This window comes from Streptomyces sp. ISL-100 (genome assembly GCF_018614615.1).
Lineage (GTDB): Bacteria > Actinomycetota > Actinomycetes > Streptomycetales > Streptomycetaceae > Streptomyces.
Map to the genome: position 1 here is coordinate 57,002 of NZ_JAGGOK010000004.1, position 110,012 is coordinate 167,013.

Annotated in this window: 113 protein-coding genes and 5 pseudogenes (2 of these 118 running past the window's edge); 57 read left to right on the forward strand and 61 right to left on the reverse strand. The window is 70.1% G+C overall.

Features of this window, described 5'->3' with window-relative positions; genetic code table 11:
* The 3 genes and pseudogenes from J7E89_RS02500 to J7E89_RS02510 all read left to right on the forward strand — a co-directional run.
* Positions 1-1,185, forward strand: partial view of an LLM class flavin-dependent oxidoreductase gene (locus tag J7E89_RS02500; RefSeq protein WP_214967700.1) — the 3' portion only. The gene continues 174 nt to the left of window position 1, outside the view; the window shows 1,185 of its 1,359 coding nt (coding positions 175-1,359); its start codon lies off the left edge, out of view; the stop codon is at positions 1,183-1,185.
* 168 nt (positions 1,186-1,353) lie between these two features.
* Positions 1,354-2,255 (forward strand): annotated as a pseudogene (locus tag J7E89_RS02505) (TauD/TfdA dioxygenase family protein).
* 139 nt (positions 2,256-2,394) lie between these two features.
* Positions 2,395-2,943, forward strand: coding sequence for a CchlQ (locus J7E89_RS02510; RefSeq protein WP_214967703.1), 549 nt, complete (start codon positions 2,395-2,397; stop codon positions 2,941-2,943).
* Here J7E89_RS02510 and J7E89_RS02515 read toward each other — a convergent pair.
* Positions 2,860-3,930 carry an agmatine deiminase family protein gene (locus J7E89_RS02515; RefSeq protein WP_251060006.1) on the reverse strand — a complete coding sequence of 357 codons (1,071 nt, stop codon included), beginning with the start codon at positions 3,928-3,930 and terminating at the stop codon, positions 2,860-2,862. The two genes, J7E89_RS02510 and J7E89_RS02515, sit on opposite strands and share 84 nt — an antisense overlap.
* A gap of 280 nt (positions 3,931-4,210) precedes the next feature.
* On the opposite strand from J7E89_RS02515, the gene J7E89_RS02520 reads away from it, so the two are divergent.
* Both J7E89_RS02520 and J7E89_RS02525 read left to right on the forward strand, forming a co-directional pair.
* Entirely contained in the window at positions 4,211-4,792 is a 582-nt protein-coding gene (locus tag J7E89_RS02520) for a TetR/AcrR family transcriptional regulator (protein WP_214967705.1), read from the forward strand.
* Between the two features lie 84 nt (positions 4,793-4,876).
* Positions 4,877-5,689, forward strand: a complete 813-nt coding sequence (locus J7E89_RS02525) for an SDR family NAD(P)-dependent oxidoreductase (RefSeq protein ID WP_214967708.1) — start codon at positions 4,877-4,879, stop codon at positions 5,687-5,689.
* Positions 5,690-5,707: 18 nt separating this feature from the next.
* Here J7E89_RS02525 and J7E89_RS02530 read toward each other — a convergent pair whose 3' ends face one another.
* Complete coding sequence (locus tag J7E89_RS02530; protein WP_214967712.1) at positions 5,708-6,298, reverse strand: SMI1/KNR4 family protein; 591 nt, start codon at positions 6,296-6,298, stop codon at positions 5,708-5,710.
* Here J7E89_RS02530 and J7E89_RS02535 point away from each other — a divergent pair.
* The 7 genes from J7E89_RS02535 to J7E89_RS02565 all read left to right on the forward strand — a co-directional run bounded on the left by J7E89_RS02535 (position 6,265) and on the right by J7E89_RS02565 (position 11,421).
* Complete coding sequence (locus tag J7E89_RS02535; RefSeq protein ID WP_374196775.1) at positions 6,265-6,543, forward strand: helix-turn-helix domain-containing protein; 279 nt, start codon at positions 6,265-6,267, stop codon at positions 6,541-6,543. The genes J7E89_RS02530 and J7E89_RS02535 overlap by 34 nt on opposite strands.
* A gap of 59 nt (positions 6,544-6,602) precedes the next feature.
* Positions 6,603-6,863 (forward strand): hypothetical protein, encoded by a 261-nt coding sequence (locus J7E89_RS02540; RefSeq protein WP_214967715.1) that lies wholly within the window; start codon positions 6,603-6,605, stop codon positions 6,861-6,863.
* A gap of 59 nt (positions 6,864-6,922) precedes the next feature.
* Complete coding sequence (locus tag J7E89_RS02545; RefSeq protein ID WP_214967717.1) at positions 6,923-7,255, forward strand: metalloregulator ArsR/SmtB family transcription factor; 333 nt, start codon at positions 6,923-6,925, stop codon at positions 7,253-7,255.
* Positions 7,252-7,977, forward strand: a complete 726-nt coding sequence (locus J7E89_RS02550) for a DUF2071 domain-containing protein (RefSeq protein ID WP_214967719.1) — start codon at positions 7,252-7,254, stop codon at positions 7,975-7,977. Before J7E89_RS02545 ends, J7E89_RS02550 begins: the two co-directional genes overlap by 4 nt.
* A gap of 415 nt (positions 7,978-8,392) precedes the next feature.
* Positions 8,393-9,640, forward strand: coding sequence for a T4 RnlA family RNA ligase (locus J7E89_RS02555; protein ID WP_214967722.1), 1,248 nt, complete (start codon positions 8,393-8,395; stop codon positions 9,638-9,640).
* Between the two features lie 3 nt (positions 9,641-9,643).
* Positions 9,644-10,558 carry an AAA family ATPase gene (locus tag J7E89_RS02560; RefSeq protein ID WP_308315302.1) on the forward strand — a complete coding sequence of 305 codons (915 nt, stop codon included), beginning with the start codon at positions 9,644-9,646 and terminating at the stop codon, positions 10,556-10,558.
* A gap of 113 nt (positions 10,559-10,671) precedes the next feature.
* On the forward strand, positions 10,672-11,421 hold the full coding sequence (locus J7E89_RS02565) for a carbonic anhydrase (protein WP_308315303.1): 750 nt from the start codon (positions 10,672-10,674) through the stop codon (positions 11,419-11,421).
* On the opposite strand, the gene J7E89_RS02570 is transcribed toward J7E89_RS02565, so the two are convergent.
* The 10 genes from J7E89_RS02570 to J7E89_RS02610 all read right to left on the reverse strand — a co-directional run bounded on the left by J7E89_RS02570 (position 11,395) and on the right by J7E89_RS02610 (position 22,512).
* Positions 11,395-12,066: a class I SAM-dependent methyltransferase gene (locus tag J7E89_RS02570; RefSeq protein WP_214967727.1), complete on the reverse strand. Its 672-nt coding sequence runs from the start codon at positions 12,064-12,066 to the stop codon at positions 11,395-11,397. The two genes, J7E89_RS02565 and J7E89_RS02570, sit on opposite strands and share 27 nt — an antisense overlap.
* Positions 12,067-12,337: 271 nt before the next feature.
* Positions 12,338-13,114, reverse strand: coding sequence for an endo alpha-1,4 polygalactosaminidase (locus J7E89_RS02575; RefSeq protein WP_308315304.1), 777 nt, complete (start codon positions 13,112-13,114; stop codon positions 12,338-12,340).
* Complete coding sequence (locus J7E89_RS40490) at positions 13,111-13,785, reverse strand: spherulation-specific family 4 protein (RefSeq protein ID WP_251060008.1); 675 nt, start codon at positions 13,783-13,785, stop codon at positions 13,111-13,113. The genes J7E89_RS02575 and J7E89_RS40490 overlap by 4 nt, the downstream gene beginning before the upstream one ends.
* 13 nt (positions 13,786-13,798) lie before the next feature.
* Positions 13,799-14,689 (reverse strand): NAD(P)-dependent oxidoreductase, encoded by an 891-nt coding sequence (locus tag J7E89_RS02580; protein WP_214967731.1) that lies wholly within the window; start codon positions 14,687-14,689, stop codon positions 13,799-13,801.
* A 7-nt stretch (positions 14,690-14,696) separates the two neighbouring features.
* Positions 14,697-15,410, reverse strand: coding sequence for a nucleotidyltransferase family protein (locus J7E89_RS02585; RefSeq protein WP_214967732.1), 714 nt, complete (start codon positions 15,408-15,410; stop codon positions 14,697-14,699).
* 41 nt (positions 15,411-15,451) lie between these two features.
* Positions 15,452-16,453, reverse strand: a complete 1,002-nt coding sequence (locus J7E89_RS02590; RefSeq protein ID WP_214967733.1) for an SDR family NAD(P)-dependent oxidoreductase — start codon at positions 16,451-16,453, stop codon at positions 15,452-15,454.
* 51 nt (positions 16,454-16,504) lie between these two features.
* Entirely contained in the window at positions 16,505-17,857 is a 1,353-nt protein-coding gene (locus tag J7E89_RS02595; protein WP_214967736.1) for a hypothetical protein, read from the reverse strand.
* On the reverse strand, positions 17,854-19,356 hold the full coding sequence (gene pelF / locus J7E89_RS02600; protein WP_214967738.1) for a GT4 family glycosyltransferase PelF: 1,503 nt from the start codon (positions 19,354-19,356) through the stop codon (positions 17,854-17,856). Before pelF ends, J7E89_RS02595 begins: the two co-directional genes overlap by 4 nt.
* Before the next feature lie 76 nt (positions 19,357-19,432).
* Positions 19,433-21,577, reverse strand: a complete 2,145-nt coding sequence (locus J7E89_RS02605; RefSeq protein ID WP_214967740.1) for a hypothetical protein — start codon at positions 21,575-21,577, stop codon at positions 19,433-19,435.
* A 464-nt stretch (positions 21,578-22,041) separates the two neighbouring features.
* Complete coding sequence (locus tag J7E89_RS02610) at positions 22,042-22,512, reverse strand: GNAT family N-acetyltransferase (protein WP_214967743.1); 471 nt, start codon at positions 22,510-22,512, stop codon at positions 22,042-22,044.
* 251 nt (positions 22,513-22,763) lie between these two features.
* On the opposite strand from J7E89_RS02610, the gene J7E89_RS02615 reads away from it, so the two are divergent.
* Positions 22,764-24,455, forward strand: coding sequence for a lysyl oxidase family protein (locus J7E89_RS02615; RefSeq protein WP_214967745.1), 1,692 nt, complete (start codon positions 22,764-22,766; stop codon positions 24,453-24,455).
* 67 nt (positions 24,456-24,522) lie between these two features.
* Here J7E89_RS02615 and J7E89_RS02620 read toward each other — a convergent pair whose 3' ends face one another.
* The 3 genes from J7E89_RS02620 to J7E89_RS02630 all read right to left on the reverse strand — a co-directional run bounded on the left by J7E89_RS02620 (position 24,523) and on the right by J7E89_RS02630 (position 28,115).
* A complete protein-coding gene (locus tag J7E89_RS02620; RefSeq protein WP_214967747.1) occupies positions 24,523-25,146 on the reverse strand; it encodes a class I SAM-dependent methyltransferase in 624 nt (207 codons plus the stop codon).
* Between the two features lie 23 nt (positions 25,147-25,169).
* Positions 25,170-27,371 carry a SpoIIE family protein phosphatase gene (locus J7E89_RS02625; protein WP_214967750.1) on the reverse strand — a complete coding sequence of 734 codons (2,202 nt, stop codon included), beginning with the start codon at positions 27,369-27,371 and terminating at the stop codon, positions 25,170-25,172.
* A gap of 120 nt (positions 27,372-27,491) precedes the next feature.
* Positions 27,492-28,115, reverse strand: coding sequence for a LysE/ArgO family amino acid transporter (locus J7E89_RS02630; RefSeq protein WP_214967753.1), 624 nt, complete (start codon positions 28,113-28,115; stop codon positions 27,492-27,494).
* Positions 28,116-28,184: 69 nt separating this feature from the next.
* Here J7E89_RS02630 and J7E89_RS02635 point away from each other — a divergent pair, with 69 nt between their 5' ends.
* Both J7E89_RS02635 and J7E89_RS02640 read left to right on the forward strand, forming a co-directional pair.
* Positions 28,185-29,087 (forward strand): LysR family transcriptional regulator ArgP, encoded by a 903-nt coding sequence (locus J7E89_RS02635; RefSeq protein ID WP_214967756.1) that lies wholly within the window; start codon positions 28,185-28,187, stop codon positions 29,085-29,087.
* Between the two features lie 214 nt (positions 29,088-29,301).
* Positions 29,302-30,165, forward strand: coding sequence for an oxaloacetate decarboxylase (locus J7E89_RS02640; protein ID WP_214967759.1), 864 nt, complete (start codon positions 29,302-29,304; stop codon positions 30,163-30,165).
* A gap of 37 nt (positions 30,166-30,202) precedes the next feature.
* On the opposite strand, the gene J7E89_RS02645 is transcribed toward J7E89_RS02640, so the two are convergent.
* From J7E89_RS02645 to J7E89_RS02655, 3 genes are all read right to left on the reverse strand, one after another.
* On the reverse strand, positions 30,203-31,081 hold the full coding sequence (locus J7E89_RS02645; protein WP_214967761.1) for a YhjD/YihY/BrkB family envelope integrity protein: 879 nt from the start codon (positions 31,079-31,081) through the stop codon (positions 30,203-30,205).
* A 108-nt stretch (positions 31,082-31,189) separates the two neighbouring features.
* On the reverse strand, positions 31,190-31,345 hold the full coding sequence (locus tag J7E89_RS02650; RefSeq protein ID WP_214967764.1) for a DUF6131 family protein: 156 nt from the start codon (positions 31,343-31,345) through the stop codon (positions 31,190-31,192).
* Positions 31,346-31,558: 213 nt separating this feature from the next.
* On the reverse strand, positions 31,559-33,445 hold the full coding sequence (locus J7E89_RS02655) for a protein-arginine deiminase domain-containing protein (RefSeq protein WP_308315305.1): 1,887 nt from the start codon (positions 33,443-33,445) through the stop codon (positions 31,559-31,561).
* 281 nt (positions 33,446-33,726) lie between these two features.
* On the opposite strand from J7E89_RS02655, the gene J7E89_RS02660 reads away from it, so the two are divergent.
* Together J7E89_RS02660 and J7E89_RS02665 are read left to right on the forward strand one after the other, a co-directional pair.
* Entirely contained in the window at positions 33,727-34,062 is a 336-nt protein-coding gene (locus J7E89_RS02660) for a helix-turn-helix transcriptional regulator (RefSeq protein WP_214967773.1), read from the forward strand.
* Positions 34,062-34,778 carry a cation transporter gene (locus tag J7E89_RS02665; RefSeq protein WP_214967775.1) on the forward strand — a complete coding sequence of 239 codons (717 nt, stop codon included), beginning with the start codon at positions 34,062-34,064 and terminating at the stop codon, positions 34,776-34,778. Before J7E89_RS02660 ends, J7E89_RS02665 begins: the two co-directional genes overlap by 1 nt.
* A 33-nt stretch (positions 34,779-34,811) precedes the next feature.
* Here the strand turns inward: J7E89_RS02665 and J7E89_RS02670 are convergent, their stop codons facing one another.
* Positions 34,812-35,999 carry an MFS transporter gene (locus J7E89_RS02670; protein WP_214967778.1) on the reverse strand — a complete coding sequence of 396 codons (1,188 nt, stop codon included), beginning with the start codon at positions 35,997-35,999 and terminating at the stop codon, positions 34,812-34,814.
* Between the two features lie 73 nt (positions 36,000-36,072).
* On the opposite strand from J7E89_RS02670, the gene J7E89_RS02675 reads away from it, so the two are divergent.
* A complete protein-coding gene (locus J7E89_RS02675; RefSeq protein WP_214967780.1) occupies positions 36,073-36,831 on the forward strand; it encodes a DeoR/GlpR family DNA-binding transcription regulator in 759 nt (252 codons plus the stop codon).
* A 180-nt stretch (positions 36,832-37,011) separates the two neighbouring features.
* Positions 37,012-37,431, forward strand: a complete 420-nt coding sequence (locus J7E89_RS02680; RefSeq protein ID WP_214967783.1) for an Asp23/Gls24 family envelope stress response protein — start codon at positions 37,012-37,014, stop codon at positions 37,429-37,431.
* Between the two features lie 36 nt (positions 37,432-37,467).
* On the opposite strand, the gene J7E89_RS02685 is transcribed toward J7E89_RS02680, so the two are convergent.
* Complete coding sequence (locus J7E89_RS02685; RefSeq protein ID WP_214967786.1) at positions 37,468-38,244, reverse strand: methyltransferase domain-containing protein; 777 nt, start codon at positions 38,242-38,244, stop codon at positions 37,468-37,470.
* A gap of 28 nt (positions 38,245-38,272) precedes the next feature.
* On the opposite strand from J7E89_RS02685, the gene J7E89_RS02690 reads away from it, so the two are divergent.
* The gene (locus tag J7E89_RS02690; RefSeq protein ID WP_251060009.1) at positions 38,273-38,662 is read left to right on the forward strand and encodes a MerR family transcriptional regulator; all 390 of its coding nucleotides are present in this window, start codon (positions 38,273-38,275) and stop codon (positions 38,660-38,662) included.
* An 85-nt stretch (positions 38,663-38,747) separates the two neighbouring features.
* Here J7E89_RS02690 and J7E89_RS02695 read toward each other — a convergent pair whose 3' ends face one another.
* Positions 38,748-39,089 carry a hypothetical protein gene (locus J7E89_RS02695; protein ID WP_214967788.1) on the reverse strand — a complete coding sequence of 114 codons (342 nt, stop codon included), beginning with the start codon at positions 39,087-39,089 and terminating at the stop codon, positions 38,748-38,750.
* A 16-nt stretch (positions 39,090-39,105) separates the two neighbouring features.
* On the reverse strand, positions 39,106-39,855 hold the full coding sequence (locus tag J7E89_RS02700) for a class E sortase (RefSeq protein ID WP_251060010.1): 750 nt from the start codon (positions 39,853-39,855) through the stop codon (positions 39,106-39,108).
* 225 nt (positions 39,856-40,080) lie between these two features.
* Between J7E89_RS02700 and J7E89_RS02705 the strand changes: the two genes are divergently transcribed.
* Positions 40,081-40,713: a dihydrofolate reductase family protein gene (locus tag J7E89_RS02705; RefSeq protein WP_214967791.1), complete on the forward strand. Its 633-nt coding sequence runs from the start codon at positions 40,081-40,083 to the stop codon at positions 40,711-40,713.
* 477 nt (positions 40,714-41,190) lie between these two features.
* On the opposite strand, the gene J7E89_RS02710 is transcribed toward J7E89_RS02705, so the two are convergent.
* The 3 genes from J7E89_RS02710 to J7E89_RS02720 all read right to left on the reverse strand — a co-directional run bounded on the left by J7E89_RS02710 (position 41,191) and on the right by J7E89_RS02720 (position 43,110).
* On the reverse strand, positions 41,191-42,048 hold the full coding sequence (locus tag J7E89_RS02710; protein WP_214967793.1) for a GNAT family N-acetyltransferase: 858 nt from the start codon (positions 42,046-42,048) through the stop codon (positions 41,191-41,193).
* A 115-nt stretch (positions 42,049-42,163) separates the two neighbouring features.
* Positions 42,164-42,406: a DUF6296 family protein gene (locus tag J7E89_RS02715; protein WP_214967796.1), complete on the reverse strand. Its 243-nt coding sequence runs from the start codon at positions 42,404-42,406 to the stop codon at positions 42,164-42,166.
* A 77-nt stretch (positions 42,407-42,483) separates the two neighbouring features.
* On the reverse strand, positions 42,484-43,110 hold the full coding sequence (locus tag J7E89_RS02720; RefSeq protein ID WP_214967800.1) for a histidine phosphatase family protein: 627 nt from the start codon (positions 43,108-43,110) through the stop codon (positions 42,484-42,486).
* Between the two features lie 138 nt (positions 43,111-43,248).
* On the opposite strand from J7E89_RS02720, the gene J7E89_RS02725 reads away from it, so the two are divergent.
* Positions 43,249-43,992, forward strand: a complete 744-nt coding sequence (locus J7E89_RS02725) for a Sir2 family NAD-dependent protein deacetylase (RefSeq protein WP_214967802.1) — start codon at positions 43,249-43,251, stop codon at positions 43,990-43,992.
* A 26-nt stretch (positions 43,993-44,018) separates the two neighbouring features.
* On the opposite strand, the gene J7E89_RS02730 is transcribed toward J7E89_RS02725, so the two are convergent.
* On the reverse strand, positions 44,019-44,180 hold the full coding sequence (locus J7E89_RS02730; RefSeq protein WP_167367980.1) for a hypothetical protein: 162 nt from the start codon (positions 44,178-44,180) through the stop codon (positions 44,019-44,021).
* 305 nt (positions 44,181-44,485) lie between these two features.
* Here J7E89_RS02730 and J7E89_RS02735 point away from each other — a divergent pair.
* A pseudogene (locus J7E89_RS02735) lies at positions 44,486-44,995 on the forward strand (aquaporin); the annotation flags it as partial.
* 188 nt (positions 44,996-45,183) lie between these two features.
* Here J7E89_RS02735 and J7E89_RS40495 read toward each other — a convergent pair.
* The 3 genes from J7E89_RS40495 to J7E89_RS02745 form a co-directional block, all read right to left on the reverse strand.
* A complete protein-coding gene (locus tag J7E89_RS40495) occupies positions 45,184-45,918 on the reverse strand; it encodes an SDR family NAD(P)-dependent oxidoreductase (RefSeq protein WP_251060012.1) in 735 nt (244 codons plus the stop codon).
* Between the two features lie 87 nt (positions 45,919-46,005).
* Entirely contained in the window at positions 46,006-46,944 is a 939-nt protein-coding gene (locus tag J7E89_RS02740) for an arginase family protein (protein WP_214967806.1), read from the reverse strand.
* 22 nt (positions 46,945-46,966) lie between these two features.
* On the reverse strand, positions 46,967-48,349 hold the full coding sequence (locus J7E89_RS02745) for an FAD-binding oxidoreductase (protein ID WP_214967808.1): 1,383 nt from the start codon (positions 48,347-48,349) through the stop codon (positions 46,967-46,969).
* 229 nt (positions 48,350-48,578) lie between these two features.
* Between J7E89_RS02745 and J7E89_RS02750 the strand changes: the two genes are divergently transcribed.
* The gene (locus J7E89_RS02750; RefSeq protein ID WP_214967811.1) at positions 48,579-49,706 is read left to right on the forward strand and encodes a sulfite oxidase; all 1,128 of its coding nucleotides are present in this window, start codon (positions 48,579-48,581) and stop codon (positions 49,704-49,706) included.
* 33 nt (positions 49,707-49,739) lie between these two features.
* Here the strand turns inward: J7E89_RS02750 and J7E89_RS02755 are convergent, their stop codons facing one another.
* Positions 49,740-50,612, reverse strand: coding sequence for an alpha/beta fold hydrolase (locus J7E89_RS02755; RefSeq protein WP_214967814.1), 873 nt, complete (start codon positions 50,610-50,612; stop codon positions 49,740-49,742).
* A gap of 85 nt (positions 50,613-50,697) precedes the next feature.
* On the opposite strand from J7E89_RS02755, the gene J7E89_RS02760 reads away from it, so the two are divergent.
* Both J7E89_RS02760 and J7E89_RS02765 read left to right on the forward strand, forming a co-directional pair.
* Positions 50,698-51,270 carry an ABATE domain-containing protein gene (locus tag J7E89_RS02760; RefSeq protein ID WP_214967816.1) on the forward strand — a complete coding sequence of 191 codons (573 nt, stop codon included), beginning with the start codon at positions 50,698-50,700 and terminating at the stop codon, positions 51,268-51,270.
* Between the two features lie 124 nt (positions 51,271-51,394).
* The gene (locus J7E89_RS02765; RefSeq protein WP_214967819.1) at positions 51,395-52,201 is read left to right on the forward strand and encodes a 2OG-Fe dioxygenase family protein; all 807 of its coding nucleotides are present in this window, start codon (positions 51,395-51,397) and stop codon (positions 52,199-52,201) included.
* 27 nt (positions 52,202-52,228) lie between these two features.
* Here the strand turns inward: J7E89_RS02765 and J7E89_RS02770 are convergent, their stop codons facing one another.
* From J7E89_RS02770 to J7E89_RS02775, 3 genes and pseudogenes are all read right to left on the reverse strand, one after another.
* A complete protein-coding gene (locus tag J7E89_RS02770; protein WP_308315306.1) occupies positions 52,229-53,407 on the reverse strand; it encodes a glutamate--cysteine ligase in 1,179 nt (392 codons plus the stop codon).
* Between the two features lie 36 nt (positions 53,408-53,443).
* Positions 53,444-53,551, reverse strand: a pseudogene (locus J7E89_RS40500) (DinB family protein); the annotation flags it as partial.
* 172 nt (positions 53,552-53,723) lie between these two features.
* Positions 53,724-53,915: a DUF6381 family protein gene (locus tag J7E89_RS02775; protein WP_214967821.1), complete on the reverse strand. Its 192-nt coding sequence runs from the start codon at positions 53,913-53,915 to the stop codon at positions 53,724-53,726.
* Between the two features lie 148 nt (positions 53,916-54,063).
* On the opposite strand from J7E89_RS02775, the gene J7E89_RS02780 reads away from it, so the two are divergent.
* Both J7E89_RS02780 and J7E89_RS02785 read left to right on the forward strand, forming a co-directional pair.
* Complete coding sequence (locus J7E89_RS02780; RefSeq protein WP_214967823.1) at positions 54,064-54,567, forward strand: metallophosphoesterase; 504 nt, start codon at positions 54,064-54,066, stop codon at positions 54,565-54,567.
* Between the two features lie 270 nt (positions 54,568-54,837).
* Positions 54,838-55,941 carry an exo-alpha-sialidase gene (locus J7E89_RS02785; protein WP_214967826.1) on the forward strand — a complete coding sequence of 368 codons (1,104 nt, stop codon included), beginning with the start codon at positions 54,838-54,840 and terminating at the stop codon, positions 55,939-55,941.
* Positions 55,942-55,964: 23 nt separating this feature from the next.
* Here J7E89_RS02785 and J7E89_RS02790 read toward each other — a convergent pair whose 3' ends face one another.
* Positions 55,965-56,720 (reverse strand): ZIP family metal transporter, encoded by a 756-nt coding sequence (locus J7E89_RS02790; RefSeq protein ID WP_214967830.1) that lies wholly within the window; start codon positions 56,718-56,720, stop codon positions 55,965-55,967.
* Positions 56,721-56,810: 90 nt separating this feature from the next.
* Positions 56,811-57,854: an alpha/beta hydrolase gene (locus J7E89_RS02795; protein WP_308315307.1), complete on the reverse strand. Its 1,044-nt coding sequence runs from the start codon at positions 57,852-57,854 to the stop codon at positions 56,811-56,813.
* Positions 57,855-58,105: 251 nt separating this feature from the next.
* Here J7E89_RS02795 and J7E89_RS02800 point away from each other — a divergent pair, with 251 nt between their 5' ends.
* The 3 genes from J7E89_RS02800 (at position 58,106) to J7E89_RS02810 (ending at position 61,053) form a co-directional block, all read left to right on the forward strand.
* Positions 58,106-58,582, forward strand: a complete 477-nt coding sequence (locus J7E89_RS02800; RefSeq protein ID WP_214967834.1) for an NUDIX domain-containing protein — start codon at positions 58,106-58,108, stop codon at positions 58,580-58,582.
* Positions 58,583-58,925: 343 nt separating this feature from the next.
* A complete protein-coding gene (locus J7E89_RS02805; RefSeq protein ID WP_214967836.1) occupies positions 58,926-59,102 on the forward strand; it encodes a hypothetical protein in 177 nt (58 codons plus the stop codon).
* Positions 59,103-59,973: 871 nt separating this feature from the next.
* Positions 59,974-61,053, forward strand: a complete 1,080-nt coding sequence (locus J7E89_RS02810) for an acyl-CoA desaturase (protein ID WP_214967838.1) — start codon at positions 59,974-59,976, stop codon at positions 61,051-61,053.
* Between the two features lie 516 nt (positions 61,054-61,569).
* On the opposite strand, the gene J7E89_RS02820 is transcribed toward J7E89_RS02810, so the two are convergent.
* The 7 genes from J7E89_RS02820 to J7E89_RS02850 all read right to left on the reverse strand — a co-directional run bounded on the left by J7E89_RS02820 (position 61,570) and on the right by J7E89_RS02850 (position 70,328).
* The gene (locus J7E89_RS02820) at positions 61,570-62,307 is read right to left on the reverse strand and encodes an NIPSNAP family protein (protein WP_214967840.1); all 738 of its coding nucleotides are present in this window, start codon (positions 62,305-62,307) and stop codon (positions 61,570-61,572) included.
* A gap of 82 nt (positions 62,308-62,389) precedes the next feature.
* Entirely contained in the window at positions 62,390-62,818 is a 429-nt protein-coding gene (locus J7E89_RS02825; RefSeq protein ID WP_214968131.1) for an Rrf2 family transcriptional regulator, read from the reverse strand.
* Between the two features lie 346 nt (positions 62,819-63,164).
* The gene (locus J7E89_RS02830; RefSeq protein WP_214967842.1) at positions 63,165-63,482 is read right to left on the reverse strand and encodes an antibiotic biosynthesis monooxygenase; all 318 of its coding nucleotides are present in this window, start codon (positions 63,480-63,482) and stop codon (positions 63,165-63,167) included.
* Positions 63,483-63,602: 120 nt separating this feature from the next.
* Positions 63,603-67,382: a hypothetical protein gene (locus J7E89_RS02835; RefSeq protein ID WP_214967845.1), complete on the reverse strand. Its 3,780-nt coding sequence runs from the start codon at positions 67,380-67,382 to the stop codon at positions 63,603-63,605.
* Positions 67,346-67,786 (reverse strand): hypothetical protein, encoded by a 441-nt coding sequence (locus J7E89_RS02840; protein WP_214967848.1) that lies wholly within the window; start codon positions 67,784-67,786, stop codon positions 67,346-67,348. The genes J7E89_RS02835 and J7E89_RS02840 overlap by 37 nt, the downstream gene beginning before the upstream one ends.
* Positions 67,787-67,830: 44 nt before the next feature.
* Positions 67,831-69,282 (reverse strand): FGGY-family carbohydrate kinase, encoded by a 1,452-nt coding sequence (locus J7E89_RS02845; RefSeq protein WP_214967852.1) that lies wholly within the window; start codon positions 69,280-69,282, stop codon positions 67,831-67,833.
* Entirely contained in the window at positions 69,279-70,328 is a 1,050-nt protein-coding gene (locus J7E89_RS02850; RefSeq protein ID WP_214967854.1) for a 2-hydroxyacid dehydrogenase, read from the reverse strand. The genes J7E89_RS02845 and J7E89_RS02850 overlap by 4 nt, the downstream gene beginning before the upstream one ends.
* Positions 70,329-70,458: 130 nt before the next feature.
* Between J7E89_RS02850 and J7E89_RS02855 the strand changes: the two genes are divergently transcribed.
* The 4 genes from J7E89_RS02855 to J7E89_RS02870 all read left to right on the forward strand — a co-directional run bounded on the left by J7E89_RS02855 (position 70,459) and on the right by J7E89_RS02870 (position 74,833).
* Entirely contained in the window at positions 70,459-71,103 is a 645-nt protein-coding gene (locus J7E89_RS02855; RefSeq protein WP_214967857.1) for a histidine phosphatase family protein, read from the forward strand.
* Positions 71,100-71,873, forward strand: coding sequence for a DeoR/GlpR family DNA-binding transcription regulator (locus tag J7E89_RS02860; RefSeq protein WP_214967860.1), 774 nt, complete (start codon positions 71,100-71,102; stop codon positions 71,871-71,873). The genes J7E89_RS02855 and J7E89_RS02860 overlap by 4 nt, the downstream gene beginning before the upstream one ends.
* A gap of 112 nt (positions 71,874-71,985) precedes the next feature.
* Positions 71,986-73,317: an MFS transporter gene (locus tag J7E89_RS02865; protein WP_214967863.1), complete on the forward strand. Its 1,332-nt coding sequence runs from the start codon at positions 71,986-71,988 to the stop codon at positions 73,315-73,317.
* A gap of 46 nt (positions 73,318-73,363) precedes the next feature.
* The gene (locus tag J7E89_RS02870; RefSeq protein ID WP_214967865.1) at positions 73,364-74,833 is read left to right on the forward strand and encodes an FGGY-family carbohydrate kinase; all 1,470 of its coding nucleotides are present in this window, start codon (positions 73,364-73,366) and stop codon (positions 74,831-74,833) included.
* 13 nt (positions 74,834-74,846) lie between these two features.
* On the opposite strand, the gene J7E89_RS02875 is transcribed toward J7E89_RS02870, so the two are convergent.
* Positions 74,847-75,407, reverse strand: a complete 561-nt coding sequence (locus J7E89_RS02875) for a dihydrofolate reductase family protein (RefSeq protein ID WP_214967869.1) — start codon at positions 75,405-75,407, stop codon at positions 74,847-74,849.
* A 179-nt stretch (positions 75,408-75,586) separates the two neighbouring features.
* On the opposite strand from J7E89_RS02875, the gene J7E89_RS02880 reads away from it, so the two are divergent.
* The gene (locus J7E89_RS02880; protein ID WP_214967872.1) at positions 75,587-75,787 is read left to right on the forward strand and encodes an antitoxin; all 201 of its coding nucleotides are present in this window, start codon (positions 75,587-75,589) and stop codon (positions 75,785-75,787) included.
* A gap of 87 nt (positions 75,788-75,874) precedes the next feature.
* On the opposite strand, the gene J7E89_RS02885 is transcribed toward J7E89_RS02880, so the two are convergent.
* Positions 75,875-76,414 carry a DUF2165 domain-containing protein gene (locus J7E89_RS02885; protein ID WP_214967875.1) on the reverse strand — a complete coding sequence of 180 codons (540 nt, stop codon included), beginning with the start codon at positions 76,412-76,414 and terminating at the stop codon, positions 75,875-75,877.
* A 118-nt stretch (positions 76,415-76,532) separates the two neighbouring features.
* On the opposite strand from J7E89_RS02885, the pseudogene J7E89_RS02890 reads away from it, so the two are divergent.
* The 9 genes and pseudogenes from J7E89_RS02890 (at position 76,533) to J7E89_RS02930 (ending at position 84,805) form a co-directional block, all read left to right on the forward strand.
* Positions 76,533-77,438 (forward strand): annotated as a pseudogene (locus tag J7E89_RS02890) (phosphatidylinositol-specific phospholipase C domain-containing protein).
* Between the two features lie 200 nt (positions 77,439-77,638).
* On the forward strand, positions 77,639-78,382 hold the full coding sequence (locus J7E89_RS02895) for a DUF998 domain-containing protein (RefSeq protein WP_214967878.1): 744 nt from the start codon (positions 77,639-77,641) through the stop codon (positions 78,380-78,382).
* A 37-nt stretch (positions 78,383-78,419) separates the two neighbouring features.
* On the forward strand, positions 78,420-79,289 hold the full coding sequence (locus J7E89_RS02900) for a DMT family transporter (RefSeq protein WP_214967880.1): 870 nt from the start codon (positions 78,420-78,422) through the stop codon (positions 79,287-79,289).
* A gap of 140 nt (positions 79,290-79,429) precedes the next feature.
* Positions 79,430-80,770: a hypothetical protein gene (locus J7E89_RS40510; protein ID WP_251060014.1), complete on the forward strand. Its 1,341-nt coding sequence runs from the start codon at positions 79,430-79,432 to the stop codon at positions 80,768-80,770.
* Positions 80,771-80,876: 106 nt separating this feature from the next.
* Positions 80,877-82,499, forward strand: coding sequence for an alkaline phosphatase (locus J7E89_RS02910; protein ID WP_214967883.1), 1,623 nt, complete (start codon positions 80,877-80,879; stop codon positions 82,497-82,499).
* Positions 82,500-82,658: 159 nt separating this feature from the next.
* Positions 82,659-82,928 (forward strand): hypothetical protein, encoded by a 270-nt coding sequence (locus J7E89_RS02915; protein ID WP_214967886.1) that lies wholly within the window; start codon positions 82,659-82,661, stop codon positions 82,926-82,928.
* Positions 82,929-82,948: 20 nt separating this feature from the next.
* Positions 82,949-83,197, forward strand: coding sequence for a hypothetical protein (locus J7E89_RS02920; RefSeq protein ID WP_214967888.1), 249 nt, complete (start codon positions 82,949-82,951; stop codon positions 83,195-83,197).
* 166 nt (positions 83,198-83,363) lie between these two features.
* Entirely contained in the window at positions 83,364-84,347 is a 984-nt protein-coding gene (locus J7E89_RS02925; protein WP_251060015.1) for a glycosyltransferase family 2 protein, read from the forward strand.
* On the forward strand, positions 84,344-84,805 hold the full coding sequence (locus J7E89_RS02930; RefSeq protein WP_214967895.1) for a GtrA family protein: 462 nt from the start codon (positions 84,344-84,346) through the stop codon (positions 84,803-84,805). Before J7E89_RS02925 ends, J7E89_RS02930 begins: the two co-directional genes overlap by 4 nt.
* On the opposite strand, the gene J7E89_RS02935 is transcribed toward J7E89_RS02930, so the two are convergent.
* Positions 84,780-86,297, reverse strand: a complete 1,518-nt coding sequence (locus J7E89_RS02935; RefSeq protein WP_214967898.1) for a DUF6056 family protein — start codon at positions 86,295-86,297, stop codon at positions 84,780-84,782. The two genes, J7E89_RS02930 and J7E89_RS02935, sit on opposite strands and share 26 nt — an antisense overlap.
* 170 nt (positions 86,298-86,467) lie before the next feature.
* On the reverse strand, positions 86,468-87,397 hold the full coding sequence (locus J7E89_RS02940; protein ID WP_214967902.1) for a hypothetical protein: 930 nt from the start codon (positions 87,395-87,397) through the stop codon (positions 86,468-86,470).
* A 139-nt stretch (positions 87,398-87,536) separates the two neighbouring features.
* On the opposite strand from J7E89_RS02940, the gene J7E89_RS02945 reads away from it, so the two are divergent.
* The gene (locus J7E89_RS02945; protein WP_214967904.1) at positions 87,537-88,604 is read left to right on the forward strand and encodes a LacI family DNA-binding transcriptional regulator; all 1,068 of its coding nucleotides are present in this window, start codon (positions 87,537-87,539) and stop codon (positions 88,602-88,604) included.
* Here J7E89_RS02945 and J7E89_RS02950 read toward each other — a convergent pair.
* From J7E89_RS02950 to J7E89_RS02960, 3 genes are read right to left on the reverse strand one after another with little or no spacing between them, the layout of a single operon-like run.
* Entirely contained in the window at positions 88,588-89,298 is a 711-nt protein-coding gene (locus J7E89_RS02950; protein ID WP_214967906.1) for a sulfite exporter TauE/SafE family protein, read from the reverse strand. The two genes, J7E89_RS02945 and J7E89_RS02950, sit on opposite strands and share 17 nt — an antisense overlap.
* Positions 89,295-90,713, reverse strand: a complete 1,419-nt coding sequence (locus J7E89_RS02955; RefSeq protein WP_214967908.1) for an amidohydrolase family protein — start codon at positions 90,711-90,713, stop codon at positions 89,295-89,297. Before J7E89_RS02955 ends, J7E89_RS02950 begins: the two co-directional genes overlap by 4 nt.
* A gap of 24 nt (positions 90,714-90,737) precedes the next feature.
* Positions 90,738-92,105, reverse strand: a complete 1,368-nt coding sequence (locus tag J7E89_RS02960) for a uracil-xanthine permease family protein (RefSeq protein WP_374196778.1) — start codon at positions 92,103-92,105, stop codon at positions 90,738-90,740.
* A gap of 344 nt (positions 92,106-92,449) precedes the next feature.
* On the opposite strand from J7E89_RS02960, the gene J7E89_RS02965 reads away from it, so the two are divergent.
* From J7E89_RS02965 to J7E89_RS02980, 4 genes are all read left to right on the forward strand, one after another.
* Entirely contained in the window at positions 92,450-92,866 is a 417-nt protein-coding gene (locus tag J7E89_RS02965; protein ID WP_214967916.1) for an SRPBCC family protein, read from the forward strand.
* A 168-nt stretch (positions 92,867-93,034) separates the two neighbouring features.
* On the forward strand, positions 93,035-93,361 hold the full coding sequence (locus J7E89_RS02970) for a MerR family transcriptional regulator (protein ID WP_214967920.1): 327 nt from the start codon (positions 93,035-93,037) through the stop codon (positions 93,359-93,361).
* 149 nt (positions 93,362-93,510) lie between these two features.
* Positions 93,511-93,663 carry a hypothetical protein gene (locus tag J7E89_RS02975; protein ID WP_214967923.1) on the forward strand — a complete coding sequence of 51 codons (153 nt, stop codon included), beginning with the start codon at positions 93,511-93,513 and terminating at the stop codon, positions 93,661-93,663.
* Positions 93,664-93,738: 75 nt separating this feature from the next.
* Positions 93,739-94,716: an XRE family transcriptional regulator gene (locus tag J7E89_RS02980; RefSeq protein WP_214967925.1), complete on the forward strand. Its 978-nt coding sequence runs from the start codon at positions 93,739-93,741 to the stop codon at positions 94,714-94,716.
* On the opposite strand, the gene J7E89_RS02985 is transcribed toward J7E89_RS02980, so the two are convergent.
* A complete protein-coding gene (locus tag J7E89_RS02985; protein ID WP_214967927.1) occupies positions 94,697-95,101 on the reverse strand; it encodes a YidB family protein in 405 nt (134 codons plus the stop codon). The two genes, J7E89_RS02980 and J7E89_RS02985, sit on opposite strands and share 20 nt — an antisense overlap.
* A 196-nt stretch (positions 95,102-95,297) precedes the next feature.
* Between J7E89_RS02985 and J7E89_RS02990 the strand changes: the two genes are divergently transcribed.
* Positions 95,298-95,942 carry a hypothetical protein gene (locus tag J7E89_RS02990; protein WP_214967929.1) on the forward strand — a complete coding sequence of 215 codons (645 nt, stop codon included), beginning with the start codon at positions 95,298-95,300 and terminating at the stop codon, positions 95,940-95,942.
* A gap of 39 nt (positions 95,943-95,981) precedes the next feature.
* On the opposite strand, the gene J7E89_RS02995 is transcribed toward J7E89_RS02990, so the two are convergent.
* The 6 genes from J7E89_RS02995 to J7E89_RS03020 form a co-directional block, all read right to left on the reverse strand.
* The gene (locus J7E89_RS02995) at positions 95,982-96,383 is read right to left on the reverse strand and encodes a DUF2267 domain-containing protein (protein ID WP_214967931.1); all 402 of its coding nucleotides are present in this window, start codon (positions 96,381-96,383) and stop codon (positions 95,982-95,984) included.
* 141 nt (positions 96,384-96,524) lie between these two features.
* Positions 96,525-96,917 carry a DUF2267 domain-containing protein gene (locus J7E89_RS03000; protein ID WP_214967933.1) on the reverse strand — a complete coding sequence of 131 codons (393 nt, stop codon included), beginning with the start codon at positions 96,915-96,917 and terminating at the stop codon, positions 96,525-96,527.
* A gap of 121 nt (positions 96,918-97,038) precedes the next feature.
* Complete coding sequence (locus tag J7E89_RS03005; protein ID WP_285439189.1) at positions 97,039-97,464, reverse strand: Hsp20/alpha crystallin family protein; 426 nt, start codon at positions 97,462-97,464, stop codon at positions 97,039-97,041.
* A 147-nt stretch (positions 97,465-97,611) separates the two neighbouring features.
* A complete protein-coding gene (locus J7E89_RS03010) occupies positions 97,612-98,070 on the reverse strand; it encodes an SRPBCC family protein (RefSeq protein ID WP_214967936.1) in 459 nt (152 codons plus the stop codon).
* Between the two features lie 85 nt (positions 98,071-98,155).
* Positions 98,156-99,388, reverse strand: coding sequence for an aromatic acid exporter family protein (locus J7E89_RS03015; RefSeq protein ID WP_214967938.1), 1,233 nt, complete (start codon positions 99,386-99,388; stop codon positions 98,156-98,158).
* A 61-nt stretch (positions 99,389-99,449) separates the two neighbouring features.
* Entirely contained in the window at positions 99,450-99,968 is a 519-nt protein-coding gene (locus J7E89_RS03020; RefSeq protein WP_214967941.1) for a hypothetical protein, read from the reverse strand.
* A gap of 277 nt (positions 99,969-100,245) precedes the next feature.
* On the opposite strand from J7E89_RS03020, the gene J7E89_RS03025 reads away from it, so the two are divergent.
* A complete protein-coding gene (locus J7E89_RS03025) occupies positions 100,246-101,040 on the forward strand; it encodes a VOC family protein (protein ID WP_214967944.1) in 795 nt (264 codons plus the stop codon).
* Between the two features lie 82 nt (positions 101,041-101,122).
* On the opposite strand, the gene J7E89_RS03030 is transcribed toward J7E89_RS03025, so the two are convergent.
* A complete protein-coding gene (locus J7E89_RS03030) occupies positions 101,123-102,577 on the reverse strand; it encodes a glyceraldehyde-3-phosphate dehydrogenase (RefSeq protein ID WP_214967947.1) in 1,455 nt (484 codons plus the stop codon).
* A gap of 180 nt (positions 102,578-102,757) precedes the next feature.
* Positions 102,758-103,054 carry a chaplin gene (locus J7E89_RS03035; protein ID WP_214967949.1) on the reverse strand — a complete coding sequence of 99 codons (297 nt, stop codon included), beginning with the start codon at positions 103,052-103,054 and terminating at the stop codon, positions 102,758-102,760.
* Positions 103,055-103,233: 179 nt separating this feature from the next.
* Here J7E89_RS03035 and J7E89_RS03040 point away from each other — a divergent pair, with 179 nt between their 5' ends.
* From J7E89_RS03040 to dapE, 3 genes and pseudogenes are all read left to right on the forward strand, one after another.
* Positions 103,234-103,671, forward strand: a complete 438-nt coding sequence (locus tag J7E89_RS03040; RefSeq protein WP_214967952.1) for a protein-tyrosine phosphatase family protein — start codon at positions 103,234-103,236, stop codon at positions 103,669-103,671.
* A 91-nt stretch (positions 103,672-103,762) separates the two neighbouring features.
* Positions 103,763-105,184 (forward strand): annotated as a pseudogene (locus J7E89_RS03045) (amino acid permease).
* The gene (dapE, locus tag J7E89_RS03050; RefSeq protein WP_214967954.1) at positions 105,181-106,227 is read left to right on the forward strand and encodes a succinyl-diaminopimelate desuccinylase; all 1,047 of its coding nucleotides are present in this window, start codon (positions 105,181-105,183) and stop codon (positions 106,225-106,227) included. The pseudogene J7E89_RS03045 and the gene dapE overlap by 4 nt, the downstream one beginning before the upstream one ends.
* On the opposite strand, the gene J7E89_RS40515 is transcribed toward dapE, so the two are convergent.
* On the reverse strand, positions 106,205-106,678 hold the full coding sequence (locus J7E89_RS40515; RefSeq protein ID WP_374196776.1) for a PucR family transcriptional regulator: 474 nt from the start codon (positions 106,676-106,678) through the stop codon (positions 106,205-106,207). The genes dapE and J7E89_RS40515 overlap by 23 nt on opposite strands.
* Complete coding sequence (locus tag J7E89_RS42270; protein WP_374196777.1) at positions 106,675-107,721, reverse strand: hypothetical protein; 1,047 nt, start codon at positions 107,719-107,721, stop codon at positions 106,675-106,677. Before J7E89_RS42270 ends, J7E89_RS40515 begins: the two co-directional genes overlap by 4 nt.
* Positions 107,722-107,788: 67 nt before the next feature.
* Between J7E89_RS42270 and J7E89_RS03060 the strand changes: the two genes are divergently transcribed.
* The gene (locus J7E89_RS03060; RefSeq protein ID WP_214967957.1) at positions 107,789-108,592 is read left to right on the forward strand and encodes a chorismate synthase; all 804 of its coding nucleotides are present in this window, start codon (positions 107,789-107,791) and stop codon (positions 108,590-108,592) included.
* Positions 108,589-109,698 (forward strand): o-succinylbenzoate synthase, encoded by a 1,110-nt coding sequence (gene menC / locus J7E89_RS03065; RefSeq protein ID WP_214967961.1) that lies wholly within the window; start codon positions 108,589-108,591, stop codon positions 109,696-109,698. The genes J7E89_RS03060 and menC overlap by 4 nt, the downstream gene beginning before the upstream one ends.
* 23 nt (positions 109,699-109,721) lie before the next feature.
* On the opposite strand, the gene J7E89_RS03070 is transcribed toward menC, so the two are convergent.
* A protein-coding gene (locus J7E89_RS03070; protein WP_214967964.1) for a PP2C family protein-serine/threonine phosphatase crosses the window boundary here: on the reverse strand, positions 109,722-110,012 show its end. It continues 1,476 nt past the right edge of the window; 291 of the gene's 1,767 nt are visible here — the last part of the coding sequence; its start codon lies off the right edge, out of view — the gene reads right to left on this strand; the stop codon is at positions 109,722-109,724.

Sequence of the window (110,012 nt, forward strand, 5' to 3'; positions counted from 1 at the left end):
GCCGACGGCCTTGCCCTGTGGGGGAAGGTCCGCCACAACGCCCTCGGCGGCTTCGAACCGCTCACCCTGCTGTCCGCCCTGGCGGCGGTCACCGAGCACATCGGTCTGATCGCCACCGTCTCGACCACGTTCAACGAGCCGTTCCACACCGCGCGCAAGTTCGCGTCCCTGGACCACATCAGTGGCGGCCGGGCGGGCTGGAACATCGTCACCTCCGGCACCGTGAACGAGGCCCGCAACTTCGGGCAGGACGAGCACCTGGAACACGGGCTGCGCTACGAGCGGGCGCGGGAGTTCGTCGAAGTCGCCACCAAGCTGTGGGACAGCTGGGAGGACGACGCGATCCTGCTCGACCGTGAGCGGGGCGTGTACGCCGACACCGACAAGGTCCGCGAGATCAACCACCTCGGCGAGCACTTCGGCGTACAGGGACCGCTGAACGTACCGCGCAGTCCGCAGGGCTACCCGCTGCTGGTACAGGCCGGTTCGTCGGAGGACGGCAAGGAGTTCGCCGCCCGGTACGCCGAAGCCGTGTTCACGGCGCAGCAGACGCTGCCCGACGGCCAGTCCTTCTACAAGGACCTCAAGTCCCGCCTGGCTCGCTACGGCCAGGCTGAGGGCGATCTCAAGATCCTGCCGGGCATCTGCCCCGTCATCGGGTCGACCGAGGCCGAGGCGCGTGCGCTGGAGCAGGAGTTCACCGACCTCCAAGTGCCGGAGTACGGGCTGGCCCAGCTGTCCGGGATGCTCGGCACCGACCTGACCGGCCTGCCGCTGGACGGGCCGCTGCCGGAGCTGCCCGAGGAACGCGACATCAACGGCAACAAGAGCCGTTTCACCCTCGTCGCCGAACTTGCCCGCCGCGACGGTCTGACGCTGCGTGAACTCATAGCGCGACTCGGCGGCGGACGCGGCCACCGCGTCTTCGCGGGCACCCCCGAGCAGATCGCGGACCAGCTCGAGGAGTGGTTCACCCAAGGGGCCGCCGACGGCTTCAACATCATGGCGCCCCATCTCCCCGGCGGGCTCGAAGACTTCGTCGACCAGGTCGTGCCCATCCTCCAGCGCCGCGGCCTGTTCCGTACCGAGTACACGGGCCGCACCCTGCGCGAGCATTACGGTCTGCCCCGCCCCGCCAACCGGCTGGCCGCCCCGGCCGCCGCCGTACAAGGGCAACAGGCATGACAGAGCGCTCGACCCGTACGCGACGAAGCGCACGGGCAGCTAACGCCGCGACACCGGCTGGGGACAGGTCCGTACACCCGGCGCTCTGCCGGCCGTCGGGCCGCCGCTCAACCCGCCGGGTGCCAAGGGCACCTCACTCCCCCATCACCTCCTGAAAGGACACCTCCCATGACCACCACCGGTACCGGCTTCGACATCCGGCGGATCGGCGGACGTATCGGCGCCGAGATCCTCGGCGTGGACGCCTCCGGCGATCTCGATCCCGCCATCGTCGGTGAGATCAACTCCGCACTCCTGGAGCACAAGGCGCTCGTCTTCCGCGACCAGCAGCTGGACGACGCGGCCCAGCTCCGCTTCGCCTCGCTCTTCGGCGAGCTCACGACCGCACACCCCACCGTGCCCTCCGTCGACGGTCAGCCCAGCGTCCTGCCCGTGGACGGCGACGAGGGCATTCGCGCCAACCACTGGCACACCGACGTCACCTTCGTCCGTACGCCGCCCAAGGCCTCCACGCTGCGCAGCATCGTGGTTCCGCCGTACGGCGGCAACACACTCATCGCCAACTCCGCCGCCGCATACCGGGATCTGCCCGAGCCGCTGCGCGAGCTGGCCGACAAGCTCTGGGCGGTACACACCAATGCCTACGACTACGCCGCCCCGAAGACCGAGAAGGCCGCTGAGCACCGCAGGCAGTTCGTGTCACGCGCCTACCGCACCGCCCACCCGGTCGTCCGCGTCCACCCCGAGACCGGGGAGCGGGGACTGTTCATCGGCGGCTTCGCGCAGAGCATCGTCGGTTTCGGCCCGTCCGACTCCCGTGACCTGCTGCGTCTGTTCCAGTCGTATGTCACCCGGCCCGAGAACATCGTGCGCGTGGCCTGGACGCCTGGTGACCTCGTCCTGTTCGACAACCGCGTCACCCAGCACTACGCCCCGGACGACTACGGCGATCTGCCGCGCCTGTTGCACCGGGTGACCGTCGCCGGCGACGTGCCGGCCGGTGTCGACGGCACGCTCAGCCGCGCCATCGAGGTGACGACGCCTCGCACTACACACCCACCGCGGCCTGACCTGACGGCTGGGGCGGGCACCGGGGAATCCGGTGTCCGCCCCAGCCCGTCTGCCGTTTTCCCGGTAACCGCCGACCTTCGAGAAGAGACATCCGTACATTCAGACTTCGACTGTTTGGATCACTACGGGGGAAGAAAAATGGACTGGGGAACGCTCGTCGCGACGGTCAGTGGTGGCTCGATCGCCATCACCGGCACCGTTCTGGCCGACTACCTGCGCCATCGCCACGAGGACGACCGCGGTGTCGGGGCACGCAGACGCGCGGTGTACATCGAGTTCATCAGCGCTGCCGGGGCATGCCATGCGCGGTTGCGGCATATCGCCCAGGACCCAGTGGCAGAGCCGGACTTGGACTCCGCCACTCGTGCGGCGCTGAGCGATGCCGGTATCTATGAAGCGCGCGAAAGGCTGTTCATCGATGCGACGACCGACGTCGCCGGCGCGGGACAGTTGATGTTCGAGCGGCTCCGTGGCCTCCAGCGTGCAATCGCGGCGGGGGCTTCCATCTCGTCCGCGGCTTTCCATGACGCCTACCACCCCTATATCGGCTCGGTGTGGGTCTACCGGGTCGCGGTGCGCGAAGAACCTGAGGGGCGGTCCCTTTCACCCGAGGCCTTCGGATGGGACGGGTGGGACGGCACAGACCGGTGCGCGATATGCCGAGAAGCACCCGCCTCGGGAAGGTGAGCCCCGACCCACGCGGCGGAAGCGGCGGTCAGACGGCCGGTTGCTGCTGGGTGGCACAGTGGATGCCGCCCCCGCCTTCGGCGAGCGTGTCGATGTCGAGTCGCAGGACGGCCGACCGGGGTGAAGGTCCCGGACGATCGACGCGGCACGGTCGTCCGCTTCGCGGTCGCCGAAGCGCGGGAGGAGTACCGCGCCGTTGATCACGTAGTAGTTGACGTACGACCCCAGGAAGTCCGGCCCCCGCTTGCCGATTGCGGCCGGGTCCGGCTCTGGCATCTCGACGATCTCCAGTCGCCTGCCGCGGGCGTCTGTCGCCAACTTCAGAACCTCATGTGCCTGGTCGTACGCCCGCGTCCACACATCCGGCGTGGTTCCGGCCGGTGGCCGGCTCAGCACAACGACGCCGGGTTCGGCGAAGCGGGCCAGCGCGTCGACGTGGTAGTCGGTGATGTCCTTGCCCCGTACGCCCTCGAACCAGATCACCGTGGTGACGCCCAGCAGATCCTTCAGCGTGGCCTCGATGTCCGCGCGGGAGCGGCCCGGGTTGCGGTTGGGGTTGACCAGGGAGCTCTCGGTGACCAGTAGTGTTCCGGCGCCGTCAACTTCCAGGGAACCGCCCTCCGCCGTGATCGGCGCGCTGATCCGGGCCACGCGGTCCCGGCCGAGGACCTGCTCCGCGACGTGAGCGTCGCGCCGGTGCTCCTGCTTGCCGCCCCAGCCGTTGAAATGGAAGTCGATACCGGCGGTTTCGCCGCCCGGCCCGGTCACGAAGGCGGGACCGCTGTCGCGCATCCACAAGTCGTCCACGGCGATCGGTACGACCTCGACCGAGGCTCCGCATGCTCGCCGGGCCCCGGCTGCCTCCTGCGGGGCAGCCAGCAGCGTGACCGGCTCGTACTCGGCGATGGCACGTGCGATGCGGGCCACATCGCGCTGGACGTCCGGAGCGGCGTCCTCCCAGACCGAATCCGACGGCGGCCATGCCATGAACGTACGCTCATGCCGCTGCGACTCGGCAGGCATCCGGCGCCCCGTCGAAGCGTCGGGCGACGTCCGTCCCCCGGCCGGTTCACGGCTCGGGGCGGGTCCGCAGGCCGAGCCGAGGAAGCCGGCGCCGCCGAGAGCGGCAGCAGTGCCGGACCTGAGCACTGCCCGCCGGGAGCGTTCCCTCACAACTGTCTCCAACCAGCAGAACGAATGTCGTCCTGACTGAAATTTCAGTCAGGAATGCCAGGCTAACACCGCCCTGCCGGTACGGTGAGGGACTGTGTCAGACCGCCGAACCTTGATCCTTCAGGCCGCCACCCGCCTCATCGCCCGGCGTGGTGTCCGTGGCCTGCGCGTGGAAGAGCTGGCGGCGGAAGCCAAGGTCTCCACCGCGCTCATCTACTATCACTTCGGCGACCGTGCCGGCCTGATGCGCCGGACCCTGGAGTTCGTCAGCGACCGGGCCGAGCGCTATACCGAGCCCGCTGCCGGCCCGGAGTCGGATCCACGGGCGCACCTGGAGCAGATGCTGCTGCTCGAGCTCCAGGACGTACCGGCGGTGGTGGAGAACAGCAGTGCCTGGGGCGAGCTGCGTGCGACCGCCGTCTTCGAATCCGATTTGCGCGAGCAGCTCCGGAACTCCACGTACGAGTGGGTCGAGTACGCCACCGAACTCATCCGCAAGGCGCAGGAAGCCGGCACCGTGGGTGAGGCCGTGATCGCCGCGGACTCGGCGGAGCGTCTGACGACACTCGTCGAAGGTCTCAGCGAACGCTGGCTCAGCGGCTCGATCTCCCTCAGCCGCGCCCGCGAACTCCTGCGCGGCGCATTCGCCTCGGAACTCCGCCTCCCGGGAGAATGAGACGGCTGAGCGCCGGCTGGTGGTGGTGACACCAGGTTCAGCACACCCTGCCGTACAGCCGCGCCGTACAGCAGGATGACCGGCATGAACTCACGCACAACCTTGATCACCGGCGCGACCCAGGGCCTGGGCCGCGGCATCGCACTCGACCTCGCCGCACGCGGCGACACTCTCCTGTTGCACGGCCGCGACCGGAGCCGTCTGGAATCCGTCGCAGCGGAGGTACGGGCCGTCGCTCCTGACGCCGGCATCCGCACCTACCTCGCCGATCTGGCCGACCTGGACCAGGTGCACGCGATGGCCGCCCAGATCTGTGCGGCCGAACCCCGACTGGACGCACTCGTCAACAACGCCGTCGCGGGCGGCGGCGCGGAGCCACTTCGGCGGGAGCTGAGCCGGCAGGGGTACGAGCTGCGGTTCGCCGTGAACCACCTTGCCCCCTATGCCCTCGCCCTGGACCTGCTCCCGCTGCTCACCGCCTCTGCGCCCGCTCGCGTGGTGAATGTCGCCTCGATCGGCCAGGAGGCCCTCGACTTCGACAACGTCATGCTGGAGCGGGACTACGAGGGACTGCGCGCCTACTGCCGCAGCAAACTCGCGATGATCATGGCGACCTTCGAGCTGGCCGCCGAACTCAAAGGTACCGGCGTTACGGTGAACACCCTCCATCCGGCCCACCTCATGGACACCGACGGGGTGCGTGAGTACGGCCTGACTCCGGTCACCAGCATCGACGAGGGGGTACGGCCGACCGTACGCCTGATCACCGACCCGGACCTGGAGTCCGTCACGGGCCGTTACTTCGACCAGTTCGTCGACACCCGGGCGCACGACCAGGCGTACGACGCCAACGCCCGGAAACAGCTTATGGACTTGACCCACGCCCTCATCGGTTAGGCCTGGACCTGCCGGCCACTACCAGGGCGCACCCGTGGCGGGGTCCAGGCCCGCGTCCCAACGCCGCTTCTGTTCACGCCAGTTGACGAAGGAGCACTCAGCGGGGAGGACGACGCTGATCGTCTCCTCCTGGAATTCGTCATCGGAGAGCAGCCTGACCAGGAACTCCGCCATCCCGAAAGGGTGGACCTGGAAAGGGGGATCCGTGTGCCGCCCGCACACGAGCACCGGCCATCGGTCGGGATCGTCGCCCGTGGTCAGCCAGCAGTAGATGTCCGCGCCGGTGGTGACGCCCCAGGCCAGGATGGAGTCGGGGTCCACGTCGAGGGCCGCTCTGCCGCCGAGCATCTCCCAGGTGCCGCGGGCGTTCGCTGTCTCGTCCCGCAGGCCGGACCCGTCCGTATAGGAGTCCGGACGCGCGACCGGCAGCAGGATTCCGACCTCCCCGCTGACCTGCCCTGCGCCGTACACCTCCATGAAGCGAACATAGTCGGCCGGAAAGCGGGTCCCCCAGATCTCCTCGACCGCACTCCAGTCGATCCGCTCGTCCACGCCGTGCGTCGTCGGCAAGACCTGTGCGAGCGCCGCCGTATGAGGATTCCCGCCCACTGCCACCCCTTCGCGCACATCTTGGAGAAACCACAACTTACGCGCTCGGCATGACCTTCCCGCAATGGCGCACCCAGCTACGCCTCTACCACGCCCTGAGAATGCTGGCGGTGGACACACCTGTCACCACGGTCGCCCACCACTGCGGATGGTCCGCCACCCGCGCCTTCATCGACGTCTTCCGCCGGGCCTTCGGCGACACTCCCGGCGCCTACAGCCGCTCCCGTATGGGCGTGAGTTCGTAACGCTCACCCGGCGCGTTCGTTGATCGTCGCGAACGTCTCCCTGCAACAGAGGTGGTCTCATGAAACTCCGGTCAGCCGCCACGGCCGCGGCTCTCAATCTCCTTGTACTCGGCAGTGCGGCTTCGGCGCAGGCCGCGGGCCCGGAACAGGTCGCCCTCAGCGCTTCGGACACCGTCACAAAAACCTCCGTGGACCTCGCCCACTTGACGGAGCGGCAGACGGAGCCCGTGCTCGGGCCCGGCCCGGTCGTTGACACGGACACCTTCGCGAACACCACACCGACCTTGGGGCTGAACCGGCAGAACATGAAGCAGCGGTAACCGGCTCCGGCTCGGTCCCCCTCTTGTTAGCCATTTAGCTAATGTGCTAAGTATTGGGCGTGACAGCAGACCAGGACGAGGCAGGAGCCTTCCGCGCCCTCGCCGACCCGACGAGGCGCCAGATCCTGGAGAACCTCAGAGGCGGCGAGCTCTCGGCCGGGGAGATCGCGGGCGGGTTCGCGATCAGCGCGCCGTCCATCTCGCGACACCTCGGAGTACTCAAGGGGGCCGGGTTGGTCACCGAGCGCCGCGACGGCAACCGGATCCTTTACACACTGGCCGAGGACCGGCTCGCCATCTGCGTCGGCCGGTTCCTCAGCGCGGTCTGCCCCGAGCAGATCGTGCTGCGACACACCAAGTGGCAACCCACGGGTGAGAGCAAGGACTCATGAAGCAACCGCGCCTGTCCAGCGTCGTCGAACGACGGCTCCTGGTGAACTACCGGGTCGACCCGGACATCGCCGCAACCCTGCTTCCCGCCCCGCTGCGCCCGCAGTTGGTCCACGGCTACGCGGTCGCCGGCATCTGCCTCCTGCGACTGGGTAGCGTCCGGCCCGCCTGGGCGCCCAAGGCGGTCGGGCTGCGCAGCGAGAACGCGGCGCACCGGATCGCCGTCGAGTGGGACGGCCCGGACGGCATCGAGACCGGCGTGTACATCCCGCGTCGCGACACCGCCTCGCGAATCAACGCCTGGGCCGGGGGCCGCCTCTTTCCCGGCGAGCACGGCCGCGCCGATTTCGTCGTGCGTGAGACGCCGGACGAACTGCGCGTCGCCTTCGCGGCCCGGGAAGGGGACACCCGGGCGGACGTCACTGTCGACGTGGCCGACGAGCTGCGGGGCAGTGAGCTCTTCGCCAACCTGGAGGAGGCTTCCGCCTTCTTCCGCCGCGGCGCCAAGGGGTTCTCCGCAACGAGATCCGGCCGCCACCTCGACGGCATGGAACTGTTCACCGACGCCTGGCGAGTGGAAGCCGGCCGGATTCGCTCCGCGAATTCCTCCTTCTTCGCCGACCGGGACCGCTTCCCGCCAGGGAGCGCGACCTTGGACTGCGCCCTGGTCATGCGCAACGTCCCCGCCGGCTGGCTGCCCTTGCCGGCCATGGCCGCCGGCTAACCCTTCCGGTCGTGGTCACCCGGTGGGCGGGATAGGCGTCCGGTGATCTGCCGGGGGCAGCCCTACGTAGGCTGCGCCGCATTCTGGCGGCGGTCCACATGCCGCTGTTTCTGGCCCTTGCCGTGCTGTTCGGCGTATGGGCGTGGCGGTCGCAAGCGGGCACCGCTCCGGACGCCTGGGCTCTGGCATCTGTCGCACTGCTGTTCGCCACTCTGGCCTTGCTGGCGCTTCCTGACAGCGCCGTCATGCGGAACCACCGCCATCGCCGGAGCACTCGCCGCTGAGTACGCGGTGCGGGAGTCCCTCGCTGTGCCCCCGCCGTGACCTGCGCCTCTCGATGGCAGTCCGCACATATTCGCTACCGGCCGCGGCCTCCCGCACGAAAGAATGGAGCATCAGAAACCGGGAGGGACCCATGAGCCAGGCGCACGCGCAGACGCAGACGCAAAAGCAGACGCATCTGACGCTTCAAGATCTGTTGCCGCCCGCGGAGCTGGCGGCAGCCCTCGACGCCGGGCACGTCACCCGCAAGCCGCACCCCGAACTGCCGCTGTCCATCTACACGTACACGCGGACGTGCCAGTACGAGCGGATCTGGAACCGGGTGACCACGCGCTGCCGCGGACTCGTCGCCGACGACATCACGGGCGAGGTCATCGCGCTTCCCCTGCCGAAATTCTTCAACGTCGGTGAGCACGAGGCCGGTCAGCCCTACGCGCCTGCCCTGCCGGACGAGCCGTTCGAGGTGTACGACAAGGTCGACGGCAGCCTCGCGGTGGTCTTCCACTACGCGGGCCGGTGGCACGTCGCGTCCAAGGGATCCTTCATCAGCACGCAGGCGCGGTGGGCGCAGCGCCGGCTCGACGGCAGGGACACATCGGCCCTGTCTCCGGGGGTGACGTACCTCGCGGAGATCCTGTACCCGCAGAACCGTATCGTCGTGGACTACGGCGACCGCCGGGACCTGGTGCTTCTCGCGGCGTTCGGCAAGGACGGCGCGGAGATACCCATGGCCGAGGCCGGGGCCGCGTGGCAGGGTGTCGGGTCCGTGGTCAAGATGTGGCCCGCCATGCCGATCGCCGAACTGATCGAGCTGACCACGTCGAACACGATGCCCGGCGGCGGGTCCGCCTCGGGTACGGACGCCGAAGGCTTCGTGCTGCGCTTCGCTTCCGGTGTACGGGCGAAGGCCAAGCTCTCGGAGTACGTACGACTCCACAAGGTGCTGACGGGCGTCACGGAACGGGACATCTGGCGCAGCCACGGCATCCAGCGGTTCGCGGGCATGTCCGCGAAGCGGCTTGCTCAGGGCCTGGGTTGCTCGCGCGCCGAACTCGGGGGCATTACGACGGCGGGCGGGCGGCCGCTGGACGCCCTGCTGGAGCAGGTGCCGGACGAGTTCGACGCCTGGGTGCGCGGGGTGATCGCGCGCCTGGAGGCCGAGGCGGCGGCGCGCGAGCGCGCCATCGACGAGGCGTTCGGGAAGGTGGCCCATCTGGCCGCCGACCGCGGGGCGTTCGCCCGCGCGGTCCGGGAACTGCCCGACGCGCAGATCCGGGCCGCCATGTTCCTGCGGCTCGACGGACGCGCGACGGACCTGGTCGTGTGGCGGGCCGTGCGGCCGGAGGCGGCCGACCCGTTCAAGACCGATGAGGAGAACTGACCAGTGCCCGTAGTACATGTCATGACCGGCTTGCCCGCGTCGGGCAAGACGACTGCCGCGCGGCAACTGCAGGCGGACGCCGAAGGCCGGATGCGCCGCGTCAACCTCGACGACCTGAGGGCCATGCTCGACCTGCCCGGCGGCGAGCGGGGCCGGTCGCATGCGCACGAGCAGACCGTGCTGGCGATCCAGGACGCCGCGGTGCGCGCGGCCGTCGACGACGGCTTCGACGTGGTCGTCGACAACACGCATCTGACGCCCCACATCCCCAAGCGTCTGAAGGCCGCGGTCGCCGGTCTGGCGACGTTCGTCGTGCACGACTTCACCGGCGTGCCGGTCGAGGAGTGCATACGCCGGGACGGCGCGCGGGACAGGCCCGTCAGCGAGGACATCATCCGGATCCTGGCCGACAAGCACGCGCGGGCCACCAGGGGCGGTTGGCGGCTCACCGACGCGTGGCTGAACGACCAGCCGCCCGTCGCGCCGTACGTACCCGACCCGGCGCTGCCGGCGGCTGTGATGTGTGACATCGACGGAACGCTCGCCCTGACGGGCGACCGTGGCCCGTACGACTTCACGCGATGCGACGGGGACCTGCTGAATGTGTCGGTGCGGCAGGCTCTGCTTTCCTTCAGGCGCGCCGACAACGACGTCATCGTGCTCCTGTCCGGCCGCGGTGAGGAGTACCGCACGCAGACAGAGACGTGGCTCCGGCGGCACGAGGTGCCCTACGACGAGCTGTGGATGCGGGAGGCCGGCGACGGGCGCCGCGACGATGTCGTGAAGGCCGAGTTGTTCGACCGTCACGTGCGTCACCGGTACGCGGTTCGGGTGTCGCTGGACGACCGTGACCGGGTGGTTGCCCTGTGGCGCCGCATGGGGCTGCCCACCTGGCAGGTCAACTACGGCAACTTCTAATTGGGTTGTGAGGGGAAGCAGCATCGAAGCAACTGCCCATGTTTTATTCAAGGACACGCCAACAGATCACAATCATGAATCTCAGGCCAGAACGTGACCGCTACGTTCCCCTCGTGACCTTGAATCGACACACCTCATCCAGGCCGGCGAGTACGGGGCGCCGAGCGTTGCTGCGGGCCGCTGTCGCGGGAACTGCCGCAACTGCCGCCGCCGAAACAGCCATGACGCTCGGCGCCTCGTCCGCCACGGCCGCGCCCCCGGCCATGGCGACGAGCACACCCCGCAGCCCTGACCAGGCACTGCGCGAGCTGGCAGCCGGCAATCGGCGGTGGCGGACATTCCAGCAGCGGCATCCCCACGAGACGCCGTACGTGCGCCAGTCGCTTGTCTCGGGGCAGAACCCGTTCGCCGTCGTCCTGGGATGCATCGATTCGCGGGTGCCGCCGGAACTGGTCTTCGACCAGGGGCTCGGAGACCTCATGACGGTACGGTCGGCCGGCGAGGTCCTGGACGAAGCCGTCCTGGGCAGCATCGCCTACGGCGTCCTGGAACTGGGCGTACCGCTGATCCTGGTTCTCGGGCACCAGTCGTGCGGCGCGGTCTCCGCCGCCGTCCGCGCGGACGAGACGGGAGAGCCACTTCCCAGACATATACAGTACGTGGCTGATCAGATACGCCCGGCCATAGACCACAGCCGGCACGGCGACGCCCGTATCGACTCCACCATCACCCGCAACGTCGGCATGATCCGTACGCGCCTCGCAGCCGATCCCGACCTGGCCGACAAGGTGAGTTCGGGGAAGCTGGCGATCGTCGGCGCCCGTTACGAGCTCCACTCACAGCGCGTCCACGCCCTCTCCTGATACGGGTTTGCCGGCCAGGAGGCAGGCGTACGGCCTCCTGGCCGGTTCGTCGGGTTCCTGCTCCAGCCGCGCGGTGACGACGAGGCCGGCCTGGCCCAGGAGTTCGGCGATGCGGGCCAGGGGCAGGAAGTAGGACCCATAGGACACCGGGTGGCCGTATGCCTGTGCCGGGCGCAGGTTCTCGTCCCCGACGTGCCCTCCCAGCAGCAGATGACCGCCGGGCGCGAGCGTGCGACGGAACTCGGCGAACACCATCGGCAGCCACTCCGGCGGTGTGTGGTGGGTGGAGTACCAGGCCAGAATGCCGCCGAGCGTGCCGTTCCCGAAGCCGAGCGCGGTCATGGAGCCCACGACGAACGGCAGGCCGGGGTGGGCGTCCCGCGCCAGCTTGATCATTTTCGGTGACAGGTCAACGCCGACCATGGACAGCCCCAGTGCGGCCATGTGCGCCGTCACCAGGCCGGGTCCACATCCCACGTCGGCGACGGGCCCGCGGTCGCCGGTCCGTACGAGTTCGGCGAACGCAGTCAGCATCGCGCGTGCCGGCGCACCCATCGCGGCCGGCGGCTTGACGTATCTGACGTAGTCGGCGGCGACGGTGTCGTACGACTCACGGACGGCGGCCAGGTAAGAAGGTTCGGTCACGCGGGCAACCCTAGGGCCGGGACCCCGATGACGGCCTGCTGTGGCTATGCCGGGTGACCGTCGTCGTCGGTTCGGTCGGCCTGGGTGGAGAACTTGGACAGGAACACGTCCAACCGGCCGTCCCCCCTCCGGGTCAGGGTCGCCCCGCCCTGCCAGCTGCCGTTCTCCTGGGTCGTCGAGCGGCATGCCGCCCAGTCAACCACCGGCCCCCGCCGGAGGTACGAGACGCGCGGAGCGTGCTGTCCCCTCCTGAAACTCGCGGCCCCCACTCTCAGCAAGGCCGACGCCACGCTCCCAGGTCGAGCCGCTTGCGCATGGAGCTCAGTCCGAGCTTGCGGGACTGTGCGCAGAATTCGCCCACCGGGGTGGCGTATTCGACATGGAACACCGCCTTTCCCGCCCGTATGAACGGGGTGAGCGCCGCGCATTCGTTCAGTTCCGCGCACTCCTCGTTCACCGCGAAGTCGAAGTCGTCCACCAGCTCGGGTATCTGGGGCAGATCGTTCTTCAGCCCCACTGACAGGCCGCGCTCATGGGCGAGTCGGGCGAGCATGCGGTTGTACGCCAGCTGATGGCCGGCCGTCAGCGGAAACCCGGTGTCTTCGAGGTAGGCGTCCAGCAGATCGGGCTCGACCGCGTCGTAGCCCCGCGCACGGCACATGTCGAAGCGCTTGGCCATCAGCGGTCGCAGTACGTCCAGGCGCCGGATGTCGAGCCACCGCTCCCCCGGCCAGCCGTTGGGGCGGCCGCGGACGGCGGCCGGGAAGTCCCGGTGGTCCGGACGGAACGACTCCCAGGCGCCCGCGTTGATGTAGCAGATGACCTTGCGCCCGTCCCGGTGCAGCCGGCGGACCGTACTGGAGTCGTTCTCGAAGCCGTCGATGTCGTAGACCGGAACATCGACGCCCGGATCGACCTTGCCGTCGAGCTGCCACTGCCAGGCGGTGCCCGGCTTCGGCTGCCACCGGCGCTCCGGAGCCGAGCAGGCCGCCGCCAGGAGGAGCAGGAGGAGTACGACGGCCAGGAACCCGCCCCGCCGACGGCTCACCCCTCCTCCCCCACGGCCGCCGGCACGAGGCCGGGCGGCACAGCCGACCACGGGTTGGGGCCGTGGCCGGGCACCGCGCAGTGCACGCCGGCCCGCCGCAGCCCCGCCGTGCGGCCCGCGAGCCCGCACAGTCCCGGAGGGACCCCGTACACCAGATGACAGAAACGCTCCGGCGGATGGGCGGCCGTCCATGCCGGTGGCGCGGGAGCGGCGCAGTACGCGGCCCAGTCGCCCTCGAAGGTGATCAGCAGGTCGGCGAACGACGCGTAGCCGGCCGCCGGATGGACCCCCGGGTTGAGGACGACCGTACGCCCGCCGAGGGCCCGCGCCGCACGCGCCAGCCGCCGGCAGTGGCGCATCCCCGCCGCGTCGGCCGGTGTCTGGTCGAACAGGAAACCGTCGGCGGCGTACCACTCGCGGTGGCGCCGCAAGTCGGCACGCACGGCGCGGAAGGGGCGGCGCCCGTAGTCGGCGTCGGCGTAGCCCAGGACCCGGACGCCCGCCGCCCGCAGAGTGCGGGCGGCGGCCGTGAAGGCCGGGTCCGGACGCGTCCCCGGGCCGTCGGCGATGTTGAGCACCACGCCGTACAGCTGGGGGGCGGACAGGGCCAGAGCGGCCCAGGCGTCGGGGTCCACGGCCGGGTGCGCGTACATCGGTACGAGCAGGGTCATCGGCGCTGCCCGCTCATCGGACCGCCACCGCCGACGACTCCCACAGGTCGCGCAGCGAGTCGGCGAGCGAGTGGTCAGGGCGCCAGCCGAGCGCCGAACGGGCGGCCGAGATGTCCGCGCACTGCCAGGACACCGCGGCCGAGCGCTCCGAGCCGGCCCCCGACTCCTCCAGCCGGCCGCGCAGACCGGACGCCCGCAGCAGTCCGTGCGCCATGTCGCGTACGACGGTTGCTGTGCCGCCGGCGATGTTGAGTACCGGCGGCAGCGCGCCGGTCGCGGTCGCGGCCAGTACGACGGCCCGCGCCACGTCCCGCGCGTCGACGAAGTCGCGGTACGCCGACAGGTCCCCGACCTTGACGGCGCATCCGTCGCCGCCCGCCCGCAGCTCGGCGGCGAGCCGTCCGGGAAGTCCGGCGGCCGGCGCACCGGGGCCCACCGGGTTGAAGACCCGCAGCACCACCGCGTCGAGTCCGCATCCGGTGACGGCCAGGGTGCCCGCCAGCTTCGTCGCTCCGTAGAGGCCGAGGGGGCTGGTCGCGGCTTCCTCGGTGACCGCTCGGCCCGGCGCTCCCGGCCCGTACTCGGCGGCCGATCCGAGGTGGACGAGGCGGGCGTCGGGCGCGGCCTCCCGCAGCGCCTCGCAGAGCGCGGCGGGCCCGCGCGCGTTGGCGTCGACGAGCCGGACCGGGCTGCCCGTCACCAGGCCCGCGCAGTTGATGACGACGGAGGGTGCGGCCACGTGCAACGCGTCCGCGAGTGCGCCCGGACGGGCGGCCAGGTCGAACGGCACGTCGGCTGACGGCGAGCGGCCGCCGACGAGCAGCCGCACGCCCGCGAGGGCGCGCAGTCGCTCGGCGGTGTGCCCGCCCAGGTATCCGGTGGAGCCCAGGAGGAGAACGCGCACGGGACGCTCACGCTCCCTTGAGCAGTTCGCCGCGGTGCGTGGTGAACTCGGCGTTGGCCCGGTCGTAGTCGTCGGGGCGCCCGATGTCCAGCCAGTAGCCGTCGAAGTCGTACGCGTGGGGCGGGGTCTTGGCGGCCAGCAGGTCCAGGACCAGCTCGTCGAACCCGAGCGGGAGACCGGGGGTGTAGGCGGCGAGGGTGTCCCTGGACAGGCCGTACACGCCCATGGAGACCCGGTAGTCCATGCTCGGCTTCTCGGCGAAGCCGACGACGCGCCCGGATTCCGTGGTGAGGACGCCGAAGTCGATCGAGACCTTGCGGGCGTACGTCGCGACGGTGAGCGGGGCGGCCGACTTCTGGTGCTGTCTGACCACGTCGCCGAAGTCCAGGTCGGTGAGGATGTCGCCGTTCATGACGAGGAAGTGCTCGGGGAGGCGGTCCATCATGGTGAGTACGGGGCCCATGGTGCCCAGGGGGCTGTCTTCGGTGGAGTAGCCCACGCGCAGGCCCCACTGGGAGCCGTTGCCGACGTAGGCGCGGATGATGTGGCCGAGATGACCGATGGCGATGGTGCAGCTGGTGAAGCCGGCGGCGGCCAGCTGGCGCAGCACGATCTCCAGGATGGCGTGCTGGTCTCCGATCGGCACGAGCGGCTTCGGTAAGGCGGTGGTGTACGGCAGAAGGCGTACGCCCTTGCCACCGGCCAGGATCACTGCGTGCATCGTCTTCTCCTCTGTGGATGATGCGAATTGGGGACGAGCGGTCAGACGTTGTAGATGCCGGTCTTGTAGCGGGCGAGGTTCGCGGGGTCGCGGAAGAAGTCGATCGTGTGCCGCAGGCCGCCCTCCAGGTCGTTCTCGGGACGCCAGCCGGTCGCCGTGCGCAGCCGGGTGGCGTCCGCCACCAGCCGCATCACCTCTGATGCCGCGGGGCGGATGCGCTGCGCGTCCTCGCGTACCTCCAGCTCGGTCTCCATCAACTTCCCGATCAGCTGCGTCAGTTCGCCGACCGAGATCTCACCCCCGGTGCCCGCGTTGAAGGTGCGGCCGACCACGGCGTCGGCGGGCGCGGTGCCGACCGCGAGGAAGGCGCGGGCGGTGTCCTTCACGTACAGGAAGTCCCGTGTGGGGCGCAGGTCCCCGAGGGTGATGACGCGCTCGCCCGCCGCGACCTGGCCGATGACGGAGGGGATGACGGCCCGCATCGACTGCCGCGGGCCGAAGGTGTTGAACGGGCGCAGGGTGACGACCGGGGTGCCGAAGCTGGCGTGGTAGCTGTCGGCCAGCCGGTCCCCGCCCGCCTTCGAAGCGGCGTACGGCGACTGGGTGCTGATGGGGTGGTCCTCGGTGATCGGCACGGTCTGGGCGGTGCCGTACGTCTCGCTCGTCGACGTATGCACCAGTCGGGGGACGGAGAGGCGGCGTACGGCCTCCAGGACGTTGAGGGTGCCCGTCACATTGGTGTCCACATAGCTGTGCGGAGCCTGGTACGAGTACGGAATCGCGATCAGCGCCGCCAGGTGGTAGACGGCGTCGGCGCCTTCCACCAGCTGGTGGACCGAGCCGGGGTCCCGGACGTCGCCGAGGACGATCTCGACGTGGTCGAGCACCTCGGGCGAGAGCGTCTCCAGCCAGCCGTAGGAGGAGAAGGAGTTGTACTGCGCCATCGCGCGGACGCGGAAGCCGGCGGTGACGAGCGCCTCGGTGAGATGCGAGCCGATGAAGCCCTCGGCTCCGGTGACGGCGACGCGTAAGGCTAGGGACATGGGTGCTTGCTCCTTCGGTTGGGTGGTGAGGTGACGGTGGGACAGGAGAGGTCAGCGGTGTGCGGAGGGCCGGCCGAGGTGCCGCCAGGCCCAGGTGAACAGCACGGCCGCGGCAGCCGGGCAGACGAGAAGGTCGATGCCGTACGGGCGGCCTGCGGCCGATGCCGCCGCGGCGGCGAGACAGACGAGCGCCGGCGGCCAGGCCAGCGCGAAGGCTTGCAGCAGCAGCCCGGTCCACAGGAGCGCCCCGAGCGCCGGCAGGGCGACGGCGTCCGCGCCCACGGCCAGGGCTCCGGCCAGCAGCAGCGCGGTGTACGCCGCCAGGCACATGGCCAGGGCGCGCCCGGCACGCAGGGTGAAGCCGGCGACGGTGGCACTGGCCCGGAGCGCGGCGACGGCCACCCCCCGGTAGCGGTACAGCAGCCACTCGGCGAAACCCATGCTCAGGGTGAGGACCACGATGCCGCGCCCCCCGGCCGTGCCGCCACCGCCCGACATCGTCAGCGCTCCGGCCGCGAGCCCGAAGAGCCCATACGGAAGGGAGTCCCGCAGGGCCGGTAGCGTGCCGTCCCCGCCGGGCGCCGCCCGCAGCGTGCCACGGATCGCGCGCCCGGCCGCGAGGGCCGCCAGCGCCACCGTCACCAGCAGCAGTCCCGAGGACACGGTGACAGGCGTACGCCACCACAGGAGGCACGCCGCACCGGACGCCACCGGCAACAGGGTGAGCGCGAGGGCCCGTTCGCGGCCGAGGACCAGGAGCACGGTCGCGGCGGCCACGTAGCAGGACTGCCCGGCGGCGAACGCGGCGGCCGTGCCGGGGCCGGAGACCAGCAGGCCCACGGCCGTGGCCGCCACCGCGCCCGCCGGGGCGCCGGCCCGCAGCGCCCGCCCGGCGCCCGCCGGGCCCTCGGCCGCGAGCCGCAGGTGGGCCCGGTGGCTGAGCGCCTGGTTCCACGCCCACGCCACCAGCGCGGCGGCGATCAGACCGGTCACGTCGGGCGTACCCCGCCACAGGTCCGCGCCGAGCACGTAGGCGAGTCCGGGCAGCGCGAACACCAGGCCGCGCAGGGCGCACCGCCAGTGGTCCGGCTTCCAGGGGTCGGGGGAAGGGGGTGGCTCGGGGTAGTGGCGGGGCACCCGGTGGTAGAGGTCCTCGGCGAGGGCGAACAGGCCTGCGCGGCCGTAGTGCCCCCGTATCCGGTCGCCCGTCATCCCGTCAGACTCCAGCAGAGCGGCCACCTCGTACGGGTGGACGGCCCCCGAGACCTGTTCCACGAGCCGCTCGGCGAGCTCGTCGATCGGGTCCTTCGCCCAGCCGGGGCGGGCGCGGGTACGGGGGTGGGACCTGGGTATGGCGGGGAGGCTGTCCCCTTCGCCCGGCAGCAGGCGCAGCGGGCCGCTCATCCCACCGCCTCCCCGGCTGATTCCTGTTCGCTTTCCGCGAGTTCGCGGTCCTGGGGTGCGCCCTCCGCGAGTCGCAGATAGATGCCGCGGAAGGTGTCGACGGTCTGCCGCAGTGTGAACTGTTCGATCACGCGCCGTCGCGCGGCCTCCCCCATCGCCGCCCGGCGCGCCGGATCGCGCAGCAGTTCCAGCACTGCCCTGGCCATCGCTTCCGGTTCGCGTGGCGGGACGACGAGACCGCTGTCGCCGACCGCCTCGCGCACGCCGCCCACGTCCGTGGAGACGGTGGCCCGCCCGCACGACATGGCCTCGATGAGGGTGAAGGGAAATCCTTCGCTGATGCTGGACAGCATGACCACGCTGCCTGCCGCGTAGGCGTCCCGGATGTCGTCCACCCGGCCCTCGAAGGTGACGTACTCGCCCTGCCCTAGCTCCGCCGCCAGCGACTCGCAGCGCTCGCGGTAGGCCTCGCCGCCGCGCGGAGTACCGCCGAAGAGCCGCAGCCTCGCCGCCGGGAGTTCCTGCCGTACCTGTGCGAAGGCGCGGATCAGTGTCTCCAGATCCTTGATGGGGTCGACCCGGCCGGCCCAGCTGAGGACGGGGGCGTCCGGTTCGGGGCCGGCCGGCGGGAAGGCCGCGGGGTCGACGCCGTTGTAGACGGTCCGTATCGACTGCGGGTCGGCGCCGCCCTGCTCCTCCCACAGCCGGTTGTACTGGTTTCCCGGGGTGATCAGCGCGGCCGTACGGTACGTCTCCTCGGCGAGGAGCCGGAAGAAGCCGAGCAGCAGCGCCTTGACGGGCCATCGGTAGGGACCGGTGCGGTAGCCGAGGTAGCGCTCGCGCAGATAGACGCCGTGCTCGGTGAGGAGCAGCGGCACCCCGTGCAGCCGGCTGCCGACGAGCCCCGGCAGGACTCCCAGCCCACCGCTCACGGCATGGGCGACGCCGTCCGTGGGCGGTCGCGCGGCGAGCGGCCGCAGTGCGTGCTCCAGCAGGTCCGTGGCGGTGAGCGCGTCGTGGATGGTGGGGCGCGAGGCGTGGACGGCCAGGCCGGGGCGGTTCCACACTCCTGCCAGGACGCGCACGGCCGGATCGGCGCGGAGCGCGGGCGCCAGCTCTCCCCGGCGGGCGTGTTCGGCCAGCTCGTACAGCGCGGGTGCGAAGTCCGCTTCCGCGGCGGGGTCGAGCAGTGCGCCGAGGAACCGTTCGTACGCCGCTGTCAGCATGCGCAGCCGTCGGCCGCGCGGGACGGCTCCGGTCGGCGCCGGGCCCCACATCGGTACGCCGACCGGAGGTGACACGTGAGCGGGCAGGTCCCAGGCGAGGGGTTCCTTCCCCGTGCCCGTCACCGCGGTGATGTCGAAACGGAAGTCCGGCAGCCCGCGGACGAGTTGGTCGCACCACACGCTCACGCCGCCGTGGCTGTGCGGATACGTGCCTTCGGTGAGGAGGGTGACACGGGTGGTGCCGGCCCCTGCCGGAGGTAGCGCTTCGAGCATGCGGGAGTGCTCTCCTGAGGTGCGGGTCGTGGAAGGGGACGATGCGGGGGGTAGCGAGAGGGAGCCGGGGCCCGGTTCAGCCGGTGACGCCGTAGGGCACGCGGGTACGTACACCCGGCGGCAGCGGCATCAGAGGTGCCGTCCGCCGTACGGGCTCGATCTTGTCGGCCCGCGCCGTGGCGGACGCCGGACCGGCGGGCAGGGTGAGGCTGACCCGGTCCTGGAGCAGGCCGGCCGCGACCCAGCCCGAGACCGTGCCCGCGTACGGCGTGCCGAAGGCTTCCGTACCCAGCAGCAGGTCCCGTCGGGTTCCGGCGGGCATGGTCGCGGGGACGCGGACGCCGCTCGGAGCCTGCACCGTCACGGTGTCACCGATGCGGTACGCGGTCACCCGGCCGGCCTTGACGGCGGTCTTCCAGGTGGCCCGGTCGCGAAGCTCGGCGCGGATGTCGCGCTGGCGCAGGTTCACCAGCGGGGCGCTGTCCGCGTACAGCGTGGAGTAATCGCTCAGAACGCGGTCGAGCACCGGGTAGGCGATGCGGTCTTCGGCGAGGTTGGACTGGTGGATGAAGTGGGGCCGGGGGTCGTTGGCGAGCACGTGCCCCAGGGCGATGCGGGATTCCAGCGGAACGACGTAATCCGCGTAGCCGGTGACCGGATCGAGCGGCTCCGCCAGGCAGGTGGAGTTGGCGGCGGTCTCGCAGATGCCGCTGCCGCCGTCGGCGGACCGGCTGTAGATCCAGTTGTACTCGTCGATCTGGTCGGCGGTCCGGCCGGCGTTGTAGAAGATGTTCATGGGATAGCGCGGCACGGTGAGCGCCGGGCCGACCTTGCGCTGCTCACGGTCGCGCGAGTTGTCCGACGCGAGCGAGGTGACGTCGTTGTCGGTGAGCGCCGGTCCGAGGTTCGGGTTGTCGTCCGGCTGCTGGGGCAGCACCTTCAGGCCGGAGTGTTCACCGGTCACCAGCTCGGCGTCGACCAGGGGCAGCCCGGCGCGCTCTGCCCAGAGCCGGTTGTCCCGGATCTGCCCGGCGATCTCGGTGCGGCTGACGTAGCGCGTACTGCCGTCGGGGTTCTTCGCGCAGCTCCACGGGACCGCGCTGACGTCCTGGACGCAGCCGAGGAAGGGGTGGTTGTACGTGTGGTTGACCCATCGGTACGCGCTCTTGTCGGCGACGAGCTGCTGTGCGAGCGGGTCGCTGCCGGCGTTCTCCTCCTTGTAGAGCTCGCTGCCGCCGCCGTTGAACACCATGTCGAGTGTGAAGTCCTTGGAGCGGGACCACTGGGCGGCGTGCTGGGCGTCGTCGGCCGTCATCCGGATGGCGTCCGCTTCGCCCTGTCCGGGCGGGCAGTCCACGTCGCCCGGCGTGCAGTTCAGCTGGCTGTCCCAGCGGTCGTCCGCGGCGAAGACGTCGTCGACGTGTACGGCGAAGTAGTTACGGGCTGCGCCGATCCGCACGTCCTGGGTGAGCCATCCGACGATGCCCCGGGCCAGCAAGCGGAACTGCTGCTGATGCTGGTTGTAGACGAACGTGACGACGAGCTCGCGGCGCCCGTCGTGCCGGTATTCGCCGACGAGGGAGCCGCGTTCGGCCGAGCCGGGCAGTGGGACGTCCACGTAGGTGGTGAAGTCGGCGCCCGGTGCGGGCTTCGCCGCGTGGGCGTAACTCTCCGACACGGAGGGCGCGTTGTCCTCGAACGGCACGGCCCCTTCCAGGTAGCCGAAGGGGCCGGCCTTGCCCGCCGCGGTCACCTCGGCGCGGGCGCCGTCCAGGGATCCGCTGTAGCCGCCGTTGGCCGGGTGATCGAGGCCGACTTCGGGACGGGCGTACGTGTACGCGTCGACCTGCGGGATCGCGAAGGTCTTCTCGTACGCGACGAGGGCGGCCATCTCCGCTGAACCGGCGGCGAAGGGGTTGTCGTTGGGCAGCACCACGGCCTGGTACTTGGCACGCGGCCGCCCCCCGACCGTGTCGGAGAGGAAGGCCGCGTCGATCACCGGGCGATTGTCCCTGGACAGATCGATGGAGGTGTACGGCGTCCCGGCGCCGTCCAGTTCGGCGACGATCGCGGCGGTGGCGGGTCCCCCGTCGTCCACCACCAGGACGCGCAGGTCGATCCGCGGCGGTGGCGCGGCGGCGGCTCCGGCAGCGGGCGTTGCGAGCGCGAACAGCATTGCGGCCGCGCTCAAAACGGCAGCAGTGTGCCCCGTGCGTCTCATGTTGCGTCCTCCCCAGAAGGGCAGACCCGAAGTCAGCCGGCCTGCCCCGCCCCCCTCGCGGCGGCCGGCTCCGTGAGGTGCCGACGCTGTCCCGCTCTGTCGGATCACATAGTGAGGCGCTTGGAGGAGAAGTTGTGAGGGCATGGTGAAAGCTGGCGCAAAAGGCACGCGCGTTCTGGGGGTCGTCCGGTCGAACGGACGGTCGCATTCGCACCTGCGGAACCCACCGTCGATATCGCACCGAAGCGCAGGTGGCGGATGGCGCAAGCGGTTGCCCCAACCCCTGAAACCAAGTGGTCTAGACCAAAGAAAAGAAAGCGGAATCGCACGAGAGCAAATCCAGCCACCCTCCTCCGGGGCTCACTCCGGGCGCGCACGGCGCACACTGGCGCAACAAGGGAGCACATCGGGGCGCACGACCGGCTCCGGGCGACCCTGGACGTCCAGATTCGGCAAACCAGTGCCTAATCCAGCTCCAGTTCCCCCACCTTCTGATCCCCGCTCATCTCCCCCGTCGGGCGGATCCCGAGTCCCAGGTAGAACCCCTCGGGACCGTCCTCGCCCGGGTGCCACGTCGTAGTGAGACGGGTGCCGCCGCGGCGGCGGATTTCAGCGGCCACCGACTCGACGGCGAAGCGGCCGTAGCCGCGGCCCTGTTCGCCGGCCGCGATGTTGAGACGCCACAGGCCCGAGCGGATATCGGTGCCCTTGCCTTCACCGGTGAAGTCGATGTCGAAAAAGGCCATGAGGAAGCCGACGAGCCGGTCGCCGTCAAGGATGAGCCGGGGCCACGCGGTGCCGGGGTTCACGTACGCCTCGGCGAGGGACTTCACGACTGGTGCGACCAAGTGCTCCTGGTCAGGGCGGACTCGCAGGCCGATCGCGGCATCGAAGTTGTCGGCAGTGATCTTTTCCAGGCGGAGCGCAGTCGTCATGCGAAAAACCATAATCCCGGTGATCAAATGACTTTCCGCGTCCACCGGACACGCCCTTACCGCAACTGCGGAAGGTGCGGGGCGAAACGGCGCCGAGATGGCTTGATCCGGCCTCCACAACCTGTTTTCGGACAACGATCCGCGACTCACGAAGCCACAGACAACCCATGCTGCCCTCCCCCAACTCTCACGGGCCGGAGACGGTTTCGCGATCGTCCACCTCCCAGCAGGTACTCGGAAAACGAGGAACGATGACCAGATTCCACCAGGCCCGCCCATGGCGTTCACTGATTGCCGCCGGTGCGGCTATCACCGTGACCGCCGGCGTGGTCGCCGCCGCGCCCGATGCCGAAGACTCACAGCCCGCGCCGAAGCTCAGCCTGATCGCCGCGTCGTCGTCGGTGACCCTCGACTCGTGGAAGGACGACCCTGGCGTCTACCTGGACCTCGGTACGTACGTAACCGCCGAGAACGGGCCCCTCGAACTCAAGGTGACCCGCAAGTCCTACAAGGACCCGGTCGTCGCCACGCAGATCATCCGCGAGGGCACCAAGACCCGGACCAAAACCCTTCCCCAGGGCCTGGTGAAGGGCTTCGGGGGGCTGCCGGGCTTCGCTCAGATCAAGATCACTAACGCGGCCGGCCGTACCGTGGTGAACAAGTCCGAGGCCTTCTGTCCGAACAACGCCTCCGGCCGGGTCCGCCCCGACGCCCCGGCCAAGTCGAAGTATCCCGAGAGCTGTCCCGAGAACCCGTTCACGCTCGGCTCGGTGTGGGGTGTCGAGAACGGCTGGGCGTCCAACACGTACGCGGGCTACTACTCCAACCCGGTCGCTCTGCCGCCCGGGAAGTACACCGCCAAGGTGTCCGTACGGAAGCAGTACCGCCTCTTGTTCGGCATGGAGAACAAGCCTCAGACGATCAAGCTGACCGTACGAGAGCGCAGCTACGACGGCGGCGCGGGCGCACCGGCCGCCATGAAGCACGGGTCCCACTCGGCCGGGCATTCCGGCCACGGCGCGATGCGCACGCCGGCGCCCGCCGCTGCGACGAGCGGGGCCGCTCCGTCGTACAACGTCGGGCACGGGCCCCACACTCCCGCGCCGCCCGCCCTCCCGTGGGCACTCAAGAAGGCCGCGCTCAGGGCCGGTCCGGTGGGCGACACCACCGGGCAGACCGACGGTTCCCGGAAGGCTCCCGCGGTGAAGCCCGCCGCGCAGCGGCCGACCGGCACGCCGGACGTGCCGGACGTGCCCAAGCCCGATCTCCGTTCGCTGCCGGCCTACGGCATCGCCATCAGTAAGGGGCAGGGCAGCACTCGGGGCAAGGACTACCTGGCGTTCAGCGCAAACGTGTGGAACGCCGGTCCCGCACAGCTGGTGGTCGACGGCTTCCGCAGCCCCGGCAAGAAGCTGATGGACGCCTATCAGTACTTCTACGACGCCGACGGGAAGCAGGTCGGCTACACCCCGACCGGCACCATGGAGTGGGACCCGCGCCCGGGTCACGAGCACTGGCACTTCACCGACTTCGCCAGCTACCGGCTGCTCAAGGCCGACCAGCGGGAGTCGGTGCGCAGCGGCAAGGAGGCGTTCTGCCTGGCCAACACCGACGCCGTCGACTACACGGTGGAGAACGCCAACTGGCACCCGAACAACACCGACTTGTCCACCGCGTGCGGCCAGGAGAACTCCATCTCTGTCCGGGAGGTGCTCGACGTCGGCTCCGGCGACACGTACACCCAGGACCTTCCCGGCCAGTCCTTCGACATCTCGAACCTGCCGAACGGCACCTACTACATCCAGGTGCTGGCCAACCCCGAGAAGCGGCTCAAGGAGACCAGCCTCAGCAACAACAGCGCTCTGCGCAAGGTCGTCCTGGGTGGCACGCCGGGCGCCCGTACGGTGACCGTGCCCGCTCATGACCTGGTCAACGCCAACTGACTCTCGCTCGTCGCAACGGCACTTCGGCTCCCGAGCTCGGCGCTCGGGAGCCGAAGTCCACGCGTCGCTAGGGAGCCAGAGCGGTGCCGAGGGAGTCGGCGCCCATGGGCTTCGGGGTGCCCTTCTCGTAGAAGACTTCGATGTCCGTAATCGTGAACCCCGCGGCCGTCAGCATGTCGGCGGTCGGCCTGGTGAGGTGGCACCCGCCGAAGAGCCGCTTGTTCACCGGTTCGAGCCGTCGTTGCCAGCGCCGTACGTTTTCGTCCTGCTCCGGGGCCAGCCCGTGTTCGAGGAAGTGCAGGGTCCCTCCAGGCCTCAGTACGCGCCGCACCTCGCGCAGCGCGGCGTCCGCGTCCGGGATCGTGCACAGCGTCCAGGTGGACAGGGCGGCGTCGAAGCTGTCGTCCTCGAACGGCAAGGACTGGCCGTCCAGACCGGCGCGCCGCACTGGGACACGTGCCGCCCTTACCCGTTCGCCGGCGAGTTTCCATCCGACGTCGGAAGGTTCGATCGCGGTCACACCGGTGACGGCGGCCGGGTAGAAGGGGACGTTGTGCCCCGTACCGAATCCGATCTCGACCACTTCCCCCGCCAAGCCTTCGCAGACTCGACGTCGTAGCGGCTGGGCTGTCTTGACGCCGCAGGCGACGTTGACAATGCGCGGCACCACTTGATCGAGGTAGAACCCCATTGCGGCCTCCGTGTCTCGCGGGGTTACGACGGCGTCAGGCGCAGCAGAAACAGTGCGGTGTCGTCCATGCGGTCCGGCGACGGACGTGCGCGCCGCATGAGCTCGTCGGCGAGGGCGTCCAGGTCGCGCGCCCCCTCGCTGAGGGCGTCAGCGAGGTCCGCGGTCGCCTCCTCGATGTCGGTGCCCGCCCTTTCCACCAGGCCGTCGGTGAACAGGGTCAGGACGGCGCCGGGCGGCAGGTCGATTTCGATCGCCTCGTACTGGGCAGCGGGGTCAATGCCGAGCAGGAGGCCGGGGGGCACGGCGACGCTTTCCGTGCGTCCGCCGGGGTCTCGCAGGAGGGGCGGGAGGTGGCCGGCGGTCGCCAGGCACACCCGGCGGCGGACAAGGTCGATCTGGGCGTACAGACAACTGGTGAACAACCCGGGATTCAGGTCGGTCAGCAGGCGGTTGGTGCGCGCGAGGACATCGTCGGGAGCCGCTCCGGCGATGGCGTTGGCGCGGACGGCGGTACGGACCTGTCCCATCAGGGCGGCAGCGGTGACGCTGTGCCCCTGGACGTCTCCGATGACGGCGGCGGCCGTGGTTTCGTCGAGGCGTACCAGGTCGTAGAAGTCGCCTCCGATGTCCATGCCGCGGGTGGCCGGAAGATAGCGGGCCGTCGCCTGCAGGCCGGGCAGCGCCGGGAGTGCCTGGGGCAGCAGGCTGGCCTGCAGAGTGCGGGCGAGGCCGCTCTTGGTGTCGTACAGATGCGCGCGGTCCAGCGCCTGTGCGGCAAGACCGCCGAACGCGGTCAGAATGGCTCGGTCGTCGTGCCCGAACACATGGGGCCGGTCGTACGCCAGTACGCAGCAGCCGATAGGCCGGCCCGCGGCGACGAGGGGCAGGAACGCCCAGGCGTGATTGCCGTCGTCGTCCACGGCGTGCGGGAAGGCGTCGTGGAGTTCGCGGCGGGAGGCGAAGAAGGCAGGTTCGGCCGTGGTCACCGCGCGGCTGCTCGGGTGGTCGGCCGACAGTGGCACGTCACCGAGCCGTTCCATCTCCTCGGCCCCATAGCCATGATGCCCTCGAAGGCGCAGTTTGCCGGCCTGTACGGCGAACAGGGCGACCGCGTGCGCGCCGAAGCTGGGCGCGATCTGGTCGACCACCAGCTTGATCACGTCCGGCACGCTGAGGGCTTCGGTGAGCGCCGCTGCCAGATGCGCCAGTTGATAGAGCACCCCGACCCGGGGCGGCGCGGCTCCCGTGCCCGGCGGCACGGCGGAGTCCGGCAGCGGGGGCAGGGACGCCGCTCCTGCTCCGGCTCCGGCTCCGGTGGCTCCGGCTCCCGCTCCCGCTCCCGCTCCCGCTCCCGCTCCCGCTCCAGCCACGCGGGAGCGTGCGATGCGCACGCTGATCCCCCGTGCGTCGGGATACAGCTCGAAGGACAGCCACAGGTCATCGGGGCGCCGAACCGTGAAAGACGTGGGGTGACGGCTCATCACCGCCGACCGGTAGCGGTCTTCGAATACGGGGTCGTCAAGCCAGGGCATGGCTTCCCAGGGCCGTGCTCCGAGCAGCGCGGGAACTGTGCTGCCGACCAGCTCCGCCCCGTTGGGGGTGATGAAGGTGATTCGGCCGTCGAGGTCGAGCGCGCAGCAGCCCTCCGGAAGCCGCTCGGTGAAATCGACCGCGGCCTGGGCCTCGACCTGCGTGACCATGCGGCGCCGCGGCACCGGAACAATTCTCGGTTCGGGCCTGGGCAGGATCGGATGGCCGCTTTCCTCCGCGCGGCGCAGCGCCGCACCGACGTATCCGGATGCCTTTTCGATAGCCCTCTGCCGCTCGGGTTCGATCACCAGCGGGTGGGAGCCCGGCCACAACAGCACCAGCCCGCCCCAGGTCCGCTGCGCGCTGACCGCCCGCGCGGCCGCGAGGGCGAAGGAGTAGGGCAGCGCCAAGCCGATGCGCGGGTAGCGGCGGGCGAGTTCCCCTTCGGCTCCGACCCAGACCAGGCGGCCCTCCCGTACCGCCTCCGCCAGCGGACCCGAGGCGGACATTCCCACCCTGGCCCAGGGCATCGCGAGGCTGGACGGCACTCCGGCGAGTACGACGGCCGAAAGCACTTGGCCGCTCGACGTGAGCACGTAGATCCCGCCGCCGTACGCATCGGACTCGCGCAGCACCCGGGAGAGCAGCCGGTCCAGTACCTCCGGCTGTCCGGTCTCTTCCTCCGGCGATGCCATGGATTACCGTCCTGCTGGTGCGCGCGGCCCCACAAAAGACATATCTCTGGACGCTACGCCCAGACCGCTGATGGCGCACCCGCAAGGTGTACGGCGCTGACCTGCCGGGGGAACGGCGCGTCAGGCGCCGGCCACCAGCATCCCTCCCATCGTGACCATGGTGGCGGCGACAAAGCCGTCCAGCACCCGCCAGGCGGCGGGGCGCGACAACAGGCCGCTGAGCAGGCGGGCCCCGTAGCCCAGGGTGGTGAACCAGGTCAGGCTGGCCAGCACCGCGCCGAGCCCGAAGGCCCAGCGCAGGGAGCCGTGGTCGGCGGCGACCGAGCCGATCAGCAGCACGGTGTCCAGGTAGACGTGCGGGTTGAGCCAGGTCATGGCGAGGCAGGTCAGCACGGCCTTGCGGGCTGACCCGGCTGTCGCGCCCTGCGTGTTGAGGCCGGCGCCGGGTGCGGGCCTGAGCACACGCCGGGCGGCGAGGACGCCGTAACAGATCAGGAACCCTCCGCCGGCCAGGCCGACCACGGTCAGGGCGGCAGGCCACTCGGTCACCACGGCTCCCACGCCCGTGACGCCGAGCGCGATGAGGACCGCGTCGGACACGGCGCAGATGCCGACCACGGCGAGCACGGCGTGCCGTCGCGCCCCCTGGCGCAGGACAAAGGCGTTCTGCGCGCCGATGGCAACGATGAGGGAGAGTCCGGTGCCGAAGCCGATGAGTGCTGCCGTGAGAATTCCGTGGGTCATGCCGCCGACAGTATGGATCAACAGGGCTTCAGTACAGCTAAAGATTCTAACGTACCCTTAGCGTTTGTTATGGATGAGCTTCCGCTGGACCAGGTGCGTACGCTGCTCGCTGCGGTGGACGAGGGAACCTTCGACGCGGCCGCGGCGGTCCTCCACGTGACGCCGTCGGCCGTCAGTCAGCGCGTCAAGGCGCTGGAGCAGCGCACCGGCCGGGTGCTGCTGATGCGGACGAAGCCCGTGCGCCCGACGGAATCCGGGCAGGTCGTGGTGCGGTTCGCGCGGCAGCTGGCCCGGCTGGAACTGGACGCGCGGGCAGAGCTGGGGATCGCCGACGGGCAGGGCCCGGCGCGGCTGCCGATCGCGGTCAACGCGGACTCCCTGGCCACCTGGTTCCTGCCGGCGCTGACGCGCGTACCTCAGGATCCGCCGGTCTGTTTCGAGCTGCACCGCGAGGACGAGGCCCACACCACGGCGTTGCTGCGGGAGGGGCAGGTGATGGCGGCGGTCACGTCGTCGCCCGACCCGGTTGCGGGCTGCACTGTACGCCGGCTGGGCCTGGCCCGGTACCTCCCGGTGGCGAGCCCCGATTTCGCCGCGCGTCACCTGACCGGGTCGCTGGAGCGCGACCTGCGCGACGCCCCGGTGATCGTCTTCGACCGCCGCGACGACCTCCAGGACGGCTTCGTACGATCGCTCACTAACGACGGGACGGGCGCGGGCCGGGTACGCCACTACGTACCCACGTCGGAGGGGTTCTGCGACGCGGTGGCCGCCGGGCTTGGCTGGGGCCTGGTGCCGGAACCGCAAGCGGCGCCGTTGCTCCGCGCGGGCGCGCTCACCCTGCTCGCGCCCGGGCACCCCGTGGACATCCCGCTGTTCTGGCAGCAGTGGAAGCTGGACTCCCCCGCTCTGGCGGCCGTGGCGGACGCGGTCGCCGCCACCGCCGCCGAGGCGCTGCTGGCCGCGCCCTGAGAAGACGAGCCGCTGGGGCGGTCTGCGGATCACCACGGTTGCCACCGGCGAAGAGCCTCCGCCACACGGTGGCGCGCTGTCGGCCAGGGGCTCGTGGGCAAACCATTGGGGTGATCTGTCGCAACCGGTGCGCCCACCCCGCGTTGATCAGCCCGCGTGATCAACGTACGCCCGCCCGCGGGCCTCCCCGCCACCGTCAGGAGCCAGCCAGCCCATGCTGTACGGACAAGCCTTGCGCGACGAGATCGCCTCCGCCGGAACAACACCCCTTATCGGCGTGTACGACATGTACTCCGCATCCCTCGCCGCCGGGCACTACAACGGTCTGTTCGTATCCGGTTTCGGCTTCGCCGCCTCCTACTACGGGCTTCCCGACATCGGGTTCATCGCATGGCCGGACATGGTGGCCTTCGCCGAGCGTCTGCGCGGCTCTTTTCCGCGTCACCACCTGCTCGTGGACATCGACGACGGCTACGCCGACTCGGAACTGGCCTGCCACGTGGTGCGGCGCCTTGAGCGGGCGGGGATCTCCGGAGTGATCCTTGAGGACCAGAAGCGCCCACGCCGCTGCGGCCACACCGACGGCAAGCAAATCCTGCCGCTGGAGGAGTACCTCGACAAGCTGAACCAGGTACTCGCGAGCCGGACCGACCTGGTCGTCGTCGCACGGACTGATGCCACCGACGACGAAGACATCCTGAACCGCGCGAAAGCCCTGGCGGCGACCGACGCGGACGTGGTGCTCGTCGACGGCGTGCGCAGCGTCGAGGCGATCCACCGGATCCGTGAGGTCATCGGGAACAAACCGCTGCTGTTCAACCAGATCGCCGGCGGCAAGTCACCACGCTTGTCGCTCTCCGAACTGGCAGCGCTCGGCGTCGACGTGGCGATCTACAGCACGCCGTGTCTGTTCGCCGCGCACCGCGCGATGGAGGAGGCCATGACCGAACTCAAGTCCACGGACGGACGCCTGCCCGCCGCGCAGGGCACCGGCGGCGGCATCGGTGTGGGGGAGGCCACCGCGATGCTGACCGAGAACCTCCGTCGGCACAGCACGGCGACGCGAGGAAACCCGTAGTCGGATGCCGTGTACGGCGCCCGACACTCCTCTCGGCCTACCGCCACCGCCGGTTCGTCCCTCTCAGTGCCGGGCTCAGGCTGCGCCGTGCCTCCCACTCGTGGAAGAGCCGCCCGACCAGCGCCCCGCCGTACACCACGAATCCCACCCCCACCAGCCAGGACTGCAGGACCAGCACCGTCCCGAACGGGCCGTACGTCACCGCGTTGGAGGCGATCAGCGGCGAGAAGACGTACTGCGAGAAGATCCGCAGCCCCAGCAGCCCCACAGCCGTCAGGGCGGCCCCCGGCGCCAGCGCACGCCAGCGGATCCGGCCGCACAGCAGCAGTCGCTGCGACCACCAGAAGAAGAAGAACAAGCCGATAACATCGCCCCCGGCCACCAGCACGGTCACGACGGCGGACGACTGTTCGGGGGCAGGGGTCTTGACGAAGATCAGGAGTGCGGCGACCAGCAGCGCCAGCCAGACCACATGGCGCCACATCGTGTGCCATCGGGCTGTCGGCAGGGACCAGATGCGCTCGTACCCGGTCTGCACGGCGGTTCCGAACGTGACGCCGAACGTGGCCAGCGCGGCGAGACCGAATGCCGTGGTTCGCTGTAATGCCTGCCCCGGCCGGCCGAACAACTCCTCGACCTCCGCCTGCGACACCTCGGAAACACCGAGCCCTGCCACCAGCCACCGGGCGAAGCCCTGACCGCTCGCGAGGTCGGCCGCGGCGACGACGATCAGCAGGGGCACCAGAGTGAGGAAACTGAGCGCCGCGAAGCCCATGGCCCGGTGCATGAGCTCCACCTCGCGCCCACGGTTCCAGGTAAGCCCGACCACCGAGTCCCGCAGTCGTCGTTGAAGTCGCTCGAACCGGTGTCCGTGCTGCGGGCGGCCCTCATGAGGCGTACCGGATTTCAGGGGCATGTCCCGTCGAGTACCCGCAAGCGCTCCCGCTCCCTCGGGCGTGCCGCCGAACGGGTGCCCCGGGCGCCTGCCGGGGTGGGTGCCCCAGCGGTCCGGGGCACCCGTGCCTCACCAGTAGTGACGTCGGCCACCGACCGCCCGCCCCAGCGATCCCAGGATCCAGAGGACGGCCCCGATGGCGACGAGAATGATCCCGATGGTCCAGAGGATGCCGATGTCGGCCACCAAACCGATGATGAGCAGAATGATTCCGAGGACGATCATGGTGTCCGCCGATCTCGCAGAACGGTTTTTCTACCCAGCTGGTCCCCCGCCACCACCAGGTCAAACCTGCTCACTCGCCGCATACCGGGCCCCCTGCCCCAGCGGTTTTGGCCACTGGACCGCCGGGTGCGGCCGCCCGCCCGGACAGGCGGGCGCCGCGCACCCGACGGCCGTACGGAGCCGTGGCGCGTCCGGGTTGTCAGCCGGTCGGAGTTACGGCTTCCACCAGGCGCCGGAGGCATCGCGCAGTGTGTTCGTGCCGCAGTGCACTTCGCCCTGGCCGAGGTGATACGTGTACCAGTCGTCGAGGTACGACACCTTCATGCCGGCCCCGGTGTACGCGGTGTTCACTGCGGACGTGAATATGTCCTTGCCCCCGATGACGGGACCCCATTGCCGCGGGGCCAGGTAGCGTCCCCCGCCGAGCACGATCCCGTTGACCGCACCGGGGACGTAGGCGCTGGTCATGACGGTTTCCGGGGCCGCCCCGGCGCGATCGGCGTGGCGCGCGAGCTCCTGCTGCTGCCCGTACTCGCGGACTACGTCCGGGACCTTGCCCGCGCCCATCCGCGTCAGCCGTGGCATGCGCTCGCCGCGCTCGCCCTCTTGCGTACCGCGGGTGTACAGGGCCGGCACCCGTACAACCTCGGCGTCCGTCGCACCCGTCTCGCGCTGGAGCACCTCCAGGTTCGCCTTGATCCGCTTCGCGGCCATGGTGTTGTCGGACACCAGCCACCTCGAGGCGAGCGCCTGGTCGATGGTCTCCTTGGGAGCGGGCATACCCGGGCTGCCCGGCACCGAGAACATCCGCGTCCTGCCGTGGCCGGCCGCCTGCGCCTCGCGCAGCAGCCGCAGCCCCGCTTCGGGATCAGCGATTGCGATCTTCCAGCCGCGCGGGGTGTCCGCGGGGAGGAACTGGACGAACTCGTCCACGTGCCCCACATGCAGCCACGAGGTGTCGAGGAGCAGCGGGTCCTGGAAGCCCTGCGACTTCAGGAGCGTACGCATCGCCTTCGCGGGCTTGGAGCCGCTGTCCTTGCGCTCGCCCATGATGATGCGACCGGCCGGGAAGGACCGGCCATTGTGGGTGTACGGGGGGATGGTCTCCAGGTTCCCCATCGAGTTGAGGGTCGCCTCCTCCGAGTCACGCACCCCGGACACCTGCACCACACCCACGCCGTTGCCGCGCAGCTTCTCGAACAGCTCCCGGCCGGCCGCGCGGTCCGGCTGCGCGGACCGCAGCATGACGCGCATCGCCTGCCGGCTCCCGCCGGGACCGGCCATGCTGACGTAGCCGGGTTCGACGAAGTCCTGCGCCCAGATGTCGTCGTACTTGTCGAAGGTCAGCAGCGGTTTGTTGATCCCGGCCGACCTGACCTCGGCCGCGAGGCCCTTGACGAAAGCCTGCTGCCGGCGCGCGTAATCGTCGCTCCCCCGCACCTTGGTGACCATCAACTGCTGGGCATTCTGCAGGTGGTGGTGGGTGAGCAGCGGGGCGACCCGCAGAGTCACGTCGTCCGACGCGCTGTTCCCGCCGGACGTCACCGTCAGGCGTATCACGGCGCGGCCGTCCCAGACCGCGCTGTCGCGTATCACGTCCGTGCCCTCGACCCCGAACTCCAGACCTGAGCGGAGCTCGGCGGCGGACAGGCGGGTCCCGGCCGTGACCCAGGTCCAGCCGGAGGAGCGTTTGACGAAGACCCGCGTCTTGTTGCCACCGGCCACGACCTTCAACCTGCCGGTCGCGGTGGTGGGCAGGTCAGTCATCGGTACGGACCGGACGCGGGCCAGGTCGGCCGCGTCGCCGGAGCCGTTGACCTTGGTGTCGGCCGCGTCGTTGCACGCGGCCAGCTTGGCATCGGGCAGCGGCCTGCCGTTCGGGCCCGTGACCGCGCACCGCTTGGTGTCGTCGTCGATGTTGGGGAGGAAGACTGCCCCTGTGCGCGGGGACCAGCTGTCCTCACCGGCGGTGTCCGTCGCGCCGGTGGCGTCCACCCGTCCGTCCCGGTTCACGTCCGCCCGCAGGTCGGCCCGGGGTGGATCCGCGGCGAACACCGGTGACACGGGCGCCAGTACGGCCCCTATCGCGGTGAGGGCCACTGCCCCATGTCTCACATGGCTCGTACCCAAGATGTGTCCCTTCCTGATGGCCGGCTGTCGGCCTCAGGCCCGAAGAGGCTGGGAACGAGCGGCCCGTTGCCTGTCGGCGGCGGGATCATCCCGGAGGCATCGCGAGGTGCGACCGGCGGAGGAGGCGGTCTCGGCCCAGGGCATGACGAAATGTGAGGCGTGCTCGGCTAACGGCGTCAGCCGCCACAGCGCCGCGCCCCAAGCGCGATTCACGATGGCCTGAATTCAGAGAGTCGTGTACCGTCCGGCAGGTGCTGACTCTCGCTGACGACATCGAGGTGCTGGCGCGGTTCGGCCGCGCGCTCGCCGACCCCATCCGCTGCCGGATCCTGCTCGCCCTGCGCGAGGCCCCGGCCCATCCCGCCGACCTCGCCGATGCCCTGGGCATCTCCCGTACACGACTGTCGAACCACCTTGCCTGCCTGCGGGACTGCGGCCTGGTCGTGACTGTGCCCGTCGGCCGCCGCACGCGCTACGAGCTGGCGGACGAGCGGTTGGGGCACGCACTGGACGCCTTGCGGACCACCGTGCTGGCGGTCGAGGCGGACCGCACCTGCCCGGCCGCGGAAGAGCAGGGCTGCTGCTGATGAGCGCAGGGACACCCCTCGGCGCGGGGCCGGCCGCCGCTCACCGTGAGGTACTGGCGCGCCGGATACGGCTGTTGGTCGCGGCGACCATCACCTACAACGTCATCGAGGCCGTCGTGGCGATCACCGCGGGTACGATCGCCTCCTCCACCGCGCTGGTCGGCTTCGGCCTGGACTCAGTCATCGAGGTCTCCTCCGCCACGGCGGTCGCCTGGCAGTTCTCCGCCCGCGATCACGCCCTCCGCGAGGCCCGCGAGAAGACGACTCTGCGCATCATCGCGGTCTCGTTCTTCGCGCTCGCCGCGTACGTCGGCCTTGACGCCGTCCGCGCACTGGCCGGCGCCGGCGAGGCCGACCGCTCCATACCCGGAATCGTGCTGGCGGCCCTGTCCCTGGCCGTGATGCCGTTCCTCTCCGCCGCCCAGCGCAAGGCCGGGCGGCAGCTGGGTTCGGCCTCGGCTGTCGCCGACTCCAAACAGACCCTGCTGTGCACCTACCTGTCCGCCGTACTCCTCGTGGGCCTGGTCCTCAACGCGACCCTCGGGTGGACGTGGGCCGATCCGATCGCCGCCCTCGTCATCGCCGTCGTCGCGGTCAAGGAGGGGTTCGACGCCTGGCGCGGCGAGGACTGCTGCGCCGCACCCGCCACCACGACGGTCCTCAAGGGCGAGGCGGATGCGTGCGGTTGCCGATCCGGGGGCGGCTGCTGCGGCTGATCCGGAACGGACGGATCGGAACACCGGGGCCGGTCATACGACCTCAGCCTCGAGCGGGGTGGGGGCGTTGTGCCGGGACCGCAGGATGCCGGCCGCGCAGGCCGCGACGACGCAGAACGCCACGGGCAGGAGGAATGTGAGGTTGAGCGGGACGAAGTGGGTGAGCGGTCCAATGATCGCGGGTCCGGCGAGCATGCCGAGGTAACCGAGGCCTGCGACCCGGGAAACGTTGGCTCCGGCGGCGTCCGGGTCGGCGTGACCGGCGGCACTGAAGAGCTGCGGAATGCAGCCGGACAGGCCGGTCCCGAACAGGGTCCAGCCGACGAGCGCCAGCGGAATCCAGGGAGACAGCGCCGCCAGCGTCAGACCGAGTGCGGCCAGGGACGCGCCGTACCGGACGATGGCCACCGGGCCGAAGCGCGCGGCCACCCGGTCGGCAAGCAGACGGCCGATGGTCATGGCCGTGGCGAAGGCGCCGTACGCGAGCGCGGCGGTGGCAGCGGACGCGTCCAGGACGTCCCGCAGATGGAGCGCGCTCCAGTCGTTGGCCACGCCTTCGCAGAGCATGAGCATCAGGGCGAGAGCGGCCAGTACCCAGATGCGGCGGGGTGTGCCGCGGCGAGTCTTCGCCGCGGTCGCGGAGACTTCCGCGGTGCGGGCAGGTTCGGGCCGCAGCAGCGCGGGGGCGGCCAGCGCGGCCGCGACGACGCCGAAGAGCGCCACCGCACCGAGGGACACCGCCGGGCTCGAACCCCAGCTGAGCGTGCGGGCGCCGACCAGAGCGGCCAGGACGCCGCCGATGGAGAAGGTGGCGTGGAAGGCGGACATGACGGGGCGCTCGTAGCCGCGCTCCACCTGGACGGCATGGGCGTTCATGCTGACGTCCAGGCAGCCGTTGCCGAAGCCGAGCACCAGCAGCGCCACCCCCAGTGTCCAGGCGTTCGTGGCCAGGCCCGGGAGGACCAGGGCGGCGCTGCACAGTGCCGCGCTGACCGGTACGACGATGCGGGCGCCGGAGCGGTCGGTGAGCGGCCCGACGATCCGCATGCCCGCGAAGGCTCCGGCGCCGAGCAGTAGCAGGAGCCAGCCGAGCACGGCATGGCTCGTACCGGCACGGTGTTCGATGGCGGGGATGTGGATGATCCACATCCCCATGAGAAAGCCGTTCAGGGCGAAGTAGGCAAAGGTGGCCAGCCGGCCTGCCCGCAGCGATGTTTCCATGCCTACGAACATAACGAACAATATTGATGTTCGTAAGCTTGCACTTCAACCAACGTCTATGTTCAATGAGGGCATGGCGAGCACAGACCGATGGAGGCAGATCACCGATGCCGTGCGTGAGGCGGGCCGCATGGGCGTCGCGGAGCTGGCCGAACTCACCGGCACTTCGGAGATGACCATCCGCCGCGACCTGGAGGCCCTGGCCGACCAGGGAGTCCTGGAGCGCTACCGCGGAGGAGCGAGAAGTCTGCTGCTGTACGGCGATGAACCCCCCTTCGCACTGCGGGCGGGGGAAGGGCTGGAGATCAAGCAGCGCATCGCCGCCGAGGTCGCCGCACTCATCTCCGACGGCGAGTCCGTCGTCCTCGACAGCGGCACCACCTGCCTGGAAGTGGCCCGCGCACTGGAGCACCGCCGCCTGACGGTGATGCCGCTGTCCCTCCACGGAGCGATCGCGCTGACCGCAGCGCCGCACTTGACGCTGCTGGTGCCGGGCGGGCGACCGCGACCGGGCGAGCTGGCGCTGACCGGCCCGCTGACCACGGCGTCGCTGGCCGCCCTGCGCTTCGACACCGCCGTCATCGGCTGCTGCGGGCTGAACGCGACGGACGGCCTGACCGCGTACGACCTGGACGACGCCGCCGTCAAACGCGCCGCGATCGCTTCGGCCCGCCGCGTCATCGCCGTCGCGGAGGCCACCAAGCTCTCCCGTACCGCTCTCGCCTTCGTCGCCCCGGCGTCCGCTCTGCACCTTGTCGTCACCGATGAGGCCGCCTCGGACGACGAGACCGACGCGCTTACCACTGCCGGGGTGACCGTACGCAAGGTGTGACCGCGCGACCGGCGCCGGCGCGTCACCACCCCCAAGCGCAGGGGTCCCCGGTTCCTGACGACCGGGGGCCCCTGCTTTCAGATGCTTTCAGATCGCGCCCAGGCTGCGCGGCACGGTGTCACGTGCCTAACGTGGAAGGGCGGGTAGCAGGCTCCTCTCCTTGGAAAGGAACGACCAGCTATGACCGAAACCGGACAGCAGAACGGTCCCGGCGCCCGGGGCCGGACCACCATCTCCGACGGTGTGGTCGAAAAAATCGCCGGCATGGCAGCCCGCGATGTGACAGGCGTCCATGCGATGGGAAGCGGAATCTCGCGAGCCTTCGGGGCCGCACGGGAGCGCGTGCCCGGCACCGGGAAGTCCGTATCGCGGGGAGTCAAGGTTGAAGTGGGCGAGAAGCAGACGGCGATCGATCTGGAGATCGTCGTCGACTACGGCGTCTCGATCACGGATGTCGCCGGCGCCGTGCGAGGGAACGTGGTGTCGGCCGTCGAGTGGATGACGGGCCTGGAAGTCGTCGAAGTCAACATCGCGGTCTCCGACGTGAAGCTTCCGGACGAAGAGGAAGAAGAGGAAGCAGAGCAGCCAAAGCTCCGATAGCCGACCCCGTGGCGTGGCTCAGCCCCAGAAGTGGGGTCACGACGGGCGGGTCCCGGCGGCGGTGAAGAACGGCACGGCGACGAACGTCCGTCCGGCCGCGGCGCGTTGACGCTGTTCGGCGACCCACGACTCGGCTTCGGCAGCGGTGACCGCGCCGGCGGCGCGCGATGCCTCGGCGAGGCCAGTCAGCATGGGAAGCACCATGCCGTCGGTGAACACAGCGGTACGTACCTCCACTCGTACGTCGTCGAATCCCGCGTCCCGCAGCAGGTTGCGGTAACGGCGCGCGGCGCGCGGGCCGGCCACCTGGCCGGCGCGCGCGTGCACGATCGTGCGGGTCAGCGTGGCGTCATCGGAGTCGATGACTAGCGTGTCCCAGTCCTGACCGATCAGCGCGATGCGCCCGCCGGCGGCGAGAACGCGGTGCGCCTCGGCAACGGCCGTGGAGGGGCTGGGTAGTTCGTGGTACATCTTCTCGGCCCGGTAGGCGTCCATCGACGCCTCGGGGAACGGCAGCGCGCACGCGTCGGCCACCGTGAAGTCACCGTCCGGCCAGCGGGCGCGCGCCACCTCGATCATGCGCTTGTCGGGATCGATACCGGTGGCCCGGGCACCCAGCCGGGCCGTCTCGCCGACCGCGCGGCCGCCGCCGCAGCCCGCGCCAAGCAGTCGCGTACCGGACGCCGCGCCGAGCAGTTCGTAGGAACGCGGCCGGAGTTCGGCGGCGCCGGGCGTGTCGTCGACGGCATCGAGCAGGGCGAGGGGCGGGCTGAGGTCTTCGTGGGCGGCTTGGGCCGCCGGTGCCTTGGACATGCCCGTAAGGCTGCGACTTAATGTCGGCATGAAGTCAAGCACCGAGCGCGCTATGTCCGTCGGGGAACTGGCGGGGCACTTCCAGCTGGCTACGCACGTCTTGCGGCACTGGGAGGCGATGGGACTGCTCCATCCGGCCCGGGACGGCGGCGGCCGTCGCCGGTACGACGACGCGCACGTGGTCCGAGTCGCCGCGATCCTGCGCGCGAAGGAGGCCGGTCTGACGCTGGAGGAGATCCGCGAGGTGCTGCAAGCCGAAGCCCCCGGCGTGCGCCGCGCGCATCTGGAGCGGCACCGCGATGTGCTGCGGCGTCGTATTACGCACGTCCAGGCGTGCCTCGACATGGTCGAATGCGCCTTGGACTGCGACCACGAGGACCTGGCGACCTGCCCACAGTTCCTGAGCATCGTGGGATAGCCGGTCATGAGGTCGATGAACCGGGAGCGCACAGGGCGCGCTGCCGTGGTTGGCGAGATCACGGAGCGCGCCGTCGGCGGAGTCACTACTCCACAGCCGGAACCAGCCCTGTGGCCGGCGTAAGCATGCCGGTGAACTGCTGAAGCTCGTTGAGCTTGTGCAGTTGGCCAAGGCTCTTGAGCTGACCGGTGACGCTCGGCACCTCGTCCCGGCGCTCGGCCGGCACGGCGAGCGCACCGAGCTTGTCGAGCTCCTTGGGGACGTCCAGCCTGTACTGGCGGTCGGAGGACTCGGCCGCAGACGCGCCAGGGGCGGCGAGTGCTGAGACGCCGGCAGCGAGGGCTGCGACGGCGAGGACGCTCTTTGCTTTGATCATGCCCTGGGCAACGGCCGACACCGCCCACGGACACGGCTGCCCGTCGCCCATCACCCACAAGCTCTAGTTAGTCGCTTGTCGCCGTCCGGGACGAGACCAGCACGCCGATCTTGTCGATGCGATGCTCGGGGTTGCCCTTGTCGTCACGCCAGAAGTTCCCGGCCGCGTCATCCTCCGGCGTCGCGCAGGTGGAGACAGTGATCATTACTTTGGTCGCCTCCTTGCCCGGCGATCCCGGAACCGCGGCCCGCTGCTCCGCCAGTGACCGCTCGGAGCGGAAGGATGTCCACCTGGTGTCGGTGATCTTGTACTCGTACACCTTGCCGCCCGACCTCACGAAGACGGAATCGCCCTTGTCGACGGACGGGAGGTCACGCAGCGGCCCTCCAGAGGAGAGGCGGTGTGCCGTGACCAGGTAGTTGCCGACCTCGCCGGGCCCGACACCGCCATCGTCGCCGTACGGACTGGCGGCCACACCACGGTTCTGGATGCGCGTACCGGGCCAGTCGTCGGTCGTCCCCTCGTACGGGACGACGCGCAGGTCCTTCACGCCGATCGACGGGATGCCAAGCAGTGCCGTCTCACTGCGCGTGCTGCTCTTGCGCACAACCGGCTCGGCAGAGGACGAGGAGGGGGCCGGCTCAACGGCCGTCGCCGACGCCACGGCGGTGGTGCCGGGCGATTGCGCCGCGACGGGAGCCGCCGCGGGCTTGTCCGCCGCGCGATCGGCGGCACCGGTGGCCCCGGTAGCACAGCCGACCAGCACGGCGATGAGTGCGCCTGCGAACACGGCGGGAAGGAGGCGGGGAGTCAGCATGGCATTCCGGATGGCAGAGGATGCCGGGCAACGCCTCAGGGAGACGGCAGCCGGCTTTCACATCAAAACAACGCAAGCCGGTCGGGTGTTCCCGCCAGGAACCATAGCCGAATAAATCACACGTAGGTTCGATATTTCTTCAGGATCGCGCTGCGTCCCGGCAATACAGAGTGTGTCGTGTGATGCTCGACGTGTGTGTGACCGATCCCCCGCGAGGAGACGGCGATGCCCAAACTGCGTGTGCACAACTTCACTATTTCGCTGGACGGCTTCGCCGCCGGACCGCATCAGCGCCGTGACGCACCGTTCGGGGACGGCGCCGACGGGTTGCACGACTGGATGTTCGCGACACGGACGATGTACGGCCCGGGCGGGGTGGAAGGGCTCGACAACGAATTCGTCGTCCGCAGCGAGGCCGGAATCGGTGCGACGATCATGGGCCGCAACATGTTCGGCCCGGTCCGCGGGCCGTGGCAGGACGAGTCATGGAAGGGCTGGTGGGGCGACAACCCGCCTTTTCACCATGATGTCTTCGTCCTGACCCACCACCTCCGGCCATCGCTGCCCATGGAAGGCGGCACGACCTTCCACTTCACCGACGGCAGCCCCGAGGCCGTTCTACGGCGGGCCTTCGAAGCGGCGGACGGGCAGGATGTGCGGCTCGGCGGAGGCGCCGCGACCATTCAGCAGTTCCTGCGCGCGGGGCTGGTCGATGAAATGCACGTCGTGATCGTGCCGATGTTCATTGGTGCCGGCGAGCGGCTCTTCGACAACCTGTCCGGGGGCTTGGACGGTTACGAGGTCGTCGAGCTGACCAGCTCGCAGGCGGTCACCCACGCCGTCGTCAAGCGACGGTGAACACGCGGACGGCCTCCCGCCCGCGGTCAGGGGCTGGTGATCCACCGCAGGACAGTCGTGATGGTGGTGTCGTCGAGTTCGCTGAGGACGTTGATGGCTTCAAGGTCCCCGGGGAATGGTGCGATCCCGGTGGTGGTCAGCGCGGCATGGAGGTCCAGACGGCGCTTGTCGGACGCCCCCAGGACGAAAGGCAGCCGCTGTTCGGGGGCCGGGGCCGGCTGCAGGGAGCGGCCGTCGGCCCGTCGACAACTCCTCCGGCATGGGGCTGGTCAAAGTCTTCCAAACCGTGGAAGCGGTACGGGTCGAGCGCCCACCGCGGCGTCGTGAACGGGATTGCGGGAACCTGTGTGCTGCTCATCGGAACCTCCAGGGTGTCGTCTCTGAGCAGCAGGAGTCCCGTAAGGCGATGCCCAGTTGCATGCGAGGCCACAAACCACCCGAACGTCCCCAATGGCATCTCGTCACACCGCAGGGAAGTCAGTAAAGGACGGAGGGGAGATACGCCCCGGCGGGCTCGTTGTACAGCCCGATCGTCATCAGGCTCATCAGTTGAACCACCTTGAGGCCGTTTCCCAGGCACCACTGGAGCAGCGCGCTGTTGGACGCGGGAACAAGGATGCCGGGGCCGCCGAAGGCGGGCGCCGCACCGATGAGTGCCCTGATGTCCTCGGTGCTCTCGCCGACCGCGTGCGCGAAGAAGGACAGATCCGTGGCGTAGCCCGTGATCCGTCCGCCGTGCTCGGTCACGCGGGCTGTGCCCGTCTTGAGCGCGTCGGCGAGTTCACCGCCGCGATCGGCCCCGTGGACCTTCCGGCATACCTCGTTGCAGGCCGCCATATCGGCATCCGTGGCCGGGCGCACCTCGTACCCCGGCACGGTCCCTCCGATCGGCCGGCCCTGCAGGCAGGCCACTGTCTCGCGGAACTCGAACCCGAGACCGGCGTAGAGCGCGAACGACCGTGAGTGGTATCCGCTCTGGAGCAGTCGGATGCCGGGCGCACTGCGCTCGGCGGCCCGCCGCATGACGTCCTCCATGAGGCGGCGCCCCACGCCGCCGTTCTGGGCGGTGGGGTCCACGGTGACCGGCCCGACGCCGACGACGGGCGACCGTTCGTCGAGGAAGTTGCTGCCGACGATCCGGCCGTCGAGCTCGGCGACGACACTGTAGAACCCTGGGTGGCTCAGCAGCGTCTCCGCCATACCGGCGGCCGCCTCCGCTGCCGGGACATCGGAGGGGAATCCGTGCTGACGGGCGATTTCCGAGAAGGCCTCGAAGCAGATCCTCCCGCACTCTGCGGCATCGTCCGCCCTTCCGGGGCGCAGTGCGAGATCCACGGATACAACTCCCCTTCTCTCAGGCCAGGGCTCTCCTTCCATCAAACGCTTCGGCCGCGCCAACGGCAATACGGCCGCCCGCCGGGCCCCGCCCCGCCCGCTCGCAGCCACGGGCTCAGGCCGGACGTACCTGAACCGCCGCCGCGGGATCCTGATGCCCGCCACTGGCGAGCATCCGCACCTCGTCACGGTCGCTTATCTCGGCCAGGACGATGCCCGTGTCATCCGCGTACACCGGGTGACCACCAGGCCCACTCCGATCCGTACGGTGCACTTCCACGACATCCGCAGCCTCTGGAACGGCTGCGGGTGCGCCTGGGTGCGTGAACACCAACTCGTAGTGATCAGACCTGCCCATGTCGCCTCCTCGGTGAGAAGCCGTTACGCCGCACACATGCATCCATAGTCGCGCATTACGGACAGGGCGGCCGCACCTCAGATGTGGAGCTCGGGCGGGAATCCGGTCCAGCGCAGTTCCGCGGGCAGGTGCCGCATGTCGTTGCAGACGAGCACGGAGGACGGCCTGCCGGGCGCATAGCGGATGACCGTCAGAGCCGCGTTGCCGTGGTTGAGACCCATCCAGCGCCACTGGGGCGCGTCGTGGGCGGCCCGGACCAGCCAGCCGATGAGGAAGTTGTGGGTGATGACCAGTTCATGACGAGGCTCGCCACCCTCCACCGGTCCCGCGAACGTCGCGAGTGCCTCCCTGGCAAGCGCCGGACCACGCTCACGCTCACCGTCCGGAAACTGCGCGAGGAAGCTGAGCATGCGGTCGGCCGAATCCGGCGGCAGCTCCCGCTTCCGCGGCAGGTAGGGGATGTAGTCCCCGGCCGGTTCGCACTGGTGCAGTGGTACGCCGACGAGCTGCTCGCCGATCAGCCGAGCCGTCTGCGCCGCGCGAGGCAGCGGACCGTGATGGATCGCGGACAGGGGCGTATTCCGGAGCCGTTCACCGAGCAGAACGGCTTGGCGACGTCCCTTTTCGGTCAGAGCTGTCTCATCCGGTGACGCCTCACCGTGCCGGGCGAGGTAGAGGTACCGAGCGGCCGTGCCGTCCGTCATGTCCGAGGCCCCTTGAGAACGTCTTTGATCTTGCGCATCGGGGACATTGACGCGAGAGTCCTCACCCTCGGTTCCCGGGGCGCGCGGCCCCACAAATCCCGTCGACGCCGACGTGTCCCGCCGCCTACGCTCGACCGTATGAGCAGCAACGGAACGGTCCGGAGGCCGCTGGTAGCCGTGCTCAGCGGGGCCGGGATCTCCACGGATTCCGGCATCCCCGACTACCGGGGGCCGAACGGCCTGTGGCGACGCGATCCGGAGGCCGAGAAGCTCGTTACGTACGACTTCTACATGGCCGACCCGGACGTCCGGCGCCGCGCCTGGCGCATGCGCGTCGACAGTCCCGCGCTGCGGGCCCAGCCGAACGACGCGCACCAGGCGATCGCCGAGCTGGAACGCTCGGGGGTTCCGGTCAGGGTCCTGACCCAGAACGTCGACGGGCTGCACCAGCTCGCCGGTCTGCCTGCCCGCAAGGTGCTCGAACTGCACGGGACGGCCCGGTCGTCGGTGTGCACCGGCTGCCACAGCCGCTCCCCGATGGAGGAGACGCTGGCGCGGGTGCGGGCAGGCGAGGAAGACCCGCCGTGTCGCACGTGCGGGGGCATCCTCAAGTCGGCCACGGTGATGTTCGGGCAGCGGCTCGACCCCGTGGTGATAGCTGAGGCCTTGGCGATCGCCAAGGCGAGCGACGTCTTCGTGGCCGTCGGCACAAGCCTCAAGGTCCAGCCGGCCGCGTCACTGGCGGGGATCGCCGCGGAGTACGGCGCACGGCTCGTCGTCGTCAATGCCGAGCCGACGCCTTACGACGAACTGGCCGACGAGGTCGTGCGCGAGCCCATCGGGACGGCGCTGCCCGCCCTGTTGAAGGGCTTGGCCGCCTGAGGGCTGCCCCGCCCGTACCGCTCGGGCTACCAGCGCATCGCCGTCGCGCGCACAGAGCTGAAGTCCATCGCCTGCTCGACCTCCCGGAGCGTCTCCTCGGCGGCCTGGCGTACCTCGGCAGGTACATCGCCCCGCTCCTCTACGAGGCCTGCATAGATTGGTGCCTCGGCACGGTTTGCGGAACTCACGTCGAAGAGGGCCCTTCAAGTCGGTACGCGCGGCTTCTGGCGGCAGCCAGAACGGAGGACGAGTGTAGGCGCTCTGTGGAGCGCCGGAGCAGGCCGCCCCCGTGCCCGGTCTCCGTGCCCCGCAGCCTACGGCGTGCCTGCGGCGAGGCTCATGGCAGGTGCCAAGTCGTCTCCGAACGGAGGCCGCGACCTAACGGCTCCCACACCTGTCCGGCATGACCGGCCCCCAAACCTCTCCCCCTCTACGTTTTTCCAAGATACGGAATATATTTTCCACTGAGCGCATCAGGGGGAGGAATCGCATCATGGTGATCGACAGCGCACTGCCACGCCGAGCGGCTGCCGAGCTGATAGGGACCGCGGCCCTGGTGACCGTGATCATTGGTTCCGGCCTCCAGGCCGCCGGCCTCAGCCAGGACACGGGAGTCCAGCTCCTCGCCAACGCACTGGCCTCGGCGGTCGGGCTCGGCCTGCTGATCGTCCTGCTCGCCCCGGTCTCAGGGGCCCACCTCAACCCGGTGATCACACTCTTCGCGTGGTGGTCGCAGCGACGCGGCGAGACCCCCTTCAGCCGCCACGCGGTCGCCCTCTACATCACCGCGCAGCTGACCGGGGCCGTCGCAGGAGCTCTGCTGGCCGAGACGATGTTCGGCCGGACGCCCGGCGTCTGGTCCACCCAAGTACGGTCGGCCGGCCATCTCCTGGTCGGCGAAACGGTCGCCACGGCCGGGCTTGTGCTGGTGGTGTACGGGCTGGACCGCATCGGCCGCGCGCAGCTTGCCCCGGTCGCGGTCGCTTCGTACATCGGCGCGGCGATCTGGTTCACGTCGTCGGGATCCTTCTCCAACCCCGCCGCGACGGTGGGCCGGGCGCTCACGGACTCTGCCACCGGCATCGCCCCCGCGTCACTCCCCGGCTTCATCGCCGCCCAACTCCTCGGCGGCCTTCTCGGCGCGGGCTTGGCGGCCATCCTGTACGGACGGTCCGCAGCCTGCTCTGTGGCTCATCGGCCGCCGGAGACCCTCACGACCGTGCCGGTGGTGTACGAGGCGTCGGCCGACAGGAGCCAGGCGACGGCGCCGGCGACCTCGGAGGGCTCGCCCGGGCGGCCGAGGGGGATCTGAGCGGCAGCCTTGGCCGGGCGGTCGGCATCCCCCATGGCGGAATGCATCTGCGTGTTGATGATGCCGGGTGCGACGGCGTTGACCCTGATGCCGTCCGGGCCGAGCTCCTTGGCCAGGCCGACAGTCAGGGCGTCGGTGGCCGCCTTGGTCGCGGCGTAGTGGACATAGTCGCCGGGGCTGCCGAGCGTGGCGGCCGCGGAGGAGATGTTGACGATGGAGCCGGACTCCGCCATGTCCCGGGCGGCTCGGCGGCAACACAGCAGGTAGCCGAGCAGGTTGACCTCCAACACCCGTCGCAGATCCTCGGTGCGGGCATCAGCGAGTCTGCCCAGCGGGCCGGTCACACCCGCGTTGTTGACCAGCCCGGTCACCTGACCGAGGTCGGCCGCGGCGGTGTCGAACAGCCGCTCCACGTCCGCCTCCTCGGAGGTGTCCACCCGCACCGTGACGCAGCGCGCCCCTGCCGCCCGCACGGCGGACGCGGTCTCCTCGGCTGCCGCCCTGTTGGCGACGTACCCCAGGGCAAGGTCATGTCCGTCCTCCGCCAGCCGGACGCATGTCGCAGCGCCGATGCCTCGACTGCCGCCTGTGACGATGGTGACCGGACGTGACATGGGCTGCCTCCTGGGATCGCTGGTATGACCATGGTTCGGCCAAGTCATACCTCAACCCCGCCCGCACGTCCTCAGGGGGCCGGAGCCTCAACTTTCGTTGTGCGTACGCACCGACAGCCCTCGGCGCAGGCACTCGCCGAGGCGGACGGCGATCGTTCCTCCGGGATCCAGGCGGGGGTTGAAAATCGTGACGTCGAGGCCCCGGGCTCGTTCGTCGGCGAGCGCGGTCCGCAGCACAATCTCCAGTTCGAGCCAGGTCAGTCCGCCGGGAAGGCGGTAGTCGACGGCGGGCATGATCGCATCGTCCAGGATGTCCACGTCGAGGTGGACCCAGTACCCGGCCCTTTCATCGTCGGCGCTTGCACCACCGGCGCTTGCACCACCGGTCCGAGCGCCGGCAAGCCGGTCGACCGCCCGGCGCGCCGCCGCGGCGGCTCCGACCGCGCGTACCCCGTCGAAGTCGATCGCGTGCAGCCGTGGCGGCAGAGGCTGCATCCCGGCCTCGCCGGACTCTGCGGCGTCACGGAAGCCGAAGGCGACGACGTCCTCGTCCCGCACGAGCGGCCCGCGGCCTTCGAGGTCGGCGAGCAACGCAGGGCCGCGCCCCGTCGCCAGGGCGAGTTCCATCGACGCGGCCTCGCCTGTCGGCTCCGCCGACGGCTGGTAGAAGTCGGTGTGGCCGTCGAGGAACAGCAGCCCGTAACGCCCGCTTCGTCGCAGAGCGAGGAGGTTGCCCAGCAGAATGCTGCAGTCACCGCCGAGGACTACGGGAAAGCGGCCACGGCCCAGGACGCTGCCGACCGTGTCCGCCAGTCGCACCGAGTACTGCGCGATGCCGACCGGGTTCAGGACCCCGGTGCCGGCGTCGCGCCTCGGGTCGTACGCCGGTGCTTCGACCCGGCCCGCCCTCACCGCCCCGAGGTGCGTGAGCAGACCGGCGTCGAGGAGAGCCGTCGGCAAGTCCTGTACTCCGGAAGGCCGCAGCCCGAGTACGGACGGCGCCTCGATGATCGCTGGTTGCCGCACCGCCGAACCCCTTCGGGCGGTTTCAGTACTGCTCCGCCGGCTCGATGTTCTGGTTGGCGTGGAAGAAGTTGTGCGGGTCGTACGTTCGCTTGATTGCCGCCAGCCTGTCGTAATGGCCTCGGTAACTGGCCCGCACCCGGTCCTGGCTCTCCGCGCCCATGAAGTTCACGTACCCGGCGCCCATGGACTGCGGTTGCAGTTCCTCCCAGTAGTCCACGCACCACTGCTTGACAGCCTCGGCATTGGCAGGGTCCGGGTCGACGCCGGCGATGACACCGGACCAGACGGCGTCCCGGTAGCTCCACGCGGTGCGGTCCGGGTCGACGCGGCTCGCGGCCCCGTCCACCGGGTAGAGGTGCATGATCGACAGATCGGTCGGGAGGCTCTCGCCGTACTTGATGTGCACGTCCATGGCTTCGTCCGTGATCCGGTCGAAGAAGTGGCCGCGCCAGTACCACTGCAGGCCTGCGGGGATCAGTGCGTCGAACATGCCGTTCAGCGCGGGGTAGGGCATCGGTGACGCGAAGTGGAAGGCCGGCGGGCCCGGCTGATTCACGACCGCGAGGGTCTCCTCCAGGCGGTCCAAGTCCCCTGTCCAGCACCACACCACTCCGCACATCTTGTGGCCGTGAATCTCTTCCGGGAAGGGCGGGCCGGGCGGCACAGTGAGCAACGCGAAAAAGCCGTTCAGATCGTCGGGCGCCTGCGGGATGAAGTCGCGATACCAGCGCAGCACCTCGCGGGTGCTGTCGACGGGCCACACGGTGACCCCGACGCCCACGGTGTCCACCGGATGGAGCCGGAAGCTGAACGACGTGACGATGCCGAAGTTCCCGCCGCCGCCGCGCAGGGCCCAGAAGAGGTCCTGGTTCTCCGTCTCGCTCGCGGTAACGAAGCTGCCGTCGGCCAGCACGACGTCCGCCGCCAGCAAATTGTCCGCCGTAAGTCCGTACTTGCGGGTGAGGTAGCCGTGACCGCCGCCGAGGGTCAGGCCCCCGACCCCCGTCGTGGACACCACGCCGGCGGGGGTGGCCAGACCGAAGCCGTGGGCGGCATGGTCGAGATCGCCGAGCTGACTGCCGCCGCCGACCCGCGCGGCCTTCGCGGTGGGGTCGACGCGCACCCAGCGCATGGGCGACAGGTCGATGGTGACGCCGTCTTCCACCAGGCCGAAGCCGGGGCCGCTGTGCCCGCCGCCCCGGACAGCTACTTCGAGGCCGTTGTCCCGGATGAAATTGACCGCCTCCATGACGTCGGCCGCGTCCGAGCAGCGCACTATGGCCGCCGGGCGGCGGTCGATCATGGCGTTGTAGATCTTGCGGGACTCGTTGTACTCCGGATCCTGCGGACTGATGACCGGGCCGCGCAGGGCGGTCCTCATCGCTTCCAGAGTTGTGCCGTCCATGGCCATCTCCCTGCCGAGACGCGGAACCGCTTCCCACCCGGCCTCTCCTCTGTCCGCTGCGGGGGCCGCCGGTGAGCGGTTGTGCGCCGGCGGCCCGGCACCTCGTCGGCCATGCCGTAGGCGGATCGCATGCCGGAGGGCCGACATATCCAGCGTCCCGCCGGTCCATGGGCTTCGCAATTCCTTGCCGGGAGGTGCCCGGGACCGGCGAGGAGAGCACCATGAAGGCATGGACGGACGCATGGACGCGGGTGCGGAAGGCATCAGCGCGCCAGGACGCATCGCTGAGCCCGCCGAGGGCATCAGTCTGGAGGAACTGGCGCTCGCGGCCCGTAATCACGGTCTGCCGCTGGAGGCTCTGCGCTACGACGTCACCCCGCCCGGACTGCACTACGTTCTCGTCCACTACGACATCCCCGCCGCCCGTTCCGAGAACTGGCGGCTCGTCGTGAACGGCCGGGTGCGGACACCGCTGACCCTGGACATGGAGACGCTGCGCTCCTTCCCGGCGGTCACCCACCGCGTGACCATGGAGTGCGCGGGCAACGGCCGGGCCCGGCTTGTACCCCGGCCCGTCAGCCAGCCGTGGCTGGTGGAGGCGGTCGGGACCGCCGAGTGGACCGGGGTGCCACTGCGCCTGCTGCTCGCCGAGGCCGGGGTGGAACCGGACGCCGTCGAGGCCGTCTTCGGCGGAGCCGACCACGGTATCGAGCGCGGCGTCGAGCAGGACTACCGGCGGAGTCTGCCGCTGGCGGTGGCCAGGGGCAGCGATCCGGAAGTGCTGGTGGCGTACGGCATGAATGGACGACCCCTGCCGCCGCAGCACGGCCATCCGCTGCGACTGGTGGTTCCCGGCTGGTACGGCATGGCGCACGTGAAGTGGCTCCGCGAGATCACCCTCACCGACGCCCCGTTCACCGGCTTCCAGCAGGCGGTGGCCTACCGCTACCGGCAGGAGGCCGAAGACCCGGGCGAGCCGGTCACCCGGATCGCGCCGCGGGCTCTCATGGTCCCGCCGGGATTCCCTGACTTCATGTCCAGGGTCCGCGTCGTTCGGCCCGGTCAGGTGCGGCTGGAGGGCCGGGCGTGGTCCGGGTACGCGCCGGTCGCGAAGGTCGAGGCGAGTACGGACGGCGGCCAGACCTGGAGTGAGGCCGAGCTTGCCCCGCCGGACGAGAACACCTGGGCCTGGCGGCGGTGGCAGACGTCCTGGACGGCGACGCCGGGCAGCCACGTGCTCAGCGCCCGGACCACCGATGCGCAGGGCAACACCCAGCCCCTCGACCAGCCGTGGAACCGGGGTGGCTTCGGCAACAACCTCGTACAGCAGATCTCTGTCGTCTGCCTGCGGAAATGACGCGCCGACGCGGCCTGTCCGTACGCCGGTGTCTCATCCCGTTCGGTCAAGGAATTCGGCGATGAGCGGTGCGATCTCGGGAAGTTTGTCCTCCAGGGCGAAGTGGCCGGTGTCGAAGACGTGCAGTTCGGCATCGGGCAGGTCGGTCAGATAGGCGTGGGCCCCGGCCTCGGGGAAGAACATGTCGTTGCTGCCCCAGAGAATCAGGGCCGGCGGGGTGTGCTCGCGCAGCCAGGCCTGCCATCGCGGGTAGAGCGCCAGGTTGCTGCGGTAGTCGAAGGCCAGGGCGACTTGGGCCTCCTTGCGGCCCGGCAGGTCGAGGAAGTGCTGGTCGAGGGTCCAGCCGTCGGGGGCGACGAGGTGCGGCTCGGCGGTGCCTCCCTCGTACTGGCCCCGGGTGGCCGGCAGGGTCAGGAGGTCGCGGACGGTCTTCTCCGCGCCGGGATCCCGCGGACGCAGCGCGATGAAGCCGCGGGCGGCGTCGGAGAGGCCCTCTGCGTACGCGTTGCCGTTCTGCACGACCAGGCCGGCGATCCATTCGGGGTGGCGGGTCGCAAGCCGGAAGCCGACGGGAGCGCCGAAGTCGAAGACGTACACCACGAATCGGGTGAGTCCGAGCTGCTGGACGAAGCCTTCGGTGATGTCGGCGAGCCGGTCGAAGGTGTACGTGAAGTCCTCCGGAGCCTCGGTGTGTCCGAAACCGGGGTAGTCCGGGGCGATCAGCCGGTAGTGCGCACCCAGTACGTCCATCAGGCGGCGGAACTGGTGCGAGGCGGAGGGGAAGCCGTGCAGGAGTAACAGGACCGGCGCGTCCGGGCGTTGTGGGACCGACTCGCGGTAGAAGACCCGGGTCCCCTCGACATCGACGTGGCGGTGAAGTGTGCGCGGGACGGACGGAATCGTCATGTCACATGCCTCCGTGGCGAGTTGATGCATTAGTTCTACGGGGTGGCAAGCTAATGCGTCAACAGCTCTATGTAGCATTAGCCGCATGAGTGATACCGGACCGCTGACCGGCGAGCCCCTCGCCCTCGATCTCGTCAACACCCGCCCCCAGGAGGCCGACTTGCTGGGTACGCCCGCCCAGCTGCGGGCGTGGATCGACCTCCAGGGCGACCGGCTCGCGGAGGTTCAGTGTGCCGCCGGCGAAGCCGGACCGGCCGACCAGGACGCCGTACGAGCCGTCCGCGCCGTACGCGAGCACACCGCGGCCGCCATCCGCGGGCACCTGCTGGGGCAACCGCCGCCCGAGGCCGCGCTCCGCGCGCTCAATGACGCGCAGCGTGCGGCGCCGGCCGTACGCGAACTGGGATGGCAGGACGGTGTCTTCACCGCCGCGTCCCGCCGCACCGGGCCGCTCGCCGTACGGCTGGCCGCCCTGCTCGCGGAGGCCGCCACCGACCTCCTCGCCGGCCCGGCGATGGACCGGGTGCGGGCGTGCGAAGCCGAAGACTGCGTCTTGCTGTTCCTGCCCGCCCACCCCCGCCGCCGCTGGTGCTCCCCCACACGCTGCGGCAATCGGGCGCGCGTCGCCCGCTACTACCAGCGGCACAAGCCCGCGTGAGCGAAGCACCGCCGTACAGCAGGCCTCCGCGGGCGCGGCCGGGATGCGGCCCGCCGCCGGGCGCCCGACCATTGAAGCCGGAGCGCCGCAGGGCACCGCACCGCTGAAGTGGACGGACGTGTCAATGGACGACCTGGACCTGGACCGCGACCGCGACCGCAACCTCGACCTCGACCTCGACTACGGCACCACCGCGGGTGTCGCCCCAGACCCCGCCCGCACCGGCTTGGCAGAGGCCGCCAGACAGGCCCTGACCTCGACCGGAGTGCATCTGATGCCGCCGGACGCCGTGACAGCTTGTACGGGAACGGACCAGCATGCCTGGGAGCGCTTCCGCGCACATTGGGAAAACCTGTCACCCGACAGATACGCGGCCGAAAGCGGCACATGCCGACTTCGTCGGTACGGGCACTTCTCCCTCGCGGCGGCCACGGGGGAACTGACCCTGCTGCCGCACATCCCGTTCGTACAGCCGCAGGACACCAATCCGCTCTACGTCCAGGTCGACCGCTACTTCGACCCGCTGACCGATGCCTTCGCGGCCGATCCCGTTCTGCGGTCCCTGATCAGGCTGCTGGGCGGCCTCGCGGCCTGCCTGGACCAGACGGGCGAATGGAGCGTGAAGGTACATCCCTTCCGTGTCATCGCCTCGGCCGACGGGCAGGGCGAGCCGACCCCCGAAGGGCTTCACCGGGACGGCGTCACACTCGTCTCCTCGCTCCTGGTCGGCCGGCGCAACGCCGACGGCGGCGAGAGCTCGGTGTTCGACCCGGACGGCAAGCAAGTGCTGGCGACGACGCTCAGCGAGCCGGGAACGCTGCTCCTCGGTGACGACCGCCGCACCCTGCACCAGGTATCGCCGATCCGACCGCTCGACCCCGGCCGGCCCGCGTATCGCGACGTCCTGGTCACGACCCTCACGCCCCGCTGAGCGAGGCACGCTCCCAGCGGCGCGGGCCTACCGCGCTGCGGCAGTCGCCGCGATGAGCTCGTCCACGACAGCGGCGGGCCCGGCCCCCGTGGCGGCCACGGCCCGCTGGCGCTGCGCGCCGCAGCCCCGGGCGGTCAGGCGCCGCAGGAACGCCGCCGCCTCGCCCATCTCCCCGTACTCCTCCAGAACGGGACTCACGTACTCGACGAGACGCTCCGCCTGCACCGAAGCCGGCAGGATCCGTCCGCTCAACGCGTCGACACCCTTGCCGGACCAGCCGTCCCGTGCCGCGCGCCAGTACGCGGCGCGCAGCAGTTCACCGGACGTACGAGGGCCTGGGTCGCCGCGTACGACCTTCGCCTCAGCCGTCACCACGAGCGCCCTGATGAGCGCCGTGAGAGCCACGGTGTCGTCGATGTCCGGCAGGACATCCATGGTGCGGATCTCCAGCGTCGGCAGTCGCGGGTTCGGCCGGACGTCCCAGAACGGCATGCCGGCTTCCAGCATGGCCTCCGAGTCGGCCATCGCCTCGGCGATCCGCTGGTGCTCTTCCAGCGACTCGGCGTACGGCGGCGGCCCCAGGCACGGGAACCCGCTCCTCATCACGGCACGCCAGCTCGCGTATCCGGTGTCGCGTCCCGTGTGGAAGGGCGAGTTGGCGCTCATCGCCACGAGGAGCGGCAGCCACGGCCTGAGGTGATTGGTGACCAGCACGGCGACTTCCCGGTCGGGCAGATGCACATGGGCGTGGAAGGCGCAGATGGCGAAGTCGTCGAGCAAGGCACGGTACTGGTCCGCGCCCGCCCGGTATCTCGGGTGGTCACCGATGTCGGCCGGTACTCCGCCTCCCATGACCGGGGTGCCGGACGCGCACAGGCGCAGGCCCTCCTCGCGGGCGGCCGCGACGGCCGCGGCGCGTACCCGCGTCAGTTCCTTGCGCAGCTCCTCGGGGCCCGAGCACGGGGGTGTCTTGCCCTCGATCTGGTACTGGGTGAATTCACCCGAGACCAGATCGCCCAGGACCGCGGAGGCCCGCGCCACGACGCGGGCACCCGCAGGCTGAACCTGACGCGTCCGGGGGTGGATGAGAAAGTACTCCTCCTCCACCCCCACCGTGGGCACCTGAGTGCCGGTTCGGCTTCCGGTTCCGGTTCCGGTTCCGGTTCCGGTCTCCGGGCTGTCGGCTCCCTGGTCATGAGTGTTCACGGCAACAGCATCACGCGGTTGGTCCGCGTGCGCACATCAGCGCTGTCGCGCGCGGTGGAGGTCGCGTATCAAGGCGATCTCGGCTCCGTGGTGCAGTAGTTCCTGGTTGACCCACCAGACAATGTCGATGAAGGGGTCGTCAGCGGTGGTGAATCTGCCGATCCGAACCCTGCCACAGGCAGCAGGACGCCCGCGTTTCAATTTTTCCGGCGGCGACGACCGGCTGGCCGGTCCCGGCGACGTGACCGGCCGGTGGCCTCTCGCACGCCTGAGGGCGCGGGGGCAGCCACCGGCCGGTGCCATACGCAGGGGCGGGCTACTTCGGGGGGTAAATGTCCCCGCCGCCCATGCTGCTTGCCTGCTCGCTCTGTTCCTTGAGGCGGCGGGCCTTGTCCTTGAGCCGCTTGCGCTGCTCCGGGTCAGCGGCACGTTCCGCGGCCTGGTCCACCTCCTGCGCCATCTGGCGCAACTGCTGGGCACGACCGCCGGACTCACCTGCAGCGCTCATGATCACTCCTCGGGTGACTGGAAAGAGCGGGCCGGACCAGCGAAACAGCGTCGGCGCATCCGCGCACTCCGAACGGTCACCCACCGCTATCCCCGCAGGCCAGAGCCTCCGGGTGCCAGGGGCGGCGGGCCCGCCTACGGTGGTGTACGTGCGCCTCCTGCTGACGTCCGACACTCATCTGCCCATACGCGCAAGGGAACTGCCCGCCGAACTCCTCGCGCAGGCACAGGAGGCCGATGTCGTGATACATGCCGGCGACTGGGTGGACGTGGCCGCCCTGGATCTGCTCGACGCGCACTCACGGCGCCTCATCGGGGTGTACGGCAACAACGACGGTCCGGAGCTGCGCGCCCGGCTGCCCGAAGTGGCGCGGGCGGAGCTCGGGGGGCTGCGCTTCGGCGTCGTACACGAAACCGGAGCCGCTCAGGGGCGGGAGCGCCGGTGCTCGGAGCGCTTTGGGGACCTGGATGTTCTGGTGTTCGGGCACAGTCACATTCCGTGGGACAGCACAGCCCCGGGCGGGCTGCGGTTGCTGAATCCGGGCTCGCCGACCGACCGGCGGCGACAGCCCTACTGCACCTACATGACCGCCGTCGCGGAGGACGGGCGGCTGAGCGAAGTACGCCTGCACCGCCTCCCGCCGCGCCGCTGACAGCGTGGCGCTCGCAGGTGCGGGTGCTTTCTGTCGCTATGTTCCATGCGGACAGTCGGAGGCGGGCTCCCCCACTCCTCCGCGAAGCCGCACCGGACGAGAGACGCGATGAGACTTCGTGCCACTGCCAGCCGGCGACTGGCCTTCCTGCTGACACTGGTCGCAGGGCTGGCCGTAACCCAGGCCCCCGAACCCGCGGCGTACGATCACGCGCTGTACGATCACGCGCTGTACGATCACGCGGCGTCAAGTAACACAGTGTCAGGTGACATGACGTCAGATCATGCGGCGCCGTGCCCGGCATCCGTGCCCTACCGCTCGGGTGCCTCCGGCTATCACACCTTCCGCATCCCGGCCGCCCTCCAGGTACCCGGCGGTGCGCTGCTCGCGTTCGCCGAGGGCCGGCGCGATTCCGCCGCGGACAACGGTGACATCGACCTGGTCCTGCGGCGCTCCCTCGACGGCGGATGCACCTGGCAGCCACTGCAGTTGGTCGCCGACGCCGGGAAGGACACGGTGGGCAACCCCGTGCCGGTGATCGATCCCCGCAGCGGAGACATCGTGCTGGTGACATGCCGGACCCTCGGCGGCGCCACGAAGCGGCAGGTGACGTCCGGCAGAGCCGCCGCCTCGGTCCGCCGGGTGTACGTCCAGCGAAGTGCCGACGGCGGCAGGACGTGGTCCCCACAGCGGGACATCACCGAGTCGGTCAAGCCCTCCGACTGGCGCTGGTACGCCGTCGGTCCCGGCCACGGGGCCGCCCTGCGGCACGGTCGTGACCGGGGCCGGCTGCTGGTGCCCGCGAACCACAGTGCGGGCACGACCGGACGCAGCGGCGGGCACTCCCTCTACAGCGACGACGGCGGACACACCTGGCACGTCGGGTACGTGAGCAGGTCGGCCGGCGGTCCTCTCGCGCTCAACGAGAGCACGCTGGCCGAGCTCCCGGACGGCACGGTCTACATCAACGCCCGTGACCACGACCGTATTGCCGAGGGCACTCGCGCGGACGCCTACAGCGACGACGGCGGTCTGACCCTGGCCGTCCCCTTCCGACCGCAGCCCCAGCTGACGGGTCCGACGGTCCAGGGCAGCGTCCTTCAGGTCTCCGGTCGGCCGTGGCGGCGGCCGCTGCTGTACTCCGGCCCGTCGGACCCCGGCAAACGGCTCCGGATGCAGGTGCGTGCCAGCGACGACGGCGGGCGTTCGTGGCGGCCGGCCCGGTCCGTGTCGGACGAGCCGGCGGGCTATTCGGACCTGGTGCAGACGAGCACGGCCACGGTGGGCCTGCTCTACGAGACGGGGCCGACGACGTATCACGACACCATCCGCTTCACACGGCTGCCCCTCCGCACCTTGTCATTCGAGTGGTGAAAGCGACGCGAAGAGCACGCCGCTCATGCGTGTGACAGCGCGAAGGAAACCAGGAAGCCGCTGACAGTGATCAGGCCGATCGCCAGATGGGCGTCCTCGAACGCCTCCGGAATCATGGTGTCGGCGATCATCGCGAGAATCGCACCGGCCGCCACTGCCGTCACCGCCGCCACCACCGCGGTCGGCAGCCCGCCGACCACGGCGTAGCCGACCACCGCCGAAGCCGTGCTCGCGGCAGCGATCGCGCCCCAGATTCCGAAGACGTACTTCTTGCTGCGGCCGGCCCGCCGCATGCCGGCGGAGCTCGAAAGGCCCTCGGGCACGTTGCTGATGAACACCGCTACCACGGTCACCATGCTCACCGCCCCGCCGTCGACAAGGCTGACGCCGATCACCGCCGATTCGGGTACGCCGTCCAGCAGGGCGCCCAGCGCCAACGCCAGCCCGGAGCCCGCCTGCTGAGCCTCCGACGGCTGCGACTGCCGGTGACCGGAACGCTTGCGGTGCCGGGCCCCGCGGCGCGCCAGCCATACGTTGCCCGCCGTGTACGCCACGGCCCCGCCCACGGTCCCGATGGCTGCCGGAGCCAGCCCGGCCTGGTCGTACGCCTCCTCGACCAGTTCGAAGGACACCGCTGACAGCAGCACTCCCGCGCCGAACGCCATCACCGACGCCACCACCCACTGCGGGATCCGTACCCCGTACCCCAGCACCGCCCCGAGCAGCAGGGCCGACCCGGCCACCAGCCCCCACATCCCTGCCAGCACGACTTGATCCATGGCCCCCATGTACCCCGGAACGGCACATGAACAGCCGGAATGCGCCGCCGCGCACACCAACGGGCCCCGCCGGGCCCCGCCGGCCCTCTGTCAGGTGGCGCTGCGTTCGCTCGCGTCCCGCAGGCCGCGTTCGACGGCACGGTTGTGGGCGTCGTCCGGCCTGCCTGCCTGCGTCCCCGGCCGGCCGGCCAGCAGCAGGTCCCGCCATCGCTCGGCGCTCCAGTCCGCCGGGCTCGTGCTCTCGATGAAGTCCTCGACGAGGGCGAGGAAGCGCACGGGGCGGGTGTGGAACGGGAAATGGCCCACACCTTCGAAGATCTCCAGGCGGCTCCCCGGCATCGCCGCGTGCGCGCGGTGCGCGTGCCGCTCGGGGACGACGCTGTCGCGTCCGCCCCACATGAGCATGGTGGGCATCCCCTGCGCCAGGTAGCACCGGTCGAGCATCGTGACGACCTGGCCCCGCCAGTCGACAACCGCCCGCAGCGTCCTGATGAACGCGCTGCGCGAAGTCGCGTCGGGCAACGCGTCGACGAGGTCGAGCAGTTCCGTCGCGTCCTGGCCGAGATCGGTGTCGAGCAGCCTCAACAGCCTGACGAAGACACGCGTCTGCCACCGCATACCGGGGAGCAGCAGGGCCGAGAGCATCAGGTCGGCTCCGGGCAGGGAGACCGCCCGCAGGACCGGGTTGACCTCCGCTCCCACTCCGCCCGTACTGACCAGCACCAGGCGTTCGGTCCGTTCGGGGAACTGATACGCGAACTGCATGGCCACACCGCCGCCGAACGAGTGGCCGATCAGGGTCGCCCGCTCGATGCCCAGCGCCCCGAGCAGGTCGCGCACTCCGTTCGCGTAGGCGGCCACCGAGTAGTCGGCGCGCGGCTTGTCCGACTGTCCGTGGCCGAGCAGATCGGGGGCGATCACTGTGTAGCGGCGGGCCAGGCCCGGCATGAGGTCGGCCCAGGTGGCGGAGGAGTCGCCGATGCCGTGGATGAGTACGACGGCCGGCCCTTCCCCCGCGATCCGGTACGCGCGCCGGTATCCGTGCACGACGCGATAGTGCAGCTCGGCGTCCCCGTCCCCCACGGGGCGCAGCCGGCTATCGCCCGGCAGTCGTCGGCCGGGATGGTCAACCACGGTCGCACCTCCCGAGTTGGGCCTCCGGCCGGTCATGCGGGCGAAGCGGCCGATCGGCGTATCCGTCCGTACTTCCGAGCCTAGGCCTGCCGCGGCACACAGGGTTTCCGTCGCGTTTCACTCCGGATACGCCGCCCTGGGCCCCGCGGCAGTACGCTCCTGGCCTCGCCCGTCCGCATCTGATCTGATACGGGGCACGACACGGCTTCGCCCGATGGCATCAGACGGTCCTGACGCGCAGACTTGACGGCATGTCGGGCAAGCGAAGCGCGGGTCTCCTCCTGTTCCGGACGTCGGACGACGGGGCCGAGGTGCTCATCGGTCACATGGGCGGTCCATTCTGGACCGGGCGCGACACCGCGGCCTGGTCGATCCCCAAAGGTGAGTACGAGCCGGACGAGACGCCGGAGGCGGCTGCCCGCCGGGAGTTCACGGAGGAGCTCGGCCTGCCGGTGCCTGACGGAGAGCTCATTGCCCTCGGCGAGTCCCGTCAGGCGAGCGGAAAGATCGTCACGGTCTGGGCACTGGAGGCGGATCTCGACCCTGCTCTGGCGGATTTCGGGACGTTCACCATGGAGTGGCCGAGAGGCTCCGGTGTGCGGCAGGAGTTCCCGGAGATCGACCAGGTCGAATGGTGCGGGCCGGCGAGCGCCCGTACCCGGCTCGTGTCGGGCCAGCGCGTTTTCCTCGACCGGCTCGCCCGGCACTTGGAGGACCGGCAGGGGTAATTCCCGCCTCTGGACAAAGTTGTCGCGGCGGCCGCGCTGCCGACCGTCACCAGCAGCATGGCTTTGCCCGCCGCCCCTACGGTTGCCGTACGGGAGCAGCGGTTCGCCCCGCTACCTCACCGCCGACGGGATGCCTTCACCGTACGATCCGGACGGCGCCCCGGCCGGGCGTCGATGCACGTGGACGGCTCACCCAACGACCGGAACCTGCTCCGCATTCCAGCTTTGCCTGCCTCACGCATGCGCGAGGCGCCGGCGATCCGGTGGCAGCTTTCGGGACCGCCACGGGCCCCGGATCAGCGCCGGGACAACGGACGACGAACTGTTCGCCGCCTTCCGGGAGATGCTGTCGCCGCCGTACGACGCGCATGTCACCCTCCTCGCCGTCGACGCCGGGACTCTCGCCCAGGTCCGGCCCGGCACCGTCATCCCCGACCCGGCGCCGGCGGCCCGGATCAAGACGTACATCCAGGAGCGCGACGTGGGGCGGCCGGGTCGGGTACGCCGACCTGCCCGGTGACCAAGGCTGCCTGCGGATCGATGGCGGCGGATCCGACAGGCTGGGGCAGCAGCGACTCGCCGCGCGTCTCACCGGCCGCCCCTACTTCGCCGGTGCCCCGGTACACGGGACCGGTCACGGTACTGACCAGTGGCACGACGTTCACTGCGGGAGAGACCTTCACGCAGGCCCTCATCGAGCGTCCGGGGCGGACCGTACGGACCGGGGAACCCACGCAGGGGGTCTTCTCAGACGTACTGGAACGCCGCTTTCGGCAGGAGATCCGCGAGGGGGCCGGAAGTGATTCGCACCACAGGGGCGCGAGGCTGCGGAGGTGGGCAGAGAGTCCCTACGCCGGGCCGGGGCCCTACGCCGTACAGGCCTCAAAATCGCGGCCCCGGCGTGGTGACGGGCCTCTGCCGCGGCATACAGACCCAGCGGAACGTCCCTGACCGGGCGGCACTGGGGCAAGGCCGGGGAGGTAGAAAGGACCACTTCGGCCGGGCCGCCGATCGGATGTGGTTTACCGTGGCAAGGGAAGAGCCGTCGCCTACGCCGCCGACAGCCTGGTTGCCCGTATCCACGAGGCCGGAGACGGTCCCTGGCAGAAGACCCAGAAGGCAAGGTCACACTGCCGCTCAGCCCGCTCGCTCAGCTCCGCCGGCCCGGCCGACCGAATCCCCACTTTCTCCCGGCCATCGGCGGCCCCAGACCGATGGTGCGGCGCGAAATCCGCGAATACCTGGCGCCGCGAGCCTCCACCGCGCGCCTGTGGCCCCCGTCCGGCCGTCGGCGATGCCGCTGAGCCTCGTCGCCCGACCGGGGGCGCATCCCCGGGATTCCCCCTTACGCCCGCCCTCTCCCCCGGCCTCCACCAAAAGGACTCCTCTCTATGCCAGTGCAGACTTCGGTACGCCCCCCGGCCTCGGCCTCGGCCTCGGCCTCGCAGAAATCCGGCAGCGACTTCGCGAAGCTGTCCAAGAAGATCACCGCGGCCGGGCTGATGGGCCGCCGCCCCGGCTATTACACGGCTCGTATCGCCGCGGTTACCGCGCTCTACGCCGGCGGCTGGATCGCCTTCGTACTCGTCGGCGACAGCTGGTGGACGCTGGCGGTCGCCGGTTTCCTCGCCCTGGCCTTCGGCCAGGTCGCACTGGTGACGCACGACACGGCCCACCGTCAGGTGTTCCGGCTGCGCAAGGCCAGCGAGCGCTCCGGCCGCCTCGCCGGGAACATCGGCATCGGCATGGGCTACGGATGGTGGCAGGACAAGCACACCCGCCACCACGCCAACCCCAACCACGCGGAGCTCGACCCGGACGTCCTCCCCGACGTGCTGGTCTGGTCCCAGGACCAGGCGCGCGCGGCCAAGGGGCTGCCCCGGCTGCTGGGCCGCTCGCAGGCCTTCCTGTTCTTCCCGCTGCTCACGCTGGAAGGCTTCAACCTGCATGTGGCGGGCGTACGAGCGCTGGCCAACCGCACGCTCAAGAACCGCACCCTCGAAGGCACGCTGCTCTTCGGCCACTTCGCCGTCTACCTGACCGCGCTGTTCCTGGTGCTGCCGCCCGGCATGGCGATCGCCTTCCTGGCTGTCCACCAGTGCCTGTTCGGCGTCTACCTCGGATCCATCTTCGCCCCGAACCACAAGGGCATGCCGATCCTGACCGGCGACGACCGTCCCGACTTCCTGCGCCGCCAGGTGCTCACTTCCCGCAATGTGCGCGGCGGCTGGTTCACCGACATCATGCTCGGCGGGCTGAACTACCAGATCGAGCATCACCTGTTCCCCAGCATGCCCACCCCGCACCTGCGGCGGGCTCAGGTCATCGTCCGGGACTACTGCCGGGATCTCGGCATCAGCTACCTGGAGACCAGCCTGATCACCTCGTACCGCCAGGCGCTCACCAGCCTCCACCAGGCAGGAGCCCCGATCCGCGAGGCCCGTGCGGCCGCCGCCCTGTCCAAGGCCTAGGGGTATTGACCCGCAGGGTTATTGACTCGGCTGATGGGTGGCTTGCCTACGAGCGCGGTGTGGCAGCGGTGGTGGATGCAGTGTGCAGGGAGTCTGCCAGGGCCTGGGACCGTTGGCCGTTGCTAATGCAGGACCGTAGGCAGGCCCAAGAACGCGGCCGCGCGGGTGAGGAAGCCCGCGCAGGTCGCGACCTTCTCGTCGGGGTGGATCTCGCTGTCCGCAAGGCGGGAGTGGTCTCGACCGCACTATGGAGGCCGGGCCGAGCTAGCGGTCCTGCCGCAGCCGGCACACCCGGGCCTCAATGTCAGGCCTGGTTCGGTGCGGTGTCGTGTGGGGCCTGCTGGAGCGGTCGTGCAGGCCGGCTTCGCCCTCTGTGTGTCAGGGGCGGACCCACTTGTGGGCCGTGTGGGCGGTTAATGCACCGCCGGCGTTCCGGTCTGGAACATGAAGGCGATCGCGTCGATCACCTTCCGGTGGTCCGGCCAGTCGCCTTCTACCCGCTGGCTACCTCGGAACTCACCGCAGTATTGACCGCTCGGTGGGCGCGAGCCGTAGCCGTTGTGGGGTCCTGGTCCACCGTTGCGAGAGGGTCGGCAGCACCTCCGCGCGCCAGCGTTCTGAATGCTGCAAGCGATTCAGGTGATCGTCGATGTGGCTTTCGTCGGTGAAACGTGCGAACCACACGAACACCTCCTCGTTCATCCGTACCGGTAGCGCCGGGAAGGTGTTCGGGGCGTGTTCCGACTGTAGGTACGCCAATGGCTCGCCGCCGGTCTCGGCCAGTACGGGCCGCACCTGCCGTTCAAAGAACTCGACGAATGCAGTGTCGAACGGGCCGTGGCCGTACCAGATCGTGGCGAGGACCAGCGACGGCGGCAATGCCGCCGGCTCGCCGGGGACTTGTCGGGCGCCGACCGGCACTGGGAACCCTCCACGTGCCGAGGCCGGCCGCAGCAGCAGTACGTCATCAGAGTCGATCATCGTCGCGTTCGCCTTGTCGCGGTGCGCCTGCCAGACCGGCCCGCCGTAGAAGCTCTCCAGCGCCTTGGCACGGCGCGGCATGTCGTCGAAGCCGCGGAGCCAGACGAACCGGTCGGGGTCGTCCAGGTCGCGGAATTGCCCCAGGACGGTCATGCCCACTGCCTCTTGGGGCTCGACGAACTCCCGGTCGAACAGATCGATCAGTACGTCTCGCTGTCCTGGGTGCAGCGTGTACTGCCGCAGTTCGACGACCGGACACCATAAAGCCTTCATCAGCCTTACTCCTCGTTCAGTTGCTGAAACAGTCTCTGTTACAACAAGCGATATGGCGACGGTCCGACTACCGGCCTGTCGGCTAGTGCACCAGCGTCTCGCGAAGTACATCGGCGATCGACGTGTCCGCCAACTCACATCGCATGACCTGCTCGACCCGACCGTAGATTCCGCTCAGGGCGGGGCGGATGCCTCGGCCGACCGGACACTCCAGATTGGGCTCGGTGTGGTGCATGCCGAACGATGGCTGCGCACCGACGGCGTCGTACACCTCAAGCAGGGTGATCCCCTCCGGCCCACGGGCCAGGCTCCAGCCCGCACCAGCGCCGTGGCGGACCTCCACCAGGCCGGCCCGCCGCAGGTCACCGAGGCTGCGCCGGATGATCACGGGGTTGGTGTTGACACTGGCTGCGACCTGCTCCGAAGTGAGAACTTCCTGGCCACGGCGTTGCGCCAACGCCAGCCAGGCCAACGCATGCGTCGCAATGGTCAATCGACTGTTCGCCGCCACCATTTCCTCCTAGCTGCAACAGCTTCTGTTACAGCGTACCCGTAGTCAAGCCACATCAGTCGTCCAGAACTCGGCGCAGCACGACCCGCCTTGGTGGGCTAATGGCTGCCGGTGGATGCCCTCCGCTCAGACGTACAACTAGTCGCCGGCGGACAGGTCGCGCTCGCCGAACGCCTGGTGGTCGGCCCTCCCTGCTGGGGGAGGCGCGTCCACCGTCGCCGCCGAGAGCCCGGGCGAGCTGCCGAGGCACTGCGGCAAGGGCGGCACGAAGTCGCGGAGGAAATATAGGCGTTGACTTAGATCTCCAGCGCGGCGGCACGCACCCGCCGCACGCCCCGCAACTGAATTAGCTCAGAGATGCGAGCGTGAAGTGCCGCACCCGAAGTGGTCCGACGAGGTACTCGTCCTCGCCCGGCAGCACCACGGGCTCGTCACGCCAGTGCTCGCCGGCGTAGCCCACCAAATCCTGCTCGCTGCGCCAGCGACTGACGTACAGCAGCGAGTCAGGCGGCGCGAGCAGTACCTCGTGGTCCACCAGCCCTGGGTAGCGGCTGGGAAACTCGCGTACCGCAGAGACGATCATGTCGCGGAACGCCTCGAAACGTTCAGGACGTATGCGTGCCTCACTCACCCTGATGATCACGGTCATCAGGGTGTCACGCAACGCGGACGCGGCGCCACCTTTGTGTCCTGTGCTGCATCGAGCACGACTAGCGCGAGCTCAAGCACGGACTGGGCCTGGACCACTTCGAAGGCCGCACCCGGCGCGGAACCTGACGAAGCATTAGCAGGCCCTGGCGGTCGCCTCCGCCCACGTCTGCTCGAAGAGGGCCGGTATCGGCCCGTGCGGCACTACCGCCGTGTGGGCCGTGGACCGGTGTTCGGCGGCCACCGGTCCGAGCGTCCGCCCCTTGGCCGCCTCCAGCGGAAAGCGCGGGGCCTTGCGCTCCAGCCACGTGCCGGCCACGAAGAGAGCACGCCCCGCGCGGGACCGGTCGGCCCTGATGACCCGGCCGGAGGCTTCCAGCTCCGCACAGGCGGCCTTGAATCGCGCGGGCTTCCAGCCGGTCCACTCCTTGACGTGCCGGTCGGTCGGGTCGGGCAGCGCCAGCAGCATCAGGTGGTACGCCGCCGCGTCGGCGCTCAGCCCGTACGCCGCCGCACACGCCTCCACCAGATGGGGAACCGACCGGGACGGGTCCTGCTCCCAACCCGCGGCCCGTCCGGCGTCAGCCGCAAGGTGCTCGCCCAGTGCCCCGAACTCCTCCGACAGCAGCACCCGCAGGTCGGCGAGGGCCGGCAGCCCGGACGCCGTCGGCAGCCACTGCGAGGGCAGCACGGAATCGAGGTAGTCATCCAGCCGTTCCAGCACCGGGTCGCCGGCGCCGGTGAGCGCCGCCGGGTCGATGCGGACATTGCGCATGCGGTACGTCGGGTCCTCCTCCACGGCGACCGCCGGATGGTTGGTCAGCCCGATGGATTCGGGCGATTCCGGCGCCCCCATGAGGTAGTTGCTCTGCAACGAGAAGACCGTCAGCGGGCCGTGCCCCGCCGCCAGCTCGGCCCGCAGCCGTGCGATCGCCGCCCCGATCGCCGGTCTGAGCGGGTCCCCGGCGGGAGTGCGGTACGCCAGCCAGGCCGCGACGCGCACCGGGCCGAGCAGGTCCGGCTCGCCCGTGAGCGCCGGCAGGTCGCGGTCGAGCACAGCGGCCCCAGCCGCGATCCGGCCGGTCAGCGCGGGCAACCGGAGCGCCGGCCACCACAGGTCCTCGCCCTTGTCGCGCGGGTGGGCGTACTCGCCCTTGGGACGGGTGATCTCCTTCTGGGCGAGCGCCAGCAGATTCGCCGGTACGGCTTGCGGCTCGCCGAACCGCTCCAGCCACCAGGCGGCGGCCCGTTCGACGTCCGGACCCGCCGTCCACAGCAGTTCGGGGTCGTCGGGCAGCAGCCGGTCGTAGAGCTCGGCGACGTCCGCCGGGCTGAGGAGTTCAGTGAAGCCCTCCACCGCGGTGTCGGCCTCCGCCCGCCGGACCTTCCAGGGCCTGTCCGGCCAGGACATCATCGGGAACCTGGGGTTCGGCTCAGCCAGTTGGTGCGGCTCGCAGTCCAGCTGCGCGACGAGCAGGACAGTCGCGTCGGCCACGGTCAGCCCGAGCCGCGCGGCGAACGCGGCAGCGAGTTCCGGCCTGGCCGGGATGCCTCCGCGTTCCCGCCACAGCTGCGCATAGCGCGCGTACCAGGCGGCGGAGCGCTGTGGCTTGAGCACCTGGGCGTCGATCATCTTCGACCCGGCCGCCGCCAGCGGGCCGTCCTCGGGAAAGTCACCGCCGGGCGCGTACTCCAGGAGTGTCCGCTCGCCCTTGCGGCCCTCCAGGACGACGGCGGCGGAGGTCTCCGTCCGATACGCCCAGCCGTTGAACGCGCTCCTGCCCTCGGGGATCTCCGTACGGACGATGCGCCAGCGTCCCGCATGCTCCTCGCCGCCGCCGACGAAGGGGCACGCCGCGTACTCGGCGAACTCCTCGGCGTCCAGGGTGTTCCTGCGCCGGCCCCGGGGCACGGCGCCGAGAGCGTGCCTCGCGGTGAAGGCGTGGGCGGTCATGAACCTCCGGGACAGGTTCAAACCCAGCTGAATCTCAGTGGTACGGCTCTCCGGCTTCCCCTGCCACACCGGTTGGCCGGCGGCGGCCAGCGCTTCCAGCTCGGCGAAGATCCACGCGAAACCGGAAGGTGTCCGCGGGACTGCGGTCGCGGCTCCCCCGACCACACCCCTTCTACCGGCCCCGGCTTCGGCCTCAGCTTCGGCTCCAGCTCCGGCCTCCGGCTCGGGCGAGAGCCGCTTCACCAGCCGGTCGAGTCCCGCACGGCAGTTGACCGCAGTCTGAACCCTCTGGCGATGGGCCCATCGGAGCTCGTCCGCCCGCGCCTCGGGCAGCAGTGCCCTCAGCCGGTCGAGCACGGTCCTCTCGGACTGGTCCGAGGTTGCGATCCGCATGGTCGGCAGTTCCCTCACCAGCGTCTCGATCTCCACCCGGTCGAACACGTCCGGCAGTTCGGCCATCAGCATCCCCAGCAGGTCCACGGCGGCGAACTCGGCCGCCGCGGCCGAGTCCTTGAGGACGGCGTCCACCGCGCCCCCTGCGTGGACGAACCGCCCCAGCAGCAGCGCCAGCTCCCCCAGGCAGAGCCCGGCGCCCAGCCGCGCCCGCTCGTCCGCGAACCACTCCCGCAGCACCTCATGCCCAAGGTCGTTCGCGAAGAGCTCCGGCACCTCGCGCCAGCCCTTCAGTTCATGCGGCTGGTACCAGTTGTTGCCGCCGACGGTAAAGCCGCTCTCCATGTCCAGCACGGCCCGCATGAGCGACCGCAGTTCCCGCGCGAACCGCGGATCGGCTGTGAGGAAGCGCAGTTCGGGTCGGCGAGCGACCTTCAGGTTGCGCATGTGGGGGCTGCCCAGCCGCTTGGGCGGGTCGGCCAGCGGCACTCCCCGCTCCAGCAGCAGGTCCATCAGATCGAGCGGCACACAGAGGATGCCGTCCCGCCTCATGGGCTTGTACTGGATTTCCAGTGGCACGCCGTCTGCCGCCAGCCGGAGGGCGATCCGCTCGGCCACCTCGTGGATCACCTGGCTGGGCCCCTCGCGGTCGCGGAGCGACTCCAGGCACCGCTCCAACCACCGCGCCGTCTCCCCGACAGGCACAGCCGTCACACTCGGTACGTCGCCAAGAAGCCGGCTCAGCGCACCGCTGCGCTCCAGCAGCGTCTGCCACAGGCGGTGCCTGACTCTCCGGTCCGGGCAGATGTCCAGCACCTCCGCCCGCGCCAGGTCGGGCTGCCGGTCACAGAACAGGTCGAAGGCCCGGCCCTTCAGTACGTCCGTCCAGAAGGCGTCCTCGTGCAGGGAGGTCCGGCCGACCACCCCGGCCTCCTCGAGCAGCGTGGCCAGCTCCTCCTCCGGGTCCAGCCCGGCGGCCTTGGCGACTCTGCGCAGGTCGGTCGGCAGTTGCGGATAGACCCCACCCGTCCCGTGACCGGCCACGATCCGCCGCGCCAGCACATCCCGGAACGCCACGGCCTGCTCGACCGTCGCAGATCCCCGCACCGCGAGCTCCTTGGCCCGTGCCCGCAGCGCGGTGCCGGAGAGCGCGCCGGCGTCCGCGAAGGCCTGGTAGCGAGCGTTGAGCCATCCCTGGTCCATCGTGCGCGCCTGTTCCCGCTCGGCCTTGCGGGCCCGCCCGAAATACGCGGCGGCGTCCATGTAGTCGTACTGATGGGTGAGGTACTGCTCGGCTGCGGCGTCGAGGAAGACCGGCAGCAGAGCCGGAGCGGACTTCTCCAGCCACGTGAAGAACGCGTCGGTGTCCTTCTTGTACAGCCCGGCCCTCCGCAGCCGGAATGCCGCGTCGAGCACCATCTCCTCCTGCCCGGGGTGAGCGGCCAATGCCCGTTCAGGAAACGGAAGTTCCTCCTGCGCGTCCGCGATGCCCAACGCGAAGCCCTCTGCCCGCTCCCACTGGAAGAACGCCATCACGCGATCGCGATGAGGCGCCACGTCCTCACCCATGACCTGTACGACCCTGTGCTCTCGGAAGGGCTGTGGACGTAGGCCCGCGCAATCAGTCCGCCGTCCCCGGCATCCGCCTCCGCGTCGGCCGTCCCGAGTACGCCCCCGGCCTCCTCCAGCGCCTCCCGCCAGACCGGATCGCTCTCCGCGAGCTCCTGCGGAACCACCGCACCGGCGAGTGCCCACTTCCCGGCCCACTCCCGGCACTGCGCCTCGTGCGCCACCACCTGCCGCCGGAGCTCCCGCATCCACTCAAGTTCGGGCCGCCCAGCCACCTTCTTGGGCACCTGCTTGAGCTTCCCGCCGCGCGGGTTCCGGAAGAACCATTCCAGCTTGTCGTCCAGCCCCGCCGAATACCCCTCGACCTCAACGCTCCACACAGAAACCGCCCCCGTTTCGATCACGCATTCACTGTAGGGGCGGCCACTGACAACGCCGGAAAAAAGCCCTACAGCCCGCCCCACTGGGGGCGCGCCCCGTCGAGCGCGCGGCGGTAGGCGGCGTAGCCGTCCTCGTACACCGCGCGTGACTCCTGTCGCGGCTCCACGGTCCGGAACAACTGCGGTTTCTGCTCCGGCGCTTCGCCCAGGAAGCGGCGCGCCACTCGCACCGCTCCAAGCGCCCCCACCTCGTTGTCGCGCGGGATACGGACCGGACGCCCCAGGATGTCGGCGAAGAGCTGCGCCCACGGGCCTGACCGGGTGCCGCCGCCGCATGCGGCGAGGGTGCCGGTGAGGCCGGCGGCCTCCAGGCAATGCCGGGCGGCGTAGCCGATGGCCTCGCACATGGCGCGTACCGCGTCGGCGCGTGTGTGAGCGAGCGTGAGCCCGTCGAGGCGGCCACGGGCGGCCGGGTCCACGAACGGGGCGCGCTCCCCCGCGCCGGAGAGGAACGGCAGCGCGGTGACGCCGTTCGCGCCCGGCGGGCTCTCCGCAAGCAGGCCGTCGAGGTCGGCCGTGGTACTGCCGGTCAGGGCGAGGAGCCATTCGAGGGCCGCTGTGCCGACCATCGCGGGCATCGCGCGCAGCCAGCGGTCGGTGTCCGGGGTGCACAGCCACATCCCGGCCGGTTCGGTGGAACCGTCCCTCCTGGCGCGGTCGGTGAGGACCTGGCAGGCGAGGGTGGTGCCGACGATCAGCAGTCCGTCGCCCACGTCGCGTACGCCGCTGCCTATCGCACAGGCCGGAAGGTCGTACGGTCCTGCGGTCAGCGGAAGTCCCATGGGAAGCCCCAGCAGTTCGGCGCCGTGGGCGTCGAGGCCCAGGACGGTTCCGGGTGCGGCGGGGGCCGGCAGCAGATGCGCCTGCTTCTCGATTCCGCAGGCCGCCAGCGCTTCGGGCGAGTACGTACGGCTCGCCGGATCGAGGAAGGGCAGGGTGGCGTCGGAGGCGTCCACGCTCACCTGGCCGGTGAGGCGCTGGGCAACGGCGTCGACGCAGTAGCCCGCGGTGACCGCGCGTCGCAGGGTCTGCGGCTCGTGCTCCTGGAGGTGGGCGAGGAGCGGGGCGTGGCAGCCGGGGAACATGCCGGATCCGGTCTGCTTGTACACCTCCTGGACCGTGCCGTTCTCCAGCCAGCGCTCGACCAGATCCGATGCCCGGCCGTCCATCCAGGAGATGGCCGGGCGCACGGCGCGGCCGTCGGCGTCGCGCAGCCACAGGCCGTCGCCCTGGCCGGTGAGGGCGAGCGCGGTGGGCGGTCCGGGCAGTGCGGCGGTGGTCTCCCGTACGACCTCGGCAACCGTACGGACGACGTCGTCGAGGTCCTGTTCGACGCGGCCGCCGGGCAACCGCGCCAGGCTGCTGCGGCGGGCGGCCGAGGCCAGTGGGGTCCCTTCGCTGTCGAAGGCGACGGCTTTGGTGACGGAGGTGCCGATGTCGACGCCGATGATCACGCTCATGGGCGCGCGGCCTCCTGAATCTCTGGGTTGGCCGGGTGCGCGAGCTTCTCGCCGCGTACGAAACGGCCCGCTTCGGCGGCGGTGATGGCGGCGGCGCGGTGCGCGGTCTGCTGGGTGGCGCCGGCCAGGTGCGGGGCGGTGACGACGTTCGGGGCATCGTGCAACGGCCAGTCGGCGGGCGGCGGTTCGATGTCGTAGACGTCGAGCGCGAGGGCGCCGAGGCGACCGCTCTTCAGCAGATCGGGCAGCGGAGCGTAGTCGAGGAGGCCGCCTCGGGCTGAGTTGATTAGCACGGCGCCCTTGGGCAGCAGTTCGAGCTTGGCCGCGTCGATGAGGTGGTGGGTCTCGGGGGTGAGGCGGGCGTGCAGGCTCACCACGCTGCTGCGGCGCAGGAGTTCGTCGAGTTCCACCGGTTCCACGCCGTCGGCGCGGGCGGCCGCCGGGTCGGTGTAGGGGTCGGCGACCAGGACGTGGGAGCCGAAGGCGCGCAGGACGCGGGCGACGATGCGGCCGATGGCGCCGTAGCCGACGAGGCCGACGGTGGCGCCGTCGAGTTCGATGCCGCCCTCGTCGTACGCGTAGAAGTCGCCGCGCCACTTTCCGCGCTTGAGTTCGGCGTCGGCCGTGGTGATGCGGCGCATGGCGGTGAGCATCAGGCCGATGGCGAACTCGGCCGCAGCGGGGGCGTTGCGGCCGGGCGCGAAGGAGACGGCGACGCCGTGGCGGGTGGCGGCGGCGAGGTCGACGTTGACCGGGCCGCCGCGGGAGACGGCGACCATGCGCAGGTCCGGGCAGGCCGTGAAGACCTTCTCGGTGAAGGGCGCCATCTGGGTCACGCAGATCTCGGCGCCGGCCGGCGCCAGGGCTTCGACGAGCTCTTCCTCCGTACCGCTCGCCTCGTGGACGTCGCCGACCGGGCCGAAGGGCTCGTGGGGCCAGGGCAGGGTGAGTTCGGTGATCCGGTGGTCGCTCCCGAGCTCCTCGCGCAGCGCGGCGCGGAGGAGGTCGGGGCGTACGAAATGATCGCCGGCGGCGAGGATGCGCATGGTGCGGGGGCCCTTCTTCGGGTCGCGGTGGCGATGCGCGTCAGCTTTTCCGCAGCGCCACTAACACTGGCGCTGATAGATTTAACATCATTGTTTTGAAGAATCAATGCACCCAGGGGAGAGATCGTCGATGGCGTCACGCCTGTTGCTCGTACGGCACGGAGAGACCGAATGGCACGCGGAGAACCGGTACGCCGGCATCTCCGACGTCGCGCTGACGGCAAAGGGGCTGCGACAGGCCGAAGAGCTCGCGAGCTGGGCCAAGCAGCGCGGCGTCGACGCGGTGGCGTGCTCGCCGGTCAGCCGCGCCCGGCTGACCGCCCGGCCGGCCGCCGAGGCACTCGGCGTGGAACCGGAGATCGTCGAGGCGCTGCGTGAGGTGGACTTCGGCTGGGGGGAAGGCCGCACCATCGCGGAGATGGCCGCCGAGGATCCCGAGGCCGTACGCCGCTTCCGTGAGGATGCCGAGCTCGGCGCGTTCCCCGGATCGGAGCCGCCGTCCGCGGCCGCCGCCCGCGCCTCGGACGCGCTGCGCGGCCTCGCGCGCGAGCACCCGGGCGGCACGGTCCTGGTGGTGGCGCACAACACGCTGCTGCGCATGGCGCTGTGCTCGATGCTCTCCATCCCGGTCGGCCGTTACCGGCTGGTGTTCCCCCGACTCGACAACGCGGCCGTGACCGAGATCGAGGTGACGGACGCCGGTACCGCTCTGCGCTCGCTCAACGTCCCCACCTGGGCACCTCTCCATGGTGGTACGCGAAACTTGGACGCATGACGACGACCGGCGCGGAAGCCCGCAGGCAGATGATCACCGAGCACGTGCTGCACCACGGGACGGCGAGTGGGGCCGAGCTCGCGGAGCTCACCCGCGTGAGCCTGATGACGGTGCACCGCGACTTGGACGAGCTGGCCAGGCGCGGCGTGCTGCGCCGGTTCCGGGGCGGGGTGTCCGCGCTGCCCTCGACGGTCTTCGAGTCGAATCTCGACTACCGGCTCGGCGTCAATACGGCCGAGAAGGAGGCCATCGCGAAGACGGCCGCCGACCTCGTCGAGCCGGGGATGTCGGTGATGCTGGACGACTCCACGACCGCGCTCGCGCTGGCTAGGCTGCTGGTGGACCAGGCGCCGCTGACGGTGGTGACCAACGCCCGGCGGGTCATCGACCTCTTCGTCGGCCACGAGGACATACGCCTCATTTCACTGGGCGGGGAGTACTCGCACACCCACGACTCCTTCCTGGGCGTCCCCTGCCTGGAGGCGATCGAGGCGCTCTCGGTGGACATGGTGCTGGTCTCCACCTCGGCGATGGACGCCCGGATGACGTACCACCAGGAGCAGGACGTGGTGCTGGTCAAGCGGGCGATGCTGGCCTCCGGCACACGCAAGGTGCTGCTGATGGACCGTACGAAGCTGGCCAGGACCGCACTGCACCGACTGGCGCCCGTCGCAGACTTCGATCACCTCGTGGTGGACGACGGGGTGAGCGGCGAGCTGCTGACCGCACTCAAGGAGCGCACGGATGTCCGAGTCGCGGTCGACGGCTGACAACAAGATTTCTTAAACTCTTGCGTGTTAATTTCACAGAGGTCATGATGCATTCCCGGTCGCGGCTGTTATGTCCGCGGGCCCATGGCACCTCACTGTGGAGGCACGAGCAATGAGCAGCACCGCCGCACCCGCCGCGCGCACGGGAGGAACGGTCTGGGATCGCATCGGGATCCCCAGGCCGCTCCTCTTCGGCTTCATCGGCGTCCTGATCTTCATGATCGGCGACGGCGTCGAGTCGGGCTTCATCGCCCCGTTCATCGAGGGCAACGGCGCCGGCAGCGAAGTCCGGGCGAGCTATGTGATCACGGCGTACGGCGTCACGGTCATGCTCGCCTCCTGGCTGTCGGGCGCCCTGTCCGAACTGTGGGGTCCCCGGCGGGTGATGCAGGTGGGCCTCGCCATCTGGATCGTCTTCGACATCCTCTTCCTCACGCTCGGCGCGGCCCAGGACAACTACACGCTGATGCTGGTCTTCTACGGCTTGCGCGGCTTCGGCTACCCGCTCTTCGCCTTCTCCTTCCTGGTGTGGGTCACCGCCACGGCCCCGGTCGCCCGTCTGGGCGCGGCCGTCGGCTGGTTCTACTTCGCCTTCACCGGCGGCCTGCCCACGCTCGGCTCGCTCACCGCGTCCGTCACCAACCCGCTCTTCGGCAGGTTCGGCACGCTCTGGGTCGCGCTGGCCCTGATCGCGATCGGTGGCGCCTTCTGTCTCCTCGGCGTACGCGAACGGACCGGGTATTCACGGCTCGCGCCGCCCGGAGTCAAGCCGGTGCAGTCACTGACCCGCAGCCTGTCCATCGCCTGGACCAACCCCAAGGTCGCCGTCGGCTGCGTGGTACGCGTCATCAACACCGCCCCGCAGTTCGGCCTCTGGGTGATCCTCCCCGCCTTCTTCACCGACGAGATGGGCTTCACCGACGGCGACTGGCTGCGCCTTCTCTCGATCATGTTCGCCACCAACATCTTCTTCAACCTGCTCTTCGGGCTGGTCAGCGACCGGATCGGCTGGCGCACCACCATCGGCTGGTTCGGAGCGGTCGGCTGCGCCCTGAGCGTCCTGGCCCTGTACTTCGTACCGAAGCTGATGACCGACAACTACTGGGTCGCGGTCGGCGTCGGCATGATCTACGGCGCCACGCTCGCCGGATTCGTACCGATCTCCGCGCTGATGCCGTCACTGGCCCCCGAGAACAAGGGCGGCGCGATGGCGCTGCTGAACCTCGGCGCGGGCGGCGCGGCCTTCGTGGGGCCGGCGATCGTCTCGCTCTTCCTCGGGCCGCTGGGCAGGGACGGCGTCGTACTGATCTTCGCCGGGCTGTACGTCGTCGCCGCCGTGCTCACTCTGTTCCTGAAGCTGCCGAGGGCTTCCGAGGAGGCGATCGTGCAGGGGAAGTCCCTTCAGGAAGCCGCTGTACCGGTCGCCGCCCGCGCCACCACCTGACCCCTACACCTCTGTACGCGCGTACACGAAAGGACCCGTCCCACCCATGAGCAGCACCGCCGACGCACCTCATTCCCCCGTCCCCGTCGTGGCCGGCATCGATGTGGCCACCGCCGCGGTGAGAGTGGTGTGCGCCGACGCCCGCGGACGGGTCCTCTCCGAGGGGCGGGCGCCGCTCCCCCAGCCGGTACGCGGCGCGGGGGGCCACAGCGAGCAGGACGCCCGGCTCTGGTGGCCCGCCACTGCCGCCGCCCTGCGGCAGGCCACGGCCGCGCTCCCCGGCGGCGGCCGGGAGGTGGTGGCGGTCGCCGTCTCCGCCACCTCCGGGACCCTGGTCCTCGCGAGTGCGGACGGGGAGCCCGTGGGTCCGGCCCTGATGTACGACGACCGGCGCGGCGCCGACACCAACGCGAAGGCACAGGAGCTGGGCGCGCGGCGGTGGCGGACGCTGGGCCTGACCGTCGGCCCGACGGCCGCGCTCGGCAAGCTCGTCTGGTACGCGAACCGGGCCCGCCCCGGTCAACTCGTCCTGCACACACCCGACTTGCTCGGTCGCGAACTGACAGGGCACCCGGTCCCCACGGACTGGAGCCACGCTCTGAAGACCGGCTACGACCCGCGCGCGGGCGAGTGGGCCACCGACGTCTTCGACGCCTTCGGTGTCCCCGCCGGCCTCCTGCCCTCCGTACAGGCTCCCGGCACAGAGGCCGGTACGGTCTCGGCCCGGTCGGCGGCCGAGACGGGCCTGCCCGCCGGCTGCCGGGTCCGCCTCGGCATGACGGACGGCTGCGCGGGCCAGATCGCCACCGGCGCCGTGGAGCCGGGACAGTTCGTCGGCGTACTGGGGACGACGTACGTCCTCAAGGGCGTCTCCCGCGCATTGGTCACCGACCCGGCCGGCGCCTTCTACAGCCACCGTCACCCCGACGGCTGGTGGCTGCCCGGTGGCGCCTCCAACACCGGCGGCGAGGCGCTGGCCGCGGTCGATCCGGCCGATCTGCCCCGACTGGACGCGGCGGCCGGCGCCCGCGGTCCGGCCTCCTGTCTGAACTACCCGCTGGGCCGCGAGGGCGAGCGGTTCCCGTTCGTCTCCGGCGACGCGCGCGGCTTCTGTGCCGGTACGCCGCAGGACGAGGCCGACCGGCACCGGGCGGCACTGGAGGGCGTCGCGTTCCTGGAACGCCTCGCCCTGGAGCGCGTCCAGGCGCTGGGCATCGAGGTGCGGGGCCCCCTGCACGCGGCGGGCGGCGGCAGCCGCAGCGACCTGTGGACCCGTATCCGCGCCACGGTCCTGGGCAGGCCGCTGCGCGTCGCCGAACGGGCGGAGACGGCGTTCGGCGCCGCCCTGCTCGCCGCGGCCGGCACCCTCCACCCCGGCCTTTCGGCGAGCGCGGCGGCGATGACGGCGGCGGGGCGCCTGGTCGAGCCGGTGGAGCGGGAGCGGGCGGCGCTGGACGAGTCGTACGAGCGATTCGTCGCGGAACTGCGCGCGCGGGGCTGGCTGGACGCGGGCTGAGGCGCAGCCACCCTCACCGTTTCGCGTAACGGACGAGGAGTACCCCGTTGCCGAAGGTACGGGTCTCCGCGAGCCGGAGATCTACCTTGGCGTCCGAAGCCGGGAACAGCCGTCTGCCTCCACCGATGATGACCGGATGGATGTAGAGGCGGTACTCGTCGATCAGGTCGTGGTGTATGAACGCCGCGGCGAGGTCCGCCCCGCCGAGCGCCAGATCTCCGCCCGGCTGCGCCTTGAGCGCCATGATCTCCTCGACGACGACGTCCCGCTTGATGGTGGTGTTCCAGTCGGCCGTCTCCAGGGTCCTGGAGAACACGATTTTGGGCATGTCCCGCCAGATACGGGCGAACTCGACCACGGGTGCGGTGCTTGAGGGGTCGGTGTCGGCGGTCGGCCAGAAGTCGGCCATGAGTTCGTACGTGACCCGCCCGCTCAGGAAAGCGCCCATCGGGCCGAGCTGCTCGTTGAAATGGCTGTGCAGCTCATCGTCGACCATGTGCCAGTCGATCTCGCGTTCCGGTCCCTCCATGAAGCCGTCGAGGGACACCGACATGCACAGAACGATCTTTCTCATCAAGGTCCTCGCCGACATCGTCATGGCCCGGGTTCCACCGGCCGGACGATACGCCGCCGCCGCACGCGAGCCACGCAGCCACACCTCACTGTCCGCCACCTCCCACGCTCGCAGATGCGGACCGCAAGAGGTGCGGGGACCCTGGAGGGGTGGGGGGCAACCAGCGAGGAGGCTGACCCATGTCCATGAAGGACAAGCTCAAGCAGATGTTGAAGGGCCACGAGTCCCAGGCCGGAAAGGGCATCGACAAGGCGGGTGACGCCGTCGACGACCGGACCCAGGGCAAGTACAGGAGTCAGGTCGACACAACCCAGGACAAGATGAGAGACGAGTTCGGCAGGGAGCAGGGCCCGGGCCAGGAGCGGCCGCCCCAGCCCTGACTGAGCGAAGTCCTGGTGAGGGCGGGACAACGGGAAAACTCCGCCCCGCCCTCACGCACCCGCGAACCACCGCGCGGGGCCGCCTGCTCAATCGCCGGGGCGCCGCGCGTCGGCGAGTCCGGCCGGCAGATGGACAACCACCAGAGTCAGGCCTGCGACAAGGAAATTCCTGGTGGCGGCGTCCAGGCCGTTCCAGTCGTCGGACTGCCACATGGCGAACCACTCGCCTCCGACGGCGATGAAACCCGCACCGAAGAGCAGCAGCACCATGAGCAGCCCGAGGGTTGCCACGCGCCTCGCCCGGCCGAACTCACCACCGCGCAGGGCGCGCGCCCACTGGGCGGTCGCGACGATGAGTACGAGCGCGGCCACGGTTTCCCACGCGATGATGGCGATGTACGCGATGTTGTGCACCGTGGGCGAATCGATGGACCGCCACATGAGGTCCTCGTCCTTGAAGGTGGTGTCCATCGCCAGGACGTGCCGTACGAATTCCTGGTTCGTGCCGAAGTCGGTGATGTTGCCGAAGGCGACCAGCGCCATGTAGAGCGCGACCGTGGCGACGAGCACAGTGGCGGCGGCGGCAAGAGGCTGCGTAGCGCGTAAGCGCGTGTTCCTGACTGTCATGTGAACCTCGTTGTCGGGTAGTTGGGCCCGGGGTCTGCCAATTGTGACCTGTCCACGTCATACTTTGCGGGCCGATCGGGCGGTCGGCGATCCCTGGCCGACCGAGGGGACCGGGCGCATGAGCGTGGACCGGCGTAGCTTTCTGACGGGAGCGGCGGCCGTCTCCGCGACCGCTCTGCTCGGGTTACCGAGAGCCGTCGCGGCCCCGCGGACCCTGTCCGTACAGGACTGGATGGCGGGCCTCGACGACTCCATGCCCCTACAGCGGCTGACCGTCCCCGGCACCCACGACTCGGGCGCGCGCGTCGGCGGCCCCTGGGTGGCGTGTCAGAACACCTCCGTCGCCGAGCAGCTGGCCGGCGGCATCCGCTTCCTGGACGTGCGGTGCCGGACCATCGGCGACTCCTTCGCCATCCACCACGGCGCGTACTACCAGAACCTGATGTTCGGCGACGTACTCGTCGCCTGCCAGGACTTCCTGCGGGCCCGCCCGTCGGAGACGGTCCTGATGCGCGTCAAGCAGGAGTACTCGCAGGCGGCCGACGCCGAGTTCCGCCGGATCTTCGACCTCTACCTCGACGGGAAGGGCTGACGGCCGCTCTTCCGGATCGACGCGGGCCTGCCGGCGCTGGGGCAGGCCAGGGGCAAGGTCGTCCTGCTCGCCGACAACGGCGGACTGCCCGGCGTCCGGTACGGGGAAACGGCGCTCTTCGACATCCAGGACGACTACATGGCCGAGCCGGGCGCCAAGTATCCCCAGATAGAGGCCCACTTCCGCAGGGCGGCCCAGCAGCCCGGCAAGCTGTTCCTCAACTACGTCAGCACGTCGGCGCTGCTGCCGCCCCGCTGGAACTCCGACCGGCTCAACCCCAGAGTGCACAGTTTCCTCAACGGCGCCGAGGCTGGCGGCTGGACAGGCCTCGGCGTAGTGCCGATGGACTTCCCCAACACCCGCGCCGGGCTGGTGGAGTCCCTGATCCGGCACAACGCCGGGCAGGGCATCGGGCGCCCGGCAGCGAAGTAGCCCGCGGCCGACGACGCGGCAGGCAGATCCCCCGCCACACGGGTGAGACAAGGCACCAGGTGCTGGACTGGGCGCGCGCGGACCGCTAAACCAGCGGCGATGACCATGCCCCTTCCGCGTGGTGGCACCGCGGCCACGTTCACTGATCCGAGCGCCACGCTGACGCGTGTCGCCAAGACCGCCCGGTTCGGAGCGTCACCATGCACCTGACCCGCAATGCGCCGCTCGGAGTGCCCGTACACCCTGAGCAGCTACACCGGCCGGCCGGCGGACGGCAGACAGTGGCGGCAGTCATGCTGGCCGGGGCGGCGCTGCTGTACAACGGCTGGCTTCTGGAGCTGTTGCTGCCGACAGGCCTGGATTACCGGCACTCCTACGTGAGCGAGCTCTTCGCAGCCGATCAGCCCTTCAGGGGGCTGTTCGGCGGGATGGAGATCGCATCCGCCTTACTCGTCATGGCCGGCGCGCTCCTGGCGCGCGATCCGGGGCGCGGCCCGGTGGTGCGTACGGGCTGGTGGGCGCTGTTCGGGTTCGGGACGTCGTCCCTGGCTGACGTCCTGTTGCCCATGGGATGCGCCCCCTCCCTGGAACCAACGTGCCAAGCCGTGCATCCCTGGCACACGGTCACGAGCGGGCTGGTCCACTTCTTCCTCTTCGCCTCCATGGTTCTGTTCTGCCTGGCAGTGGCATCAGAACCGGCCCGTTCACCGGTGATCCGGCGCTGGGGCCCACGACTGCTTACCGGCGCGCTGCTGTCCGCCGTCATCACCATCGGCCCCCTGATCGGCCACCCCGGCTGGCACGGTCTCCCGCAGCGGGCTCACGTGCTCCTGGTTGGACTGTGGTTCGCCCTCCTCGCCCGTGAACTCCTCACATCCGTAAGGCGAGGGCCATGGCCCGAGGACGCGGCGGCCGGGTCGGTGTCGGCGGCCAGGCCGCGGTAGCACCCCGGAGAACGGGAGGAAGCGGAGGAACCGCCGCGTGGCATCCGTACTCTCCGTGCTGTTCGCCGTGCTGACAGCGCTGGGCAACGCGACCGGCACGGTGCTGCAGAGGATCGCCGCACGACGCGTGCCCCCGGGTGACGCCTTCAGTTTCCGGCTGATTCCGCACCTGGTGCACAGCGCGGCGTGGCTCGGCGGGATCGCCGTCATCGTCGTCGCCGCCGCGTGCCAGGCTCTGGCCCTGACCCTGGGCTCGATGTCGCTCGTTCAGCCCATCCTGGTGAGCGAACTTCCCTTCACGCTCCTGATCGCCTCCATGATCTCCCGGCGACGGCTGCCCGCGGCCGGCTGGACGGCGGCAGCCATGATCGCCGTCGGCCTCGGCCTGGCGCTGGCCGCGGCATCTCCGTACGAACGCCACGGCGATGTCGCGCCGGGCGTGTGGGTACTGACGCTGCTTACGACGGGCGGCGCCATGACGCTCTGCGTGCTGGCCGCCCTCCCACGGCCGCGCGGGATGGCACGTGCGGCTCTGTTCAGCTCGGCTTCCGCGATCGGCTACGCCCTGACGGCCACGTTGATGAAGTTCTCCACCACCACCTTCGAACAGCACGGCGCCGGGGCCTTCCTGGCCTGCTGGCAGACCTACGGCTTCGTGGCTGCCGGGGCGTGCTCCCTCTTCCTCCTGGCCAACGCCATGGAATCCGGCCCCCTGGTGGCCTCCCAGCCCGCCCTCACGCTGGGAGAGGCGCTGGTCAGCGTGGCGCTCGGAATGCTGGTGTACGGCGACCAGGTCCGCACCGGGTGGTGGCTGATCCCGGAGGGCATCGGCGCCGTGATGGTCACCTGGGGCGTACTGCTCCTGCCCAGGGTCAAAACGGAGAACCAGGACACATCCGCGACCTGACCGTCAGGAACCCTCTTCTGCCATGCCCGGATGGCGCAATAGACACACATACCCCTTTGATAGATCAAAGCGTGCGTGCAGGTGGCGCACGACAACCGAACGGTGTGTGCCACCGGAAGTACGGCGAACGGAGCCGCGCCATGACAACCGACCCGACAATGCCCTCTACGCCCAACGACGGCGACCGCTCAAGGCCCCCCGACAACGCGGTCCCCGCGTACATGGTCGACGCCTACGCGGCCGCCGCCAACGAGGCCGCCGCCAACGAGGCCACAGCGAACGAAGCCGCGGCGAACGAAGCCAACGCGAGATTGGCCGCCGCGAGAGCGGCCGCAGCGAACGAAGCCGCAGCGAAGGCGGCCGCCGCCAACGAGGCCGCCGCGAACGAAGCCGCCGCGAAGGTGGCCGCCGCGAACGAAGCAGCAGCGAACGAAGCCAACGCGAGAGTAGCCGCGGCGAACGAAGCCGCCGCGAAGGTGGCTGCCGCGAGCGAGGCCGCAGCGAAGGTGGCCGCCGCGAACGAAGCCGCCGCGGATGCCGGTCCGCAACAAGACCCGGACCGGGACTCGAGCGAGGAGCCCATACGCATGCTGCTGTGGACGGCAGCCACTTGCCGGCCGCTGGAGGAAGTCGCCGCGCTGGTGAGTCTGCTCAAGCGGACCGGGGAAGTGCCCAGCCCCGGTGACGAGGCGCTGCGCGCAGCCGCCGTGGCCCGCCCACTGGACGAGGTCCGGCAGCTGGTCTCCATGCTCACCGAGCACCCGCACGAGGTCGACGAAGCCGACACGACACTGCGGGCCGCGGCCCTGGGCAGGCCGATCGAGGAGGTGGCACAGCTGGTGAACATCCTCGGCCACGAGGAGAGCGACCACCGCTCCCCGGCAGGCGATGCGGCCCCCGCCCGCACGAAGCGGGCGACGCTCGACGGTGAGAAGACACCGAGCGACCGCAGCGCCGACAGGAAGGCCGCCGCGGCCCACGAGCAGACGAGCGGCCGCCCCGCGGTGCCGACCATGGGCCCCCGGGGCGTCATCCCGTCCGTCGGCGGCGCGCTCGGCGCCGGACGGGGCGCGGACACCGCTTCGCCGGCCCTTCGTTCCGTACTGCGGTTGCCCGCGGCCGTCCTTCTCTTCGCCTGCGGCGTCATCCACCTGCCGACGGACTTCGCGCATCTGCGCTCCGGCGGATACGCCGACGCGCTTGCCATCGCCGTCACCGTGCTCTGTCTGGTGCTCGGCGTGTGGCTGGCCGTACGCGACACCATGCGCGCCTGGGCGGCGAGCGCCGCGACCGCCATCGGCATCGTCGCCCTGCACGCGGTGGCGAGCGTCGGCACGGTGGACCTGCTGGACAGCAGTCTGGGCGAGTCCTTCGCCTGGGCGGAAGCGGCAGCGGTGTCCTGTGCCGCGGTCGGCGCGGTGCTGGCCGGTTCGGCTCTCTTGCGCCGCCAGAAGGAACCCGAGGCGACCAACGGAGCCTGACGGGCGACCACAGACACCGAGGGCGGCCCATACCCGGGCCGCCCTCACCCGTACCACTCGAATGCGGCGATCAAGGTAATCACAAAACGGGCATATCACGCGGCATATGAATAGTCATCAGCCCGAGCTGCGCGCCGCTGCCCGACGCCTGGGACGCCGTCATTTCCTCACGCTCACCGCGGCGGCCGCCGCACTCGCCTTCGCCACCGATCTGCCGGCCGCCGGCGCGGCGAGCGTGCCCGAGCTGGATGCCAGGAAGATCGCGGAGAATCCTTTCACGCTGGGCGTCGCCTCGGGGGACCCGCTGCCCGAGAGCGTGCTGCTCTGGACCCGGCTCGCTCCCCGCCCGCTCGAACCCGACAGCGGTCTGCCCGAGAAGCGCGTGGTGGTCACCTGGGAACTCGCCCGCGACGAGACGTTCCTGCGCATCGTCAGAAGCGGTACCGCCACGGCGCATCCCGAGTTCGACCACGCCGTGCATGTCAAAGTCGCCGGGCTCGCTCCGGGTCGTCCGTACTATTACCGTTTCCGCACCGGGACGTGGGACAGCCCGGTCGGGCGGACCCGCACCGCGCCCGCGCCCGGCGCGGCGAGCTCCCGGCTGAAGCTGGCGGCCGTGGCCTGCCAGGCGTACCACCACGGCTACTTCACCTCGTACAGGCACCTCGCCGGTGAGGACCTGGACCTGGTGGTCCACCTCGGTGACTATCTCTACGAGTACGCCGTGGACAGCGCCGGCGGCTCCCGCGAATACACCGACCGTCTGCTGCCCGCCCACTTCAACCGCGAGGCCATGACGCTGGCGGACTACCGGCTGCGGTACGCCCTGTACAAGTCCGACCCGGATCTCATCGCCGCGCATGCCGCGCATCCGTTCGCCGTCACGTGGGACGACCACGAGACCGAGAACAACTACGCGGGCGCGACACCCGAGAACAGCGTGCCGCCCGAGGAGTTCCTTCTCCGGCGCGCCGCCGCCTACCGCGCGTACTGGGAGAACCAGCCACTGCGCGCTCCTCAGCAGCCACGGGGCCCCGACATGCGGCTCTACCGGCGGCTGCATTTCGGGCAGCTCGCCCAGTTCGACATCCTCGACACCCGTCAGTACCGCTCGGAACAGGCCCGCGGGGACGGCTGGCAGAAGGCCCGCCCGGACTCCAAGGCCCCGTCACGCACCATCACCGGCAAGAGGCAGGAGCGCTGGCTGCTCGACGGGTGGAAGGATTCGAGCGCCACGTGGAACGTCGTACCGCAGCAGGTCACCTTCGCGCAGAGACGTGACAAGCCGACCGCCGACTTCAAGCTGTCCATGGACGCCTGGGACGGGTATCCCGCCTCTCGACAGCGGATCCTCGACGGAGCTGAGGCGGCGGGCATCAAGAATCTGATGGTGCTGGACGGTGACGCCCACGTCGGTTACGGCTTCGACCTGAAGAAGGACTTCCAGGACCCGGCCTCGCGCACCATCGGCACCGAGATCTCCACCACGTCGGTCGCCAGCGGCAGGGACGGCGCCGACAAGCCCGCCAACTGGGACGACCTCATCCAGGCGAACCCGCACCTGAAGTTCTACAACGGCCGCCGCGGATACACCGTCATCACGCTGGGAACAGACCGGGCACGCGTGGACTTCAAGACCGTCTCAGGGGTCACCAAGCCCGGCGGGACGCTCACCACGGCGGCCTCGTTCGTCACCGAAGCGGGCAGGGCAGGCCTCACACCGGCCTGAATCGGCTCGGCCGGCGGTCGGCAGCCGGCGGCCGGCGTCCGGCGGCCGGCGGACATCGCAGCGGTCGGGCAGTTATCACTCCCGCCACAGGGGTACCCCTAACCAGCGACCACCCGCAGGCACCAAGGGCTGTCGACACCCAGGAACGAGGTGTGCGCAATGAGTGAGAAGGAATCGCGCGAGCCGGACCGCGAGCCCCGTCCGCGCACAGAAAAGGGGCCGGGCGCCCACTCCGGCGCGGAGCGCCAGGCCCAGGAACGGGTCGTACCCGGAACGGCGAGCGCCCGCGAGGGCTACCGGACCAAGGGCGGAACAGCCGGCGGTGAAAGCCTGGAAGGCGTGGAATCGTCCGGCGAGGAGCGCGGTGCGCAGCGCTCCGCCAAGGGCGACGTCACCCACACTCCCGCCCGCCGCAAGCGCCACAAGTGACCTCGGAAAAGGCGGCCGCCGTGATCACTGAGGAACACGTCCGGGATCTCCTGCGCCCGCGCGCGGACGAGCCCACACTCGTGGTCGTCCGGGGCCGGGCCCAGGTGATCCCCGCGACCGAGCTGGACAGGGGCGACTACCGGGGCGCCATCGAGGTGGTCTCGGCCAAGGAACTCGTCCGGCGCATCGGCACCCGGACGCCGTCCGACCAGGACATCACCGCCCTGGCGAGCACGCTGAACACGACGGTCGCGGAATTGGGCAGCTGACCCGGCCCCGGTCCTCTTTCACTCCCACAGCCCCGCACGCTGTGCACGCTGTCATCCCGGCTGCCGTCACCCATGTGGAGTGCCTGGGACGGCTTCCGGCTCGTCCCCGCGTTCCACTGGAGGCGGCAGCGCATGTACCGGGAACAGTGCATGGAGTGAAATGACCATGGTCCAGATTTCGATCGTCGTGCCGTGCTACAACGAGAGCGAGGTGATCGAGGCCTTCCATGACGCTCTGATCGCCGCTCTCGAGCCAATAGGGGCGACCTTCGAGATCTGCTACGTCGACGACGGCAGCCGCGACGAGACCATAGTGATCCTCAAGGACCTCGCAGGAGCCGATCCACGGGTGCGCTACACGTCCTTCAGCCGCAACTTCGGCAAGGAATCCGCCATGCTGGCCGGCATGCGCATGGCCCGGGGCGCCGCGGTCGTCCTCATGGACGCCGACCTTCAGCACCCTCCCGAGTTCATCCCCCGCATGCTGGAGCTGCACCAGCATGGGTACGACCAGGTCGTCGCCCAGCGCGACCGTACGAACGAAGGGGCTCTGCGGACGGCGCTCTGCCGCGCCTACTACCGCCTCGTACGGCGCTGCATGAACGTCGAGATCGTGAACGGGGCGGGCGATTTCAGACTGCTGTCACGTCGTGCCATCGATTCCCTCCTGTCACTCCCGGAGAGCAACCGCTTCTCCAAGGGGCTCTTCTCCTGGATCGGTTTCGACACGGTCAGTTTCACGTACGAGAACGTCCAGCGGGCCGCCGGAAAGTCCAAGTGGAGCGGACGGCATCTGCTGAACTACGGCATCGACGGGCTCATCTCCTTCAACAGCCGCCCGCTGCGCCTGGCGATCCACACCGGTCTCTGGCTCTTTCTGTCCGCTCTCGTCTACGCGTTGTGGATCATCGCGAACGTTGCCCTGGACGGGGTCGACACCCCCGGTTACGCGACTCTGATCACCGCCGTCGTCGCGCTCAGCGGAATCCAGCTCGCCACCCTCGGGGTCATCGGCGAGTACGTGGGGCGGATCTACGACGAGTCGAAGCGCCGGCCGCATTATGTGGTCCGCGAAACGGACGAGTCCGCCGCGGTGCTCGACTCGGGCCTCTCGCTCGCGCCCGCCGGACAGGCACGGCCGGAGGTATGAAAGCTCGGGGCCTGCGCCAGTTTGCCGCCTTCGCCGCGATCGGCGTCGTCAACACAGCGGTCTACTACGCGGTGTACGCCTCGCTGAACATCTGGATGCCGTATCTGGTCGCCCATGGGGTGGGCTGGGCGGTGAGCATCGTCGGATCGTTCCTGCTCAACTCGTATGTCACCCTGCGCACGAAGCCGACCTGGCGTGCCTTCTTCCGGTATCCCCTGTCGGCCGTGGCCAACGTCGTGGGCAGCGGAATCCTGCTGTACGTCGCTGTGAGCAGGCTCGGCATGCCGGAGAACATTTCCGCACTCGCCGCCGGTGTCCTGGTCACACCGCTGTCGTTCCTGCTCGCCCGGTGGGCCATCACCTCCGGCGCGGCTGCCACCCGGGCCTCCGAAGCGCAAGCGCAGGCGCAGCCGCAGGAGGCTGAGCAAGAGGTCACTGAAGCCGATCCGAGTAAGTGACCTTGTCGAGGCGGTAGTAGTCGGCAACGCAACCGGCCGGCCAGACGTTGCGCCCCTTACCCCCGAACGGCTCCAGCGTCCCGGCGACCGACAGCGGCGTGTAGGGGGCGGTCTTCGCGCCCTTCGCCGCCTGCCCGCGCAGGTACCGGTCCTGACGGTCCCACTTGTACGCCCGTACGCGCATGTCGTGGCCCAGGTGGTAGAGCGGGACAGCCAGCCCCAGGATTGCCGCGACACACACCGCCGCGGCAACCGCCTTCGCCACCACGCCCGTCCGCTGCTCACGCAGGCGCAGCGCACGCCCCAGGAAGGCGCCGGCGCCGACGAGGAACAGAACGTACAGCAGCAGGTAGTCGTTCCAGGTCCGCTGGGCGGTCATCACGCGCGCGCCGAAGACGGGATAGGTGATGACCGTGCACAGGTAGCCGGAGACGAGGAAGGCGAGCGCGCCGAAGGATGTCCACAGCAGCGGCCGGCACGGCAGCAGGACCGGCGAGGCACCTGCCCGGCCCCGCGCCAGCAGGCCCAGCAGCACTCCGGCCGCGACCGCTCCCACGTACTGCCAGGTCGTGAAGACGGTTTCCAGGATGTGTACGTACCCGCGCAGCGACGCGGTCAGTGACTCGGGGGCGAGCATGGAGGTGGTTTCGAGGCCGAACCGCTCGCGCCGCTTACGCCCTCCCGGGGACGTCATCAGCACGATCATGCCGATGCCGATGCCCGCGATGCCGATCAGTGCCCAGCAGCGGGCGACGGCGAGGGCCCGCTCGGTGAAGATCCAGCGGCCGAGCAGTACCACGCCCGCGAGCACCACCACGCAGACGACCGAGGCTTCCTCGGAGAGCGTGCCCATGAAAACGCCGGCCAGGAGCACGACGGCCAGGGCGGTGATCCTCCCCCGCCGGCTGCGCGCCGCCAGGAGCGGCAGGGCCGCCGCGCAGGCCAGCACGGGAGCCAGGGTGTGCGAGACGGAGGCGGCGGGCCAGTAGAACGTCTTGTACGTGTTGGGGGTGGCGAAGAGGAAGACCGCCGTGATCATGGACGCCACCAGCAGCGGGACCGCGCGAGGCACCGACTGGCCGGCCCTGCGCAGCAGCTGGACGGTCAGGGCCCACAAAACGGCCAGCATGAGGACGCCGGTGATCACGGCGAACCATTGATGGCCGGCGACCGGGAACTTCGCGTACATCCCGACGAGCAGGCCATTGCCGACCCGGCCGTTGTCGGTGACGTAGAACTTCTCGACCATTCCCCAGACGCCGAGCTCGCGCACTTTGGGCAGGAAACACCACTCGTCCGCGGTGGGCCGGACATGGCGGCCCAGCCATGAGGCTGCCGCGAGCAGCCCCAGGGGCAGGAGGCAGAGCCCCGTCGTCCAGACGGTCGTCCACGACCTGAAGAGACCTCGGACCCTCTTCCCGCTCCCCCGCCCCGGGCCGCCTCCGCCCGGTACTGGTTCGCGCGGGATGGCGACACCCGGTGCAGCCGTCACTAGGTCTCCTCTTCACCGCCGGAATCGGAAGCGGAACCTGTCCACCGCTCGGCATCGTGACCGGCGACGCTTCGTCGGGGCGGAAGCCCACGCCGCCGCAGGCCCGTTTGCCGCCCAATGGAGCAACCAGGACGCGACCGGGGCGCCACAGGGCGCGGGCTTTGCGCTGGTCAGTCCCAGTACCAGTACTCGAGCCCCAGCGCGGGCAGCACGAAGTAGCCGTCGTCCCCGCAGCTGATGTCCCGCACCTTCAGATCCGCCGGGCTCTTCGCACCGCGCGCCCGGGCGTCCGCTATGAGAAGCCTGGCGAGCGCCGCCCCGCTCTCCTGGCCCGGCTCGGGGAACTCCGCCTCCCAGTGCCACTTGGTCCGCTTCTGCCAGCCAAGGGCCCGCAGGGCCGAGGCGCGTTCCGGGCTTTCCTCGCCGTCCCCTTCGCGGATGTGCGCGAACAGGCCCTTGCCCGGCTGGAAGCCGACGAGCGCGCACCGGTAGTCGTCGGCGCGGTTGTAGAGCTGGAACCCGGCCCAGTCCCCGACCGTCGCCGGCAACTGCTCGCTCCAGGCGGACAGCAGCAGCCCCAGCGACTCCTCCAGGTGCTTGAAGTTCGTGACCTCGCCCATTACGGGGAGCAGGCCCAGGCAGCGGCAGCCGCCGACCAGCCGCTCTCCCTCGTGGCGGTGCAACTGCCAGAGGTACGGCAGGTCGTCGTACGAGGACACCTGCTCTTCGCCGTCCCCCACGCCGTAGTCGAAGTACCAGGCGTCCATGCGTTCCAGCTCGCCCCTGGGGTGCACGCTCAGGTCCGCGCCGAAGGTCCGTCCCTCCAGCACCAGCGTCCACTGCTCACTGCGCCACCGAATGTGCGGCCCGAACGCCGAGCCCCCCACCCAGGCCGGCTGCCCGAGCCGCCCGGTGACGGCGTCCAGCACCTCGCGGAATGCCTCTCCGCGCTCCTGGACACTCCGCCCGCCCGTGAACTCCTGTACCCGTACGGCGTGGTACCCGGTCTCCTCCGGCTTCGGCCGGTGGATCAGCCGCTCGGCGAGGTCCGCCGCCGCCTCCAGGGTGCCAGGCACGCTGCTCATTCCCGTATCGCTCATGAAGATCAGCCTGCCACCGACCACTGACAATCCGACGTACACGTGTGCGGAGGGCGGCCGGTCGGCGAAGATGTGGCTGTCGACGATGTGCTGTCACATGTCACTCACCCGTCAGAGCGAGCGAGGAGCGTCCGCGCAGATGCCCACTTCCGGTTCCGGTGCCCGGCCGCCGACGATCGCCGATGTCGCCAAGGCCGCTTCGGTGTCGCGGACGACCGTCTCGCACGCCCTGAACGGGCTCGGCAAGGTCGATCCCCGGACGCGCGAACGCATCAAGAAGGTCGCCGCCGAGCTGGGTTACCGGCCGAATCTGCGGGCGCAGCGGCTGCGGCGGGGACAGGCGAAAGCCATCGCGCTCGCGTCGTCGATGCCGTTCGCGGTGGCCGGTGGGCCGTCCCGGCTCGGCTTCTACATGGAGGTCGCCGCCGCTGCCGCCGAGCGGGCGCTCGTACACGACTACGCGCTCGTTCTGGTGCCGCCCGTGCAGTCGGGTTCGGCGCTGTACTCCCTGGACATCGACGGCGCCATCGTCGTGGAACCCGACGAGCACGACATGGCCGTGGCGCAGCTGCGGGAGCGCCACTTGCCGTATGTGGCGCTCGGCCGGCCCGTGTCGCCCGAGGACGACGCGCCGTACGTCGATCTGCGCGGCGGCCTCGTCGTAGAGCTGCTGCTGGCGCACCTGCGGGAGCAGGGAGCGCGCCGTCCCGCGCTGATCATCGGCGCCGGTGCCCGCCATTCCGCGGTCGACGCCCGCGCCGCGTTCGAGCGCGCCGCCGCGGAGCACGGCTGGCCGCCGCTCGTCGCGACGGCCCCCGAGGAGGGCGGCGAGCAGGCCGGGTACGACCGCTGCGCCGCTCTGCTGGCCGACCACCCGCAGACCGACGCGGTCTGCGCCCTCGTGGACGCCTTCGCGGTGGGCGCCGTACGGGCGATCCGGGACAGCGGCCGCAGGATCCCGGACGACGTCATGGTCGTCACCCGGTACGACGGTCTGCGGGCCCGGACCTGTGAACCCCCGCTGACCGCCGTCGACCTGCACCTGGACCGGGCCGCCGCCGACGCGGTGGAGCTGCTGCTCGGCCGCCTCGGCGCAGCGGCGGACCTCGCGGACAGCACACAGGCCCCGGGCACGCCGGTCGCGACGGCGCCCGAGCCGCGGGTGATCCCCCGCGCCTCGTCGCTGCGCGTCACGGCGCCAGCATGAGCACCGCCCCGGAGACGAGGGCGAAGACCAGCACGAACAGGCGCATCCTGCGGGCATCGAAACGGTGGTGCACCAGGCGGCTCAGCCACGCCCCCAGCGCGAGCGCGGGCAACAGCAGCACCACCCAGCCCAGTTCGTCCGGACTGCCCTGCCCCGTCGCGAACAGCAGCGCCAGCGAGGCCACTTCACCCACGAGGAAGCACACCGCCACCGTGGAGCGCAGCTCCGCCGGCGGGCGGTGCTGGTAGACCAGTGCGAGAGGTGGGCCGCCGACTCCGGTCGCGGTCTCGGTGAGTCCGGTGACGGCCCCGGCGGCGACGTACGCCCGGCGGCCGGGTGTGAACGCCGGAGCGGCCAGGCTCACCACCGCCGCCAGCACGGTCGCCGCTCCGACGAAAAGCCCGAGGCTGCGGTCCGGGATGACCCACAGCAGCATGAGCCCGCCCGGTGTGGCGGCCAGCCGCGCCGCGGTGATCCAGCCCGCACCGCGCAGGTCCAGGGAGTCCCGTTCGCGCCACGCGACGTACAGGTTGAGCGGGATCATCGATGCGAGTACGAATACCGGGACCAGCCCGGGATCGAGCAGCCCCGCCACCGGTGCGACGATCAGCGCGAAGCCCAGACCGCTGCTTCCCTGGACGAACGCCGCGACGGCCACCGTCACCGCGAGGATCGCCATCGTCTCCGCACTCACTGTGCCGTGCTCCGCTCCGCATGAGCGTGCCGTGCGCCGGTGGACGTGGGGTGGACGCGGGTCACCGGGGCCCGCAGCAGCACGTCCCGGCTCAGTTCGGCGGCCCTGCGCACCAGAGCCGGACCGTCCCAGTCGAGCGGCCAGCCGCGCCACAGACGCAGCCGGCCGGCGACGAAGACGGCGGTGATCTGGTCTCGGTTGCCGCGCCGAACGAGCTCCCACGGCAGGTCCCAGGACAGGCTCATCTCAGGACCGCTCACGTCGACGAGCAGGAAGTCGGCGGCGGCTCCCTCGGCTATCCGGCCGGTACGGGCGCCCAGGCCGACGGCGTCGGCGCCTCCCCGGCCAGCGTGCTCCAGCCAGGTCCAGCCCGCGCCGCAGGAGGAGTCCCCGGTGGCCAGGCCGTAGGCCAGGCGCTGCGCGAACTCGGCTGCCTCGGCGAGGCGGAACGCGTCACCACGGGTGCCGTCCGTGCCCAGTCCGAACCGGATACCGCGCTCGGCCATGGTGGTCGCCGGGGCCACCGCGTTTCCCTTCCAGGCACTGGCGACGGGGTTGTAGCTCACCGCGGCTCCGGTGTCGGCGAGCAGGGTCAGTTCGCGCGGGGTGAGCAGCGTGGCGTGTGCGGCCAGCAACTGCGGCCCGAGGGCGCCCACTTCGTGGAGGTACTCCAGCGGCCGCAGCCCGTGCTGGACGAGGGAGCGTTCCACCGCGGCGAGATGCTCGTTGACGTGGATCTGGACGACGGCTCCCGCCGCTGCGGCCAGCCGGGCGGTGTCGTGCAGAGTGCGGGCCGTCGCGGCTTCCGGGACGGAAACGGCGAGGGACGGGTGGATCAGCTCCTCGGTGCAGTAACGGACGAGATGTTTCTCGGCGTTGGCCAGGGTCGTCGAGGTGTCGGCGTCGTTGGCGGTGGCGTCGTTGCAGACGAGGCCGAGTACGCACCGGATACCGACGTCCCTGGTGGCCGCGGCCACCAGTTCCACGTCCACCGGGGCTCGGGTGCCGGCTTCGGCGACGGTGGTGAATCCGCCGCGCAGCGATTCGAGCGCGGCCAGCTTTGCCGCGACGTACACCGCCTCCTCGTCGAGAGCGCCCTCCAGGGGCACCCACAGCCGGCGGAAGATCTCCGAGGGCTCACCGAAGGCGAGGGCCGCGCCGAAGGTCTGGGTGAGGTGGTGGTGGGAGTCGACGAAGCCGGGCATCAGGATGTGTCCGCGCAGCCGTACGGGCGTCAGGTGCGGGTACGTCCGCTCCAGCCGTTCGGCGGGTCCGACCGCAAGGAAGGTGTCGCCGGTGACGATGGCCGCGTAGTGGTCCATCGGCCCGTCGGGCGTCAGCACCACGTCGGGTTCCAGGAGCAGCGCGCCGTCGGCGCGCAGCCGATCGGGGGTCAGGTCGTGCAGGTCGGTCATCGGGCTCTTTCTGTTGCGTGTGGGTCAGGAGTGCTGGGCGGGGGCGGGTTCGCTGCCTTCCGCCTGGGCCGGTACGGCGGCGGCGGCGGGGGCCGGCTTGCGCGAGAGCCGCGGCCGTACGTGGTGGAACAGGATGTTGAGTACGGCGGCGACGAAGGCCCCGACGGCGACGCCGCTTTCGAGCAGGATCCGGACGCCGGGTGCGAAGCCGCCATACACACCGGGGATGAGGATGGGCAGCAGGCCCAGGGCGATGGCGACGGCGCAGATGAAGGTGTTGGTGTGCCGGTCGAGGTCGGCGCGCCCCAGCATCTGTACGCCGAGCACCGTGATCACGGCGAAGACGACCATGGCGGTGCCGCCTACGACGGCCGACGGGACGATGCTGATCGCGCGGGTGACGGGCGCGAGGAAGCCGATGGCGATGAGCACCACGCCGGCGGCTGCCGTGACGTACCGGCTGCGTACTCCGGTGACGCGGACGATGCCGATGTTCTCTCCGCTGGTCACCATCAGTGGCAGGCCGAAGAAGCCGCCGAAGAGGGACGTGAGCGCGTCGCCGCGGATGGTCTTGGGGACGTCCTTGCGCTTGTCGATCTCCTTGCCGACGGCTTCCGCGTTGATGACGGTCTGTCCGGTGGCCTCCGCCATGGAGGCGAGGCTGTACAGCATCAGCGGCAGCGCGGCGAGCAGGTTGAACTGGGGCGAGCCGAACGGCAGTAGCTCCGGGACGCTCAGGAGTCCGCCCTGGGCCGCCGGGCCGGTGTCGACCGCGCCGATTGCGAAGGCCAGGACCGTACCGGCGATCAGGCCCAGCATGACGGCGAGTTGCCGCAGCATCCCGGTGAACAGCCAGTAGAAGGCGACGGTGAAGGCGATCGTCGCCAGGCCGAGCAGGAGGTTGGTGGGGTCGGCGAAGCCGGGCTGCCCGGGGCGGCCGGTGACGAGCAGCGCGCCGACCTTCACCAGGTTGACGCCGACGATGACGATCATCGTGCCGATGACGAGGGCGGGGAAGAACGCGAGCAGCCGGGAGAAGACCGGCAGCACGATGAAGTAGAACGCGGCGGTGATGATCACCGCGCCGGTGGCGGTGGGGAGGTCGTGCTGTTCGGCGATCGCAAGGAAGAGGATCAGTGGGGCGCCGCCGGGCAGCATGACGAACGGCAGCTTGGGGCCGAACTTCCATGGCCCGAGCGACTGGATCAGGGTTCCGACCCCGGAGAGCAGGAAGGCCGCCGAGAGCAGGTTGACGGTCAGACCGGGGTCCAGGTGGAGGGTCGCGCTCATCAGGAAGATCGCCGAGATGGGGGTCGCGGCCATGACGAGGACGTGCTGGATGCCGAAGAGCAGAATCCTGCCGATCGGCCGGGATTCGTCCACGGGGTGGATCGCCTCGGGGGGAGGGGATGCGGGGTGAAGGGATGCGGGGCGGGGACTGGACACTTTCGAGCTCCGTTCGGCTCGCTCCGGCTTCGACCGTGATCCGGCCCGGGACGGGGGCCAAATCGATTCGGCCAAATCGATTTGGCCGCCAGTATGTGAGGGCCCGGAGGGCGCGTCAAGGGATCGCGCACGCCCCCTTCGCGTCACGCTCGCCGCACACGCGCCGCGGGAGGCGTCATCCGAACCGGCACTCTCCGGCGAACGGGTGGGTTGTACGGCGGCACGGCTTCACGTCCGGCAGGCCGGGCATGCGTTCGTCGAACGGTTTCGAGCCGAGGAATGGTGTGGTGATGACCGAATACGAGCGTTCACGCACAATGCCCGCACTGCCCGAGCATGTCTTCGACCAGGCGGCCAATGTCGACCAGTTGGACCAGTGGCTGCCGGAAGCACTGCATGTGCACGCCGAGGAACTGCCTGCCGTCACCGTCCACGAGGACCGCACCGACGAGGACACTTCGGCGCTCCTGCGCGCGCAGAAGGACCAGATGCGGCTGGAATGGGGCACCCGGGACGAGGGCAGTTACACCGGGTGGCTCCAGGTGGCAGGCATTGGCAGCGGCGCCACCGAGGTGACGGTGCATCTCTCGTTTTTCGACGAGGACCACGACCCCGGTGAGGAGTCCGTGAACGCCGCCCTGGATCACAGCCTCGAACGCCTGGAGCAACAGGTACGGCTGCGCGTCGACGACGGCGGCGCCGGCTGACCTCTTGCGCGGCATACCCGGATATCTGTCGCGGCGACGATAGACATGCGAGATCTGTCTGGATAGGCTTCCTGACGTAACCAGGAACTCAGCGATACATGGAAGTCCCTCGGGGCCCCGGTGCCGTACGGCATCGGGGCCCCTCGACGCGTCCCAGAAGAGGTGCAAATGACGCAAGAAACCCACCCGCACACCACCGACCGGCTCGACGATGACGACTACCCCGCCTACACCATGGGCCGCGCCGCCGAGATGATCGGAGCCACGCCCGGATTCCTGCGGGCCATCGGCGAAGCCCGGCTCATCACCCCCTTGCGGTCCGACGGCGGCCACCGCCGCTACTCCCGCTACCAGTTGCGCATCGCGGCCCGCGCCCGCGAGCTCGTCGACAGTGGTACGCCGATCGAAGCCGCGTGCCGCATCGTCATCCTGGAAGACCAGCTCGAAGAAGCCCTGCGTCTCAACGAGGAACTGCGCAGCGACCCCACAGAGTGAGCCTGGTCCAGTAGACCGTTTTCGGGGTGCAACCACTGGGAGTTTCCCCGCCGGATCGCAGAAAAGGTGCCGAGCGCCGAAAATGGCGTGTGAACAGCCGAGCTCTTCGACGGCTACCAGGCAGACTCCGAGCAGTGAGGACCGCACCGATGAGCGAGCAGCCACCGGCCCCTTCCCAGGCAGAGGGCGAGCGCGAAGGCGAGATCCACGAGGACCTGCACCAGACGACCCCTTCACAGGCGGAGGGCGAGCGGGACGACGACAACGACGAGCAGGAGTCGCAGACGCCTGCCCCCGAGTAGTCGCCGCGGCGAATCGCCGCGGCGACGGAGGGGACGGAGGGGACGGCGGAGGGTTCGCGAGGTGCCACCGCGGACATGGACACGCCCATGAACACGGCTGAGATCATCGGCCGGCTGCGCGCGAGCGACGTCGACCGGGACACACTGGACGCCCTCGCCCTCACGGTCGAGCGGCTGTGCTCGCAGTACGCCCGCATGCCGAGCGATTACCTGCTGTCGGAGGGCCGCGCCTGGTCGCGCCTGCTTGCCGGGGTGCGGACGCGGCGACTGACCGCGTCTCAGCACCGGGAGGTTCTGGTGCAGTCGGGGATGCTGGCGCTACTGGTGGGCTGTGTCGCGTACGACTCGGGTTCCTGGGCCGGTGCGGAGGCAGCCCGGCAGCATGCGCTCTCCTTGGCCAGCCAGGCCGGCCATCCCCCGATCGCGGGATGGGGCCACGAGATGCGCGCCTGGTTCGCGTTGACCCGCGGCGACCTGCGGGCAGTGATCGCAGCCGCGGAAGAGGGCATCGCGGCCGCGCCGCATACGGGCGCCGGGGTGCAGTTGCGGGCGCAGCAGGCCAAGGCGTGGGCGCGGATCGGCGACCGCCCTGAGGTCGAGTCCGCCCTTGATTCCGGCCGCCGCCTCCTGGCGGAACTAGGTCTGCCGGAGAACCCGGGCAACCACTTCAGCGCCGACCCGGCGAAGTGGGACTTCCACTCCATGGACTGCTACCGCGAGCTCGGTGAGGACCGGCTCGCGGAGAATCTTGCCCGCGAGGTGCTGCGGGCCGGCATCGATCGCGACGGTACGGAACGCTCACCGATGCGGAACGCGGAGGCGTACGTAACCCTCGGTGTTGTTGCCGCCCGGCAAGGTTCGCTCGACGAGGCCGTGGCCTTCGGGATGAGGGCCCTCGGCGGGGACCGGCAGTGCCTGCCGTCCCTGTCCATGGTCACGGAAGGCCTCGGCGCCGCCCTGGCCCAGCAGAATCCGCGGCATCCCGGCGTACGCGACTTCCTCGGCCATCTGCGAACTCCAGCGTCAGGCGGAGTCAGGCAGTGTGAGCCTTGATCAGGTCTTCCAGTGACGTGTCCTGCGGGAGCTGGCCTCCCGGTGTCAGCTTGTCCACCGCCTGCGGCAGGACCTGAGCGAGCTGGTCGGCAGCCACATCCGTGGGCAGCCCCGCTTGCTGCGCCACCCCCTGGAGCGTGTCCGGCGGCAGCGCCTGTGCGAGCTGTTCGCCGTCGATCGGCTCGTTGGCGCCCGCTGCGACCCATGAGTGGGCCTGATGCCCCAGGCCTCCCTCGCCGAGCGCTGCCAGCAGGCCGTCGAGCGGATTACCGCTCCCCGCCGTGCTGCCGCCGAGCGAGCCGAGCAGCGAGCCGAGGAGATTCGCCTTTCCGTCGCCTCCCCCCAGCAGCCCTCCGAGCAGACGTCCCAGATCCTCTCCCGCCACGGTCAACCCCTTCCTCGTGCCGTCGTGCCTCGTAAACAAGCCGGTGGGGGCGTGAGCGGCCCCCGGCCGATGGTGCCATTCGGCCGCCCACAGTGCTTTCGGCTACCCGAAAAGTCACCCGTATACCGGCGAGCACTACGCCGATCGCTGACCGCCGCGAGCCTCATTCCGCCCGGAGGGAGAGACTGGAGAAATCGTGGACCTGGAAAGCATCACCGATGAGCTGTACGGGCTGGCCCCGGCCGACTTCACCGCAGCCAGGAATGAGCGGGCGGCGGCGGCCCGTACAGCGGGCGACCGTGAGCTGGCCGCGCGGATTCAGGCGCTGCGGCGTCCGGCGCTGTCGGCCTGGGCCAGCAATCTGCTCGTACGCCGGCAGCCTGAGCAGGTCCAGCCGCTGCTCAGCCTCGGCGAAGGCATGCGCCAGGCCCATCGTGATCTCGACGGTGAGCAGTTGCGCGAGCTCGGCCGGCGCCAGCACGACCTGGTGGGCGCGTTGGGCAGGCAGGCGAAGCAACTGGCCGCCGATGCCGGACACCCGGTGAGCGAGGACGTACAGCACGAGGTGGAGCGCACGCTGCACGCCGTCCTGGCGGACCCCGACGCCGCGCGGGAGTGGGCGGCGGGCCGGCTCACCAAACCGCTCAGCCCGCCGGTCGGGTTCAGGGAAGCGGAGGGCGAGGTCGCGGCGCTGGCCGAGCAGTTGAAGGAGGCCAAAGAGCGGCAGAAGACTGCCCGCCAAGGGATCGTGACAGCGCGGGACCGCGCCCGGGAAGCCCGCACGGCGGCCCGCAAAGCGCGCCGCCGCGCCGAGGACGCCGTGAAGGCCGACGGCCGGTGACCACCGGTGGCTTGGCCGGTCACCGGCCGACAGGAGAGCTCAGGCAGCGGCCGGGGCCAGTTCCGCGCGGCCGAAGAGAAGCGCGTAGCCCCTGGGCAGGCCCGCGGTGATGCGCCGCGTGAGGTCGTCGCCCACGCAGTCGGCCACGACGCCGAGTACGGAACTGACGCCCCAGCGCGCTGCGGGGGCGGTGAGTCCCCCCAGTCTCGCGGCGACGGTGTCGACGAACTCCGGCGCGGTCAGGGAATGGGCGGCCGGCGTCTGGCGGGCGAGGATGACGGCCGCCTCCACAGGCAGCAGGCGCACCAGTTCGCGACGTTCGTCGCCATTGGTGTGTGTGCCCAGCACAGTCAGTACGGTGCGCAGGACGCGCTCCGCCTCGGCGTCGGTGGCGTACTGCCCTGAGGCGTGGACCTGCTGTACGAGTTCGTTCCACCGCATCACTGTGGCTACCTGCCTCTCTGCTGTTTTTACCAATCCTCACGGAGTCGGAATGGCGTCCTGACGGTGTCGGGACACTGTCCGGTTGGTGTCCGAGTGGTGTCCGAATTCAGCATGCCCCCTCTCCGGGGCGCCAGCACCTTATGGCTGGGGACGCCCGAAAAGGAGGTCATAACCCGGAGGCAGCTGTAGCAGGACGCGGCGCATCAATTCGTCGTCGGTGGCATCGGCCACCACGCTGAGGACGGCGCTGACGTCCCATTTCGCGGTCTCCTCCGTGGCGCCTTCGATCCAGGCCGCTGTCGCCCGCACGAACCGCTGCGCCGTAAGGGGCTCGGCGGCCGGTAGCGGGTTGAGCAGCAGGAGCGCGCACGTCTCCGGCAACCGCGCGGCGAGCTCGGCCCGCTCGGAGCCCACGACGTGCGCACCCAGGAGCGCGATCACCACGCGGGTCGCCCGCTCGGCTTCCTGCCGTGAGGAGTACTGGCCGCGCTCCTGGACGGCGGCCAGGAATGCATCCCACTTCATCACCATGCCGCCGGCCTTTCCTCGTACGTAACTCCTGCTGTGTGAAGTGCGCCCACTGCCGCGCGGACGGAAGCGGACGCCAGGGGGCGGGACCTGGACTGCGGGCCCGGTCCCGCCCCTTACTGGGTCAGCCGCTGATCTGCTTCGGGGCGCCTCCGCCGGTGATGGAGATCTTCCGCGGCTTGGCCTGCTCCGCGACCGGAATGGTCAGGCGCAGCACTCCTGCGTCGTACGACGCGTCGATGCGCTCTGTATCCAGGGTCTCACCGAGGAACATCTGGCGGCTGAAGGAACCCGTCGGGCGTTCCGCGATCAGGACTTCCGCGTCCTCTCCCGCGTGGGAGCTGCGCTCGGCCTTCACGGTCAGCACGTTCCGCTCGACGTCGAGGTCGATCGACTCGGGGTCCACACCGGGCAGGTCCACTTCGACAACGAAGGTGTCACCGTCGCGGAAGGCGTCCATCGGCATGGCCGTCGGCCTCGCGGCGGTGCCGACCAGCTGCTGGGTGAGGCGGTCGAGCTCGCGGAAGGGGTCGGTACGCATGAGCATCATCGGTCACTCCTTTCCCGGATACGGGATGCACATGGCGACAACATCTATATAGCTCGCGGCAGCAAAGTTGACAACCCCGCGCTCAATTTTTGAGGTACGGCGACGGCCCCGACGCCGGGCGCCGGGGCCGCTCTCGCCGTACAGCCGTCATCCCGGCTTGATGCGGCCGCGCCAGCCCCCGGACTCGCCTCCTTGGTGCTCGATGAACTCCTTGAAGCGCCGCATGTCGCCCTTGACGCGCCGGTCGATCATGCCGGTCATATCGGCGGTCTTTTCCGCCGCTCCACTCGCTTCGACGTCCATCACGAGCTCCACCCGTGTGTGCGTCTCGTCGAGGCGCTGGAACCTGACCATGCCCTTCTGCTGCGTATCGCCACTAGTGGTACGCCAGGTGATCCGCTCGTCGGGGAGCTGGTCGACGATCTCGGTGTCGAATTCCCGCTGTACTCCCCCGATCTTCGTGGTCCAGTGGTTGTGACGGTCGTCGATCTGCCTGACCTCCTCAACCCCCTCCATGAAATTCGGGAACTCCTCGAACTGCGTCCACTGGTTGTAGGCGGTGCGGACGGGGACGTCGACCTCTACCGTCTCCTTCACCGTGCTCATCTGCGCCTCCTCCTGAGTGACGCACGGCAGCGTGCCTGCCGCGCGGATCTTGGCACCTTGGTGCGGGTACCCGATGACCGCGTCCCTAGTCGAGCGTCTCCTCGGGCAGTTCGCGCGACCGGCCGACACGCAGCCGGCCCCGGAGCTTGTCCACCAGCGGGTACTTCTCCCGCTGCTCACGGGACTGCCGGTCCAGCTCCTCCACCAGCCTCATGGACCGCTTCTCCACGTCCAGCTCGTCCAGGATCCGGTCGATCTCGGCCAGCAGCGCTCCGTGCAGCTGCCACTGGCGGGGGTGTTCCTGGACGCCGTCGAGGAGGAGGTGAGCGACGATCTCGCGGCTGGCGCGGCTGGCGGCGAGCTCCTTGTTGAGCCGTACCTCCGCCTCTTCCGCGTTGGCGCTGACCTGCGTGGTGATCAGTACGGCGAAACTCTCGATCGCCCGGGACATGTGGATGAACAGCTCCCGCAGGGCGGTGGCGATCTCGGTGGGGAAAAGCGGCTCGTCCGTCCGCTCCTTGGCGAGGTCGGTCAGGGTGCGGCACGCCGTGCGGAGCACCACCGCTGAGATCTCCAGGGTGTCCAGGCCTGTGCGCAGAACGATCCGGAAGAGCAGGCCCTCCTTGACGCGGGGGTTCAGGCGCAGGCTGTCCTCGGCCTGCCGCAGGGACGCGTCCACTTCCACGATGTCGTGATCCAGCCGACGTGCCGCGTGCAGAACCTCAGCGGCCTCCGCGACGGTGGTGTGGCCGCGCACCTGGTCACCGAGACGCATCAGCAAGTCCCGCATGCGGCCCGCGAGACCCTCGATGGCCGCACTGGCGGGCTGCACCCACACCGGAGGCGCGAACAGGACGTTGAAAAGCAGCCCGACGACCGCCCCGATCAGCGTCTCCAGCACCCGGTCCCAGGCCGTCGCCGCCACTCGCGTCACACCCAGCACCAGCATGGCGCTGATCGCCACTTCGGGGACGAACTCACCGGCCTTCACGAAACGGCCGATGGTCAGCGAGGCGAGGATGATGAGCCCGAGGCTCCACCAGCTCAGCCCGACCAGGGAGCTGAAGCCGATGGCGATGACCACCCCGGCCACCACCGAGTTCATGCGGCGCATGCTGGTGGTGAGCGTCGCGTAGAGGGTGACCTGGACGACCAGCAATGCGGTCAGCGGTGCGGTCAGCGGCGCCGGTTCGCTGCTGAGCATCAGGGCGACGACGTAGGAGATCACCGCGGCTACGGTGGACCGCACGGTCTGTACGACCACGGGTTCTTTGTGCCGCCGGACGAGGTTCAGCAAAGGGTCGGTAACTTCAGGCACCCTTAGCTTGTTCCCGCTCTCCTCTCACACAGGCGCCATCGGCCGTCAATCACCCGTGCGCTCAGTCGTCGAGGGTGATGCGCAACTTGGCGTAGTCGCCGTAGAAGACCGCCTCCGCCTGTCCCTCGGCATCCGAGTACTTGCCGGTGCCGCCGGTGATCGCCGCGTCGCCGCCGTACGAGCAGGAGCGGCGGTGGTCGACAGTGCCGCTCAGGGTAATGCTGCCGTGGTCGGTGCGCAGCACGCTCTGGCACTGCGCGACGACAGCGTCAGGGGTCACCTCGACAGCGCTGCAGTGGGCCGTGGCGTCACCGATCTTCTTACCGCGCTTGCCCTTCTTGAACTCGTACAGGTAGGCGTACGACATCCAGTCAGCGCCCTTGCGCAGGGAGCTCGCCATGGTGTCCGAGTGCTTGTGCGCAAGCCAGTTGAGCACCTTGACCTTGGAGTCCGCCTTGGACTCGGCCTCGGGGGCGGGGGCTGCCGCCTGTGCGGTGAAGGTGAGGACACTCGTGGCGGTCATCGCCATGGCAACGGTGGTCAGGGCGGCGGACAGCTGTCGGGCACGGATACGGAGCATGGAACCTCCAGGAGATGAGAGGGGGCGAAAGCGCGAACCCACCTCAACGCCTGGAAGGAGTTTCAGGTGACTGCCACGTGTGAGGGTCACCCACCTGGTTGCGGACTGTCACCTCTTCGGCGCCCGGAAGGTGACACCCAGTCACTTCCCGATTCCGGCGGGAGACGCACGCGTGCCGTGCGCTCCGGCTCGTCCCGGCGCGCATCCCGCGCGGCTCGACCGATGACTGGATACCGTAACAAACCGGACCAATCGTCGAGCAGGAGAGAGCGAAACCATGGCGGCACTACCAGAGGGCACCCCGTGCTGGGCCGACGCGATGTTCACCGATGTGGAGGGCGCCAAGAGTTTCTACGGCGACGTGCTGGGCTGGACCTTCGGTGAGAGTGCGACGGAGTACGGCAACTACACGCAGGCGTACTCGGACGGCAAGGCGGTGGCGGCCGTCGTCCCGCCGATGCCCGGCCAGGAGAGCCAGTCGGCCTGGTGTCTGTACCTCGCGTCGCCCGATGTGGCCGCCACCGCCCGGAAGATCCGTGACAACGGCGGGGAGATGGTGATGGAGCCGATGGAGGTCGGCGACTTCGGCTCCATGCTGATCGCGAAGGATCCCAGCGGTGCCACGTTCGGTGTCTGGCAGGCGGGCAAGCACGAGGGCTTCGAGAAGCGCGGCGAGCCGGGCGCGTACGCCTGGGCCGAGGTCTTCACGCGCGCCCCGGAGAAGTCGGACGCCTTCTTCCCCGCCGTCTTCCCGTACAGCGTGCAGCGGATGGAAGACGACGCGATGGACTTCAAGGTCTTCAACGTGGGCGACGACACCGTGCTGGGGAGGATGAAGATGACGGACGAGTTCCCGCCGGAGATCCCGCCGTACATCCAGGTGTACTTCACCGTCGACGACTGCGACGCGGCGGTGTCGAAGGCGACCGAGCGCGGCGGCGAGCTGCACTTCGGGCCGATGGACAGCCCGTTCGGCCGGTTCGCGGCGCTGACCGATCCGCAGGGCGCGGCGTTCGCCGTGATCGACATGAAGACGACGAAGGGCGAGATGCCGAAGATGTCGGCTGCCTGACTTCAGCCCCTGGCCCTGCACCTCTGGCCCCGACCACCGGTACGCGGCGGTCGGGGCCAGAGGGTCGCGGCACCCTGTCGGGTCAGGCCGCTGGGGCCGGGTAGGTCGGGTACTCCACCCCGGATACGTGCTGGACAACGCGGATGACCTGACACGAGTAGCCGAACTCGTTGTCGTACCACAGGTAGAGGATCGCGTCGTCGCCCTCGACCTTGGTGGCGCCGGCATCGACGATCGAGGAGTGGCGCGAGCCGATGAAGTCGCTCGAGACCGCGTCGGGAGCGCTGGTGAAGTCGATCTGGCGCTTGAGCGGCGAAGTCAGCGACACGTTGCGGAGGTAGTCGAGGACTTCCTCGCGGGTGGTCTCGCGGCCGAGCCGCAGGCTGAGGATCGCGATCGAGACGTCCGGCACCGGGACGCGGATCGAGCTGCCGGTGATCGGCGCCTTGAGATCGGGCAGCGCCTTGGCCACGGCGGAGGCGGCACCGGTCTCGGTGATGACCATGTTGAGCGGCGCGGAGCGGCCGCGGCGGTCGGCCTTGTGGTAGTTGTCCAGCAGGTTCTGGTCGTTGGTGAACGAGTGGACGGTCTCCACGTGGCCGCGCAGCACACCGTACTCGTCCGCCATCGCCTTCAGTGGCGGGACGATCGCGTTGGTGGTGCAGGACGCACAGGACAGGATCTGCTCGTCCGGCTTGATCGTGTCGTGGTTGACGCCGTGCACGATGTTGGGGACGTCGCCCTTGCCCGGCGCGGTCAGGACGACCTTGTCGATGCCGGGGCGCAGGTGCTTCGACAGGCCCTCGCGGTCGCGCCACTTGCCGGTGTTGTCGATCAGGATGGCGTCCTTGATGCCGTACGCCGTGTAGTCGACCTCCGACGGGTCGTTGGCGTAGATCACCTTGATCTCGTTGCCGTTGGCGATGATCTTGCTGTTCGCCTCGTCGACGGTGATCGTGCCCTGGAACTGACCGTGGATGGAGTCGCGGCGCAGCAGCGAGGCACGCTTGACGAGATCCTCGACGGCCCGGCCGCCGCCCCCGCGGACGACGATGGCGCGCAGTCGCAGTCCGTTGCCGGAGCCGGCCTTCTCGATGAGCAGGCGGGCGACGAGGCGGCCGATGCGGCCGAACCCGTACAGGACGACGTCGCGCGACTCGCAGCGCTCGATCTTGTTGGCACCCGTGGCGCCGGCGACGGCCTCGGCGGTGAACTCCTCCACCGAGAGACCGCGGTCGTCCGTCTTGTACGTCGCGGCGAGCATGCCGATGTCGATCTGGGAAGGACCGAGATCGAGCGCGGTAAGAACCTGCAGGAACGGCAGAGTCTCGGTGACCGAGAGTTCACCACCGGCCATCTGCCGGGCGAATCGGTGGGTCTTGAGGATGCTGACCACCGACTTGTTCACCAAGGAGCGGCTGTGAAGCAGGACCGTGACGTCCCGCTCCCGGTGCAGCTTCCCGATGATGGGGATCATCGACTCCGCGATCTCCTCGCGGTTTTTCCAGTTGGTGAACGAGTCATCATTGACAGTCACAGGTTTATCTTTCGAGCTAGGCGGCGCTCATATGCTAACCCCCCGCTACTTTGATCATTCAATCGGGGGCACCAGGGCGAGCACAGGGCGATCCACCCGCACGGCGCCGCGGACACAGCCGCCGCCCGGCCTTGCTCTGAGCATGGCCGGGCGGCGCGGAGACTACTCGCGGCGCGGTGACTACTTGTGGCGCGGTGCCTCCTTGTGGCGCGGCGACTCCTTGTGGCGCGGCGACTTCTCGTCGACGTTGACGCACTCGTTGCCGGCGGCCGGGTTGAGCGCGGCGATGATGTTGACGGTGTTGCCGCAGACGTTGATCGGGGCGTGGATCAGAATCTGGATGAGGTTGCCCGAGAGGACACCGGGTGAGTACTTCGCCTTGCCCTCGGCGTAGGCGTCCGCCGTGGCGGAGCCCGCGCCGCCGAGGACGGCGGCAGCGGCCAGGGCAGTGGCGGCGATCGCGGTGCGGATACGCATGTGGCTCTCCTAGAGAAGGATTGGGCACGCTCGTGCGCGCCCCCAGGACAGGTGCCCCCTGACGCATGGTCAGCTACGCGTTCCCACCCGGACGGACGCGGATGTTCACGCACATGCGCGCAAGCAGACACAGACGGGGGCACCAAGGGCGTCACTCCGGCCCTTAATAGAGTGCTCATATGACCGAGAAGTGGTGCTCGTCCGACGCCGGAGTCATGCGGTTGCCCTCCGGCCTGCTCGTGCGCGGCCGGGGGCTGCGTCATCCGCTTCCCCCGGGGCCGCCCCCGACCTTCGCCGTTTACCTCCTGGGCAAGCAGCCGCCCGCGACCCCGTGGGAAGCCCGATGGCTGCGCTGGCCGGACTTCCGGCTTCCGCACGACCGCGGCCAGGCACGGGACGTACTCCGGGAAGCCTTGCGGCGGGCAGCCGCCGAGCGCGTGGAGATCGCCTGCGGCGGCGGTCGCGGGCGTACGGGGACGGCGCTGGCGTGCCTGGCCGTCCTGGACGGGGTGCCGGCGGACGAGGCTGTGACGTACGCCCGTCAGCACTACCACCCGCGCGCGGTGGAAACTCCCTGGCAGAAGCGCTTCGTCCGGCGCTTCGGCGACGGCGGGTAGTCGCACTCTTTGGCGATACGGCCAAAGGGCGGCCGGGGTTTTTGGCGCGTACGGCGAACATCCGTGCCCGCGCCTTCCCCATCATCTGCCCATGCAGACAAGAGCGCGCCTCATACGACGCCAACAAGTATCCGGGACCGCCGACGAAAGCAGTCCGCTGCGCCGCACCATGGGCCTGTGGCAACTCACCACGCTGAGCATCGGCGCGACGCTCGGCACCGGCATTTTCGTCGTGCTCGGTGAGGCGGTCCCGCTGGCCGGTCCGGCGATCGTCGTGTCCTTCGTCCTCGCCGGGCTCACAGCGCTCTTCTCAGCCCTCTCCTACGCCGAGCTGGCCGGCATGATCCCGAACTCCGGATCGTCGTACAGCTACACCTACGCCACCCTCGGCGAGCTCGTCGCCTGGATCTGCGGCTGGTGTCTGATCCTGGAGTACGGCGTCTCCGTCGCGGCGGTGGCAGTGGGCTGGGGCCAGTACGTCAACGAGCTCCTTGAACTCACCGTCGGCCTGTCCCTCACCGACACCGGCCCGGTCAACCTCCCCGCCGCCGCGGTCGTCCTCCTCGCCACAGCCGCCCTGCTCGGCGGCGCCCGCGAGAGCGCCCGCGTCAACACGGTCATGGTGGGCATCAAGTGCGGCGCGCTGATCCTCTTCTGCGCGGTCGCCTTCACCGCGTTCCGGGCCGGGAACTTCCAGCCGCTCTTCCCGCTCGGCGCGGCCGGCATGAGCGCGGGCGCGGCCACCCTGTTCTTCTCGTACATCGGCTTCGACGCCGCCTCCACGGCCGGTGACGAGGCGAAGAACCCGCAGCGGGACCTGCCGCGCGCGATCATCCTTTCGCTCGTCCTGATCACCGTCCTGTACGTCCTGGTCGCCGTCGCCGCGCTCGGCGCGATGAAGTGGCAGGCGTTCGAGGGTACGGAGGCAACGCTCAGCAAGGTCCTCGTCCAGGCGGTCGGCGGCGGCACGCTGTGGCCGGTCCTGCTGTCGTTCGGCGCGGTCGTCGCGACCACAACTGTCGTGCTCGCCGTCCTGTACGGGCAGACCCGCATCCTGTACGCCATGTCCCGCGACGGCCTCGTCCCGTAACTGTTCAGCCGTGTCCACCGGCGGACCGGCGTGCCCCGCGCCAACACCCTGATGGTGTCCGGGTTCATCGCGCTGCTCGCCGCGCTCGTCCCGCTCGGCAGCCTCGCCGACGCGACCTCCATCGGCACGCTGTTCGCGTTCGGTCTGGTCAACATCGCCGTCGTCGTGCTGCGCAGGCGCCGGCCGGACATGCCGCGCACGTTCCGCGTTCCGTGGGGGCCGGTCCTTCCGGTCCTCGGCACGGTCTGTTGCGCGTACACGATGGCCAGTCTCGGCGCGGACACCTGGGCCGCTTTCGGCCTGTGGATGGCGGTTGGGCTGGGGATCTACTTCTGTTACGGAATCCACCGTTCGAAGCTGGAGACGGCAACCCTGGACACGGCAGTCCTGGAGACAACGATCCCGAAGGACGGGCCCCGATGACCACTCTCGACCTGACCGCCGATGTCGTGGCACTGACCCGCGCGTTGGTCGACATCCCCTCCGAGAGCGGCCGCGAGGGCGTGCTCGCGGACACCGTCGAAGCGTCTCTCCTCGCCCTCGGCCACCTCACCGTCGACCGGATCGGCCACTCGGTGGTGGCGCGTACGACGTGCGGCCGGCCCGAACGGGTCATCATCGCCGGGCACTTGGACACCGTCCCGGTCAACGGCAATCTCCCGTCGCGGCTGGTGGACGACAGGGTGTACGGCCTCGGCGCGTGCGACATGAAGGGAGGCGTCGCCGTCGCCCTTCGTCTCGCCGCGCGGCTGACCCGGCCCGTACGCGATGTCACCTTCGTCTTCTACGAGTGCGAGGAGATCGTCAGCAACCGCAACGGCCTCGCCCGCATCCTCGCCGAGCGGCCCGAACTCCTCGTCGCCGACTCGGCGGTCCTCATGGAGCCGAGCGACGCGGGCATCGAGGCCGGCTGCCAGGGGACGCTGACCGCCGAGATCACGGTACGGGGAGAGCGGGCGCACACGGCGCGTTCCTGGATGGGCGTCAACGCCGCCCACAAGGCAGCCACGCTGCTGCGGCGGCTTGACGAACACGTCAGCGCGGAGGTGGTGATCGGCGGGCTGGTGTACCGCGAAGGGCTGAACGCCGTAGCCGTACGCTCCGGGGTCGCCGGCAATGTCGTCCCGGACGAGTGTGTGGTCACCGTCAACCACCGTTTCGCGCCGAGCCGTTCGGCTTCCCAGGCCGAGGCGTACGTGCGCGGTCTCTTCCCCGAGTACGACCTGAAGGTGACGGACGTCGCGGCGGGCGCCATGCCCGCCACGACCACCCTCACCGAGGTGCTGGACGTCGAACCCCGCCCCAAGCTGGGCTGGACGGATGTCGCGCGCTTCACCGAGCTGGGCATTCCCTCCCTGAACTACGGCCCCGGCGATCCGACGCTCGCGCACACGGCCGGGGAGTTCGTACCGGTCGCCCAGCTCCGTGCGTGCGAGGCGACGCTCACGCGGTGGCTGAGCCTCTGAGTCGCGCGAGGGTACGGAGCTGCAGCCACAGCACCAGTCGCTCGTCGGGGTCGTCGAGGTCGAGTGCGAGGTGGTCCCTGGCCTGCTTGAGGCGGTAGCGGCAGGTGTTGGGATGGACGGCGAGGAGCGCCGCCGCGCGCGCCATGTCGCAGCCCGCGTCGAGGTAGGCGATGAGGGTGCGGGCGTAGTCGGTGCCGTGGTCGCGGTCGTACGCCAGGACGTCCCGCCAGGGGCCCGCGTTCAACTCCTCGCGATCGCCCAGCAGTTCGGTGAGGCGGTGGAGGACGATGCGGGCGCGCAGCTCGTCGGCGGCGGCCACGGCGTCCTCGGTCACCCGCAGCGCGAGGTCGGCGTCGGACCGTGAGGCGCCGGCCTTCGCGAGCCCGGGGACGGCCGGGCCCAGCGCGGCCCGGACCGCGATCCGCAGAGCCTGCCCGGCCCGGGCTGTCACGTCCTCGGCGAACCGCTTCTGGCCCGGCCCGTCCGGCAGCAGGGCATAGACCGTGCCACCGAGCAGGACGCACGCGCGCCGCCCGTAGCGGGCCTCGCACTGGAGCCGTACGAGATCGAGAAGCCGCAGCGCGGTCTGCTCCCCGGCGGCCGGGGCGAGCTGCCCGGCCGCCGCGAAGGACGCCACCCGTACCGGCTCGCTCTCACCGAAGCCGAGAGTGCGGGCCGCGCCCGCCGCGTCGGCTGTGCCTTCGAGGACACGGCGCAGCAGATCGCCGTACTGGTGACGGGCCAGCTCCTCGGCGGCGCGCGCCCGCAGCAGGTGCAGGGCGGCGGTGGCGGCGCCTCGCTCCAGCAACTCCTCGGCGCCGTCGGCGAGTTGTCCGTGTCCACGACCCAGATCGAGCCGAGCGTCTCGCCGCCGGCACGTACGGCCAGCGCGAGCCGTCCCGACTGACCGCGGATCGCCGGCAGTCGCACGGCGCCCGGCGCGGCGAAGACGATCCGGTACTGCTCGCTGTTCTCTGGACTGCCCGGAACCTGCCGGCCGAGGATGCCCTGCCGCCGGTCCTCGTCGACGGCCTGCGTCTGGAGCGCCGAGTACGCGAGGACCCGCTGGGCCGGGTCCTCGATGACGGTCGCGCCGCCGATGGCCGCGGCGAGCGCGCCCGCGAGGGCGAAGAGATCGCCGTGCGCGGCGCCGCCCGCGGCCGCGCCGAGTGCGGAGGCGAGCTGGAGGTGCAGGCGGTGCCAGGAGACGTTCGGGTCGACGGCCAGTACGCCGATGCCCGGCGCGGGGTGCGCCCGGCCGCGTACGACGACTGCCGTGCAGCCCGCCTCGGCGGCCGCGGCGTACGGCGCGTCCTCGGCCCGCACTCCCACGGCGAGCAGCAGTCCGCCCGGCGTGCGCGGGACCGGGGCCTGCGCGTCGTACAGCAGCACCTCGCTCACGGGCGCCGCGAGCCCGGCGGGCGGCGGGGCGACGACGCTGAGGCTCGACTCGCCGAGTGCGTCGAGCACCTGCCCCAGTGTGCAGTTTTCCATTCTGTACGCCCCCTTCTTGGCCGATCTCACAATACGGGGGCGGGGTGAGGCGCCGAGACTCGGTGGCATGACGATCGAGATCCGGACCGTCGGCACGGCCGACGTGTCCGCCATCAGCGCGGTGAGCCGCTTCTTCGCCGAGGTGTGGCAGACGCCGCCGGCGAATCCCCCGTACCCGGCGGAAGTCCTGCAGAGCCTCGTCCACGCGGGCGGCGCCGTGCACGCGGCGTACGACGCCACCGACGCCACCGACGCAGACCGGCTCGCCGGCGCGACGGCCGCTGTCTTCGGGCCGCCCGCAGAGCGGTCCGTGTACTCCTTGGTGGCGGCGGCCGGCGCCTCCGACCGTGGCACGGGTTTCGCTCTCAAGCAGGCCCAGCGAGAGTGGGCGCTCGGGCGCGGCGCGCACACCATGCGCTGGACCTTCGACCCGCTGATCGGCCGGAACGCCCGCTTCAACCTGGTGAAGCTGGGCGCCACCGCCCCCGAGTACGAGGTCGATTTCTACGGCCCGATGGCTGACGGCGTGAACGACGGCGACGAGAGTGACCGGCTCACCGCCGTCTGGGACCTGCGCTCGCCACGCTCGTACGACGCGACGGCCGAGGACCGTACGGGAGCGGCACTCCTGCGCGACGCGCCCGACGGCGGGCCACTCGCCGTGCGTACCGGCGACCGGATCTGGTGCCGGGCGCCGGACGACTTCGCGGCGATGCGCGCCAAAGCGCCGGACGAGGCGCTGCGCTGGCGGCGGGCCGTGCGCGAGGTGTTCACCGCGGCCTTCGCCGAGGGCTTCGCGGCGACGGGGATGTCACGCGACGGCTGGTATCAGCTCACGCCCGCGAGCGCCGGGGAGGGCGCGGCCGCATGAAGATCGAACACGTTGAGCTGCTGCATGTGGCCATTCCGCTGGTCACTCCTTTCCGTACCTCCTTCGGCACGATGACGAGCAAGGACACCTTTCTGCTCCATGTCGTCACGGACGCGGCGGAGGGCTGGTCGGAGTTCGCGGCCGACCCGGAGCCGCTGTACTGCTCGGAGTTCGTGGCCGGCGCGCAGATCGTGCTGCGCGACTTCCTGATCCCGCGCGTCGCCGCGCTGCCCCGGCTCACGGCGGCCGGGGTGGCGCCCGCGACCGCGAAGATCAAGGGGCACCAGCTGGCGAAGGCCACCCTGGAGACGGCTGTGCTCGACGCCGAGCTGCGCGCCCACGGCATGTCGCTCGCGACGTACCTCGGGGCGGTCCACGACCGTGTGCCGGCGGGGGTCTCGGTCGGCATCAAGGAGTCTGTCCCGGCTCTGCTCGACGACGTGGAGCGGTATCTCGGGGAGGGCTATCGCCGTATCAAGCTCAAGATCGAACCGGGTTGGGACGTCGAGCCGGTACGGGCCGTGCGCGAGCGGTTCGGGGACGCGCTCCCGCTCCAGGTCGACGCGAACACCGCCTACTCCCTCGCGGACGCCGAACACCTGCGCAGACTCGACGAGTTCGGGCTGCTCCTCATCGAGGAGCCGCTGGACGAGGACGATCTGTACGCCCACGCACGCCTCCAGGAGCGCATCGCGACACCGGTCTGCCTCGACGAGTCGATCCACTGCGCGCGCGACGCGGCGGCCGCCATCGCGATGGGCGCGGCGCGGGTCGTGAACGTGAAACCCGCCAGGGTCGGCGGCTATCTCGAAGCCCGCCGGATCCACGACGTGTCGGCCGCGCACGGTGTGCCCGTCTGGTGCGGCGGCATGCTGGAGACGGGAATCGGCCGCTCCCCCAACCTCGCGCTGGCCGCGCTGCCCGGCTTCGCCCTTCCCGGGGACACCTCCGCGTCATCCCGGTACTTCGCCGAGGACATCACCGAGCCGTTCGTCCTCCACGACGGTTACCTGCCTGTGCCGACGGGGCCCGGCATCGGCATCGAGCCGCTGGCGGACGCCCTGCGGCGATTCACGCGCGCTCGGCAGACGCTGTGGGGCGAGTGAGGTGACATGGGCGGCCCGCGCGCTCAGTTGACCTGGATGGCGAGCAGACAGGCATCGTCGTCGTGGGCCGTGCGCGTGTAATCGGCGATGATCCGGTCGAGGGTTTCCTCGGGCGAAAGCCCCGCGTTCCCCGACAGACTCCGACTGAGGTTGGTGATGCCCACGGTGATGTCCTCGCCCCGGCGTTCGACCACACCGTCGGTGTAGAGGAGCAGCAGGTCACCGGTGTGCAACGGCACCGGCGCGGTCTCGTACGCGTACCCGGGCATCAGGCCGAGCAGGGGACCCAAATGGTCCGAGGCGAGAGTGGACAC

What these genes read in the sequence shown, in the direction of transcription:
- J7E89_RS02510 (WP_214967703.1), top strand. Translation starts at nt 2,395, where the DNA reads ATGGACTGGGGAACGCTCGTCGCGACGGTCAGTGGTGGCTCGATCGCC.
- J7E89_RS02515 (WP_251060006.1), bottom strand. Translation starts at nt 3,930, where the DNA reads ATGGCATGGCCGCCGTCGGATTCGGTCTGGGAGGACGCCGCTCCGGAC.
- J7E89_RS02525 (WP_214967708.1), top strand. Translation starts at nt 4,877, where the DNA reads ATGAACTCACGCACAACCTTGATCACCGGCGCGACCCAGGGCCTGGGC.
- J7E89_RS02540 (WP_214967715.1), top strand. Translation starts at nt 6,603, where the DNA reads ATGAAACTCCGGTCAGCCGCCACGGCCGCGGCTCTCAATCTCCTTGTA.
- J7E89_RS02550 (WP_214967719.1), top strand. Translation starts at nt 7,252, where the DNA reads ATGAAGCAACCGCGCCTGTCCAGCGTCGTCGAACGACGGCTCCTGGTG.
- J7E89_RS02555 (WP_214967722.1), top strand. Translation starts at nt 8,393, where the DNA reads ATGAGCCAGGCGCACGCGCAGACGCAGACGCAAAAGCAGACGCATCTG.
- J7E89_RS40490 (WP_251060008.1), bottom strand. Translation starts at nt 13,785, where the DNA reads ATGACCCTGCTCGTACCGATGTACGCGCACCCGGCCGTGGACCCCGAC.
- J7E89_RS02585 (WP_214967732.1), bottom strand. Translation starts at nt 15,410, where the DNA reads ATGCACGCAGTGATCCTGGCCGGTGGCAAGGGCGTACGCCTTCTGCCG.
- J7E89_RS02590 (WP_214967733.1), bottom strand. Translation starts at nt 16,453, where the DNA reads ATGTCCCTAGCCTTACGCGTCGCCGTCACCGGAGCCGAGGGCTTCATC.
- J7E89_RS02595 (WP_214967736.1), bottom strand. Translation starts at nt 17,857, where the DNA reads ATGAGCGGCCCGCTGCGCCTGCTGCCGGGCGAAGGGGACAGCCTCCCC.
- pelF (WP_214967738.1), bottom strand. Translation starts at nt 19,356, where the DNA reads ATGCTCGAAGCGCTACCTCCGGCAGGGGCCGGCACCACCCGTGTCACC.
- J7E89_RS02605 (WP_214967740.1), bottom strand. Translation starts at nt 21,577, where the DNA reads ATGAGACGCACGGGGCACACTGCTGCCGTTTTGAGCGCGGCCGCAATG.
- J7E89_RS02610 (WP_214967743.1), bottom strand. Translation starts at nt 22,512, where the DNA reads ATGACGACTGCGCTCCGCCTGGAAAAGATCACTGCCGACAACTTCGAT.
- J7E89_RS02615 (WP_214967745.1), top strand. Translation starts at nt 22,764, where the DNA reads ATGACCAGATTCCACCAGGCCCGCCCATGGCGTTCACTGATTGCCGCC.
- J7E89_RS02620 (WP_214967747.1), bottom strand. Translation starts at nt 25,146, where the DNA reads ATGGGGTTCTACCTCGATCAAGTGGTGCCGCGCATTGTCAACGTCGCC.
- J7E89_RS02625 (WP_214967750.1), bottom strand. Translation starts at nt 27,371, where the DNA reads ATGGCATCGCCGGAGGAAGAGACCGGACAGCCGGAGGTACTGGACCGG.
- J7E89_RS02630 (WP_214967753.1), bottom strand. Translation starts at nt 28,115, where the DNA reads ATGACCCACGGAATTCTCACGGCAGCACTCATCGGCTTCGGCACCGGA.
- J7E89_RS02635 (WP_214967756.1), top strand. Translation starts at nt 28,185, where the DNA reads ATGGATGAGCTTCCGCTGGACCAGGTGCGTACGCTGCTCGCTGCGGTG.
- J7E89_RS02640 (WP_214967759.1), top strand. Translation starts at nt 29,302, where the DNA reads ATGCTGTACGGACAAGCCTTGCGCGACGAGATCGCCTCCGCCGGAACA.
- J7E89_RS02645 (WP_214967761.1), bottom strand. Translation starts at nt 31,081, where the DNA reads ATGCCCCTGAAATCCGGTACGCCTCATGAGGGCCGCCCGCAGCACGGA.
- J7E89_RS02650 (WP_214967764.1), bottom strand. Translation starts at nt 31,345, where the DNA reads ATGATCGTCCTCGGAATCATTCTGCTCATCATCGGTTTGGTGGCCGAC.
- J7E89_RS02665 (WP_214967775.1), top strand. Translation starts at nt 34,062, where the DNA reads ATGAGCGCAGGGACACCCCTCGGCGCGGGGCCGGCCGCCGCTCACCGT.
- J7E89_RS02670 (WP_214967778.1), bottom strand. Translation starts at nt 35,999, where the DNA reads ATGGAAACATCGCTGCGGGCAGGCCGGCTGGCCACCTTTGCCTACTTC.
- J7E89_RS02675 (WP_214967780.1), top strand. Translation starts at nt 36,073, where the DNA reads ATGGCGAGCACAGACCGATGGAGGCAGATCACCGATGCCGTGCGTGAG.
- J7E89_RS02680 (WP_214967783.1), top strand. Translation starts at nt 37,012, where the DNA reads ATGACCGAAACCGGACAGCAGAACGGTCCCGGCGCCCGGGGCCGGACC.
- J7E89_RS02685 (WP_214967786.1), bottom strand. Translation starts at nt 38,244, where the DNA reads ATGTCCAAGGCACCGGCGGCCCAAGCCGCCCACGAAGACCTCAGCCCG.
- J7E89_RS02690 (WP_251060009.1), top strand. Translation starts at nt 38,273, where the DNA reads ATGAAGTCAAGCACCGAGCGCGCTATGTCCGTCGGGGAACTGGCGGGG.
- J7E89_RS02695 (WP_214967788.1), bottom strand. Translation starts at nt 39,089, where the DNA reads ATGGGCGACGGGCAGCCGTGTCCGTGGGCGGTGTCGGCCGTTGCCCAG.
- J7E89_RS02700 (WP_251060010.1), bottom strand. Translation starts at nt 39,855, where the DNA reads ATGCTGACTCCCCGCCTCCTTCCCGCCGTGTTCGCAGGCGCACTCATC.
- J7E89_RS02705 (WP_214967791.1), top strand. Translation starts at nt 40,081, where the DNA reads ATGCCCAAACTGCGTGTGCACAACTTCACTATTTCGCTGGACGGCTTC.
- J7E89_RS02715 (WP_214967796.1), bottom strand. Translation starts at nt 42,406, where the DNA reads ATGGGCAGGTCTGATCACTACGAGTTGGTGTTCACGCACCCAGGCGCA.
- J7E89_RS02720 (WP_214967800.1), bottom strand. Translation starts at nt 43,110, where the DNA reads ATGACGGACGGCACGGCCGCTCGGTACCTCTACCTCGCCCGGCACGGT.
- J7E89_RS02725 (WP_214967802.1), top strand. Translation starts at nt 43,249, where the DNA reads ATGAGCAGCAACGGAACGGTCCGGAGGCCGCTGGTAGCCGTGCTCAGC.
- J7E89_RS40495 (WP_251060012.1), bottom strand. Translation starts at nt 45,918, where the DNA reads ATGTCACGTCCGGTCACCATCGTCACAGGCGGCAGTCGAGGCATCGGC.
- J7E89_RS02745 (WP_214967808.1), bottom strand. Translation starts at nt 48,349, where the DNA reads ATGGACGGCACAACTCTGGAAGCGATGAGGACCGCCCTGCGCGGCCCG.
- J7E89_RS02750 (WP_214967811.1), top strand. Translation starts at nt 48,579, where the DNA reads ATGGACGGACGCATGGACGCGGGTGCGGAAGGCATCAGCGCGCCAGGA.
- J7E89_RS02755 (WP_214967814.1), bottom strand. Translation starts at nt 50,612, where the DNA reads ATGACGATTCCGTCCGTCCCGCGCACACTTCACCGCCACGTCGATGTC.
- J7E89_RS02760 (WP_214967816.1), top strand. Translation starts at nt 50,698, where the DNA reads ATGAGTGATACCGGACCGCTGACCGGCGAGCCCCTCGCCCTCGATCTC.
- J7E89_RS02765 (WP_214967819.1), top strand. Translation starts at nt 51,395, where the DNA reads ATGGACGACCTGGACCTGGACCGCGACCGCGACCGCAACCTCGACCTC.
- J7E89_RS02775 (WP_214967821.1), bottom strand. Translation starts at nt 53,915, where the DNA reads ATGAGCGCTGCAGGTGAGTCCGGCGGTCGTGCCCAGCAGTTGCGCCAG.
- J7E89_RS02785 (WP_214967826.1), top strand. Translation starts at nt 54,838, where the DNA reads ATGACGTCAGATCATGCGGCGCCGTGCCCGGCATCCGTGCCCTACCGC.
- J7E89_RS02790 (WP_214967830.1), bottom strand. Translation starts at nt 56,720, where the DNA reads ATGGATCAAGTCGTGCTGGCAGGGATGTGGGGGCTGGTGGCCGGGTCG.
- J7E89_RS02800 (WP_214967834.1), top strand. Translation starts at nt 58,106, where the DNA reads ATGTCGGGCAAGCGAAGCGCGGGTCTCCTCCTGTTCCGGACGTCGGAC.
- J7E89_RS02805 (WP_214967836.1), top strand. Translation starts at nt 58,926, where the DNA reads ATGCTGTCGCCGCCGTACGACGCGCATGTCACCCTCCTCGCCGTCGAC.
- J7E89_RS02810 (WP_214967838.1), top strand. Translation starts at nt 59,974, where the DNA reads ATGCCAGTGCAGACTTCGGTACGCCCCCCGGCCTCGGCCTCGGCCTCG.
- J7E89_RS02820 (WP_214967840.1), bottom strand. Translation starts at nt 62,307, where the DNA reads ATGAAGGCTTTATGGTGTCCGGTCGTCGAACTGCGGCAGTACACGCTG.
- J7E89_RS02835 (WP_214967845.1), bottom strand. Translation starts at nt 67,382, where the DNA reads ATGGGTGAGGACGTGGCGCCTCATCGCGATCGCGTGATGGCGTTCTTC.
- J7E89_RS02845 (WP_214967852.1), bottom strand. Translation starts at nt 69,282, where the DNA reads ATGAGCGTGATCATCGGCGTCGACATCGGCACCTCCGTCACCAAAGCC.
- J7E89_RS02850 (WP_214967854.1), bottom strand. Translation starts at nt 70,328, where the DNA reads ATGCGCATCCTCGCCGCCGGCGATCATTTCGTACGCCCCGACCTCCTC.
- J7E89_RS02855 (WP_214967857.1), top strand. Translation starts at nt 70,459, where the DNA reads ATGGCGTCACGCCTGTTGCTCGTACGGCACGGAGAGACCGAATGGCAC.
- J7E89_RS02860 (WP_214967860.1), top strand. Translation starts at nt 71,100, where the DNA reads ATGACGACGACCGGCGCGGAAGCCCGCAGGCAGATGATCACCGAGCAC.
- J7E89_RS02865 (WP_214967863.1), top strand. Translation starts at nt 71,986, where the DNA reads ATGAGCAGCACCGCCGCACCCGCCGCGCGCACGGGAGGAACGGTCTGG.
- J7E89_RS02870 (WP_214967865.1), top strand. Translation starts at nt 73,364, where the DNA reads ATGAGCAGCACCGCCGACGCACCTCATTCCCCCGTCCCCGTCGTGGCC.
- J7E89_RS02875 (WP_214967869.1), bottom strand. Translation starts at nt 75,407, where the DNA reads ATGAGAAAGATCGTTCTGTGCATGTCGGTGTCCCTCGACGGCTTCATG.
- J7E89_RS02880 (WP_214967872.1), top strand. Translation starts at nt 75,587, where the DNA reads ATGTCCATGAAGGACAAGCTCAAGCAGATGTTGAAGGGCCACGAGTCC.
- J7E89_RS02885 (WP_214967875.1), bottom strand. Translation starts at nt 76,414, where the DNA reads ATGACAGTCAGGAACACGCGCTTACGCGCTACGCAGCCTCTTGCCGCC.
- J7E89_RS02895 (WP_214967878.1), top strand. Translation starts at nt 77,639, where the DNA reads ATGCACCTGACCCGCAATGCGCCGCTCGGAGTGCCCGTACACCCTGAG.
- J7E89_RS40510 (WP_251060014.1), top strand. Translation starts at nt 79,430, where the DNA reads ATGACAACCGACCCGACAATGCCCTCTACGCCCAACGACGGCGACCGC.
- J7E89_RS02910 (WP_214967883.1), top strand. Translation starts at nt 80,877, where the DNA reads ATGAATAGTCATCAGCCCGAGCTGCGCGCCGCTGCCCGACGCCTGGGA.
- J7E89_RS02915 (WP_214967886.1), top strand. Translation starts at nt 82,659, where the DNA reads ATGAGTGAGAAGGAATCGCGCGAGCCGGACCGCGAGCCCCGTCCGCGC.
- J7E89_RS02925 (WP_251060015.1), top strand. Translation starts at nt 83,364, where the DNA reads ATGGTCCAGATTTCGATCGTCGTGCCGTGCTACAACGAGAGCGAGGTG.
- J7E89_RS02930 (WP_214967895.1), top strand. Translation starts at nt 84,344, where the DNA reads ATGAAAGCTCGGGGCCTGCGCCAGTTTGCCGCCTTCGCCGCGATCGGC.
- J7E89_RS02940 (WP_214967902.1), bottom strand. Translation starts at nt 87,397, where the DNA reads ATGAGCGATACGGGAATGAGCAGCGTGCCTGGCACCCTGGAGGCGGCG.
- J7E89_RS02945 (WP_214967904.1), top strand. Translation starts at nt 87,537, where the DNA reads ATGCCCACTTCCGGTTCCGGTGCCCGGCCGCCGACGATCGCCGATGTC.
- J7E89_RS02955 (WP_214967908.1), bottom strand. Translation starts at nt 90,713, where the DNA reads ATGACCGACCTGCACGACCTGACCCCCGATCGGCTGCGCGCCGACGGC.
- J7E89_RS02965 (WP_214967916.1), top strand. Translation starts at nt 92,450, where the DNA reads ATGACCGAATACGAGCGTTCACGCACAATGCCCGCACTGCCCGAGCAT.
- J7E89_RS02970 (WP_214967920.1), top strand. Translation starts at nt 93,035, where the DNA reads ATGACGCAAGAAACCCACCCGCACACCACCGACCGGCTCGACGATGAC.
- J7E89_RS02975 (WP_214967923.1), top strand. Translation starts at nt 93,511, where the DNA reads ATGAGCGAGCAGCCACCGGCCCCTTCCCAGGCAGAGGGCGAGCGCGAA.
- J7E89_RS02980 (WP_214967925.1), top strand. Translation starts at nt 93,739, where the DNA reads ATGGACACGCCCATGAACACGGCTGAGATCATCGGCCGGCTGCGCGCG.
- J7E89_RS02995 (WP_214967931.1), bottom strand. Translation starts at nt 96,383, where the DNA reads ATGCGGTGGAACGAACTCGTACAGCAGGTCCACGCCTCAGGGCAGTAC.
- J7E89_RS03000 (WP_214967933.1), bottom strand. Translation starts at nt 96,917, where the DNA reads ATGGTGATGAAGTGGGATGCATTCCTGGCCGCCGTCCAGGAGCGCGGC.
- J7E89_RS03005 (WP_285439189.1), bottom strand. Translation starts at nt 97,464, where the DNA reads ATGATGCTCATGCGTACCGACCCCTTCCGCGAGCTCGACCGCCTCACC.
- J7E89_RS03010 (WP_214967936.1), bottom strand. Translation starts at nt 98,070, where the DNA reads ATGAGCACGGTGAAGGAGACGGTAGAGGTCGACGTCCCCGTCCGCACC.
- J7E89_RS03020 (WP_214967941.1), bottom strand. Translation starts at nt 99,968, where the DNA reads ATGCTCCGTATCCGTGCCCGACAGCTGTCCGCCGCCCTGACCACCGTT.
- J7E89_RS03025 (WP_214967944.1), top strand. Translation starts at nt 100,246, where the DNA reads ATGGCGGCACTACCAGAGGGCACCCCGTGCTGGGCCGACGCGATGTTC.
- J7E89_RS03035 (WP_214967949.1), bottom strand. Translation starts at nt 103,054, where the DNA reads ATGCGTATCCGCACCGCGATCGCCGCCACTGCCCTGGCCGCTGCCGCC.
- J7E89_RS03040 (WP_214967952.1), top strand. Translation starts at nt 103,234, where the DNA reads ATGACCGAGAAGTGGTGCTCGTCCGACGCCGGAGTCATGCGGTTGCCC.
- dapE (WP_214967954.1), top strand. Translation starts at nt 105,181, where the DNA reads ATGACCACTCTCGACCTGACCGCCGATGTCGTGGCACTGACCCGCGCG.
- J7E89_RS42270 (WP_374196777.1), bottom strand. Translation starts at nt 107,721, where the DNA reads ATGGAAAACTGCACACTGGGGCAGGTGCTCGACGCACTCGGCGAGTCG.
- J7E89_RS03060 (WP_214967957.1), top strand. Translation starts at nt 107,789, where the DNA reads ATGACGATCGAGATCCGGACCGTCGGCACGGCCGACGTGTCCGCCATC.
- menC (WP_214967961.1), top strand. Translation starts at nt 108,589, where the DNA reads ATGAAGATCGAACACGTTGAGCTGCTGCATGTGGCCATTCCGCTGGTC.